The 110,888-nt window shown below is 70.3% G+C and carries 110 protein-coding genes and 1 other RNA gene (1 of these 111 running past the window's edge); 44 read left to right on the forward strand and 67 right to left on the reverse strand.

The features are described from left to right. On the forward strand, positions 1–1,981 hold a 1,981-nt coding region (locus FIF60_RS05200), incomplete at its 5' end, for a putative bifunctional diguanylate cyclase/phosphodiesterase (protein ID WP_204251116.1). 7 nt (positions 1,982–1,988) lie between these two features. Here FIF60_RS05200 and FIF60_RS05205 read toward each other — a convergent pair. Beyond that, positions 1,989–4,487 carry a ribonucleoside-diphosphate reductase gene (locus FIF60_RS05205; RefSeq protein ID WP_144184567.1) on the reverse strand — a complete coding sequence of 833 codons (2,499 nt, stop codon included), beginning with the start codon at positions 4,485–4,487 and terminating at the stop codon, positions 1,989–1,991. A gap of 206 nt (positions 4,488–4,693) precedes the next feature. Here FIF60_RS05205 and FIF60_RS05210 point away from each other — a divergent pair, with 206 nt between their 5' ends. Further along, positions 4,694–5,725 carry an enoyl-CoA hydratase/isomerase family protein gene (locus FIF60_RS05210; protein ID WP_144184569.1) on the forward strand — a complete coding sequence of 344 codons (1,032 nt, stop codon included), beginning with the start codon at positions 4,694–4,696 and terminating at the stop codon, positions 5,723–5,725. On the opposite strand, the gene FIF60_RS05215 is transcribed toward FIF60_RS05210, so the two are convergent. Further along, positions 5,722–6,396, reverse strand: a complete 675-nt coding sequence (locus FIF60_RS05215; protein ID WP_144184571.1) for a GntR family transcriptional regulator — start codon at positions 6,394–6,396, stop codon at positions 5,722–5,724. The two genes, FIF60_RS05210 and FIF60_RS05215, sit on opposite strands and share 4 nt — an antisense overlap. A 58-nt stretch (positions 6,397–6,454) precedes the next feature. On the opposite strand from FIF60_RS05215, the gene FIF60_RS05220 reads away from it, so the two are divergent. Next, on the forward strand, positions 6,455–7,486 hold the full coding sequence (locus FIF60_RS05220; RefSeq protein ID WP_144184573.1) for a mannonate dehydratase: 1,032 nt from the start codon (positions 6,455–6,457) through the stop codon (positions 7,484–7,486). Beyond that, on the forward strand, positions 7,483–8,457 hold the full coding sequence (locus FIF60_RS05225) for a Bug family tripartite tricarboxylate transporter substrate binding protein (RefSeq protein ID WP_144184575.1): 975 nt from the start codon (positions 7,483–7,485) through the stop codon (positions 8,455–8,457). Before FIF60_RS05220 ends, FIF60_RS05225 begins: the two co-directional genes overlap by 4 nt. 6 nt (positions 8,458–8,463) lie before the next feature. On the opposite strand, the gene FIF60_RS05230 is transcribed toward FIF60_RS05225, so the two are convergent. From FIF60_RS05230 to FIF60_RS05255, 6 genes are all read right to left on the reverse strand, one after another. Beyond that, entirely contained in the window at positions 8,464–9,378 is a 915-nt protein-coding gene (locus FIF60_RS05230) for an EamA family transporter (protein WP_144184577.1), read from the reverse strand. Between the two features lie 13 nt (positions 9,379–9,391). After that, entirely contained in the window at positions 9,392–10,822 is a 1,431-nt protein-coding gene (locus tag FIF60_RS05235; protein ID WP_144184579.1) for an amidohydrolase family protein, read from the reverse strand. An 11-nt stretch (positions 10,823–10,833) separates the two neighbouring features. Further along, positions 10,834–12,408 (reverse strand): ABC transporter substrate-binding protein, encoded by a 1,575-nt coding sequence (locus FIF60_RS05240; RefSeq protein WP_239451497.1) that lies wholly within the window; start codon positions 12,406–12,408, stop codon positions 10,834–10,836. Positions 12,409–12,478: 70 nt separating this feature from the next. Then, entirely contained in the window at positions 12,479–13,630 is a 1,152-nt protein-coding gene (locus FIF60_RS05245; RefSeq protein WP_158639070.1) for a mandelate racemase/muconate lactonizing enzyme family protein, read from the reverse strand. Positions 13,631–13,635: 5 nt separating this feature from the next. Further along, entirely contained in the window at positions 13,636–14,604 is a 969-nt protein-coding gene (locus FIF60_RS05250; protein ID WP_144184583.1) for a Bug family tripartite tricarboxylate transporter substrate binding protein, read from the reverse strand. A gap of 57 nt (positions 14,605–14,661) precedes the next feature. Then, positions 14,662–15,075, reverse strand: a complete 414-nt coding sequence (locus FIF60_RS05255) for a DUF4864 domain-containing protein (protein ID WP_144184585.1) — start codon at positions 15,073–15,075, stop codon at positions 14,662–14,664. A 48-nt stretch (positions 15,076–15,123) separates the two neighbouring features. Between FIF60_RS05255 and FIF60_RS05260 the strand changes: the two genes are divergently transcribed. Continuing rightward, positions 15,124–15,600, forward strand: a complete 477-nt coding sequence (locus tag FIF60_RS05260; protein ID WP_144184587.1) for an L-2-amino-thiazoline-4-carboxylic acid hydrolase — start codon at positions 15,124–15,126, stop codon at positions 15,598–15,600. Then, positions 15,597–16,388 carry a class I SAM-dependent methyltransferase gene (locus FIF60_RS05265; protein ID WP_144184590.1) on the forward strand — a complete coding sequence of 264 codons (792 nt, stop codon included), beginning with the start codon at positions 15,597–15,599 and terminating at the stop codon, positions 16,386–16,388. The genes FIF60_RS05260 and FIF60_RS05265 overlap by 4 nt, the downstream gene beginning before the upstream one ends. Positions 16,389–16,391: 3 nt before the next feature. On the opposite strand, the gene FIF60_RS05270 is transcribed toward FIF60_RS05265, so the two are convergent. Both FIF60_RS05270 and FIF60_RS05275 read right to left on the reverse strand, forming a co-directional pair. Further along, positions 16,392–17,072: an SIMPL domain-containing protein gene (locus FIF60_RS05270; protein ID WP_158639071.1), complete on the reverse strand. Its 681-nt coding sequence runs from the start codon at positions 17,070–17,072 to the stop codon at positions 16,392–16,394. A gap of 67 nt (positions 17,073–17,139) precedes the next feature. Beyond that, positions 17,140–18,885 carry an acyl-CoA dehydrogenase family protein gene (locus FIF60_RS05275; RefSeq protein WP_144184594.1) on the reverse strand — a complete coding sequence of 582 codons (1,746 nt, stop codon included), beginning with the start codon at positions 18,883–18,885 and terminating at the stop codon, positions 17,140–17,142. A 97-nt stretch (positions 18,886–18,982) separates the two neighbouring features. On the opposite strand from FIF60_RS05275, the gene FIF60_RS05280 reads away from it, so the two are divergent. From FIF60_RS05280 to msrA, 4 genes are all read left to right on the forward strand, one after another. Then, the gene (locus tag FIF60_RS05280) at positions 18,983–19,450 is read left to right on the forward strand and encodes an OmpA family protein (protein ID WP_158639072.1); all 468 of its coding nucleotides are present in this window, start codon (positions 18,983–18,985) and stop codon (positions 19,448–19,450) included. An 85-nt stretch (positions 19,451–19,535) separates the two neighbouring features. Continuing rightward, complete coding sequence (locus FIF60_RS05285; protein WP_158639073.1) at positions 19,536–20,498, forward strand: Bug family tripartite tricarboxylate transporter substrate binding protein; 963 nt, start codon at positions 19,536–19,538, stop codon at positions 20,496–20,498. A gap of 4 nt (positions 20,499–20,502) precedes the next feature. Next, a complete protein-coding gene (locus FIF60_RS05290) occupies positions 20,503–21,207 on the forward strand; it encodes an RraA family protein (RefSeq protein ID WP_144184600.1) in 705 nt (234 codons plus the stop codon). Between the two features lie 89 nt (positions 21,208–21,296). Beyond that, positions 21,297–21,845 carry a peptide-methionine (S)-S-oxide reductase MsrA gene (gene msrA / locus FIF60_RS05295; RefSeq protein ID WP_144184602.1) on the forward strand — a complete coding sequence of 183 codons (549 nt, stop codon included), beginning with the start codon at positions 21,297–21,299 and terminating at the stop codon, positions 21,843–21,845. Positions 21,846–22,024: 179 nt separating this feature from the next. Here msrA and FIF60_RS05300 read toward each other — a convergent pair whose 3' ends face one another. From FIF60_RS05300 to FIF60_RS05355, 12 genes are all read right to left on the reverse strand, one after another. After that, positions 22,025–22,459: a RidA family protein gene (locus FIF60_RS05300; protein WP_144184604.1), complete on the reverse strand. Its 435-nt coding sequence runs from the start codon at positions 22,457–22,459 to the stop codon at positions 22,025–22,027. 31 nt (positions 22,460–22,490) lie between these two features. Beyond that, entirely contained in the window at positions 22,491–23,888 is a 1,398-nt protein-coding gene (locus FIF60_RS05305; protein WP_144184606.1) for an amidase family protein, read from the reverse strand. An 8-nt stretch (positions 23,889–23,896) separates the two neighbouring features. Beyond that, complete coding sequence (locus tag FIF60_RS05310; protein WP_239451498.1) at positions 23,897–25,066, reverse strand: acyl-CoA dehydrogenase family protein; 1,170 nt, start codon at positions 25,064–25,066, stop codon at positions 23,897–23,899. A 1-nt stretch (position 25,067) separates the two neighbouring features. Next, positions 25,068–25,841 carry an enoyl-CoA hydratase/isomerase family protein gene (locus FIF60_RS05315; RefSeq protein WP_144184608.1) on the reverse strand — a complete coding sequence of 258 codons (774 nt, stop codon included), beginning with the start codon at positions 25,839–25,841 and terminating at the stop codon, positions 25,068–25,070. A 10-nt stretch (positions 25,842–25,851) separates the two neighbouring features. Continuing rightward, positions 25,852–26,946 (reverse strand): acyl-CoA dehydrogenase family protein, encoded by a 1,095-nt coding sequence (locus tag FIF60_RS05320; RefSeq protein ID WP_144184610.1) that lies wholly within the window; start codon positions 26,944–26,946, stop codon positions 25,852–25,854. Next, on the reverse strand, positions 26,943–27,602 hold the full coding sequence (locus FIF60_RS05325) for a 3-oxoacid CoA-transferase subunit B (protein WP_144184612.1): 660 nt from the start codon (positions 27,600–27,602) through the stop codon (positions 26,943–26,945). The genes FIF60_RS05320 and FIF60_RS05325 overlap by 4 nt, the downstream gene beginning before the upstream one ends. 13 nt (positions 27,603–27,615) lie before the next feature. Then, complete coding sequence (locus FIF60_RS05330) at positions 27,616–28,311, reverse strand: 3-oxoacid CoA-transferase subunit A (RefSeq protein WP_144184614.1); 696 nt, start codon at positions 28,309–28,311, stop codon at positions 27,616–27,618. Continuing rightward, the gene (locus FIF60_RS05335) at positions 28,308–29,168 is read right to left on the reverse strand and encodes a MaoC/PaaZ C-terminal domain-containing protein (RefSeq protein ID WP_144184616.1); all 861 of its coding nucleotides are present in this window, start codon (positions 29,166–29,168) and stop codon (positions 28,308–28,310) included. Before FIF60_RS05335 ends, FIF60_RS05330 begins: the two co-directional genes overlap by 4 nt. 1 nt (position 29,169) lies before the next feature. Then, positions 29,170–31,263: an acetate--CoA ligase family protein gene (locus FIF60_RS05340; RefSeq protein WP_144184618.1), complete on the reverse strand. Its 2,094-nt coding sequence runs from the start codon at positions 31,261–31,263 to the stop codon at positions 29,170–29,172. A gap of 5 nt (positions 31,264–31,268) precedes the next feature. Then, positions 31,269–32,420 carry a thiolase gene (locus FIF60_RS05345; RefSeq protein ID WP_144184620.1) on the reverse strand — a complete coding sequence of 384 codons (1,152 nt, stop codon included), beginning with the start codon at positions 32,418–32,420 and terminating at the stop codon, positions 31,269–31,271. A 12-nt stretch (positions 32,421–32,432) separates the two neighbouring features. Further along, a complete protein-coding gene (locus FIF60_RS05350) occupies positions 32,433–32,840 on the reverse strand; it encodes a Zn-ribbon domain-containing OB-fold protein (RefSeq protein WP_239451499.1) in 408 nt (135 codons plus the stop codon). A 104-nt stretch (positions 32,841–32,944) separates the two neighbouring features. After that, positions 32,945–34,057: a lytic transglycosylase domain-containing protein gene (locus tag FIF60_RS05355; RefSeq protein ID WP_144184622.1), complete on the reverse strand. Its 1,113-nt coding sequence runs from the start codon at positions 34,055–34,057 to the stop codon at positions 32,945–32,947. 250 nt (positions 34,058–34,307) lie between these two features. Here FIF60_RS05355 and FIF60_RS05360 point away from each other — a divergent pair, with 250 nt between their 5' ends. Then, positions 34,308–34,769: a glycine zipper 2TM domain-containing protein gene (locus FIF60_RS05360; RefSeq protein WP_239451500.1), complete on the forward strand. Its 462-nt coding sequence runs from the start codon at positions 34,308–34,310 to the stop codon at positions 34,767–34,769. On the opposite strand, the gene FIF60_RS05365 is transcribed toward FIF60_RS05360, so the two are convergent. Together FIF60_RS05365 and FIF60_RS05370 are read right to left on the reverse strand one after the other, a co-directional pair. Continuing rightward, positions 34,753–35,676: an EamA family transporter gene (locus FIF60_RS05365; RefSeq protein ID WP_144184624.1), complete on the reverse strand. Its 924-nt coding sequence runs from the start codon at positions 35,674–35,676 to the stop codon at positions 34,753–34,755. The two genes, FIF60_RS05360 and FIF60_RS05365, sit on opposite strands and share 17 nt — an antisense overlap. Continuing rightward, positions 35,673–36,602, reverse strand: a complete 930-nt coding sequence (locus FIF60_RS05370; protein ID WP_158639075.1) for a DMT family transporter — start codon at positions 36,600–36,602, stop codon at positions 35,673–35,675. Before FIF60_RS05370 ends, FIF60_RS05365 begins: the two co-directional genes overlap by 4 nt. A 203-nt stretch (positions 36,603–36,805) precedes the next feature. Between FIF60_RS05370 and FIF60_RS05375 the strand changes: the two genes are divergently transcribed. Continuing rightward, on the forward strand, positions 36,806–38,167 hold the full coding sequence (locus tag FIF60_RS05375) for a leucyl aminopeptidase family protein (protein ID WP_144184628.1): 1,362 nt from the start codon (positions 36,806–36,808) through the stop codon (positions 38,165–38,167). A gap of 190 nt (positions 38,168–38,357) precedes the next feature. Then, entirely contained in the window at positions 38,358–38,729 is a 372-nt protein-coding gene (locus tag FIF60_RS05380; protein ID WP_144184630.1) for a MarR family transcriptional regulator, read from the forward strand. Between the two features lie 87 nt (positions 38,730–38,816). Here the strand turns inward: FIF60_RS05380 and FIF60_RS05385 are convergent, their stop codons facing one another. From FIF60_RS05385 to FIF60_RS05420, 8 genes are all read right to left on the reverse strand, one after another. Continuing rightward, the gene (locus FIF60_RS05385) at positions 38,817–39,749 is read right to left on the reverse strand and encodes a 2-hydroxyacid dehydrogenase (RefSeq protein ID WP_144184632.1); all 933 of its coding nucleotides are present in this window, start codon (positions 39,747–39,749) and stop codon (positions 38,817–38,819) included. Beyond that, on the reverse strand, positions 39,746–40,195 hold the full coding sequence (locus tag FIF60_RS05390) for a hypothetical protein (protein ID WP_144184634.1): 450 nt from the start codon (positions 40,193–40,195) through the stop codon (positions 39,746–39,748). The genes FIF60_RS05385 and FIF60_RS05390 overlap by 4 nt, the downstream gene beginning before the upstream one ends. A gap of 19 nt (positions 40,196–40,214) precedes the next feature. Continuing rightward, positions 40,215–41,846, reverse strand: coding sequence for an ABC transporter ATP-binding protein (locus FIF60_RS05395; RefSeq protein ID WP_144184636.1), 1,632 nt, complete (start codon positions 41,844–41,846; stop codon positions 40,215–40,217). Continuing rightward, positions 41,843–42,877, reverse strand: coding sequence for an ABC transporter permease (locus tag FIF60_RS05400; protein ID WP_144184638.1), 1,035 nt, complete (start codon positions 42,875–42,877; stop codon positions 41,843–41,845). The genes FIF60_RS05395 and FIF60_RS05400 overlap by 4 nt, the downstream gene beginning before the upstream one ends. 6 nt (positions 42,878–42,883) lie before the next feature. Beyond that, positions 42,884–43,984 carry a microcin C ABC transporter permease YejB gene (locus tag FIF60_RS05405; RefSeq protein ID WP_144184639.1) on the reverse strand — a complete coding sequence of 367 codons (1,101 nt, stop codon included), beginning with the start codon at positions 43,982–43,984 and terminating at the stop codon, positions 42,884–42,886. Between the two features lie 15 nt (positions 43,985–43,999). Beyond that, positions 44,000–45,856, reverse strand: a complete 1,857-nt coding sequence (locus FIF60_RS05410; RefSeq protein WP_144184641.1) for an extracellular solute-binding protein — start codon at positions 45,854–45,856, stop codon at positions 44,000–44,002. Between the two features lie 125 nt (positions 45,857–45,981). After that, a complete protein-coding gene (hisN, locus tag FIF60_RS05415) occupies positions 45,982–46,776 on the reverse strand; it encodes a histidinol-phosphatase (protein WP_144184643.1) in 795 nt (264 codons plus the stop codon). 8 nt (positions 46,777–46,784) lie between these two features. After that, a complete protein-coding gene (locus FIF60_RS05420; protein WP_239451501.1) occupies positions 46,785–47,357 on the reverse strand; it encodes a c-type cytochrome in 573 nt (190 codons plus the stop codon). Positions 47,358–47,498: 141 nt separating this feature from the next. Between FIF60_RS05420 and FIF60_RS05425 the strand changes: the two genes are divergently transcribed. Together FIF60_RS05425 and FIF60_RS05430 are read left to right on the forward strand one after the other, a co-directional pair. Further along, on the forward strand, positions 47,499–48,239 hold the full coding sequence (locus tag FIF60_RS05425) for a 3-deoxy-manno-octulosonate cytidylyltransferase (protein ID WP_144184645.1): 741 nt from the start codon (positions 47,499–47,501) through the stop codon (positions 48,237–48,239). Next, positions 48,236–49,087, forward strand: a complete 852-nt coding sequence (locus FIF60_RS05430) for a prephenate dehydratase (protein ID WP_144184647.1) — start codon at positions 48,236–48,238, stop codon at positions 49,085–49,087. The genes FIF60_RS05425 and FIF60_RS05430 overlap by 4 nt, the downstream gene beginning before the upstream one ends. Positions 49,088–49,096: 9 nt before the next feature. Here the strand turns inward: FIF60_RS05430 and FIF60_RS05435 are convergent, their stop codons facing one another. From FIF60_RS05435 to nudC, 4 genes are all read right to left on the reverse strand, one after another. Continuing rightward, complete coding sequence (locus tag FIF60_RS05435; RefSeq protein WP_144184649.1) at positions 49,097–49,627, reverse strand: SRPBCC family protein; 531 nt, start codon at positions 49,625–49,627, stop codon at positions 49,097–49,099. Beyond that, the gene (locus FIF60_RS05440; protein WP_144184651.1) at positions 49,624–49,989 is read right to left on the reverse strand and encodes an ArsR/SmtB family transcription factor; all 366 of its coding nucleotides are present in this window, start codon (positions 49,987–49,989) and stop codon (positions 49,624–49,626) included. The genes FIF60_RS05435 and FIF60_RS05440 overlap by 4 nt, the downstream gene beginning before the upstream one ends. A gap of 83 nt (positions 49,990–50,072) precedes the next feature. After that, positions 50,073–50,462: a hypothetical protein gene (locus tag FIF60_RS05445; RefSeq protein WP_144184653.1), complete on the reverse strand. Its 390-nt coding sequence runs from the start codon at positions 50,460–50,462 to the stop codon at positions 50,073–50,075. Further along, on the reverse strand, positions 50,459–51,391 hold the full coding sequence (gene nudC / locus FIF60_RS05450; RefSeq protein WP_144184655.1) for an NAD(+) diphosphatase: 933 nt from the start codon (positions 51,389–51,391) through the stop codon (positions 50,459–50,461). The genes FIF60_RS05445 and nudC overlap by 4 nt, the downstream gene beginning before the upstream one ends. Positions 51,392–51,508: 117 nt before the next feature. On the opposite strand from nudC, the gene ffs reads away from it, so the two are divergent. The 4 genes from ffs (at position 51,509) to recR (ending at position 54,381) form a co-directional block, all read left to right on the forward strand. Then, positions 51,509–51,598, forward strand: an RNA gene (gene ffs / locus FIF60_RS05455) — signal recognition particle sRNA small type. A gap of 11 nt (positions 51,599–51,609) precedes the next feature. Next, complete coding sequence (locus tag FIF60_RS05460) at positions 51,610–53,463, forward strand: DNA polymerase III subunit gamma/tau (protein ID WP_239451502.1); 1,854 nt, start codon at positions 51,610–51,612, stop codon at positions 53,461–53,463. Next, positions 53,460–53,783, forward strand: coding sequence for a YbaB/EbfC family nucleoid-associated protein (locus FIF60_RS05465; protein ID WP_144184657.1), 324 nt, complete (start codon positions 53,460–53,462; stop codon positions 53,781–53,783). Before FIF60_RS05460 ends, FIF60_RS05465 begins: the two co-directional genes overlap by 4 nt. Before the next feature lie 4 nt (positions 53,784–53,787). Then, positions 53,788–54,381, forward strand: coding sequence for a recombination mediator RecR (recR, locus tag FIF60_RS05470; protein ID WP_144184659.1), 594 nt, complete (start codon positions 53,788–53,790; stop codon positions 54,379–54,381). A gap of 9 nt (positions 54,382–54,390) precedes the next feature. Here the strand turns inward: recR and FIF60_RS05475 are convergent, their stop codons facing one another. From FIF60_RS05475 to FIF60_RS05545, 15 genes are all read right to left on the reverse strand, one after another. Next, positions 54,391–54,879 (reverse strand): DUF421 domain-containing protein, encoded by a 489-nt coding sequence (locus tag FIF60_RS05475; protein WP_144184661.1) that lies wholly within the window; start codon positions 54,877–54,879, stop codon positions 54,391–54,393. A gap of 9 nt (positions 54,880–54,888) precedes the next feature. Next, a complete protein-coding gene (locus tag FIF60_RS05480) occupies positions 54,889–55,344 on the reverse strand; it encodes a hypothetical protein (RefSeq protein ID WP_144184663.1) in 456 nt (151 codons plus the stop codon). A gap of 62 nt (positions 55,345–55,406) precedes the next feature. Continuing rightward, positions 55,407–56,663, reverse strand: a complete 1,257-nt coding sequence (locus tag FIF60_RS05485) for a NupC/NupG family nucleoside CNT transporter (protein WP_239451503.1) — start codon at positions 56,661–56,663, stop codon at positions 55,407–55,409. Continuing rightward, the gene (locus FIF60_RS05490; protein WP_239451504.1) at positions 56,660–57,799 is read right to left on the reverse strand and encodes a DNA recombination protein RmuC; all 1,140 of its coding nucleotides are present in this window, start codon (positions 57,797–57,799) and stop codon (positions 56,660–56,662) included. Before FIF60_RS05490 ends, FIF60_RS05485 begins: the two co-directional genes overlap by 4 nt. Further along, positions 57,796–59,373 (reverse strand): bifunctional phosphoribosylaminoimidazolecarboxamide formyltransferase/IMP cyclohydrolase, encoded by a 1,578-nt coding sequence (purH, locus tag FIF60_RS05495; protein WP_144184665.1) that lies wholly within the window; start codon positions 59,371–59,373, stop codon positions 57,796–57,798. The genes FIF60_RS05490 and purH overlap by 4 nt, the downstream gene beginning before the upstream one ends. Positions 59,374–59,404: 31 nt before the next feature. After that, on the reverse strand, positions 59,405–60,529 hold the full coding sequence (locus FIF60_RS05500; protein WP_144184667.1) for a glycosyltransferase family 4 protein: 1,125 nt from the start codon (positions 60,527–60,529) through the stop codon (positions 59,405–59,407). Next, positions 60,526–62,412, reverse strand: coding sequence for an asparagine synthase (glutamine-hydrolyzing) (gene asnB, locus FIF60_RS05505; protein WP_144184669.1), 1,887 nt, complete (start codon positions 62,410–62,412; stop codon positions 60,526–60,528). Before asnB ends, FIF60_RS05500 begins: the two co-directional genes overlap by 4 nt. A gap of 18 nt (positions 62,413–62,430) precedes the next feature. Further along, a complete protein-coding gene (locus FIF60_RS05510; RefSeq protein WP_204251118.1) occupies positions 62,431–64,053 on the reverse strand; it encodes a heparinase II/III family protein in 1,623 nt (540 codons plus the stop codon). Then, positions 64,050–64,727 (reverse strand): ribulose-phosphate 3-epimerase, encoded by a 678-nt coding sequence (gene rpe / locus FIF60_RS05515; protein WP_144184671.1) that lies wholly within the window; start codon positions 64,725–64,727, stop codon positions 64,050–64,052. The genes FIF60_RS05510 and rpe overlap by 4 nt, the downstream gene beginning before the upstream one ends. 31 nt (positions 64,728–64,758) lie before the next feature. Beyond that, the gene (locus FIF60_RS05520) at positions 64,759–65,187 is read right to left on the reverse strand and encodes an OsmC family protein (protein WP_144184673.1); all 429 of its coding nucleotides are present in this window, start codon (positions 65,185–65,187) and stop codon (positions 64,759–64,761) included. Between the two features lie 12 nt (positions 65,188–65,199). Then, positions 65,200–65,592: a RidA family protein gene (locus FIF60_RS05525; protein ID WP_144184675.1), complete on the reverse strand. Its 393-nt coding sequence runs from the start codon at positions 65,590–65,592 to the stop codon at positions 65,200–65,202. Positions 65,593–65,615: 23 nt separating this feature from the next. Then, the gene (locus tag FIF60_RS05530; protein ID WP_144184677.1) at positions 65,616–66,467 is read right to left on the reverse strand and encodes a hypothetical protein; all 852 of its coding nucleotides are present in this window, start codon (positions 66,465–66,467) and stop codon (positions 65,616–65,618) included. A 51-nt stretch (positions 66,468–66,518) separates the two neighbouring features. Next, positions 66,519–67,469, reverse strand: a complete 951-nt coding sequence (gene hslO, locus FIF60_RS05535) for an Hsp33 family molecular chaperone HslO (RefSeq protein WP_144184679.1) — start codon at positions 67,467–67,469, stop codon at positions 66,519–66,521. After that, positions 67,466–68,524: an ornithine carbamoyltransferase gene (gene argF / locus FIF60_RS05540; protein ID WP_144184681.1), complete on the reverse strand. Its 1,059-nt coding sequence runs from the start codon at positions 68,522–68,524 to the stop codon at positions 67,466–67,468. Before argF ends, hslO begins: the two co-directional genes overlap by 4 nt. Continuing rightward, positions 68,521–69,729: an aspartate aminotransferase family protein gene (locus FIF60_RS05545; RefSeq protein ID WP_204251119.1), complete on the reverse strand. Its 1,209-nt coding sequence runs from the start codon at positions 69,727–69,729 to the stop codon at positions 68,521–68,523. The genes argF and FIF60_RS05545 overlap by 4 nt, the downstream gene beginning before the upstream one ends. Positions 69,730–69,920: 191 nt before the next feature. Between FIF60_RS05545 and FIF60_RS21495 the strand changes: the two genes are divergently transcribed. The 5 genes from FIF60_RS21495 (at position 69,921) to FIF60_RS05565 (ending at position 72,415) form a co-directional block, all read left to right on the forward strand. Continuing rightward, positions 69,921–70,064 (forward strand): hypothetical protein, encoded by a 144-nt coding sequence (locus FIF60_RS21495; RefSeq protein WP_158639076.1) that lies wholly within the window; start codon positions 69,921–69,923, stop codon positions 70,062–70,064. Positions 70,065–70,127: 63 nt separating this feature from the next. Further along, on the forward strand, positions 70,128–70,721 hold the full coding sequence (locus tag FIF60_RS05550; protein ID WP_144184683.1) for a RecX family transcriptional regulator: 594 nt from the start codon (positions 70,128–70,130) through the stop codon (positions 70,719–70,721). Further along, positions 70,718–71,422 carry an AzlC family ABC transporter permease gene (locus tag FIF60_RS05555; RefSeq protein WP_144184685.1) on the forward strand — a complete coding sequence of 235 codons (705 nt, stop codon included), beginning with the start codon at positions 70,718–70,720 and terminating at the stop codon, positions 71,420–71,422. The genes FIF60_RS05550 and FIF60_RS05555 overlap by 4 nt, the downstream gene beginning before the upstream one ends. After that, a complete protein-coding gene (locus FIF60_RS05560) occupies positions 71,419–71,727 on the forward strand; it encodes an AzlD family protein (RefSeq protein ID WP_144184687.1) in 309 nt (102 codons plus the stop codon). The genes FIF60_RS05555 and FIF60_RS05560 overlap by 4 nt, the downstream gene beginning before the upstream one ends. Positions 71,728–71,797: 70 nt before the next feature. Continuing rightward, positions 71,798–72,415, forward strand: a complete 618-nt coding sequence (locus tag FIF60_RS05565; RefSeq protein WP_144184689.1) for an LbetaH domain-containing protein — start codon at positions 71,798–71,800, stop codon at positions 72,413–72,415. Between the two features lie 127 nt (positions 72,416–72,542). Here the strand turns inward: FIF60_RS05565 and FIF60_RS05570 are convergent, their stop codons facing one another. Continuing rightward, positions 72,543–75,068 carry a mechanosensitive ion channel domain-containing protein gene (locus FIF60_RS05570; protein ID WP_158639077.1) on the reverse strand — a complete coding sequence of 842 codons (2,526 nt, stop codon included), beginning with the start codon at positions 75,066–75,068 and terminating at the stop codon, positions 72,543–72,545. 28 nt (positions 75,069–75,096) lie between these two features. Here FIF60_RS05570 and FIF60_RS05575 point away from each other — a divergent pair, with 28 nt between their 5' ends. From FIF60_RS05575 to hutI, 11 genes are all read left to right on the forward strand, one after another. Then, positions 75,097–76,329 (forward strand): MFS transporter, encoded by a 1,233-nt coding sequence (locus FIF60_RS05575; protein WP_275426712.1) that lies wholly within the window; start codon positions 75,097–75,099, stop codon positions 76,327–76,329. A 63-nt stretch (positions 76,330–76,392) separates the two neighbouring features. Beyond that, entirely contained in the window at positions 76,393–76,584 is a 192-nt protein-coding gene (locus FIF60_RS05580) for a twin transmembrane helix small protein (RefSeq protein WP_144184695.1), read from the forward strand. 182 nt (positions 76,585–76,766) lie between these two features. After that, positions 76,767–77,516, forward strand: a complete 750-nt coding sequence (locus tag FIF60_RS05585; RefSeq protein ID WP_144184697.1) for an electron transfer flavoprotein subunit beta/FixA family protein — start codon at positions 76,767–76,769, stop codon at positions 77,514–77,516. Between the two features lie 11 nt (positions 77,517–77,527). After that, positions 77,528–78,466, forward strand: a complete 939-nt coding sequence (locus tag FIF60_RS05590; RefSeq protein WP_144184699.1) for an electron transfer flavoprotein subunit alpha/FixB family protein — start codon at positions 77,528–77,530, stop codon at positions 78,464–78,466. Then, entirely contained in the window at positions 78,466–79,362 is an 897-nt protein-coding gene (locus FIF60_RS05595; protein ID WP_144184701.1) for a 3-hydroxybutyryl-CoA dehydrogenase, read from the forward strand. Before FIF60_RS05590 ends, FIF60_RS05595 begins: the two co-directional genes overlap by 1 nt. 113 nt (positions 79,363–79,475) lie before the next feature. Next, positions 79,476–79,847 (forward strand): hypothetical protein, encoded by a 372-nt coding sequence (locus FIF60_RS05600; RefSeq protein WP_144184703.1) that lies wholly within the window; start codon positions 79,476–79,478, stop codon positions 79,845–79,847. A 119-nt stretch (positions 79,848–79,966) separates the two neighbouring features. Next, positions 79,967–80,590 carry a class I SAM-dependent methyltransferase gene (locus FIF60_RS05605; protein WP_144184705.1) on the forward strand — a complete coding sequence of 208 codons (624 nt, stop codon included), beginning with the start codon at positions 79,967–79,969 and terminating at the stop codon, positions 80,588–80,590. A gap of 60 nt (positions 80,591–80,650) precedes the next feature. Next, positions 80,651–81,601: a Bug family tripartite tricarboxylate transporter substrate binding protein gene (locus tag FIF60_RS05610; protein ID WP_144184706.1), complete on the forward strand. Its 951-nt coding sequence runs from the start codon at positions 80,651–80,653 to the stop codon at positions 81,599–81,601. 17 nt (positions 81,602–81,618) lie between these two features. Continuing rightward, a complete protein-coding gene (locus tag FIF60_RS05615) occupies positions 81,619–82,530 on the forward strand; it encodes an NAD(P)-dependent oxidoreductase (RefSeq protein ID WP_144184708.1) in 912 nt (303 codons plus the stop codon). A 101-nt stretch (positions 82,531–82,631) separates the two neighbouring features. Continuing rightward, positions 82,632–83,906, forward strand: a complete 1,275-nt coding sequence (locus FIF60_RS05620; RefSeq protein WP_239451505.1) for an MATE family efflux transporter — start codon at positions 82,632–82,634, stop codon at positions 83,904–83,906. A gap of 11 nt (positions 83,907–83,917) precedes the next feature. Beyond that, positions 83,918–85,129, forward strand: coding sequence for an imidazolonepropionase (hutI, locus tag FIF60_RS05625; protein ID WP_144184712.1), 1,212 nt, complete (start codon positions 83,918–83,920; stop codon positions 85,127–85,129). 4 nt (positions 85,130–85,133) lie between these two features. On the opposite strand, the gene FIF60_RS05630 is transcribed toward hutI, so the two are convergent. From FIF60_RS05630 to FIF60_RS05650, 5 genes are read right to left on the reverse strand one after another with little or no spacing between them, the layout of a single operon-like run. Next, positions 85,134–87,182: a dipeptide ABC transporter ATP-binding protein gene (locus tag FIF60_RS05630; RefSeq protein ID WP_158639079.1), complete on the reverse strand. Its 2,049-nt coding sequence runs from the start codon at positions 87,180–87,182 to the stop codon at positions 85,134–85,136. After that, positions 87,175–88,017 (reverse strand): ABC transporter permease, encoded by an 843-nt coding sequence (locus FIF60_RS05635; RefSeq protein WP_144184716.1) that lies wholly within the window; start codon positions 88,015–88,017, stop codon positions 87,175–87,177. The genes FIF60_RS05630 and FIF60_RS05635 overlap by 8 nt, the downstream gene beginning before the upstream one ends. After that, the gene (locus FIF60_RS05640) at positions 88,014–88,973 is read right to left on the reverse strand and encodes an ABC transporter permease (protein WP_144184718.1); all 960 of its coding nucleotides are present in this window, start codon (positions 88,971–88,973) and stop codon (positions 88,014–88,016) included. The genes FIF60_RS05635 and FIF60_RS05640 overlap by 4 nt, the downstream gene beginning before the upstream one ends. A 39-nt stretch (positions 88,974–89,012) precedes the next feature. Then, positions 89,013–90,527: an ABC transporter substrate-binding protein gene (locus FIF60_RS05645; RefSeq protein ID WP_144184720.1), complete on the reverse strand. Its 1,515-nt coding sequence runs from the start codon at positions 90,525–90,527 to the stop codon at positions 89,013–89,015. A 43-nt stretch (positions 90,528–90,570) separates the two neighbouring features. Further along, the gene (locus tag FIF60_RS05650; RefSeq protein WP_144184722.1) at positions 90,571–91,230 is read right to left on the reverse strand and encodes a DUF1028 domain-containing protein; all 660 of its coding nucleotides are present in this window, start codon (positions 91,228–91,230) and stop codon (positions 90,571–90,573) included. 151 nt (positions 91,231–91,381) lie between these two features. On the opposite strand from FIF60_RS05650, the gene FIF60_RS05655 reads away from it, so the two are divergent. Further along, positions 91,382–91,786: a Rid family hydrolase gene (locus tag FIF60_RS05655; RefSeq protein WP_144184724.1), complete on the forward strand. Its 405-nt coding sequence runs from the start codon at positions 91,382–91,384 to the stop codon at positions 91,784–91,786. A gap of 18 nt (positions 91,787–91,804) precedes the next feature. On the opposite strand, the gene FIF60_RS05660 is transcribed toward FIF60_RS05655, so the two are convergent. After that, positions 91,805–93,091 (reverse strand): M28 family peptidase, encoded by a 1,287-nt coding sequence (locus tag FIF60_RS05660; protein ID WP_144184726.1) that lies wholly within the window; start codon positions 93,089–93,091, stop codon positions 91,805–91,807. 65 nt (positions 93,092–93,156) lie between these two features. On the opposite strand from FIF60_RS05660, the gene FIF60_RS05665 reads away from it, so the two are divergent. Continuing rightward, complete coding sequence (locus FIF60_RS05665) at positions 93,157–94,326, forward strand: M20/M25/M40 family metallo-hydrolase (protein ID WP_158639080.1); 1,170 nt, start codon at positions 93,157–93,159, stop codon at positions 94,324–94,326. Between the two features lie 16 nt (positions 94,327–94,342). Here FIF60_RS05665 and FIF60_RS05670 read toward each other — a convergent pair whose 3' ends face one another. Beyond that, positions 94,343–95,794, reverse strand: a complete 1,452-nt coding sequence (locus FIF60_RS05670; protein ID WP_144184730.1) for an amidohydrolase family protein — start codon at positions 95,792–95,794, stop codon at positions 94,343–94,345. 89 nt (positions 95,795–95,883) lie between these two features. On the opposite strand from FIF60_RS05670, the gene FIF60_RS05675 reads away from it, so the two are divergent. Genes FIF60_RS05675 through FIF60_RS05685 form a run of 3 tightly spaced genes read left to right on the forward strand, consistent with a single transcriptional unit; the run spans position 95,884 to position 99,237 of the window. Next, positions 95,884–97,278: an amidohydrolase family protein gene (locus tag FIF60_RS05675; protein WP_144184732.1), complete on the forward strand. Its 1,395-nt coding sequence runs from the start codon at positions 95,884–95,886 to the stop codon at positions 97,276–97,278. Further along, entirely contained in the window at positions 97,271–98,245 is a 975-nt protein-coding gene (locus tag FIF60_RS05680) for a pyridoxal-phosphate dependent enzyme (protein ID WP_144184734.1), read from the forward strand. The genes FIF60_RS05675 and FIF60_RS05680 overlap by 8 nt, the downstream gene beginning before the upstream one ends. Continuing rightward, positions 98,242–99,237: a succinylglutamate desuccinylase/aspartoacylase family protein gene (locus tag FIF60_RS05685; protein WP_144184736.1), complete on the forward strand. Its 996-nt coding sequence runs from the start codon at positions 98,242–98,244 to the stop codon at positions 99,235–99,237. Before FIF60_RS05680 ends, FIF60_RS05685 begins: the two co-directional genes overlap by 4 nt. Here the strand turns inward: FIF60_RS05685 and FIF60_RS05690 are convergent, their stop codons facing one another. From FIF60_RS05690 to FIF60_RS05715, 6 genes are all read right to left on the reverse strand, one after another. After that, positions 99,238–100,074: a carbohydrate ABC transporter permease gene (locus FIF60_RS05690; RefSeq protein ID WP_144184738.1), complete on the reverse strand. Its 837-nt coding sequence runs from the start codon at positions 100,072–100,074 to the stop codon at positions 99,238–99,240. It abuts the gene before it with no gap. Beyond that, the gene (locus FIF60_RS05695) at positions 100,074–100,979 is read right to left on the reverse strand and encodes a carbohydrate ABC transporter permease (protein ID WP_144184740.1); all 906 of its coding nucleotides are present in this window, start codon (positions 100,977–100,979) and stop codon (positions 100,074–100,076) included. The genes FIF60_RS05690 and FIF60_RS05695 overlap by 1 nt, the downstream gene beginning before the upstream one ends. After that, positions 100,973–102,217 (reverse strand): ABC transporter substrate-binding protein, encoded by a 1,245-nt coding sequence (locus tag FIF60_RS05700; protein ID WP_144184741.1) that lies wholly within the window; start codon positions 102,215–102,217, stop codon positions 100,973–100,975. Before FIF60_RS05700 ends, FIF60_RS05695 begins: the two co-directional genes overlap by 7 nt. 75 nt (positions 102,218–102,292) lie before the next feature. Then, a complete protein-coding gene (locus FIF60_RS05705; RefSeq protein ID WP_144184743.1) occupies positions 102,293–102,991 on the reverse strand; it encodes an RraA family protein in 699 nt (232 codons plus the stop codon). After that, positions 102,988–104,265: an ABC transporter substrate-binding protein gene (locus FIF60_RS05710; protein WP_144184745.1), complete on the reverse strand. Its 1,278-nt coding sequence runs from the start codon at positions 104,263–104,265 to the stop codon at positions 102,988–102,990. Before FIF60_RS05710 ends, FIF60_RS05705 begins: the two co-directional genes overlap by 4 nt. After that, the gene (locus FIF60_RS05715; protein ID WP_144184747.1) at positions 104,262–105,035 is read right to left on the reverse strand and encodes a FadR/GntR family transcriptional regulator; all 774 of its coding nucleotides are present in this window, start codon (positions 105,033–105,035) and stop codon (positions 104,262–104,264) included. The genes FIF60_RS05710 and FIF60_RS05715 overlap by 4 nt, the downstream gene beginning before the upstream one ends. A gap of 66 nt (positions 105,036–105,101) precedes the next feature. On the opposite strand from FIF60_RS05715, the gene FIF60_RS05720 reads away from it, so the two are divergent. Genes FIF60_RS05720 through FIF60_RS05730 form a run of 3 tightly spaced genes read left to right on the forward strand, consistent with a single transcriptional unit; the run spans position 105,102 to position 107,924 of the window. Then, the gene (locus FIF60_RS05720; protein WP_144184749.1) at positions 105,102–106,232 is read left to right on the forward strand and encodes a mandelate racemase/muconate lactonizing enzyme family protein; all 1,131 of its coding nucleotides are present in this window, start codon (positions 105,102–105,104) and stop codon (positions 106,230–106,232) included. Positions 106,233–106,234: 2 nt separating this feature from the next. Then, on the forward strand, positions 106,235–107,104 hold the full coding sequence (locus tag FIF60_RS05725; RefSeq protein ID WP_144184751.1) for a carbohydrate ABC transporter permease: 870 nt from the start codon (positions 106,235–106,237) through the stop codon (positions 107,102–107,104). Then, complete coding sequence (locus FIF60_RS05730) at positions 107,094–107,924, forward strand: carbohydrate ABC transporter permease (RefSeq protein ID WP_144184753.1); 831 nt, start codon at positions 107,094–107,096, stop codon at positions 107,922–107,924. The genes FIF60_RS05725 and FIF60_RS05730 overlap by 11 nt, the downstream gene beginning before the upstream one ends. Before the next feature lie 2 nt (positions 107,925–107,926). Here the strand turns inward: FIF60_RS05730 and FIF60_RS05735 are convergent, their stop codons facing one another. Then, the gene (locus tag FIF60_RS05735; RefSeq protein ID WP_144184755.1) at positions 107,927–108,580 is read right to left on the reverse strand and encodes a hypothetical protein; all 654 of its coding nucleotides are present in this window, start codon (positions 108,578–108,580) and stop codon (positions 107,927–107,929) included. After that, positions 108,561–109,043: a hypothetical protein gene (locus FIF60_RS05740; protein ID WP_144184756.1), complete on the reverse strand. Its 483-nt coding sequence runs from the start codon at positions 109,041–109,043 to the stop codon at positions 108,561–108,563. Before FIF60_RS05740 ends, FIF60_RS05735 begins: the two co-directional genes overlap by 20 nt. A gap of 146 nt (positions 109,044–109,189) precedes the next feature. Between FIF60_RS05740 and FIF60_RS05745 the strand changes: the two genes are divergently transcribed. After that, positions 109,190–110,888 carry the 5' portion of an ABC transporter ATP-binding protein/permease gene (locus FIF60_RS05745; protein WP_158639081.1) on the forward strand. 80 nt of this gene lie beyond the right edge of the window, so 1,699 of the gene's 1,779 nt are visible here — the first part of the coding sequence; the start codon lies at positions 109,190–109,192; the stop codon falls past the right edge of the window.

Genomic DNA, 110,888 nt, shown 5'->3' on the forward strand with positions numbered 1-110,888 from the left:
GCCTGCGGCGGCGGTCGTCGTCGCGGTCGGGCTGTGGGGCGCCTTGACCGCCCTCGCCGCGGCCTTGATCGTCGCCCCCGAGGCGCTCGCGGCGCAGGCCGGCGACGCCGGCGCGCTTCCCGTCGGGGCGATCTCGGTCGGCGCCGCGCTTGTGACCCTCGGCGCGTTCGCACTGGGGCTCCTGGTGCGGCCGCCCTCCGGCAGCACCGCGGCCGAGGCGGCCGACGAGACGCCCAGGCCCATGGCTGGGACTTCGGAAACACACCGCCGCTTCGCCGCAGCCCTCGACAACATGTCGCAGGGCCTCTGCATGTATGACCGGCATAACATGCTGCAGCTGGTCAACCGCCGCTTCTGCGAGATCTACCGCATCGACCCTGCCCGGATACGCCCGGGAATCTCGTTCCGCGACGTGATCGCCGCCTCGATCGCCTCCGGCAATCACACCGCCACCGATGTCGACGGGCTCGTCGGCCGGCGCCTCGCCTTCGTCTCCCGGCGCGTGCGCGCGACCTCCTTCCAGGAACTTGCCGACGGACGGGTGATCGCGATCTCGCACGAGCCGCTCGGCGATGGCGGCTGGGTCGTCACCTACGAGGACATCACCGAGCGCCGCCGCGCAGAGGCGCAGATCACCCACATGGCGCGCCATGACGGGCTGACGGGCCTGCCCAATCGTACGCATTTCCGCGAGCGGATCGAGGCGGCAGCCGATGCCGGCGTACCTTTCGCCGTCCTCACGGTCGATCTCGACGATTTCCGGGCGATCAACGAGGCGCACGGCTCACAGGCCGGAGACGCGGTGCTGCGCGAGACGGCGGCGCGGCTCATCGCCACCGCGCCGGAGGGAAGCATCGTCGGCCGCCTCGGGGGCGACGAGTTCGCCGTCATCCAGTGGCCGGTCGCCGGCCCCGATGCTGCCTCCTGCCTCGCCGAACAGCTCATCGGCGCGCTCTCCGCGCCGATCGACGCAGGCGGGGTGACGCTTGCCGTGGGCGCCTCGATCGGCATCGCGGTCGCACCGGGTGACGGGGACTGCGCCGACAGCCTGCTCGCCCATGCCGACCTCGCGCGCGACCTCGCGCGGCGCGACGCGCGCGGTTCATTCCGCTTCTTCGAGCCGGGCATGGATGCGCGGCAGCAGAAGCGGCGGCTGCTCGAGGCCGATCTCCGCCACGCGCTCGGGCGCGGCGAGTTCGCGTTGCACTACCAGCCCCTCGTCGCCGTGCCGGACGGCACCGTGACGGGTCTCGAGGCGCTGCTTCGATGGCGGCATCCGCGGCGCGGCCTCGTCTCGCCCGCTGAGTTCATTCCGCTCGCGGAGCAGCTCGACCTGATCGGCCCGATCGGCGCCTGGGTGCTCGGCGAAGCCTGCCGCGAGGCGATGCGCTTCCCCCCAACCATCCGCGTGGCCGTGAATGTCTCGCCGGTGCAGTTCCGCCGGCCCGGCCTCGTCGAGTCGGTGGCCGATGCGCTCGAGCGCTCCGGCCTTGCCCCGCAACGGCTCGAGCTCGAGATCACCGAATCGGTCGTGCTCGACGACAGCGACCTGACGCGCGAGACGCTGCATCGCCTGAAGGCGCTCGGCGTCCGGATCGCGCTCGACGATTTCGGCACGGGCTACTCGTCACTGACGACGCTGCGCAGCTTCCCCATCGACAAGATCAAGATCGACCAGAGCTTCACGCGCGACCTCGGCATCAGCCCCGACGCGCGCTCGATCGTCAACGCGATCGCGAGTCTCGGGCGCGCGCTCGAGATGAGCACCACGGCGGAGGGCGTCGAGACGGAGGAGCAGCTTGCGTGCCTCGCGGCGGAGGGCTGCGCCGAGGCGCAGGGCTACCTGTTCAGCCGCCCCCGCCCGGCCGAGGAGATCCCGGCCTTGCTGCGCACGCTCGAGGCGAAGAACGCCGCGCGTGCACAGCGCCTGGCCGGCTCCGCCTGCGACATCCTCATCCCCGTGGGCGCGACCGCGGCCTGACGCGGCGCTACGCCGCCTCCTTGGCCGCGCCGTCCTTTGCGGCGGAGGCGTCGTTCGTTCCGAAGTCGATCGGGCACACCCCGCCCGCGCAGTCGACATGCTCGCGGCCGACATCCTCCGCAGCCGCTTCGGCGATGGCCGCGGCGATCATCTCGTACTCGGCCTTCGTCACGGCCTGCTCGGGCTGGTACTCGTAGGCGGTGCTGTCGGTCTGCGGCATCACCGAGCAGGCACGCACCGTCGGCTGAAGCTGCATGATCGCGTCGCGGAACCCCGTGTAGTCGACGATCCTGGGGTCGTACTTCAGCGTGTAGCTGACCTGGTTGCCCGTATCGGTCGCGAGCGGCTCGCCCGCCTCGTCGACGCCGCGGATCCAGTATTTCTCGAGAAGCTGCAGGTAGCGGTACTGCTCCTCGGGTGTCGCCTCGCCGGCGGTGACGAGCTTGTCGGACAGACCGAGCTCGTCGGCGAGGCGGACGATCTCGGGCTTCGTCGGGAAGCCGACCACAGTGGTGCCGCGATAGGTGGTGAGGCTGCGCACCGGATAGCCCTTCGCGCGGTACTCCTTCACCATCGGATCGTCGTTGCGGAACTGAACCCAGCGCAGGTACTCGCGCATCGAGGGAAGATGCGCGCCCTCGGTCAGCCCGAACAGCTTGCTCGTGGTGCCGGCGGGCTTCATCGTCGTGTCGGTATGCGGCCGCGTAACGCCGAGCGCTGCGGCGTAGCGGGCCGCCTCGTCCGCAACCGCGCGCTTGAAACGCGCCATCGTCATCCAGAACGGCTTCGAGCGCGCCTCGTCGACAAGCTCCTTCCAGCCATAGCCGAAGCGCTTCAACGCGTATTCGTGCAGGCCGGTGATGCCGACACCGATGCGGTTCGTCCTCTGCGTCTCGGGCCTGTAGAGGCAGTCCATCAGGTTCACGCGGATCAGCGCGCGGGCGGCGGCGCGGAACGCGGCCTCGGCATCGTCGTCATCGGCCGCGTGGTAGGGCACCACGTCGGCGATCACGCAGTAGCCGCCGAGCATGAACAGGCTGATCTCGCCGCAGGGATTGGTGATCTGCGTGTAGCGGCTCGAGCGTGCGCGGGAGACGAGGTCGCCCAAGAGCGCGTGGCTCTCCTCGTCGGCGCGGTACTTGTCGCTGCCCATGAAGAGCGTGCCCGAGGCATAGGCGTCGAGCCCTTCGTCGTTGGCGACGAGCTTGTCCTGGTTGATGAAGCCCGGCTCCCCCGTGCCGTCGTCATAGGCGGCGCGCACGGCGGCCTCGAACACGGCATGGGCATGTGCCCATTCCTCGCGCGTTTCCGCGCTCCACGCGGCATCAGGCTCGGCGCGCCGAACATGCTCCCAGAACGCGGCATCGACGGTGATGGAATTGTTCGACGACCAGAGGAACCCGCCGCGCTTGACGGAGATGAAGCCAAGCACGGAACGATCGCGCCAGGTCTTGGTGCTCATCCGCGCCGAGCGGCGCGCGCCGCCGACGAGCACGCATTCGGCAAGATAGTGATCGACGAAGAGTGCCGCGCGCCACGGCTCCATGCCGGAGCCGCGCACCATCGCGACACGCGCGAGCGCCTGCATGTAGGGGCCGGGGCCGGAGGCAGGGCGGCCCTGCATGCCCATGATCGGCGCGCCCTTCGGCCGCACCTTGGTGAAGTCGAGCAACACCACGTCGTCGCGTCGCCTCTCGAAGGCCATGCGCTCGACGAGCTCGACTGCCTTGGCCCACCCCTCGCGCGAATCGCCAACCTCGTGAACCACGATCTGCCCGTGCGTGGCGTAGAGATGCTCGGCGTCGCGGCGCGTCAGGAACCCGGTGATGATGCCGGCCTGCACATCGGCGTGCGACCAGTCGATCACCGGAACGACCAGCGGCATGTCGCGCGCCCAGTCGACCGCCATCATCTCGTCGTCATAGGCGCGGCCGACGCCCGAGCCGTTCAGCAGGAGCAGGTAGCAGAGGAAGCTCGTCGCGGCTGTGGAACAGTTGGTGAACACCTCCATGTTCCGCTGCGGCTGCGTCGCGTCGCCGTGCTGGAGGTGCCGGCCACTCATCAGCAGCGAAGCCTGGCGAAGATGGTGCCGCAGCGTCGCCCGCTCCGCCTCGCGCCATTCCGCCCGCGGCTCGAGCAGCGCGTTGCCAAGAGAGACGCGCTCGGCCACGTCGGCCCAGGCCTCCGTCTCGACGCGCCCAACCGCGCCGATCCAGCCTGAGACCGAGACGTCGTCACCGTGCTCGACGAAGAACTGCCCCTCGTACGCCCAGCCCTCGCGGCGGGCCCAGGCCGTGAGCTGGCTCTCGAGCGAGGACGAATCGTCGCGCGACACCACGAAGGGCACGCGTTGCGGGGTCGGGAAGCGGCGAACGATCCGGCGGTTGATCGTCCTGTCCGCCACCGCCTGGCCCATGCCCGGGGCATAGGTGCGTGCCGGCGTCTCGCCCCAGGGAAGCAGCGGCTGGGACAGGAGCGCGGGCGGCACGGGCTGGATCAGCGTCATGGTGGGGACCTCGGCGGCGGCGGATTCGGGATGTGAAGGATAGGCGACGGGCTTCAAGGTTGAAAACTACATAAAGGGTCCGAGCGTTTGCTTCGCCCCTAGATGTTGCGTTGCTGCCACGCTGACCCGCAAGCCCCTGACATGGCGCGATGTTGCATGGCAGCAGGGGCGCTGCTACGCCGCGGCCACCCTGGAGGAGCATCGCCATGACAGACGCCCCCGCCGAACCGACCGTCCTGTCCGAGGTGACGCAGGGGGTGGGGCGACTCGTGCTTAACCGGCCGCGCGCGCTGAATGCGCTCGACCGCGGGATGATCGACGCCGTGTCCGCCGCGCTTACCGCATGGCGCGATGACCCGGCGGTCGCGCTGGTGACGATCGAGGGTGCCGGCGGCCGCGCCTTCTGCGCGGGCGGGGACGTTCGCGCCGTTCGCACGCTTGCGCTCGCGGGCGAGACGGAGGCGATCGAGGAGTTCTTCGTCGCCGAGTACGCCGTCAACCGGATGATCGCCGAGTATCCGAAGCCCTATGTCGCGCTGATCGACGGCATCTCGATGGGTGGGGGCCTGGGCCTCTCCATCCATGGCAGCCACAGGGTGGTGACCGAGCACGCCGTCATGGCCATGCCGGAGACCGCCATCGCGCTGTTCCCCGACATCGGCGCCACCTATTTCCTGCCGCGCCTGCCCGGGCAGACCGGCATGTATCTCGCGCTGACGGGCGCGCGCGTCTCGCCTGGCGATGCGATCCATACCGGTCTTGCGACGCATTACGTGCCGCGCGGCGCGCTCGAGTCGCTGAAGGCCGGACTCGGGCGCGAGGGGATCGACGCCGTCGCCCGCCACGCCGCGCCACCGCCCGAGAGCCTTTTCGCCGCGGAGCGCGAGGCGATCGACCGCTGCTTCGCCGGACCGAGCGTGGCCGCCATCCTCGCCGCGCTGGAAGCGGAGGGAAGCGATTGGGCGAAGGCCACGCACGCGACGCTGCTGCAGATGTCGCCGACCTCTCTCTGGGTGAGCTTCGAGGCGATCCGCCGCGGCGCGTCGATGACGCTCGCCGAGTGCCTGGCGATGGAACTCGCCTTGACCCGCGGGGTGACGCGGCACCCAGATTTCGCGGAAGGCGTGCGCGCTCAGGTTATCGACAAGACGCGGGATCCGCGCTGGACCCCGGCGAGCGTCGAGGCGGTTGACCCGGCCGACATCGCCGCGCTCTTCGCGGGGCGCTGGCCCCGCTAGAGGCGGGCGCGGGCCGGCGGCTGCGCCATCGCGAGCGCCAGAAGGTCGGCCATCGCGTTGTCGGAGGACGCGATGGCCAGCTCCGTCGCGCCCGTGGCATCGCGCCTGCGGAGGGCGGCAAGCAGCGCGCGATGGCTCTCGACAGACCGCGCGAGCCGCCCCGGCCCGAAGCCGAGGCGCAGGCGAAGCGCCTCGACGAGCGCCCAACTCCGCTCCATCACCGAAACGGCATCGCGGTTCCTCGCCGCGGCGAGAAGCGTGCGGTGAAAACCCTGGTTCTCCGCCATGGCCGCGGCGGCATCCCCCGCCGCGGCGGCCGCCTCGAACCGCGCCTCGATCGCCTCGAGCGCGTCGAGATCGGCCTCCGAGACATGTCGGACGACGTCGGGCATCAGCACGCCGAGCACTGCCGCGCGGAGGCGGTAGATGTTGCGGATGTCCTGCGGCGACAGCGCGCGCACCCAGGCGCCCCGGTTCGGGTGCGCCTCGACCAGCCCCTCGCCCTCGAGAAGCTTAAGCGCCGCGCGAACCGGCGTCGCGCCGACGGCGAGACGCTTCGCGAGCGCCGATACGGTCAGCTTCGACCCAGGGGCAAGTGCCCCCTCGACGATCATCCGCCTCAACCGGGAGAGGACCCTGTCCTCCGTCGTCACGTCATCTTCGCTCGTCATGGCCCCTTGATCCTGTCAAGTTGACGAGATTAGATAAAATTCATCGGGAAGGAAACGTATGCGCGTCGCCGCTGGCCAGTTCCGTGAGCTTACGCAGGAGGACCTCGCCTTCGCACGGCAGATCGGCTGCGCAGGCGTGACGATCAACAAGCCCGATTTCGACAGCCAGGCCTGGACAGGGTTCCTCGGCAAGCAGTTCACGGCCGCCTCCGGCCCGCGTGCGCCGACGCGCCGCTTCTCCGCGCTCGAGCTCGCCACGCTGCGCTCGGCCGTGGAGGCGCATGGGCTCGTTCTCGAATGCATCGAGGGCGTGCCGCGAAACCTCCTCGATCGCGTCATGCTCGGCCTGCCCGGCGCGGAGGAGCAGGTTGAGGACTTCAAGGCGACGATCCGCGCCATGGGCCAGGCAGGCATCCCGGTGCTCGGCTACAACTGGATCCCCGACGGGGTGTGGCGCACCACGAAGGCCGATCACGGCCGCGGCGGCGCGCTCGTCACCGGCTACGACGACAGGCTCGGGCAAAGCATCGCTACCGGAACATTGCCTCCGCGTGACGAGCAGGCGATGTGGGCGAACTGGGAACGCTTCATCGAGGCGGTGCTTCCCGTCGCCGAGGGCGCGGGGGTGAAGCTCTCCCTCCACCCCGATGACCCGCCCGTTCCCGAGCTCGACGGCGTGGCCCGCATCTTCCGCGACGAGGCCGCTCTCGGCCGCGCGCTCGCCTTCGCCGACAGCCCGAACCACGGCCTAGCCTTCTGCACCGGCACGCTTGCGCAACGGAGTGCGGATGGGATGATGCACGCGCTCGGGCGCTTCGCCCGCGCCGGGCGCATCCACTACGTGCATCTCCGCTCCGTCGCGGGTGCGCTGCCGCGCTTCACGGAGGCCTTCATCGACGAAGGGAAGGTCGATGCAGTGGCGGTGCTGGAGACGCTCGCCGAGGCGGGGTTCGACGGGTTCGTGATCGACGATCACGTGCCGCATGTCGTGGGCGACACGGTGTGGGGCCACCGCTCGCGCGCCTACGCCACCGGCTACATTGCGGGGATCATCCGCGCACTCGAAAGAACGAAGGGGAGGATGGGATGACGGTCACACCGAAGGGGCTCACGCGCCGTGCGGCACTGGCGCTGCCGGCAATCGTCGCGGCGGCCGGGGCCTCGGCGCAGGGGCGAACGCTCCGCGTCGTCGTTCCCTTTCCTCCCGGCGGCACGTCCGACCTGATCGCACGGCTGGTGCAGAACGACGTCCAGCGTCTCCTCGGCCAGCCGGTCGTGGTCGACAATCGCGGTGGTGCCGCTGGCAACCTCGGCGCCGACCATGTCGCGAAATCCGCGCCCGATGGCGCGACGGTGCTGCTGACCGACCCGGGGATCCTCACGACCGCGCCGGCGCTGTTCTCGCGGCTGACCTACAATCCCGCAACCGATCTCGCGCCGGTGACGATGCTGATCTACGCGCCGTACATCATGGCGGTGCATCCCTCGGTGCCGGCGAACAACGCCGCCGAGCTCGTCGCCTATGCCCGCGCCAATCCAACGAAGATCAACTTCGCTCATTCCGGCGTCGGCGCGGTGAACCACCTCACCGCGCTCGTCGTGGTTCAGCACTGGGGCACGGAAGTGACGGAGGTGTTCTATCGCGGCGGGATGCAGGGCATCCAGGCGGCGATCGCGAACGAGAGCCAGATGGTCGTCAATGGCGCGACCGCGACGCTGCCCTTCGTGAAGGATGGCAAGCTCCGCGCCATCGCCGTCACCGGCCCGCGCCGACTGCCCGACATCCCCGACGTGCCGACCTTCGCCGAGCTCGGCTGGCCAGCTGCCGAAAGCGGCATCTGGCAGGGGCTCCTTGCGCCAGCGGGAACGCCCGCGCCGACGGTGGACAGCATCTACCAGGCTTTCGCCGCGGCGCTGAAGGAACCGGCAACGCAGGCACGGCTCAACACGCTCGGCGCCGAGGTGCGCGCCGAAGGCCCCGAAAGCTTCCGCGCCTGGCTCGCGCGCGAGACCGAACTCTGGGGCGGCGTGATCCGCGCGCGCGGCATCAAGCTCGACTGATTCCGGCTACCGTCCCGCGAGGATCAGCACCACGCCAGCGACCACGAGGACGAGGCCGGTCACGTCCGCCCGCCGCACCGCCTCGCGCAGGTAGAGCCGCGAGAAGGCGAGCGTGAACACCATCTCGACCTGCCCGAGCGCGCGCACCAGCGCGACGGGCGCGAGCGCGAAGGCTGAGAACCAGCACGACGAGCCGCAGGCCGACAGCAACCCGACCCAGGCGGCGCTGCGCCAGGACGCGAACGACAGGCGGAACTGCTCCGGCTCGGCGCGCGCGAGCCAGGCGCCGAGCATCAGTGTCTGCAGCACGTTCGTCACCAGAAGCGTCGCGAGCGCGCGGAGGATCGGATCCTCCCCGGGAAGCGCGAAATTCGCCATCTTGAAGAACACGGCGGAGAGCGCGAACCCCGCTCCGGCGCCGAGGCCGCACAGGGCGGCGGGCTGGGCCACGCCGCGCGCGAGCTCGCCGAGCGCCATTCCTTGCTTCGGCAGCGACAGGACGAGCACGCCCGCGACACCGAGCGCGATGCCGCCCCAGGCGAGCGGCGAGAGCGCCTCGCCAAGGATGATCCAGGCCGCGACCGCACCCTGCACCGCCTCCGTCTTCGAGTAGGCGGTGCCGACGGCAAAGTTCCGGTAGCCGAAGGCGCGGATGAGAAGCGAGGTGCCGATGATCTGCGCGAGCCCTCCCGCGGCGCAGAGCAGCACAAACCAGGCATGCGCCGCGGGCGGCACCTGCCCTGTCGCGCCGCTCCACGCGGCCAGGAACAGCGCTGCGAAGGGCGCGCCGTAGAGGAAGCGCACGAAGGCCGCGGCGTTGACCGAGAGCGCGCCGCGCAGCTTCTGCTGCAACGCCGTGCGCCATGTCTGGAACAACGCGGCCGAAATCGTGATGGGGATCCAGAGATCGGCCCCAAACATCAGCGACGCACGGCTACAGCCGGACGCGGCCCCAACCGGGATCGCAGCGGATCATGTGGCCGAGACCGGAGCGGGAGAGCATCGTCTCCGTCTCCGCCGCGGCGGCGGCAAGGACATCGGCCTCGTCGACGCCCTCGACCACGCGCTCGCGCATCCGGATTCGGCCATCGACGATCACGTCGCGCACATCCGCCCCGCCGGCGAAGAACACCAGCCGGTGCACCGGCATGTTCGGCGGATAGGCATGCGGCGTGGCAAGGTCGACGGTGATCACGTCGGCCTTCTTCCCCGGCGCGAGCGAGCCGATGGCATCGGCCATGCCGAGGCCCCGGGCAGCATCGGTGGTGATCATCTCGAGGAGCTTGCCCGGCGGCATCATGCGCTCATCCCGCGCCGCGCGCTGATGCAGCCGCGCGCACATCACCATGTGGCGGAACATGTCGGTACCGCGATCGGGCGCGGTGCCGTCGGAGCCGATCATCACCGTCACGCCACGGTCGAGCAGAAGCGGCACGGGGCAATGGCCGCGCACCTGCGCGATGGCGGTCGGGTTGTGCACGATCGAGACGCCGGTACGCGCCGCGCTGTCGATGTCCTCGTCGGTCAGGTCGGTGCAGTGGCTGTAGAACGCGTCCGGCCCGTTGAGGCCGAACATGCGCTCAGCCATCGCGATGGAGCCCTTCTGGTGGCCGTCCTGGTGGAACAGCGTGCCGGCCTTGCGGCCCAGGTCGCGGACGATCCGTCCCTGCCTTTCGATCAGCGCCACCTGCGCGGGGTCATGCTTCGCCTCGCGATAGACGGGCATGAGCGTGGCAATGGAAAGCCGCCCGTCCTGGCTTCCATGCAGGCGCTCGATCAACGTGCCGATCACCTCAGCTTGTTGCTCGAAGCTGACAGGGTGGTCGTTGCGGCGCGGCCCGTCCCAGGTCGCGTAAGGGCGCGGGTGCGGCGGCCGCGTGGGCCCGACGGCGACGATCGCGCGGATGCCGATCTCGGCAACGCCCTCGGCATGCGCCTCGCCATGCGCGGGATCGTCGACGCGCATCACGCTGTCGCCGCCGCCGAGCAGCGAAACGCCGGTGGTGACGCCGTTCTTCAGCCGCTCGAGCGCGGCGAGCCGCGCCTCGGCCTTCCAGAAGGAGGGCGAGGAGGCAGTCGTGTAGATGATGCGGCAGGCTTCCGACCACGCAGCGCTGTCGCCGCCGCCCATCGTCTTCACGAGCGCATGGCCGGCATGGGCATGGCCGTCGATCAATCCGGGCAGCACCGCCCTGCCCTTCGCCTCGATGACGGTGCGCGCGCCGCCATGCGCGGCCTCGACCTCGGCACGCGGCCCGACGGCGACGATCCGGTCGCCGCTGATGGCCACCGCGCCATCCTCGATCACGCGGCGTGCCTCGTCCATCGCGACGACGGTGCCGCCGCTGATCAGGATGTCTGTCATCGGTGTTCCCGTCAGGGCATGCGAACGAGCCAGAGGCGCAGGCGGTTGTCCGGACCCTGCGCGAGCTCGACGCCGCGCTTGGAGGCCCAGACGATCGGCTGCTGGTGCAGCGGCACATGCGCGATGTCGCGGCGCTCGAGGTCGAACGCCTCGCGCATGATGGCGCGGCGCTTGGCCTCGTCGGTCTCGCGGCTCGCGGCCTGCGTCAGTTCGTCGATCTTCGGGTTGGAGTAGCGCCCGCCGTTCAGTCCGCCTGTGGTGGCAGACTTAGTCTGGATCACCTCCGACAGCACGTACCACGCATCGGCAAGCGGCAGCCCGGCATGGCCAAGCATGAACATCGAGACATCGTGCTGGTTCACGCGGCGCGACCAGACGTTCAGCGGCTCGATCTGCGGCTGGACGCGGATGCCGACGCGCCCGAGCATCGCGATCGTCGCGAGGCAGATGCGCTCGTCATAGACGTAGCGGTCGTTCGGGCAGGAGAGGCCGACGGAGAACCCCTCCGGGTAGCCCGCCTCGGCGAGAAGCTTCTTCGAGGCCTCGGGATCATAGGGGAAGAGGCGCTGGTTCAGGTCCTGCGGCGCGCCGGTGAGGAAGGGGCTCGCCATCATCCCTGCGGGCCAGGACTGGCCCCGCATCACCTGGCGCTTGATCGCCTCGACGTCGATCGCCTGGTAGATCGCCTGGCGGACGCGGATATCCTTGAACGGGTTCTTGCCCTTGACGTCGCTGTAGAGAAGCTCGTCGCGGTGATGGTCGAACCCGAAATAGATCGTGCGAAGCTCCGGCCCCTGCACGATCTGGAGGCGCTGGTCAGCCTCGACGCGCGCCATGTCCTGAAGCGGCAGCTCCACCGTCGCGTCGAGCGCGCCGGAGAGCAGCGCGGCCGTGCGCGTCGCAGCGCTGCGGATCGGCTGGTAGATGACCTCCGTCAGGTTGTGCGCGGGCTTGTCCCACCAAGTGGTGTTCGCCTCGAGCACGGTGCGCGTGTCCGCCTCGCGCAGCTTCAGCCGGAACGGTCCCGTTCCGTTCGCCATGCGGCTCGCGGGGCTCTCCTGCCGCTCGGAGAGGTTCGAGGAGGTGGTGGCGTTGTTCTTCTCCGCCCAGGTCTTGCTCATGACGAAGAAATGGGTGAGCGAGGAGAGCAGCACCGGGTAGGGCTGCGAGGTGGTGAACTCGACGGTATGATCGTCGATCTTCTTCACCTCCGTCACCGGCCCGATGGTGCGGCGCACGAGCGCGCCCTGCGTGTTCATCCGCTGCCAGGAGAACACCACGTCATCGGCCGTGAAGGGCGAGCCGTCATGGAAGGTGACGCCGCGGCGGAGATGAAAGCGCCAGGTCGTCGGCGTGACGATCTCCCAGCGTTCCGCGAGCGCGGGCTCGATCTCGATCCGCGCGTTGTGGCGTGTCAGGCCCTCGTAGATGTTGTTGGCGAAGGCGTTGGTGAAGGTATTGTTCGACGCGTGCGGGTCGAGCGTCATGATGTCGGAGCTGAACGCCCAGGTGAAGCTCTTCGCCTGAAGCGGCGCAGCGGCAAGCATGCCCGCCAGCACCGCCGCACCGAGACCGATCGCACGCATCGCCCGTCTCCCCGTTGTGTCGGGGATGAGCGTGGTCCGGCGCGCTCCTTCCGTCAATCAGCCTGACGCGTCAGCCGAGCCGCGGGTCGAGCCAGGAGCGTTCCATCCGCACCCAGGGCCGTTCCTCCGCCACCCCGCCGCGAAGCGTGCAGCCGAGGCCGGGCCCATCGGGAAGCGCGGCACGCCCGCCCGTCGCTGCCGGAACGTTCCCCGCCATGATGCCGGTGAAGAGTGGCGTCTCGCCGAACTGCACCTCGAGCATCGCCGCGTTCGGGATGGCAGCGCAGGCGTGCACCGAGTGCGCGTGGCAGACGGGGCCGGTGGGGTTGTGGGGCGCGATCTCGATGCCGTGGGCGAGCGCGAGCGCGGCGATCCGCCGCATCTCCTCGTGGCCGCCGCAATACTTGATGTCGGGCATCAGCACGTCATAGCCCTCCGCCGCGATCACCGGGGCGAAGCCTGCGAGGCCGGCAAGCGTCTCGGCACCGGCTAGCCGCATGCCGCGGTCATTGGCCATGCCCCGCAGGCGGCGGATCGCGGGGAGGTTCGCCTCCGCGACCGGGCATTCCACCCAGAAGAGCGAGAACCGCGCGAGATCGGCGATCGCCGCCGCTGCCCCGCCCGCGGAGAAGCGCCAGTGGCAATCGACCATCACCTCGATGCTCCGGCCAACCGCCTCGCGCACGGCCGCGACCCGGTCGAGCCCCTGCGCGTAGGCTGAGCGGAAGCCCGGATCGGACGCATCCTCCCACACCAGCGGGTCGAACGGCGCGAGCTTGACCGCGCCGAACCCGTCCGCCACCGCGCGCCGCGCTGCAGCGGCGAAGCCGTCGGGCGTCCGTTCGGCCACGCCTCGGTTGATGTTGGCGTAGAGGGCGACGCTGTCGCGAACCGCGCCGCCGAGGCGGAGATGGATGGGCTCTCCCGCGCGCTGGCCATCGAGGTCCCACAGCGCCTGGTCGAGCGCCGAGATGACCGCGTGACGCACGAGGCCGGCAGGCGCGTGCGGCAGCACCCGCGCAAGCGCGTTGCGGTGCCGTGCATCCGCGCCGGCGAGCGCGCGGGAGAGGCGTTCGACCTCGCCAGCGAGCGCGGCCTCGTGATTGGCGAGCGTTGCCTCGCCGATGCCCGTACGCCCATCCTCGGTGGTGACGACCAGGAACGACCAGTTCGTCTTCGGCGTCACGTTGACGCCGGCGAAGCCGACCTGCGCGATGCGCAACGCATCTACTCCTGGGCGAGGTTCTTCTCGGTCACGAGCCGCTGCCATTTCGCGATGTCAGAGCGGATGCGCTCGTGGAACTGCTCGGGCGTCGAGGCGCGGGTGAAGCCGCCGATCAGCCTCACCTTCTCCACCACGTCCGGGATCGCGGAGATCTCGACGCACGCCGCATGCAGCGCATCGATGACCGGCCGCGGCGTTCCCGCCGGCGCGAGAAGCCCGAACCAGGCGATCGTCTCGAAGCCGGGAAGCCCGCTTTCGGCAACCGTCGGGACGTCCGGGAGGTCCGGCGTGCGCTCGGCGGAGGTGACGGCGAGCGCGTGCAAGTCCCCACGCCGGATGAAGGCCATGGCGGGGGGAAGGTTCACGAACATCACCGGCGGCTCGCCGGAGACGAGCGCCTGGAGCCCCGGCCCCGCGCCCCGGAACGGCACATGCTGGAGATCGACGCTAGCGAGCGACTTGAAGAGCTCCATGGTCAGATGCGCCGAGGTGCCGGGCCCGCCGGAGGCGTAGTTCAGCTCCCCGGGCTTCGTCTTGGCGAGCGCGATGAGCTCGGCCACGTCCTTCACCGGAAGCTTCGCCTTGTTCACGACAAGCACGTTCGGCGCTTCGACGAGAAGGCTGATCGGCGCGAAGTCGCGCGCGATGTCGTAGGGCAGGTTCCGGTAGAGGGCGGCGTTGATGCCATGGCTGCCGGCATTGCCCATCACCAGCGTGTAGCCGTCATTCGGCGCGCGCACGGCCGCCTCCGTGCCGATGCGACCGCCCGCTCCGGTCCGGTTCTCGACGATGAAGCCCTGGCCGAACTTGCGCTCGAGGTAATGGGCGTAGAGACGCGCGATGCTGTCCCCGCCATCGCCGGGCGCGCTCGGCACGATCACGCGCACCGGGCGCGTGGGGTAGGCCTGGCCAAGCGCAGGCATCGCCAGGGCAACGCCCGCCGCCGCGAGAATGCTACGCCGTCCGATCATTGTCGTTTCCTCCCAAAGGGCCGGGCGAGTGTCGCGCCGCGCCCAGCAGCGGGCAAGTCAGGCGCCGGTCTCTGGCAGCGTCACGAGCACGACGGCGGCGATCTTCCAGGTGCCATCCCCCTGCCGCTCCATCGTGTAGAGGGCGAGGTGGGCGCGCCCGTCCGGCCCGCGCAGAAGGAGCCGCTGCACCACCGCGCCGTTCTCGACCGCGATCTCCCCGAACCGCATCGCCTGCGGCCGGTACACCGGCGCGTAGCCCGACCGCACCATGCGCATGAAGATCTCTGCGGTAGGGAACAGCGCCTTCACGTTCGGCGCGGCGAACGCGTAGGCCGCAGGCCCGTCGTCGCGGCGGAAGGCGCCGATCTGCGCCGCAATCACCCCCTCGATGGCGGCACGGTCGGCCGCCGCCACCTGCGCCCTGACGGGCACGGCGAGGACGATCAGGGCGAGGGCAGCGCGGCGCTTCATGCTGGGCTACTCTGCCGGAAGGAGCGGACAAACAGAAGGAACGCGGCGATGAGCGACGACATCGGCATCCTCCGGCAGAGGACGATCGAGGCCGCCTTCGCGAGGGAGCTGCATGCGGAGATGGCGGCCGAGCTCGGCGAGGAGAGGGCCACAGCCATCCTCGCCCGCGCCGTGATCCGCATGGCCAAGGCCGCGGGGGCGGAGTGGGCCAAGAAGGCGCCGGGCGGGCAGACGACCATCCAGAGTTTCGTCGATACGCTGCCGGCCTGGACCAAGGACGACGCGCTGCGCATCGAGGTACTGAAGCAGACCGAGACCGAGTTCCACTTCAACGTCACACGCTGCCGCTATTCCGAAACGTACAAGGCAATGGGCATCGGCCATCTCGGCGCCGCGCTGTCCTGCAACCGCGACGGCACGTTCTGCGAGGGATACGACCCACGCCTGAAGCTCACCCGCACGCAGACGCTGATGGGCGGCGCGACGCATTGCGACTTCCGCTACAGGCTCGAGCAGGACGCGTGACTGCCTACGCCGCCGACCCGGAGGCCTATGCGCGGGCGATGGGGCGGCTTTCGCGCCGGCTCGCCGCGCCCTTCCTCGACTTTGCCGGAGTGCCGGCGGGAGCGTCGGTGCTCGACCTCGGTTGCGGCACGGGCAACCTCGCCGCCGTGCTGGCCGAACGCGACCCGGCATCGCGCATCACCGGCATCGACATCGCGCCCGGCTTCATCGATGCCGCGCGGCGCGCCGTTCCCTCCGCCCGGTTCATGCTGGCGGACGCGATGGCCCTGCCCTTTCCGGGTGCCGCCTTCGATGCGGGCCTCGCGATGCTCGTGCTTCCTTTCCCGCCGGAGCCGGATGTCGCTGCGGCCGAGCTCCTCCGGGTCGTCCGCCCGGGAGCGGTGGTCGCCGCCGCGATGTGGGACGTCACGGGCGGCATGCCGATCTTCCGCCTGCTCGCCGACACGGTCGCGCTTGCCGTCCCCGGCGGGCAGGAGATGCGCGACCGGCTCTACCGCGTGCGCCTGACGCGGCCCGGCCGTCTCGCCGCGACGCTCGCCAAGGCCGGGCTGGCGGTCGAGCGCGAACAGGAGATCACGATCCGCGTTGACTACCCCGACGGTGCGAGCTTCTGGCGCGCCTGGTCGGGCCATTCCGGTGTGCTCGGGCCGTTCCTCGCCGCCCTGCCGGACGAGGAGCGCGCGGCGGCACGCGAGGCCGTGCTCGCCGCCTACCGTTCCGGCAGCCCGGACGGGCCACGCAGCTTCACCGCCACCGCCTTCGCCGTGCGGGGAAGGAAACCGGGCTGAACCCTATCTCGGCTTGAGGATTGCATCGCCCTCGACCGTCGCGGCGATGGGCACCTCGGACGGCTCCGCCGAGGGGGGCGTGCGCGCCGCCTCTGCCGAGGCGGCAGCCATCGCGCGCGGCATCGGGGGCGGCATGGCGAAACGGCCGGCATCGACGCGAACCTCGCGGAAGCCTGCGAAGCTCATCCCCATCACGCCAGCGAGGCGCTCGGCCCGCTCCTTCAGCCCGGCGAGGGCTTCCGCCGTCACCGCCTCCCGCTCGCGCCGGGCGAGCGGCCGCGACACATCGTAGGACAGGCGGCTGATGGCGAGCCCCTGGCCCTGCAGCGTGCCGACGAGCTCGAGCAGCGCCGGCGCCGCGTCGGTCGCGGAGAGGCGGATGTCCTGGCTCGACAGCCACTGGTCGCGGCGCTCTCCCATGCGCCCGGTCCAGTAGCCCCCGGTCGAGACGGTGACGCCCTGCGTGGCGCGGGCCCGCTCGAGCGCTGCGGCGACCTGGCGGTTCACCTGCTCCTGCACCGCGGAGACGGAGCCGCCCGTCGCCTGCGCGCGCAGCACGGCGACGAGCTGGTCGGCGCGCACGATGCGCTCGGCCGTCTCCGACAGGCGAAGCAGCGTCTCCTGCTCCGCAAGCGCAGGCGAGGCAGAAAGCAGGGCGGCGGCCAGGATGAGAGGTCTGATCACGGCGGTCCTCCGGGTACGGGCGGGATGATGCTCGCGCCACGCCGCGGCGCCATCATGGCAAGGCCCATCAGGCAAGCGCGAGCGCCTCGGCCAGCGAGAGCGGCGAGTCCTCGACCCACGCCTCGGCGATCGCCGTCTCGGCCGCGACATCGCCGCGCGCGAGGGGGTCGCGCGCGGTCAGGCGGTGCTCGAGCACGAGCCGCGCCAGGGTCAGGCGGCGCGCGTCGCCCCGCATCTCGGCGAGCCGCGCGCCTTCCCAGGCGAACAGCACCGCGGTCGCGGCATGGTAGAGGCCCGAGGAGGCCTGGCGGTTCAGCATGCCCTCGCCGACGGACGCGGCTTCCTCGGCGAAGGCGGCCGCGCGGTTCAGCGCCTCCGCCACGGGGCCGGCGACGGGAAGCGGCACCTCGGCCAGACGTTCCGTCAGGGCGGCGACGAAGGGAGCAAGGCAGCCACCACGGCCGACGGCGCGGGCGATCGCGTCCTCCGCGACGACGTTGCTCGTGCCTTCCCAGATCGAGCCGAGATGCGTGTCGCGCACCAACCGGGCCTCGACGAAGTCCTCGATGTAGCCGTTGCCGCCGCGCATCTCCATCGCATCGCCCGCCACCTTCCGGGCATCGCGGCAGGCGCGGAACTTCAGAAGCGGGGTTGCGAGGCGAAGCACCTTGGCGGCCTCCGCATCTCCGGCATCGGCGCGGCCCATCACGTCGGCGGCAAAGAGCGTGAAGGAGAGCGCCTGCTCGGCCGGCAGGCGGATCTTGAGGAGCTGGCGCCTGGCGCTCGGATAGTCGGCCACGCGGCGACCGAACGCTGCCCGGCCGGCGGCCGCGACCGAGGCCTCGATCAGCGCCCGCCGCATCATGCCCGCCGCCCGAACGCCGTTCGAAAGCCGCGAGACGTTCACCATCTCGAGCATCTGCGCGAAGCCGCGCGTCACGTCCCCGACGGGATAGGCGACGGCGCCGTCGAGCACCACCTCGCCCGAGGCCATCGATCGGGTGCCGAGCTTGTCCTTCAGCCGGACGATCCGCCAGCGGTTGCGGCGCCCGCCGGGCAGGGTGCGCGGCAGCAGGAACAACCCGAGCCCCGCGGTTCCGGGCACGCCGCGGGCGCGGGCAAGGACGAGCGCGGCATCGCAGCCGGCGTTCGAGCAGAACCACTTGTCTCCGGTGAGGCTCCAGGTGCCGTCCGGCAGCGGCGTGGCGATCGTTGCCGTCGCGCCGACATCCGAGCCGGCCTGCTTCTCGGTCATGAACATCGCCCCCGTTGCCCAGGCATCGGGGTCCTGGCTCGAGAGCGCGGGCACCCAGGTCTCGGCGAGGGCGGGGTCGAAGCGGGAGAGGACGCGTGCCATGGAATCGGTCATCGAGATCGGGCAGAGCAGCCCGAACTCGGCCTGCGCGAACAGGTACTGGAAGGCGTATTTCGCGATCGGCGGCAGCTTGCCTGGCCAGCCGAGCACCCCCTCGCGATGGCTCATCGCCGCGAGGCCGAACCGGCCGAGGCCGATCTCCTGCATCGCGCGATAGGCCGGGTGATGCTCGACCGCATCGATGTCGTTGCCGAACCGGTCACGATGCACGAGTACGGGGCCGTTCCGGTCGGCCTCCCGGGCGAGCGCATCGAGCCGGCCGCCGGCAAGCGTGCCGAGCGTCTCGAGATGCGGCTCGAGATGGGCACGGAGCCCCTCGTCCATCCAGAGATCCAGAAGCGGGCCGAGGGCACCATCCGCCCGGTACAGGTTCAGGCCGGCGGCGTCGGAGGCGATGCCGCCCTGGGGCGGCTTCCCGGGAAGCAGATCATCGGGCATCGTTTCCCCCTCGATATTTCTTGACCTGGATCAGCAACCGGGCTCACGGAGACTCGTTAGAATGCCACCTCCGGGCAGAGAGAACGAGGAGCCAGCCATGTCACGTTTCCGCAATGCGGCTTTCGCCGCCACTGCAGCCGTCTTCGTGGCCACCGCCGCGACATCCGCCTGGGCGCAGGCGGTGCCCGGAACGGGCGGCCGCGTCCAGTGCGCCTCCGTCTCGCCGGGCGATGCCGGGCGTGAGGAGTTCATCGTGTTCTTCCCCGTCGGCTCCTCGACGCTCGACCCTGCGGCCCGCGCCGTGGTGGAGCGTGCCGCCAGGCAGGCAACCGCGACGTTCAAGACGGAAATCTGCCTGATCGGCCGCACCTCGCCCACCGGCTCGGCTCAGGCGAACCAGCGCCTCGCCGAGCGCCGCGTCCAGACCGTGCGCAGCGGGCTGACCTCGCGCGGGGTAAAGGCCGAGACACTCGGGTCCTACGTCCCGGCCGCCGCGTTCGGCGCAAGGCGCGACCAGGCGGAGAACGAGGCCGACCGCAGCGTGACGATCATCTTCGTCCGGTAACGGGCAGCCATGCCGGCGCCGCTCCCTTGACGCGGCGCCCGCATGGCCAGACGCTCCTTTCGGCAACAATGCCGGGAGGACAATGATGCACCGCCGGATTTTCCTCGGCGCCGCGGGCGTGGCCTTCGCGCTGCCCGCCGGAGCCCAGGCCGATTTCCCGAGCCGCCCTCTCCGCCTGATCGTTCCGTTCGCGCCAGGGGGCTCGTCCGACGTGATGGCCCGCCTCGTCGCCGGCCACATGGGCAACACGCTCGGCCAGTCGATCGTCGTCGAGAACCGGGGCGGTGCGGGCGGCAATATCGGCGCAGAAGCCGTCGCCCGCGCCGCGCCGGACGGCTACACGATCGGCACCGGCTCGGTCTCCATCCTCTCGATCAACAAGCATCTCTACGCGCGGCTGCCCTTCGACCCCGACAAGGATTTCACCCCGATCGGCCTCGTCGGCGTGCTGCCGAACATCCTGATCGCACACCCCTCCGTGCCGGTGACCGACCTTGCCTCGCTGATCGCCTACGTGAGGGCGAACCCAGGCAAGCTCTCCTACGCCTCGACCGGTTCGGGCACGTCGCAGCATCTCGCTATGGAGATGCTCAAGACCGCCGCGGGCCTCGACATTCCCGCCGTCACCTACCGCGGCAGCGGCCAGGCGATCCCCGACCTCGTGGCCGGCCGTGTCGAGCTGATGGTCGACACGATGGTGACGGGTGCTCAGCTCGCCCGCGAGGGCCAGGTCCGCGCCATCGCGGTGACGACGGAAGCGCCGTCCCACCTCGCTCCTGACATGCCGCGCGTTTCGCAGACAATCCCAGGCTTCGACGCCGGCTCCTGGCTGGGCATCATCGCGCCGGCGGGGGTTCCCGCCCCTGTGGCACGCAAGCTGGAGGCAGCTGTCGAGGCTGCGGTGAAGGACCCGACGGTGGCACAGCGCCTGCGCGACCTCGGCGTGACGCCGACCCCCCTGGTCGGCGAGGCCTTCGCACGCTTCGTCGCGGCAGAGAGCGCGAAGTGGGGCCCTGTCGTTCGCGCCTCCGGTGCGCGGGTGGAGTGAGACGATGACCGACGCGACCACGGCGACCGTCACCACCCTTCTGCTGAAGAAGCATGGCATCCGCTCCGCCCATTGCGGCGGGCTGACGGCGCTCGACCCCGCGCGCTGTCGCTTCGTGGGCCGCGCCGTCACCGCCCGCTACGTGCCACTCAGGGAAGATCGGCTTGCCGAGCAGAGCCTCTCCAACGCCAACGCGCTGATGCACACGATCCTCGCCTCCCTGAAGCCCGGCGACGTGCTGGTGCTGGACGGAATGGGGGTCGCCGACACCGGCCTGATCGGCGACGTGATCGCCGCGCGGCTGAAGGCGATCGGCGTCGCCGGCGTGGTGGCCGATGGCGCCGTGCGCGACGCCGCGGAGATCAGGGGTCTCGGCCTGCCGGTGTTCTGCAAGGGCGCCGCCCCGCCGCCATCCTTCACCAGGCTCATGCTCGCAGACATGGGCTGCCCCGTCGGCATCGGCGGGGCGACGGTGTTCCCCGGCGACACGATCATGGGCGACGAGGACGGCGTGGTGGTGCTGCCGGCCGCGCTTGCCGGCCCGATCCTGACCGAGGCGGCCGAGCAGGACGCGGCCGAGAAGTGGATCCGCCTCCGCGTCGAGGCCGGCGAGGTCCTGGCCGGGCTCTACCCGCCGAGCGAGGCGACGATGGCGCAGTACCGCTCCTGGGTCGCTGCCGGAAGCGACACGGCGAAGCTCGTGCCGTGAGGCGTTTGGTCACGCGCTCGTAACCGTCGCGGACTACCGCCGGCTACCTTGCGTGCCCATCTCCTGGGCAACCCCAGGGAGGACTTGAGATGGCGGAGACGAGCCGTGCCTTGGCCACGTTCGGCGGTGGCTGCTTCTGGTGTCTCGAGCCGCTGTTCCGCGAGCTGCGCGGCGTGTCGGAGGTGACGAGCGGGTACGCCGGCGGGCATGTCGACAACCCGAGCTACGAGCAGGTGTGCGGCAAGAAGACCGGCCATGCCGAGGTCGTCCAGGTCGCCTACGACCCGACGATGATCGACTATGCCGACCTTCTGCGCGTGTTCTTCACCGTCCATGACCCGACGACGAAAGACCAGCAGGGCGCCGATGTTGGCCCGCAATACCGCTCGATCATCCTGACCCATGACGACGCCCAGGCCGAGACGGCGCGCCAGGTCATGGCGGAGATCAAGGCAGCAGGGATCTGGCCCGCGCCACTGACGACGGAGCTCGTTCCGCTGACGACGTTCTGGCCGGCCGAGGCGGAGCACCAGCGCTATTACGAGCGCAACCCCTGGGCCGGCTATTGCCGTGTGGTCATCGCGCCCAAGGTCGCCAAGTTCCGCAAGGCCTACGCGGCGCATCTCAAAGCGGCCTAGTCATTCCGGGCGGCCTCCGGGCGCTGCCTCCTCGCGCGGCGCCAAGCGCCGCTGCCGGAGGCCGGCGCGACCTACCGGCGACGCTCCAGGGCCACGCAGTACCTGAGTGAGCTGCCGCCGGCAGAGGCGCGACCAGCGCCCCGCGAGGCGGCCAGCCGGAGGCCGCAGGAACGGCCCGGCTACTTCACGGCAACCGCGGCGATCTCCACCTTGACGTCGCGGGGCAGGCGGGCGACCTGGACGGTCGCGCGCGCCGGCGGGTTGGAGGGGAAGTACGTCGCGTACACGGCGTTCATGCGCGGGAACTCGTTGAGGTCGGCCATGAACACGGTCGTCGAGACGACATTGGCCATCGTCATGCCGGCGGCCTCAAGGACCGCCTTGAGGTTGTCGAGGACGAGCTTCGTCTCCTCCTCGATCGTGCCGGACTTGACCTGGTTGGTCGCGGGGTCGATCGCGATCTGCCCGGCGAGGTAGAGCGTGTTGCCCGCCCTGATCGCCTGGCTGTACGGGCCGATCGCGGCCGGCGCGTTCGGCGTCGACACCACCTGGTTCTGCGCCAGCGCAGGCAGGGCAACGAGCGCGGCGGCGGCAAGCAGGGCAATCCTGGTCATGCGATGTTTCCCCCGATCATGACGTGGACTGTCATGATACCGGATCGATCGCTCCCGTCACGCCCGCACGTGCCTCGATGATCTCGCCGAGCGCGAGGCAGATGTCCTCGCGGAACCGGGCGGCGACAATCTGCACACCGAGCGGGATGCCGTCCGCCATCGTCGCCGTCGGCACCGAGAGCCCGGGAAGTCCGAGCAGGTTGAAGACGTAGAGCGGCGCCTGGGCACGGAGGATGCGCGCCCCCGCTTCCGCGCCCTTCTGGTCGAGGTCCTGCGGGAAGGGCGGCTCGAGCGACACGGGAAGCAGTGCGGCCGCGTAGGCGGAGAGGAACACGCTCCAGTCACGCCAGATCGCCGTTCGGCGGGCGAGGCCGGCTGCGAAGGCCGCCGGCTCGAGCGTGGGCACGTTGGCCGCCCAGCCGGCATAGGCCGCCTTGATCTGGGCATCGCCGTACTTCTCGATGACGGGCGACATCACCCGCTCCCCCTCCGTCATCAGCAGGCCGCGCCAGAGCTCTGCCGCCTCCTCGAACCGGGGCATGCCGACCTCCTCGACGGCGCAGCCAGCTTCCGCAAGCCACCCGGCCGCCTGGCGAAGCGCGGCCGCGACCGGCTCGTCGGCGCCGAGCGTCGAGAAGGCGATGCGCCAGGGCCTCGGCGGCAACGGCAGCTCGAGCGGCGCCGGTGCGTACCAGGGATCGCGCGGGTCAGGCTGCGCCATGGCGGCGAGGCCGAGGCGAAGGTCGCCGACCGTGCGCGCGAGCGGGCCCTGCACGCTCATCATCTGCAGGGTGATTGGTCGCTCATCGGGCGCGGTGCCGTTGAAGGCGGGCACGCGGCCGAAGCTCGGGCGGATGCCGGCAACGCCCACGGCATAGGCCGGGTAGCGGATCGAGCCGCCGAGGTCATTGCCGTGCGCGATCGAAGCCACGCCGACCGCGACAGATGCCGAGGCCCCGCCCGAGGAGCCGCCGGGCGTGAGGCGCGGGTTGCGGGGGTTCAGCGTGCGTCCGTGCAGCGCGTTGTCGGTGAAGAAGCGGTAGCTGAAGGCGGGCGTGTTCGTACGCCCCATCGGGATCGCGCCGGCGCGGCGCAGATTGGCGACGACCGGGCTGTCCACCGCCGCGACCTGGTCCTTGAAGGCGACCACGCCATTGGTCGTCGCGTAGCCCTGCTGGTCGATGTTGACCTTGAGCGTCACTGGCACGCCGTGCAGCGGCCCGAGGGCCTCGCCGCGCGCGACCGCCCTGTCGGCCGCATCGGCCGCTTGCAGCGCCTCGTCCGCCCGCATCTCGACCAGGGCGTTGATCGCCGGGTGCGTCGCCTCATGGCGCGCAAGCACGGCGGAGACGACCTCGCGCGCGCTGGCGGCACGCGTGCGGATGGCGCGCGCCTGCTCGGCGGCGGAGAGAGCCCAGAGTTCGGTCATCGATGGTCCTATCCCGGAAGGCCGAGCACGTTCTTGGCGATGATGCCGCGCTGGATCTCGTTCGACCCGCCGTAGATCGACACGACGCGGCTCTGGATGAAGGAGGCCGCGGGGTTGAGCGAGCGGTTCCCGCCGATCGGGTTCACCATCACGCCTTCCTCGCCGGCGATCTCGAAGGCCGTTTCGGTGATGCGCTGGTAGAGCTCGCTCTGCCACACCTTCAGCATCGACACGTCCGCGCCGAGCTCCTCGCCGCGGCGAAGCTTGGCGACCTGCGTCTCGTAGAGCGCCTTCAGGTCCTCGAGGTCCATCCTCAGGCGCGTGAAGCGCTCGGCGAACACGGGATCGTCCGCCACGCCCATGTGCTCGGCCACCTGGGCGAGCTTGGCGAGCGCGTAGGTCGATTGCTTGGGCGAGCCCAGGAAGATGCGCTCGAAACCGAGCAGCGCCTTGGCCATCGTCCAGCCCTTGTTCGGCTGGCCGACCAGGTTCTCCGCCGGCACGCGCACGTTGTCGAAGAACACCTCGCAGAACTCGTCATGCATATCGAGCGTGACGATGGGGCGAACGGTGATCCCCGGCAGGTCCATCGGGCAGAGAAGGAAGGAGATGCCGTCCTGCTTCTTGGCCTGCCTGTCGGTCCGTACGAGAAGGAAGATCCAGTTCGCGTCGTTGGCGAGCGTGGTCCAGATCTTCGACCCGTTGACGACGTAGTGGCCGCCCTCCAGCACGGCCTCGGTGCGCAGCGAGGCGAGGTCCGACCCCGCGTTGGGCTCGGAGTAGCCTTGGCACCAGATGTCCTCGCCCGCGAGGATGCGGGGCAGGAACCGCGCGCGCTGCGCATCGGTTCCATAGCGGATCAGCAGCGGCCCGATCATGGTGATGCCCATGTCGTTCGTGCGCGGCGCGCCGTGACGCTCCAGCTCCTCAATGAAGATGATCTGCTTGGACGGCGAGAGTCCCATGCCGCCGACCTCGCGCGGCCAGCCAGGCGCGAGCCAGCCCTGCTTCGCGAGCGCCATGTACCAGGGCTTCGACTGCGACCAGTGAAGCCGCTTCGGCGGGTGGCGGAGCTCGGGCGGGCAGTTGGCCTGGATCCAGCCGCGGACATGGGTGCGGAACGCGTCGTCCGGCATGGCGTTGAGGTCGTCCGGGGCGGGGCGCGTCATCTCGTTCATGTCACGATCCTTCTCCGAATCGGGCTTGCCGCTTCTCGAGGAAGGCGGCCTTGCCCTCGGCATGGTCGGGCGTGAGGTAGAGGGCCGATTGCAGATCCTGCTCGCGGGCAAGGGCCTGGTCGAGCCCCTCGGCGAGAACGGCCTTGGTGAGGGCCAGCGTCAGCGGCGCAAGAGAGGCGAGCACCTCCGCCCTCTCGCGCGCCACCTTCAGCGCCGACCCGGCAGGGACGACCCTGTCGGCGAGCCCGATCGCCTCTGCGCGGGGAGCATCGAGCGCCTCGGCGAAGAGCAGCATCTCCCGCGCCCGGGCTTGGCCGACGCGCGCAGGAAGCGTGTGCAGCAGGCCGAGATCCGGCAGCAGGCCGACCTTCCCGAAGCTCGCGAGGAACTTCGCTTCCGCTCCCGCAACCACATGGTCCGACGCGCAGGCGAGCGAGATGCCGGCACCGGCGCACCAGCCCTCGATGGCGGCGACGATGGGACAGCGCGCATGCACCATCAGGCGGATGAGCCTGTGCGCATGGCGCATCCTCTCGCGGCCTTCCGCGACGCTCTCCACATGCATGCCGGTGAGGTCGCCGCCGGCGCAGAAATGCTCGCCGGTTCCGGTGAGGATCACCGCGCGGACGGTCCTGTCGGCCTCGAGGTCCTCGATCGCATCCGCCAGGCGGTGGCGCATCGCGACGGAGAGCGCGTTGCGGCGCTCCGGCCAGTTCAGCGTGAGCGTGACGATGCCCCCGTCGCGCGAGACGAGAACCGGCTCCGTCGCGATCATGTGCCCCCCATCAGGCGTCGACATCCAGCGGTGGCGCCGCCTCGGCGTAGCGGCGGCGATGCGCGGTCGCGGTGCCGAAGCACGCGGCGAGCACCATCGCCCGGCGCAGGAACAGCCCGATATCCGCCTCGTCGGTGTAGCCGATGCCACCGTGAAGCTGGATCGCCTGGCGGGTGACGGTCAACGCCGCGTCGGAGGCGCGGGCCTTCGCAAGCGACGCGGCGGCGGCACGTTGCGCGGCGGGTGCGCCATCGTCGCACACCGAGGCGGCGTGGCTCACAGCCGCGCGCGCCAGCTCCAGCTGGATCTTGAGGTCGGCGGCACGGTGCTGCAGCACCTGGAACGCGCCGATCGGCTTGCCGAACTGCTGGCGCGTGTTGAGGTAGTCGAGCGTGATGGCAAAGGCCCGGTCCATCAGCCCGACGAGCTCCGCCGCCGTCGCGATCGCAGCCTCGTCGAGCAGCCGGGCGATGCGGGAGGAGGCGTCCTCCGCGACGCGCACACAGCGCGCGGCCTCGAGCGTCAGCGTGCCGAGATGCCCGCCATCGACCGTCGACTCGGCGTGCAGCGTGACGCCCGGCACGCCGGTCTCGACGAGCACGACCGACAGCGCGTCGCCCTCGCGCGCCGTGACGAGGAACCCGTCGGCACCGGCGGCCATTGGCACGGCGATCTTGCGGCCGGTGACGCGAAGCGTCGCGCCGTCGATCGCAGCACTCGTCGTGCCACTGGCGTCGACCGCATGCGGCTTCTCCGCCCACGCGGGAAGCAGGACGCGCGCGCCGGCGATCACATCCTCTTCCGGAACGAGCGGCGCGGCGATGGCGGCGACGGCGACGAAGGGCTCGGGCGCGAGGCCATGGCCGAGTTCCTCGGCAAGCGCGCAGAGCTCCGCGACGCCGAGACCGGCCCCGCCCGCCTCCTCCGCCACGCGAAGCCCGAGCCAGCCGAGCGCGCCCATCTCGGCGAGCACCGCGCGGTCGAACCCCGCCTCGGTGCTGCGCAGCGCCCGGACGCGCCCGAGCGGGCCGTTGCGGGGGCTGATGGCGGCCGCACTATCGCGGAGGAGCCGGATGCCCTCCGCACGATCCTCCACCGCGCTCATGCCGGGAGATGGAGCCTGGCTTCGCTCCGCGCCTGCAGCGCCTCGAGCGTCAGGCCGGGGATCATCTCGCGCACGACGAAGCCGCGCGGCTCGACATCGATGACTGCCAGGTTCGTGTAGATTCGCTTGACGGCGCCGAGCGCTGTGAGGGGGTAGGAGCAGCGCCGCACCAGCCGCGGGCGGCCATCCTTCGTCGTGTGTTCCATCACGACCCAGAGGCGCCTCGCACCGGCGGCGAGGTCCATCGCGCCGCCGACGGCCGGTGCCTTCTCGTTCGCGCCGGTCGACCAGTTGGCGATGTCGCCGTTCTCGGCCACCTCGAAGGCGCCGAGCACGCAGAGGTCGAGATGCCCGCCGCGGATCAGCGCGAAGCTGTCGGCGTGGTGCACATAGGCCCCGCCGGTACGCAGCGTGACGTGCTGCTTGCCGGCGTTGATCAGCCACGGGTCGCGGGCATCCTCCGCCGGAGCGGGGCCGACGCCGATCACGCCGTTCTCGCTGTGGAAGATCACCTCGCGGTCCTCGGGCACGTGATCGGCCACCAGGGTGGGAATGCCGATGCCGAGATTGACGATCCAGCCCTCTGGGATGTCGGCCGCCACGCGGGCTGCCATCTGCGTGCGGTTCAGCGGCTTGGGCTCGACCACAGCGTCCATCTCTGTCCTCCCGTCAATAGAGCGGCTTGCCGAGATCGGGCTCACCGTAGGGGATATGCACGACGCGGTCCACGAACACGCCGGGCGTGACGATCGCCTCGGGGTCGAGGGCGCCGAGCTCCGCCACGTGCTGCGTCTGCGCGATGGTCAGCTCGGCGGCCATCGCCATGACCGGGTTGAAGTTCCGCCCTGCCTTCCGATAGGTCAGGTTCCCCCAGCGATCGGCCTGCCAGGCCTCGACCAGCGCCACGTCGCCTCTCAGCGCGCGCTCGAGCACATAGGTGCGGCCGTCGAACTCGCGCGTCTCCTTCCCCTCGGCGAGCGCCGTGCCGAGGCCGGTTGGCGTGTAGAAGGCGGGAAGCCCGGCGGAGGCGGCGCGCATCCGTTCCGCCATCGTTCCCTGGGGCACGATCTCGAGCTCGATCTTCCCCTCCTTGTACAGCTCCTCGAGCACCACCGAACCCGCGCTGCGCGGGAAGGAGCAGATGATCTTGCGGACCCGTCCCTCTGCCATCACACGCGCGAGCCCGTGCGTGCCGGTGCCGGCGTTGTTGCACACCACCGTCAGGTCGCGCAGGTCCGCCTCCGACAGCGCCTCGATCAGCGCGTTCGGCGTGCCGACCTGGCCGAACCCGCCGATCAGGATCGTCGCGCCGCTCCTCACCCCGGCGAGCGCCTCGGCCGTGCCGCGCACGAACTTGTCGATCATGGCGCCACCTCGCAAAGCCCATTGTTGATCACCATCGTCTCGCGCTCGGCGGCAAGGGCGGTGAAGCCGAACCGGCCGCCGCCCTCATCCCACACCTCGGTGACGATCGTTTCGCCCGGGAAGACGGGGGCCGAGAAGCGGAGGTCGATGCGCTTCATCCGGCCCGGTTCGCCGCCGCAGCAGAGGCGGAGAAGCGCGTGGCCGACGACGCCCATGGTGCAGAGCCCGTGCAGGATCGGGCGCGGGAAGCCTGCCTTCGCCGCCACCGCCGGGTCCGCGTGCAGCGGGTTGTGGTCGCCGTTGAGGCGATAGAGCAGCGCCTGCTCGGGGCGGGTGGTGAGCGACAGCGTCGCGTCCGGCGCGCGGTCGGGGATCGCGTGCGGCGCCTTCACGGGCCCGGTCGCGCCGCCGAACCCGCCATCGCCGCGGAGGAAGGTCGTGCTCTCGAGCGTCGCCAGCAGCGAGCCCGCGGAATCGAGCACCTCGCGCGCGGAGTAGAGCAGGGCACCTTTGCCAGCACCGCGGTCAACCAGGCCGGTGACGCGTGAGCGGCCGATAATCTCGCCCTCCACAGGCAGCGGGCGATGCAGGGTGACCGACTGTTCGCCATGCACGAGCCGCGTCGCGTCCACGCCCGTATCGGGCCGGCCGAGCCAGAAGCCCGGATAGCCGAGCACGACCGCCATGGTCGGGAGTGCGATGAGCTCGGGCTCGTACACGAAGCGGCGCTGCCAGTCGTCCACGGGGTCCTGCCCGAGGCCGACTGAGAGCGCGTAGAGCATCGTGTCCTTGCGCGTGAGCGCCTGGCGGATCTCGGGGATGGGGTAGGCGAGCAGCTTCGCGGGGTCGAGCGGCATGTCAGTCCTCCAGCGTCAGCACCGCATCGAGCGCGAGCGCGCCGCGGCCTTCCGGCAACACCATCAGCGGGTTCACCTCCACGCCAGCGAGGCGCGGCCCTGCGGAGGCGGCGAAGCAGGAGAGGCGCGAGAGCGCGGCGGCCAGCGCGGCGACGTCCATGCGCGGGCGGCCGCGCGCGCCGTGGAGCAGCGGGAAGCCGCGGAGCGAGCGGATCATTGCGAGCGCCTCAGCCTCACCGAAGGGGCATAGGCGAAGGCACACGTCGCGCAGCACCTCGACGAACACCCCGCCCAGGCCGACCATCGCGACGGGCCCGAACACGGGGTCGCGCGTGACGCCGATGACGCATTCGACGCCGCCCGAGACCATCGGCGTGACGAGCACGCCCGCCACGCGCGCCTCGGGCGCATGCCGCGCGGCATTGGCCACGATCTCGTCATGGGCGGATCGCACCGACTCCGCATCTTCCAGCCCGAGCTTCACGCCGCCGATCTCGCTCTTGTGCAGCACGTCAGGTGAGACGAGCTTCATCGCGACGGGAAAGCCGAGGCGATCGGCCGCCGCGGCGGCGGCTTCGGCCGAAGCGCACAGCACCTCCTCCGGCGAGGCGATGCCAATGGCCGCGAGAATCCGTTTCGCTTCCGCCTCGTCGGGCGACGCAGCGGGCAGGTCGGGAGGGTTCGCAAGCATAGGCGCGCTCGCAGCCGGTCGCGCGAAGGCCTCGCCGAAGCGGCCCATTGCGGCCAGCGCGCCCACCGCACGTGTCGGGTCCTCGAACACGAGATAGCCGCCGTCCTGCCAGGCTCGGATCGTCTCGTCCGGCCCCGTCACCGATAGGATGAACAGCCTGTCGGGAAACTTCGCCACCGTCGCATCGAGTTGCTTGCGCAACGAGGGCGCGATGCTGCGCGAGGCGCCCACCTGGGTGAAGAAGGCGATGGCGCTCGTATAGCCGCCGTCGCCCAGCATGCTCTCTGCAAATCGGCCGATCACCGACATGTCGTTGAAGGCCTGCGCGGTGCAGTCCACCGGGTTGACGGAGGACGAGAACGGCACGAGCGCCTTCAGCCGGGCCTGCGCCTCCTCCGGCATCGGCGGCATGGCGAGCCCCACCGCCTCTGCCGCGTCGGAGATCAGCACCCCCGCACCGCCGGAGATGGTGACGACGCCAAGCGTGTTTCCCACGGGGTAGATGCGCCGCGTCGAGACCTCGGCAACGTCGAGCAGCTCCTCGGTGTTACGCGCGCGGAACACGCCGGCATCGCGCAGCACCGCATCCGTTACCGCATCGTCGCCGGCGATCGAGGCGGTGTGGCTGCGCGCCGCCCTCGCGCCGAGCGCGGAGCGGCCGACCTTGATCATCGCCACGGGCTTCTGCGCACGCCGCGCCGTCTCGATCGCCGCAAGGAAGGAGGGAGCATCGCGCACGCCTTCCGAGTACGCGACGATCACGTCCGTCTCGGGGTCCTCCGCGAGCCAGCCGATGGCTTCCCCGAGCGTCACGTCCGCCTCGTTTCCGGTGGTGACCAGGATTGGCGTGCCAAGGCGGCGGTCACGCGCCAGCGCGAAGAGATGCGTGCCGTAGGCGCCGGACTGGCTCGCGATGCCGATGCGCCCAGGGTGCGGCCAGCCATTCTCGAAGCTCGAGGAGAAGATCGGGTAGTAGCCGAGCCGCGCGTTGAAGAGGCCGAGCGCGTTCGGCCCGAGAAGCCGCATGCCGGCTGCCTTCGCCGCCGCGGTGAAGCGTGCCTGCACGGCAGCGCCGGCCTCGTCCACCTCCGCGAAGCCGGCGGTGAACATGATCGCCGCCTTCACGCCCTTGGCGATGCAATCGGCCACCGCCTGCTCGGCCGCAGCGCCAGGTACGGCGATGATCGCGGCATCCACCTCGCCCGGAACGTCTGCCAGCGTCGGGTAGGCGCGCAGGCCCTGCACCCTGTCGCGGTTCGGGTTCACCGGCAGGATCGGGCCGGCGAAGCCGCGCTCCTTCATGTAGGCGATCGGCCGGCCGCCGATCCGAATGGGGTCCTGGCTCGCGCCGAGGATGGCGATGCTGCGCGGCGCGAGAAGCGGCGTCAGCGATGCGAAGCGCATCGCCGCTACAGTGCCGCCTCGTTGCCGAGCAGCGCCGTCACCTGGCTCGAAAGCGTCCCGCCATTGCCATGCACGAGCGCCACATCGCATCGCTCGAGCTGCCTCTCGCCGGCACGGCCACGAAGCTGCTGAACCGCCTCGACGATCAGGAACATCCCGTACATGCCGGGATGGACGCAGGAGAGCCCACCGCCATTGGTGTTCACCGCAAGCCGCCCGCCTGGCGCGATCGCGCCGTCCATCACGAAGCGCCCACCCTCGCCCTTCGGGCAGAAGCCGAGATCCTCGAGGAAGAGTATAGTGTTGATGGTGAAGGCGTCGTAGAGCATCGCCAGATGCACATCCGACGGCGAGAGCCCGGCATGGGCGAAGGCACGCGGGCCGCTCTCGGAAGCCGCGGTGATGGCGAGATCCGGCATCGAGGAGATGGTGCGATGCCACTGCGCGCCGGCACCGCCAAGGAAGTAGGCGGGCTTATGCTTCAGGTGCCTGGCGCGATCCGCCCGCGTCATGATGCAGGCCGCACCGCCATCGGTGACGAGGCAGCAATCGAGCACCGAGAGCGGATCCGACACCATCCGGCTCTTCAGCACATCTTCGCGCGAGAGCGGGCCGCGGGCGAAGGCGTTGGGGTTCAGGTTCGCCCAGGCCCGCGCCGCGACGGCCACCTCGGCGAGCATCTCGCGCGTCGTACCGAACTCGTGCATGTGGCGCGAGGCCGCGAGCGCGTAGGCCGTAATCGGGTGGCGCGGCTTGAACGGCGCCTCCCACACCTGCGGCTCCGACATCGAGACCAGCTTGCCGCCCGCCGTGCGCTGGTTCGAGCCGTAGCAGATGAGTGCCACGTCGCAGAGCCCGGCATCGAGGGCGAGCGATGCGTGCAGCAGATGCGCCTCGAAGCTCGATCCGCCGACATTCGTGCCGTCGAAGTATTTCGGCTTGATGCCGAGATACTCGCCGACCGAAAGGGTCGGGAAGGCATGCACCGAGGTCGCGGTGAAGATGCCGTCGACCTCGGCAACCGTCAGCCCGGCATCGGCGACGGCAGCGATCGACGCCTCGGCGAGTAGCTCGATCGCCGACCGCCCCGGCGCCTCGCCCGTGCCCGCCGTGCCGATGCCGACGATCGCCGCCTTGCCGCGAAGGGAGTGTGCCATCTCTCGTTCCCCTCAGGCCGGGTCGAACACGACGTTGGGCGCGCCATCGACGGTCGCGACCCGCGCCTTCACGCGCATCCCGATCGTCACCTTGTCGGGGGCGATGCCTTCGACGCGGCTCATCATGCGTGGGCCTTCGTCGAGCGCGATGATGGCGATGTTGTAGTCGGCCGAGGAGCCGTCGGGGTTCGGGCGCTGCCGCGTCACCGTGGTGGCGTAGACCGTGCCGAGGCCGGATGCCTCGACCCATTCGAGGTCGGTCTCGCCGGTGCTGGGAACGGCGACGCGGGGGTAGAAGACATGCACACCCGCGGAAGCGCTCCGCTGCAGCATGAACTTCCCTTCGGCGAGATGGGCGCGGAACACGGCCTCGGGCCCCGGCGCCGTGCCTGCGGCTGGCCCGGATTTCTGTTCGGACACGGTTCGTTTCCTCGTCGTGGCAATACCCGCGGGCGCGGGCCGGATGTCACGACAGCATGCCGCGCCGAAAGGCCGGCGGCAACCTCGCGGGGCTCAGGCCAGGCTCAGCCCTGCGCGTCGGGAGAGAGCGCCACGCAAGTGCGGTTCGCGCGCTCCAGCCTCTGGCAGGCTGCGACGGCGGCGTCGGCCGACAGGCCCGCGAGCCTGGCGCGCGTGAGCGTCCCCGACGAGGTCCGCACCTGGCGGAGATCGGGCCGCGCCGAGGCGAGGATGTCGGGCGCGGCGCGGCGGGCCGCCTCCGTGGCCGATCGCGCCTGGGCCTCGGCCTGGAACGCGCCGACCTGGATCGCCCAGTCGCCCACCAGGGCGGTCGGCCGCGGTGCACCGAAGGATGGCGCGGCGTGGGCCGAGGAGATCAGGCGGAACCCGCCCTGCGAAGGCGGAGCGGGGCTGCGCGTGGTCGCGGCGACCACCACGGGCTCGCGCACCGGCGCCCTGACCGGCGCGGCGGCGACCTGCGTTGGCGGGGCAGGCGGCGGGCGGGGCGGCGAGTAGGAGGCAAGTTGCGTCGGCATCGCGCCGGGGCGACGGCGACCGGCCGGGATGTTCGTGGGGATCGCGGCCATCTGGTACACGACCGGGTCGGCGCGGTAGCGCGGATGCGTGCCGGCGATCTGCGGCGCGATCTTGGCGACGTAGTTGCGCGTCTCGTTCGGCAGGCCGCGGCGCCCGGCGAGGTAGTTGTCGAAGGTGCCTGGTCCCCCGTTGTACGCGGCGAGAAAGCCCGGGTTGCCGAAGCGCTCATACATCTCGCGGATATAGGCCGTGCCGGCGAGGATATTGTCCTTCGGGTAGTAGGGATCCGGCCCGAGACCGTGACGCTCGGCGAGTTCCGCATAGGTGGCAGGCATCACCTGCATCAGCCCCATCGCGCCGGCGCCGGACAGCGCCATCGGACGGCCGGCGCTTTCGACGCGCATCACCTCGCGGATCCATGCCTCCGGCACGTCATAGCGCTGGGAGGCCTCGACGATGTAGGGGCCCCAGGGGTCATGCGGCGGGCCGGGAGGCGAATAGTCGCGCGGGCCGCTTGCGTAGTGGGCCCGGTTGCCGCCGCTTCCGCCGCAGGCCGCAAGGCCGCCGAGGGCAACGCAGCAGAGGAGCATCCGGAGGATGGTGGCCGCGCTCGACCCACGCACGCCCTGCCTGCTCGCCATGCCACCCCTCTCCGAACACCAGCCGGCAGATATGCCGCACTGCAACAGGAAGCGAAACGCCTTCCGGCGCGACGTTGACGGTCGCGCTCAAAAACGGCCTTTAAATGGCTACAACCGAACGCTAGGCCGTGCCAAGCATATGAAGTGGGCTCGGGTCGCAATTCGATCATCGCGACACGATCCTGTTGCGGAGGCGCCACAGGGTCTGGCATCCCTGACCCGATCCGCGCAACGCCTGGAGGGGTGGAGGATGGTCATCTCCGTCAAGCCGTTCGCGGCGCTGCTCATGGCAGCCGCCCTGTTCGCCGGCTGCGCGCCGACCAACACCGCCACGACCTATTCGCCCGAGCAGATGAACCGCGAGGCGCAGGTCGAAACCGGCACGATCGTCTCGATCAGGCCCGTCTCCGTCGAGGGTTCGGGGCGCACGGGCACCCTGCTCGGCGGCGCCGCGGGAGGCGTGGCGGGCAGCTTCATCGGCGGGGACTGGCGGTCGAACCTTCTGGCGGGCCTCGCCGGCGCGGTCGTCGGCGGCGTCGCAGGGAGCGCGGCCGAACGGTCGCTCACCACCACGACCGCGAACGAGTTCATCGTCGAGCTCGAAGGCGGCGGCACGATCGCGGTGGTGCAGACGAACGAGCAGGGCCTGAGGGTGGGCGACCGCGTGACGGTGCTGCGCGGCGACCGGACGCGCATCACCCCGAGGGCCTGACCTCCGCCCGCCTGAGCCGCGCAAGCTGCGCCTCGCGGCGGGCGATGTAGGCGACCGAGAGCATCATCAGCGAAGCGCCCGCGAAGAGCGGCCAGCCGGGGCGTTCGGCGAAGGCGAAGAAGCCGATCAGCGCGCCGATCGGCACCTGCACGAACTCGACCGGCGCAAGCAGGCTCGCCTCCGCACGCCGCGCGGCGAAGGAGGCGCAGAAATCCCCGGCGATCGCGCAGAACGCGGCGATGACGAGCAGCAGCGCCTGTTCCGCCGTGGGCGTCTGCCAGACGATGACGCTCGGCGGCGTCCAGACGACGAGGCTGACTGCGGCGTAGAGGAACACGACCCGGAACGGCGGCTCGCCCACCGCGGCGAGGCGGCGGACGAAGGCGCCGACGCCCGCCCCGGCGATCGAGCCGGTCAGCGCAGCGATGGTTCCGGCGTTCAGTCCCATTCCCGCCCCCGCCCCGCGCTCGCCGAACGCGACGACGAGCACGCCGGCGAACCCGATCAACCCCGCGAGAGGTCGCCGCCAGCCGACCTTCTCGCCAAGGAACAGCACAGCGATCGCCAGAAGCCAGAGCGGCCGCGCCTGGTTCAGCGCGATCGCATCGGCGAGCGGTATGAGCGTCAGCGCGAGCGTGCCGAGCCCCATCGAGGCGACGCCGCAGAGGCCGCGCCCGAGATGCATCCAGGGCCGGCGCGTGGCGAGAAGCCCTGCGCCGCCGCGGCGCAGCAGCCATGGCGAGAGCGCCAGCATCGTCACCACCGCGCGCGAGAGCATGAAGAGCGGCAACGGCAGCCCCGTGCCGAGCACGGCCTTGCCGCAGGCGCTCATCACCGAGAAGAACGCCATCGCGACGAGCATCCACCCGACGCCTGCCAGTGGCGAATGCGCGCCGAGCAGCCTCACCGCCGCCCCGCGAGCGCGACGCCGCCGACGATCAGCAGAAATCCCACGAAATGATAGGCGCGCACCTCCTCGCCCAGCAGCGGCACGGCGAGCAGCGCGGCGAACAGCGGCAGGAGGTGCAGGAACGGACCCGACGCGGCCGGCCCGACCAGCGCGACCCCGCCGTTCCAGCAGAGATAGGCCGCGATCGAGGCGAACAGGGCGGTGTAGCCGACGAGGGCAAGCGAGGCGGCATCGTAGGGCATGGCGATGCCGCCGAGAGCATGCTCGAGCAGGTGGCAGAGGCCGATCACCGGAAGGCCGAAGACGATGGCCGCGAGCAGAACGCCCATCGGCCCGAGCCGCGCGCGAAGAGCGGCCGGAACGCGGCGCAGCAGCACCGTGTAGAGGCCCCAGGCCACCACGGCGATCAGCATGATGAGGTCGCCGCTGTTCACGGCGAGGCCCGCGAGCGAACCGACGTCGCCACGCGCGACGATCACCGCCACGCCGGCAAGCGAGAGGGCGAGGCCCGCAAGCTGCCAGAGCCTCGGGCGCTCGCGGTCGATCACGAACGCGGCGAACAGGATGGAGATGGGGATCAGCGAATTGGTCAGCGCCGCGTTGATCGCCTCGGTGCGCGAGAGCGCGATGTAGGTCAGCGTGTTGAAGCTGCCGACGCCGAACAGGCCAAGCGCGAAGAACAGCCAGCCGTGGCGGAGGATCTCCGACCTGTCGCGCCAGACCGCCGGGGCGGCGAAGGGTGCGAGCACCGCGCCGGCAAGCGCCCAGCGCCAGAAGGCGAGGCCGATCGGCGGCACGTCTCCCGAGGCTGCGCGGCCGAGAACGAAGTTCCCCGCCCAGAACAGGCTCGCCGCGGCAAGCAGGACGGCTGCGCGGAGCCGCGGACGCGCCAGCGCTTCGCGAGGCCCCTCCCCGCCCGACACCCCGGGCGCTGCCCGCGACGCACTGCCCACACGCCCCTCCGCCTCCGCCACCACGGCAGGCTTAGCCTCTTCAAGCCCGATCGGCCATGCGGCGTGAGCAGGGCGGCGGGCCAGGCGGGCGGCCTTGCGCTCCTCGAAGCCATTGGGTATCGGCGCCCCGTTCCCGCGAGGGAACGGTCACGCCCGCGTGTCGAGGAGAGACGATGCTGCCCTGTTTCGCGCCGATGGATGCTGCAGCGCTGCCGCTGCACGCGGTTTCGGCATCGTCCCTGCGCGGCCTGCTCGCGACACTGCCCAACGCTGTGGGGCGCTTCGTGGAGGCTTCCGGATTCGCTGCCAAGCAGGGCGAGACGGTTCTGCTTCCCGGCGATTCGGGGCTTGCGGGCGCGATGATCGGCCTTGGCGACGGCACGAGCCCGCGTGCTGCCTTCGGTTCGGCGGCGACCGCGTTGCCCGAGGGAACCGTATGGCGCCTTGCCGGCGAGGTCGACGAGGAGGCAGCGACCCTCGGCTGGGCGCTCGGCGCCTACCGGTACGGGCGGTTCCGGCAGGGCCGGGCGGCGGCCCGACTTGCCATCTCCGCCAAGGCCGGCTTCGCGGAGGCCGAGGCGGAGGCGGTGTGGGCTGCGCGCGACCTTGTGAACCACCCCGCCAACGTGCTCGGGCCGTCCGAGCTTGCCGAGGCGGTCGCGGATGTTGGCCGCGAGGCGGGCGCTTCGGTGACGCTGACGCGGGGCGAGACGCTCGAGCACGCCTACCCGACGGTCGCGATGGTCGGCCGCGGCAGCGCGCGCCCACCGGTGGTGGCGGATCTGTCGTGGAATGGCGCAGGACCGGATGCGCCTCTCGTGGTGCTGTGCGGCAAGGGCGTCGTGTTCGACACGGGCGGGTATGACCTCAAGCCCCCCGCGATGATGTTGCGCATGAAGAAGGACATGGGCGGGGCGGCGGTCGCGCTCGGCGTGGCGCGACTCGTGATGCGAGCTGGCCTGAAGGTGCGGCTCAGGCTGCTCGTCGGCGCGGTTGAGAACGCCATTGGCGCGCATGCGATGCGGCCTCTCGACATCGTGCGCACGCGCAAGGGCATCACAGTCGAGGTCGGCAACACGGATGCCGAGGGTCGTCTCGTCCTTTGCGACCTGCTTGCGGATGCGGATGCGGCCAACCCCGCGGCGATTCTCGATTTCGCGACGCTCACCGGCGCGGCCCGCGTGGCGCTGGGGCCCGACGTCGCGGCGCTGTTCTCGAACGACGATGCGCTGGCAGCGGAGCTCGTGACGGCCGGCATGGAGGCAGAGGACGCGCTGTGGCGGCTGCCGCTGTGGCAGCCCTATGCCTCGTGGCTCGAGAAGGGGCCGGCCGATCTCGCGAACGTGTCCGGGAACACGCATGCGGGAGCAATCGTCGCAGCCTTGTTCCTTCAGCGTTTCGTATCGCCTGCCATCCCGTGGGCGCATATCGATCTCTACGCCTGGAACGACGCCACGCGGCCCTGCCGGCCGGAGGGAGGCGAGGCGACCGCGCTGAGAGCCACGTTCCGCGCGCTTTCCGCGCGATTCGCGTGAGCCGCGGCCCGTCACGTTCCTGATCACTTGTCTCGTAATCGCAACGCTGCCCCGCATTGCGCGAGCAGCCCTTTGGTCACGACCATGAAACTTTTTCGTTCCGGGGGGTGGTTTTTCCTGCGGGATGCAATACATCACTCTCCACGAGGCGGCCGTTTCGGTGCCGCCATCACAAGCCGAGGACAATGATATGGCAGCAAACCCCGCAAGCGAGCACCTTCTCTCCGTGCTCCGTGAGACCATCGTTTCGCTCGTGCGCCGCGACGGGCCAGACCTTTCCGCCCGCCAGCTCGGCGTGTTCCTGACGGTGTATCTCACCGAGGGTCCGCACACGGTTCGTGGCCTTGCCCACGAGCTGAACGTCTCGAAGCCCGCGATCACCCGCGCGCTCGATCGCCTCGGCGAGCTCGACCTCGCCCGCCGCAAGGTCGACCCGCAGGACCGCCGCAGCGTGATCGTTCAGCAGACGCTGAAGGGTGCGGCCTTCCTCCGCGAGATGCGCAAGATCATGGGCGAGGCCGCAGGCACGGGCCGTGGCTACGGGCTCAAGCGCGCAGGCTGAGCGCAGGCGCCCGAAAGGGCGCAACGCCTTGATCGCACAAGCGAAAGGCCCGGCATCGAAAGATGCCGGGCCTTTTCCTTTTCCCCTTCAGTAGCCGACCGACACGTCCACCACGTTGGCGAGCGGGCGGCCTTCCCGCAGCCGGGCGAGGTTGTCGATGACCTGAGGCGCAACGCTTCGGGGAATCGTGATGCTCGCCGCATGCGGGGTCAGGATCACGTTCGGGTGCGTCCAGAACCGGTGCTCGCGCGGCAGGGGCTCTGTGCGGAACACGTCGAGCGTGGCACCGGACACTTGGCCGGAATCGAGCGCGGCGAGCAGGTCCTCCTCCACCACATGCGCGCCCCGCGCTGCGTTGATCACATATGCGCCATGCGGCAACCCGGCGAGGGTTCGCGCGTTGATGATGCCCTCCGTCTCAGGCGTGAGCGGGAGCAGGCAGACGAGGATGTCGGTTCGCGCAAGAAACGGCATCAGTCCGTCCGCCCCCGCGAACGTTTCGATCCCGTCAAGCTGCTTCGGCGTACGCGACCATCCCGCCACCTGGAAGTTGAGTGCGGCGAGCTTGCGGGCCGCATCGGCGCCGAGATTGCCCAGACCCATGACGCCGATCCGCGTTGCCTCGGTATCCGGTGCAGGAAGTTCCTCCCACTCGCGCCGTGCCTGCAGCGCGCGATAACCAGCGTCCTGCCGGTGGTGACGCAGAACTGCGAGCAGCACGTACTCGCTCATCGCCGTCGTCAGCAGCCGGTCAACGAGGCGGACGACCGCGACGCCAGGCGGCGGCCCGGGCGGGCGGAACAGATGGTCGACGCCCGCGCCCATCGAGATCAGCAGCTTCAGGTTCGGGTAGCGGTAGAGGTCCTCCGGCGGGTGGTTCCACGTCACCGCCGCGGTGATGTCCTCGACCGGCCCGCTTTCGGGGTGCAGGCGTATGTCGAGCGCGGGGTCGAGCGCGAGCAGCTCCTCCCGCCACACCTGCATCGTCGCCGGCTTCGTCGAAACCAGAAGCGCGTTCATCTCACCCCGTCTTCCCTGTCCAGTTCCTCTTGCGTCTTCGTCGCCCTGACGAAGGCCATCCAGTCTCCCGGCGGGCGGCAGTCCTCGCCGTCGCGCTGCAGCGTGACGGCCTTGGCGTCCCACACGCTCACGAAGGCGTCGGGGTCCGACGTCACGTAGCCGAGGGTGCGCTCGTACACCTGGTCCTTCATCCGCGGTAGGATCACCAGGAACCAGATGCCGAGACCGGCCATGAGCGCGACGAGGCCGAGCGGGAACCCGCCGATGGCGACGGCGCCGACAACGCCCATGATCCCGAGGAAGATCGGCAGCGCCGTCTCGATGCGTCGGAAGACCGGAGAGCCTGGCCGGTTCATCAGCCCGACATTCACCCCGAGCCGGATACGGTTCTCGCGCACGAGGCGAACGAGGAGGGCATGCGCGTCGCGGACCCTTCGGTCAGCCATGAACGGAGGCGCCCATGGTTCAGCCTCGCACCACGCCGCTTTCCGTGGCCTTCAGCGAGAAGGCCGCGTCCATCAGCGCGCGTGTGTATGGCTCGCGGGGCTCGTCCATCACGGCATGCGTCTCCCCCTCCTCCACGACCCGGCCATCCTTCAGCACCACGACGTGATGCGCCATGGCGCGGACGACCTTCAGGTCATGGCTGATGAAGAGATACGCGAGGCGGTGCTTCTCCTGAAGCCCCCGGAGCAGTGCCACGATCTGAGCCTGCACCGACATGTCGAGCGCGGAGGTGGGCTCGTCGAGCACGATGAAGCGTGGCTTGAGCACGAGCGCCCGGGCGATGGCGATTCGCTGGCGCTGCCCGCCGGAGAACTCGTGCGGGTAGCGGTTGATCGAACCGGGATCGAGCCCGACCTCGACGATGGCATCGGCCACCGCCTGGTCGCGCTGCTCGCGCGACAGGCCAGGCTCGTGGATCGCGAGCCCCTCGCCCACGATCTCCGCGACCGACATGCGCGGGCTCAGCGAGCCGTAGGGGTCCTGGAACACGATCTGCATCCGCCGGCGCAGGGGTCGCATCTCCGATCGGTCGAGCCCCTGGATCGAGCGGCCCTCGAAACGGATCGCGCCTTCGGCCTTCTCGAGCCCGAGCAGCGCGAGGCCCATCGTCGTCTTGCCCGAGCCGCTCTCGCCGACCAGTCCGACCGTCTCGCCCTCGCGTACCCGCACCGAGACGCCGTCGCACGCCTTCACGACGGCAACGGTGCGGCGCAGGAGCCCGCGTCGGATGGGGAAGTGGACGCGCACGTCCTCGCCCGCCATGATCTCCGGCGCATCCTCGGGCACCGGATCGGGCGAGCCCTTCGGCTCGGCGGCGAGCAGCATCTGCGTATAGGGATGCTGGGGACGCTCGAACACGTCGGCCACCGCGCCCTGTTCGACGATGCGCCCCTTCTGCATCACGCACACACGGTCCGCGTAGCGGCGGACGATCGCGAGGTCGTGGCTGATAAGCAGCATGGCCATGCCCAGGCGCTGCTTGAGCTCGGCGAGCAGCTTCAGGATCTGCGCCTGGATCGTCACATCGAGCGCCGTCGTGGGCTCGTCCGCGATCAGGAGGGCCGGGTCGTTGGCGAGCGCCATGGCGATCATCACGCGCTGGCGCTGCCCGCCGGAGAGCTGGTGCGGATAGGCGCCGAGGCGGTTCGTCGCATCCGCAAAGCCCGCCATCGCAAGGCACTCGATCGCGCGCTCCTGCGCCGCGCCGTTCGGCAGCGGGCGATGCAGCTGCACCGCCTCGACGATCTGCCTCTCGATCGTGTGCAGCGGGTTGAGGCTCGTCATCGGCTCCTGGAACACCATCCCGGCGATGCCGCCGCGCGCCTCGCGCAAGGTCTCGAGATCGGCGCCGATCATCTCCTTTCCGGCGAGACGAATGGAGGAGCCCTCCGGGTGCCGCGCGGCCGGGTAGGGCAGGAGCTGCAGGACCGACAGCGCGGTGACGGACTTGCCCGAGCCGCTTTCGCCCACGAGCGCGAGCGTCTCGCCACGGTCGAGCGTGAAGGACGCGCCCTCGACGCCGACGATGTCGCGATCGCCCGCGCGGAACGTGACGCCGAGGTCCTTCACCGTGAGAAGGGGCTCGCTCACCGCCCTCCTCCCGGAAGCTTGCGCGGGTCGAACGCGTCGCGCACCGCCTCGCCGATGAAGGTGAGAAGCGTGAGCTGCACCGCAAGCACGATGAAGCCGGTGATGCCGAGCCACGGCGCCTGGAGGTTGTTCTTGCCCTGCGAGAGAAGCTCGCCGAGCGAAGGCGAGCCAGGCGGCAGGCCGAAACCGAGGAAGTCGAGGCTGGTCAGCACCGTCACGGAGCCGGCGAGGATGAAGGGCATGAAGGTCAGCGTCGCGACCATCGCGTTGGGAAGGATATGGCGCACCATCACCCGCACGTCCGACAGTCCCATGGCCTTGGCAGCGCGCACGTAGTCGAAGTTCCTCCCGCGCAGGAACTCCGCGCGCACGACGCCGACGAGCCCCATCCACGAGAACAGAAGCAGGAAGACGAGCAGGATCCAGAAGGTCGGCGTGATGATCGAGGCGAGGATGATGAGGAGGTAGAGCGTCGGCAGGCCCGACCAGATCTCGATGAAGCGCTGGAAGGCGAGGTCGACCCAGCCGCCGTAGTAGCCCTGCACCGCACCGGCCGCGACGCCGACGATCGAGGAGACGATGGTCAGCGTGAAGCCGAACAGGACCGAGATGCGGAAGCCGTAGACGACGCGCGCGAGCACGTCGCGCGCCTGGTCGTCGGTTCCGAGGAGGTTCGTCCACGAAGGCGGGGCGGGGGCGGGAACGGGAAGGTCCTTCACCACCGTGTCGTAGCGGAACGGAACGGCGGGCCAGATCATCCAGCCCTTCTCGCGGATCAGCTCCTGCACTGCGGGGTCGTGATAGTCGGTCGTGGTCGGGAAGAAGCCGCCGAACGTCGTCTCCGGATAGTCGACCATCACGGGAACGTAGAACGCTCCGTCGTAGCGCACGAGCAAAGGGCGGTCATTGGCGATGAGCTCGGCGAAGAGCGTGACCACGAAAAGCAGGGCGAAGAGCCAGAGGCTTGCATGGCCGCGCCGGTTGGCACGGAAATTGGCGAGCCTGCGCTGGTTCAGGGGAGAGAGGCGCATCCCGCCTCAGCGCCGCGCGGAGAAGTCGATCCGCGGATCGACGACCGTGTACATGATGTCGCCCACGATCTGCATGACGAGGCCGAGCAGCGTGAACATGTAGAGCGTTCCGAACATCACCGGATAGTCGCGCCGTATCGCCGCCTCGAAGCCGAGCAGGCCGAGACCGTCGAGGCTGAAGATGATCTCGATGAGCAGTGCGCCGGTGAAGAGGATGCCGATGAAGGCGGAAGGAAAGCCCGCGATGATCAGGAGCATCGCGTTGCGGAACACGTGGCCGTAGAGGACGCGGCTCTCCGTCGCGCCCTTCGCGCGCGCCGTCATGACGTACTGCTTGCCGATCTCGTCGAGGAAGGAGTTCTTGGTCAGGAGCGTCAGAGAGGCGAAGCCGCCGATCACCATCGCCGTGATGGGCAGCGCCATGTGCCAGAAATAATCGATGATCTTCGCCCCGAAGCTCATCTCCGCCCAGCCGGGACTCGTCAGGCCCCGCAAGGGGAACCATTGCAGGAACGACCCGCCGGCGAAGAGCACGACGAGCAGGATGGCGAACAGGAAGCCCGGGATCGCGTAGCCGATCAGAACGACGGCAGAGGTCGCGACATCGAAGCGGGAGCCGTCGCGCACTGCCTTCTGAACGCCGAGCGGAATGGAGATCAGGTAGACGAGAAGCGTGGTCCAGAGCCCGAGCGAGATGGAGACGGGCATCTTCTCGAGGATCAGCTCGACCACTGTCCGGTCACGGAAGAAGCTGCGGCCGAAATCGAAGGTGAGGTAGTTGCCCATCATGTCGACGAAGCGTTCGAGAGGCGGCTTGTCGAAGCCGAACATCCTCTCGATCTCCTTCACGATGGCCGGGTCGAGCCCGCGCGCACCGCGATAGGCGCTCTCGCCTGAGGAGGCCGAACCGCTGTCGGGCGCGCGCAGCGTCTCGCCCTGGCCTCCGCTGATCCGTTCCGTGGCCGAGACGGCCGTGCCGCGAAGCTCGGCGATCATCTGCTCGACGGGGCCGCCCGGCGCGAACTGGATCACGGCGAAGTTGATCACCATGATGCCGAACAGCGTCGGGATCACCAGCAGCAATCGCCGGAGGATATAGGCTCCCATCGCGGGCGCGGGACCTCAGCCGCCGCTGCGCCGGGCTTCGGCGAGCCGTGCCTCGCGCGCGGTGTCGACCCACCAGGTGTCGAAGCCGAGCCCATAGCGCGGCGGCGTGGCCGGCCTGTCGAACTTGTCCCAGAAGGCGACGCGGAACACGCGGCTGTGCCAGTGCGGCACGACGTAGTGGCCCCAGAGAAGCACGCGGTCGAGCGCGCGGGTGCGCGTGATCAGCTGCTCGCGGTCCGGCGCGTTGATGACGAGCTCGACGAGCTCGTCGATCACGGGATCGCACACGCCAATCGTGTTGCGCGAGCCTTCGAGCTTCGCCTTCTCGCAGGTCCAGTAGTCGCGCTGCTCGTTGCCTGGCGAGAGCGACTGGCCGAACACGTCCACCGTCATGTCGAAATCGAAGCTGTCCGTTCGCGCCTGGTACTGCGCGGTGTCCACCGTTCGCGTCCGCATCTCGATGCCGAGGCGCTGGAGCTGCTGGGCATAGGGCAGGGCCACGCGCTCGAAGCTTGGCGAGGACAGCAGCATCTCGAAGCTGAACGGCTCGCCGCGGGCGTTGACGAGGCGCTGGTTGCGCACCGTCCACCCCGCCTGCTGCAGGAGCGTCAGCGCGCGGCGGAGATTGTCGCGGTTGTTGCCCGAGCCGTCCGTCACCGGAAGCTTGAACTCGGTGGTGAACACCTCCTCCGGGACCTTGCCGCGGAAGCGCTCGAGCAGGGCAAGCTCCTCGCCCTGAGGCAGGCCGGAGGAGGCGAGCTCGCTATTCGAGAAGTATGAGCTCGTCCGCGCGTAGGCATCGAAGAAGAGGTTGCGGTTCGACCACTCGAAGTCGAAGGCGAGCATCAGCGCCTCGCGCACCCGCCTGTCCTTGAACAGCGGGCGGCGGATGTTCATCGCGAAGGCCTGCATGCCGGTGGGCAGCTCGTGGCGGATCTCCTCGAGCTTCACGAGGCCGCGGCGGCGGGCGGGGAAGTCGTAGCCCGTCGCCCATTCCTTGGCGACGTTCTCCGCACGGAAGTCGATCTGGCCTGCCTTGAACGCCTCGAAGGCGACCGTTGCGTCACGGAAATACTCGTAGCGCATCACGTCGAAATTGTCGGTGCCGCGTTCGGAGGGAAGGTCCTTGGCCCACCAGTCCGCGACGCGGCGATACGTTACCGTCCTCCCCGCCTCGAACCGGTCGACGCGGTAGGCGCCCGAGCCGAGCGGCGGCTCGAGAAGGGGGCGGGTGAAGTCGCGCCCCTCCCACCAGTGCTTGGGCAGGATCATGAGCTGGCCGAGGATGAGCGGCAGCTCGCGGTTCGCGCCGTCGCGGAAGCGGAACACAGCGCGCCGCTGCCCCTCGGCAACCGCCTCCGTCACGTCGCCCCAGTAGGCGCGATAGAACGGCCGCCCGTTCTGGCGAAGCGTGTCGAAGGTCCACACCACGTCGTCTGCCGTGATGGGCCGGCCGTCGTGCCACACGGCCTTGGGGTTGATCTCGAACGCGACCCACGTGCCGTCGCGCGCGATCTCGACCCATTCGGCCAGGTTGGCGTACTCGGTACTCGCCTCGTCCTGCGAGGATTTCAGCAGCGTCATCCAGACGCCGCCGATGCCTGCGGCGGCGACGCCGCGGACGATGAACGGGTTGAAGCTGTCGTAGCTGCCGATGGCAGCGAGCGTCACCTCGCCGCCCTTCGGCGCATTCGGGTTCACGTACGAGAAGTGCGTGAAGTCGGGCGGATAGCGCGGCTCGCCGAGAAGGCTCAGCGCGTGCGTCCGGACGGAGCCGGCGGGAGCCTGGGCGGCGGCCGGGCGCAGCCCGGCCGGAAGCGAGGCCGCGACGGGCACGGCCAGGGACGCCGAAACGATCTCGCGACGACGCATCCTGCTCTCCTCCCGCGTTGACCTCACGGCGATTAGATCATCGACAGCGATGCGCCCCGCAAGGGAGAACGGCCGGGCCGCTGCGTCACGCTCGCGCCAGAAGCCTCACGCGGGGGCAAACTTGCTCACGAACCCGAAAGGATCGCCAGTGCCTCGGCATGCAGCGCTGCGGAGCCGGCGGCAAGCACCGAGCCATCCGCCCCCGGGCGAAGCGGCCTGCCGGACCAGTCGGTGATCACCCCGCCCGCGCCTTCGACAACGGGCACGATCGCCGCCCAGTCCCAGATCTTGTAGGTCGTCTCGGCCACCAGATCGACCGTGCCGAGGGCAAGAAGCCCGTGCGCGTAGCAGTCCCCGCCCCAGGTCACCTGCGCGACGCGGGCAGCGAGCCGCTCCCAGCGCGGGCGCGTCTCTGCGGTGAAGAGGTCGAGCGTCGTGCAGGAGAGCTGCGCATCGGCGAGCGCAACATCCTGCCGCGTGCCGCAGGGGGCGGCGAGGCCAGGCGGCGCGCTGAACCGCGTCGGCCGCCCAGCGAGGCCGACCCAGCGCTCGCCGGTGATCGGCTGGTTGATCACGCCGAGCACGGGCACGCCCTCGTGCAGGAGCGCGATCAGTGTGCCGAAGCTCGGGCGGCCGGTGATGAAGCTCTTCGTGCCGTCGATCGGGTCGAGCACCCACTGGAAGGGGCTCTCCTCCCGCTCCGGGCCGAACTCCTCGCCGAGGATGCCATGCTCGGGAAACCGCTCCGACAGAAGCGCGCGGATGGCCTTCTCCGCGGCACGGTCGGCCGCGGTGACGGGGCTTGCATCGCCCTTGCGGACGATGCCGATGCGTTCGCGGAAGAAGGGGCGGATGACGGCAGCCGCAACGTCGGCCGCCGCTTCGGCGACGCGCGCCGCGGCCTCGAGGTCGTGCCCCACCGCCGCGCTCAGGGCAGCGGCTTCGGCTCGGCCGCGAGCGAGCGGAGATAGGCGATCACGTCGGCGCGCTGGGCGGCCGAGGAGATGCCGTTGAACGCCATGCGGGTGCCCGGCGCATAGGCGCGCGGACCGGCGAGGAACTTGTTCAGTTCCTCATAGTCCCACGGCTTGTCGCGCATGCCGGCAATCGCGGGCGAGTAGTTGAACCCCTCGGCATGGGCGTGCGGCGCGCCGACGATGCCCCAGAGGTTGGGGCCGACGCCGTTGCGGCCGCCCTCGTTGAAGCTGTGGCAGGAGGCGCACTGGCGCTGCGCCAGGGTCTGGCCGTTCTGCGGATTGGCGGCGGCAAGCAGCGGGGCGATCGGCTCGATGGCAGGCGCCGCCGGGGCGGCCGGCGCGCCCGCGGGAGGTTCGGGCGCGGCGATCTGCAGGACGGACTGCTCGAGCCGGTGCGGGTGGACGATCGTGTTGCCGATGATCCCGGTCACCATGAAAAGGATGCCGGCCACCAGGATCGCGGCGACCGCCTTGTTCATCTCCATGCTCATCGCGCCAGCACCACCCTTTTCGTCACGCGCCATGCGCGCCCCCGGCGCCCCGCCCGTGCCGGCGGGGGCTTCCCAGGAGCGCAGCCGTCCATTAGGCCATCGCCCGCGACCTCTCAACCCTTCTCGCCGCCGAAACCGCGCGGCAGGACGTCACGAAGCCCAGGCACCGGATACGTGAACCCCATCGTCCTTATCCCAGCCCGCATGGCGTCCTCCCGCCTGCCGGGCAAGCCGCTCGCGACCATCGCCGGCCGCCCGATGATCGCCCATGTGCTCGACCGCGCCCGCGAGGCCGGCGTCGGCCCGGTTGCCGTCGCCTGCGCCGAGGAGGAGATCGCCGAGGCCGTCCGCGCTGCCGGCGGCGTCGCGGTGATCACCGACGCCGCGTTGCCCTCCGGGTCGGACCGGTGCTTCGCCGCCCTCGCCGCCCTCGACCCGGAGGGACGCCACGACGTGGTGGTGAACCTCCAGGGCGACCTGCCGACGCTCGACCCCTCCGCCATCCGTGCCGTGCTCGGCCCGCTCGAGGACCCGCAGGTGGACATCGCCACGCTGGTGACCGCGATCCACGATGCCTCGGAGGCGATGGCGCCCAACTTCGTCAAGGCAGCCGTGGTGTTCGGCGAGGGGCAGGCTGCCGCGCGGGCGCTCTATTTCTCCCGCCTTCCCGTGCCCTACGGGCCCGGCCCGCTCTGGCACCACATCGGCATCTACGCCTGGCGGCGCTCGGCGCTTGCCCGGTTCGTAACCCTTCCCCCCTCCGGTCTCGAGCAGCGCGAGAAGCTCGAGCAGCTCCGCGCCATGGAGGCGGGGATGACCATCGCCTGCGCGCAGATCGACAGCGCGCCGTTCGGCGTCGACACGCCGGAGGACCTCGCGCGCGCGCGCCAGCTCATCGAAGGAACCGCACGGTGACGGAGAAGATCGCCTTCCAGGGCCTGCCGGGGGCCTATTCCGACCTCGCCTGCCGCAACGCCTACCCCGACCTCGAGACGCTCCCCTGCCCGAGCTTCGAGGACGCGATCGCCGCGGTGCGCGAGGGCCGGGCACGGCTCGCCATGCTGCCCTGCGAGAACAGCCTGGCCGGCCGGGTGCCCGACATCCACCGCCTTCTGCCAGACAGCGGGCTGCACGTGGTGGCAGAGCAGTTCCAGCGCGTCGAGCACTGCCTGCTCGCGCCGAAGGGGGCGACGATCGCGGGGCTGAAGCGCGCGCGGAGCCATGCCGTCGCGCTCGGCCAGGTGCGCAACGTGCTCAGGGAGCTGAACCTCACCCCCATCATCGAGGCAGACACCGCCGGCGCGGCGGCGCATGTGGCCGAGATGGGCGGCACGGAGGACGCCGCCATCGCCTCCTCGCTCGCGGGCGAGATCTACGGGCTCGAGATCCTCCGCCACAACGTCGAGGACGCGGCCCACAACACCACTCGCTTCTATGTCATGGCGCGCGAGGCCGCGCCGCCGCCGCCCGAGACGCCGGGGCTGATGACGACCTTCGTTTTCCGGGTCCGCAACGTCCCCGCCGCCCTCTACAAGGCGCTCGGCGGGTTCGCCACCAACGGCGTGAACATGACCAAGCTCGAGAGCTACATGGTCGGCGGCGCCTTCACCGCAACGCAGTTCCTCTGCGACGTCGAGGGCCACCCCGAGCAGGGGCCGCTGCGCCGCGCGCTCGAGGAACTGCAGTTCTTCTCGCGCGAGGCGCGGATCCTCGGCGTCTACCCGGCGCACCCCTATCGCGACGAGATGGGCGCGGGAGACTGAGCCGGCGCCTCAGCCCAGCCGGGCGTCGTACTCGTCCTTGAGCCTGAGCCAGCCCTCCCAGAACGGCTCTGCCTCGCGGCCCTCGGCGACGGCTCGCAGCACGTCGAGATGCATGTGCCAGCCCGCCGCGACCTTCAGCATCGTCGGGCGATCAGGCAGGCGTCGGTGAACGAGGGTCAGCAGCACCCGAGCCCCGCGCGGCTCTAGGCTGAAGGACACCTCGCCGCTTTCGCCCCAGGCGATGACGAGGTGCCGGGGGGGGTCGACCGCGATGATTCGGCTCGCCATGCTGTGCTCCTCGGGGAACCCCTCCGGCCGCCGGCTTGGCCGGGCACTCAGGTCGTCGTTCCGCCAGGTCAGGGTGAAGGCCGCGCCCTCCCGCAGCTCCATCGTCCCCGCGGCGAGCCACTTGCTGCGCAGCTCCCCATCGGTCAGGTAGCGCCAGACGCGGTCCACCGGCCCAGGCAGAATCCTCTGGATGGTGAGCGTCGCGGGCTCGATCAGCCTGCCATAGGCGTCGATCTCGGCGGTCTCGGTCATCGGTCATCTCCTTTGGATGGGGAGGGGCGGGCGGCGTCCTCGGCGCGGAGCAGCCGGTCGAGCGTGTCGAGGCGGGATGTCCAGAACGCCTCGTAGAGCGAGAGCCATTCATGGGCGGAGGCGAGCGGCCCAGGCTCGAGGCGGCAGAGATGGGTCCGCCCGCGCACCTCGCGGCGGATCAGCCCTGCCTTCTCGAGCGCCTTGATGTGCTTCGACGCGGCGGCGAGCGAGATGGCGAAGGGCCGGGCAAGCTCGCCGACGGTGCGCTCCCCGGCCATGAGCTCACCGAGCATCTGCCGGCGCGTGGCGTCGCCGAGGGCATGGAACACGGCATTGAGCTCGGGCTGGCGTCGTTCAACCATACGGTTGAATATTCCATCGTGCCTTCTGAATGTCAACCAGTTGGTTGAACGATCAGCCGATCAACGTCTGGTAGAGGGCTCGCTCAGTAGCCCGACGGCCTGGGCGGGTCGGGCGTGCCGATCGGCGTGGTCGGCGGCGGCACCGTATCGTCGGGCGAGAAGCTCGTCGGGTTCACCCGCGCGACCCCGCCTGGTGCCTGGGCCAGCGCGCCTTCACGCACGAGGCACCCGATGAAGGCGTTGCGCTCGGCATCGGCGAGCTCGTTCTGCCAGCGGGCATGGGCGTCGCCATAAGTGGGCGGCACCTGCCTTCGACCCAGCGCACGGACTCGCGGGCTATCGAGCGCCTCCGCCCGGCAACGCGACACGCGCGGGTCGTTGGCCGCAACGCCCTCGGGCGGTGCGAGGGTGGACCGCGACGCGCAGGCGCCGAGCGCAAGCAGCCCGACGAGGATGAGCGCACGCCCGGTCATTCCACCCAGTCCTCGATGAGGCGCCGTGCGATGCTGTCGATGCGCGGCAGCCTGAGGCCGAGCGCGTCGATGTTCCGGATCTCATCGCGCGTGAACCAGCGCGCGTCCATCAGCTCCTCGCTGTCGACCGTCAGCGCCGCATCGTCGGCCACGGCGTAGAAGCCGAGCATGATCGAGGAGGGGAACGGCCAGGGCTGGCTCGAATGGTAGGTGACGTCGCGCACGCGCACGCCGGCCTCCTCGAACACCTCGCGCGCGACGGCCTCCTCGAGGCTCTCGCCAGGCTCAACGAAGCCGGCGAGCGTCGAGTACATCTTCACCATCGGGAAGCGGTGGCTGTGCGCGAGCAGGCAGCGCTCCACACCCTCGGCATCGGTGTGCGACACGAGCATGATCACGGCAGGGTCGGTGCGGGGGAAATGCACCGCGCTGCATTTCGGGCAGACCATCGAGTGGCCGCCGCTTCTCGGCGCGCACTGGCTGCCGCAGACGCCGCAGAACAGGTTCCGCGTACGCCAGTGCATCAGCCCGCGCGCATGCGCGAGCACCGACGCTTCAGAGGCATCGAGCTGCCCAGCCACCTGCCGCAGATCGGTGAACTCGACGCGTCCGAGCTCGGCAAAAAGGGGGGCGGGGTCATCCTCGTCCGACAGGTCGAGCGCGAACACAGCCCGACCGTTCCAGACGCCGAGGAAGGCATGCGGCCGCTGCTCGATGCCGACCGCGGCGGCGGCAAGCGTGGTGAGCAGCACGGCTTCCGGCGTGCCGGTCTCGACGCTGCGCAGAAGCGACTTCGCCCGCCAGACGGGGACGTAGAGCGTCTCCCCATCCGCAAGGGCAGCAGCAAGGAACGCGGCATCGTCGCGCCGGTTCGAGGCACGGTCGAGCGGGCTGCCGGTGTAGCTGTTCGGACGACTGGCGCGGCGCATGGGTTTCGCGCGGCAAGGTGCCACGCCGATCCGGCCCCGTCCATGCACCGCCATACAGGTCCTGCGCCGGCCGGGGGTGGCCGCGCGGGGCGGCATCGTGCTAGAGGAAATGTGGGAGGTTGGTGGCGGACGGGCTCCTCGCCAACCGGTCAGGTCCGGAAGGAAGCAGCCGTAACGGGTTCTTGCCCGGGTCGTTCGCCAGCCTCCCACCTCCCCGCATGAAGGACGACCACGGGACGGGCGACAGGGGGCTGACCGGCGCGATGGCTGGGCTGTTCGGAGACACGCCGGAGGACGACGCGCCGCCCCCCGCCGAGGGCCCGGGCCTGTTCGGCGCCGCCGCGGAGGCCGCGCCCGCCACTACGACGAGCGCCTCGCCCGCCGCCTATCGCGTTCTTGCCCGCAAGTACCGGCCGCAGGATTTCGAGGCGCTGATCGGCCAGGAAGCGATGGTGAGAACGCTCACCAACGCCTTCGCGCAGGGCCGCATCGCGCACGCCTTCATGCTGACCGGCGTGCGTGGCGTCGGCAAGACGACGACCGCTCGCATCATCGCCCGCGCGCTGAACTGCCTCGGCGTCGACGGCACGAACGACCGCCCGACCATCACGCCCTGCGGCGTGTGCGCCAATTGCCGCGCCATCGCCGAGGACCGCCACACCGACGTGATGGAAATGGATGCCGCCTCGCGCACCGGCGTCGACGACATCCGCGAGATCATCGAGGGGGTGCGCTTCCGGCCGCTGTCTGCGCGGCAGAAGGTCTACATCATCGACGAAGTGCACATGCTCTCGCGCAACGCCTTCAACGCGCTGTTGAAGACGCTCGAGGAGCCTCCCGCGCACGTCACCTTCATCTTCGCGACGACAGAGATCCGCAAGGTTCCCGTCACCGTCCTCTCGCGCTGCCAGCGCTTCGACCTGCGGCGGATCGCTGCCGACCGGCTCGCCTCGCATTTCGGCGCGATCGCGGAGAAGGAGGGCGCGCGCATCGAGGAGGGCGCGCTGCGTCTGATCGCCCGCGCGGCGGACGGTTCGGTGCGCGACGGGCTCTCGCTGCTCGACCAGGCGATCGTGCTTGCGGGCGAGGACACCGTCACCGAGGCCGCCGTGCGCGACATGCTCGGGCTCGCCGACCGTGAGGCCGTGTTCGACCTGTTCGAGGCCGCCATGGCGGGGCGCGTGGCGGATGCGCTCGCGCTTCTCGCAGAAGGCAACGCCGTCGGCGCCGATCCGGGCGTGGTGATCGCAGACCTGCTCGGCATCACCCACACGGTCACGCGGCTGAAGCTCGCACCCGCGCTCGCAGAACGCGCAGCCCTGTCGGAGGCAGAGCGCACGCGCGGCACGGCGCTCGCCGCCGCCCTCTCGCTGCCGCAGCTCGGGCGCGCGTGGCAGATGCTCCTGAAGGGCGGGGCGGAGGTGAACGAGGCGCCTGACCGGCTTGCCGCGGCAGAGATGGTCCTGATCCGCCTCGCCCATGTCGCCGACCTGCCGACGCCGGGCGACATCATCCGCAAGCTGACCAATGGCGAGGGCATCGCCGCGGCAACGCCTGCCCCGCGGGGGAACCCGGGCGGCGGCGGCTTGCGCGCGATCGCCGGCGGAGGGCGCGCCGTGGCGGCGGCGAGCGTACCCATCAGCGCGGAGCCCGCGCCCGGTATCGCCATCACAGGGCTGGCCGACATCGCAGCGCTCGCAGTCGCGCGGCGCGAGGCGACGCTTGCCGCCAACATCGCGAGCCGGGTCCACCTCGTGCGCATCGAGGACGGGCTTCTCGAGATCCGCCCCGATGCCGACGCGCCGCGCGACCTCAGCTCGAAGATCGCAGCGCTGCTCAGCGAGGCGACCGGCCGCCGCTGGACCGTCGCGATCTCGACCGAGGCCGGCGCGCCGACGCTCGCCGAGCTCGAGCATGCGGAGGCCCTGCAGCTCCGCGCCTCGGTCGAGCAGGATCCGCTGGTGCGCGCGATCCTGGAGGCCTTTCCCGGCGCGGTGATCGAGGCGATCCGCGAGGCCGCACCGCCGCCCGACACGATCGACCCTGCGATGGATGAGGACGAGGACGAATGAAGAACCTGGCCAACATGATGAAGCAGGCGCAGGAAATGCAGTCGCGCATGCAGGAGATGCAGGAGCGCCTCGGCCAGGCGGAGGTCTCCGGCCAGTCGGGTGCCGGCATGGTGCAGGTGACGATGACCGGCAAGGGCGAGGTGCGCCGGCTGAAGATCGACAAGGCTCTGGTCGACCCAGCAGAGGTCGAGGTGCTCGAGGATCTCGTCGTCGCCGCGATCGCCGATGCGAAGGCGAAGGCCGAGGCGATGATGTCTGAGGAGATGGGCAAGCTCACGGGCGGGCTGAACCTCCCCGCAGGACTGAAGCTCCCCTTCTGACCCCATGATGGGCCCCGAGCTCGAGCGGCTGGTGATGCTGCTCGCGAAGCTGCCGGGCTTCGGGCCACGCAGCGCGCGGCGGGCCGCGCTTTCGCTCCTGCAGAAGCGCGAGGTGCTGATGCGCCCGCTCGCCGATGCCCTGCTCGCGGCGGCCGAGGCGATACGCCCGTGCTCGGTCTGCGGCAATCTCGACACGACAGACCCGTGCGGCCTCTGTGCCGATGCGCGGCGCGACCGAGCGACGATCTGCGTCGTCGAGACGGTGGGCGATCTGTGGGCGCTCGAGCGCGCGCATGCACACAAGGGGCTGTACCACGTGCTCGGCGGCACGCTGTCCGCCCTCGCGGGGCAGAGGCCCGAGGACCTCTCGGTCGAGCCGCTTCTCCGCCGCGCCGCCTCGGGCGAGGTGCGCGAGGTGATCCTCGCCACCTCTGCCACCGTCGATGGCCAGACCACGGCGCACTACCTCGCCGGCCGGCTTCGCGACACGGGCGTGGCCGTCACGCGGCTCGCGCATGGCGTGCCGGTGGGCGGCGAGCTCGGCTATCTCGACGACGGAACCCTCACCGCAGCACTCGCCTCGCGCCGGCCTGCGTGAGCGCGCTGCTCAGCCGATCGGAGCGTCGCGCCGCGGCGCCGGTAGGGCCTCGCCCTGCTCCTTCGGGACGATCGTGATCGTGCCGTCTGTCTCCAGGATTGCGTAGCGCACGCCCTCCAGCGACAGGATGGCCCGGCTTGCGCGGGCTGCCTGAAGTACATCGTCCTCGCTCAGCCGCGCCTTGTGAATCCTGTCGGCAAGCACACGCCCGTTCTCGACCAGGATCGTCGGAACACCGTCCAGCACCTTCTCGGCCAGCTTCCAGCGCCGCTTCACGAGCGACAGCACGACATCGACCAGAAGTAGGGTGACGATCACTATCAGCGCGTTGGTGAGGGAGGGATCGCCTCCGAGAAGCGCGTCCTGCGCCGCCTCGCCGATCAGCAGCAGCAGGACGAGGTCGAATGGCGTCGCCTGGGCGAGGCTGCGCCGCCCCGTCACCCGGAACAGGCCGAAGATCACGAGGTACATCACGATGGCGGAGGCGACGGCGTGCATCGTCGTTTCTCAGGGAAGCACGAGGATGCGGAGGCCGCGAGGCGGCAGCCCCGCGACGTCGAGCGTTGCGCGGTGCAGCCCAGCACTTCGCATGCTCGCGCGGATCGCGATCGTCCCGCCCGCCGGCAGTGCGATGCGGAGCGTGTCCTCCGCCAGCGATTCGACCACTGTCCCGGGCTGGTCGGCCAGGTTCAGCCTGGCGACGGCCGGCCCGGCGAAGGTTGCGAGGACCGGCACGGCGCCTCCGTTGCGCACCAACACGCGGCTCTCGCGCCCGGTACGCTGGATACGCTCATACGCCATCGAAACGTCGCCGACGCGTATGGCTGCCTCGGCGAGCCTTCCGTCGCCGAACATCCCGACCACCGATGCGGCGACGATCGCGGCCATGCAGGCCCAGCCCAGGCGCTGGATGCGCCAGAAGGTCCGCTGCAGGCCAATGTCGTCTTCTACCGGTTCTGCCACAGCCTGGGTGATCCTTGTCCGGATCAGGAACAACGGCCGGGAGAAGGCAGAGTTGCGGGGCGTCAGCCGGGCAGGAGGATGCCCACCGCAGCGCCCGTCATGCAGCAGGCGAGCATGCCGCCGACAAGCGCCGCCGGGCCGAGCGCGGCGATCTCGCCCCGTCGTTCCGGCACCAGCGTGCTCATGCCGCCGACGATGATGCCCATCGAGCCCGGATTGGCGAAGCCGCACAGTGCCCAGGCGAGGATGATGCGCGAGCGCTCCGACATCGCCGCCCCCGATGTGCCGAAGTCGAGATAGGCGACGAACTCGTTGATCACGACCTTCAGCCCGAGAAGACGCGACGCCTCGGCGACATCCGGTGTGGCGATGCCCATCAGCACCGCGATCGGCCACATCGCCCAGGCGGCGAGCTGCTGCAGAGTCACGCCGGCAAGCGGCAGGAGCGCCATGTTGGCGAGCGCGACGAGGGCAATGAACACGATGAGCGCTGCGATGACCCCGAGCATGATGGCGAGCCCATCGGCCGTGCCGCGCACGATCGCCTCCATCGCGCCGACATAGAGCTTCGGCGGCGCCTGCTCCTCGACCGCCGCCTGGCCAGGGTCGGGCGGAAGCATGAGCCGCGCGACGAGTACCGCGGCCGGAGCGCTGACCAGGCTTGCCGCGAGAAGCTGCCCCGCCGCATCGGGCAGGACGTCGCGCAGGAACAGCGCGTAGACGGCGAGCGTGTTGCCCGAGATCGTCGCAAGCCCCGCGACCATGACGACGAAGAGATCGGCCCGCGGCAGCGACGCGAGATAGGGGCGCACCAGCAGCGGCGCCTCGACCATGCCGACGAACACGTTCGCCGCCGTGGCGAATCCCGCCGCGCCGCCGAGGCCGAGGCCCCGCGACAGCAGGGCCGCCATGCCGCGCACGGCGAGCGGCAGGATGCCTAGATGGTAGAGCAGCGCCGAGAGCGCGCCGACGACGAGGATGAGCGGTAGGGCACGGAAGGCGAGGATGAACGAGGCGCCTGGCGCGGTCTCCGCGAAGGGAAGCGGCCCGCCGCCCAGATAGCCGAAGACGAGCGCGGTGCCTTCCGTCGTCGCCCGCGCGAGCGCATCAACCGCGTGCCCGACCGCGCCGAGCGCGGCGCGGAGGGGCGGCAGGTGAAGCATCAGGGCAGCCAGAACGATCTGGGCGGCGAGGCCGATCAGGATCAGCCGCCACGGAATCGCGGCCGGCCCACGGGCGCGTCCCCAGGCCCAGGCCAACGCGGCGAGCGCCGCGAGCCCGACGCCCGAGACGAGTTGCCCCGTCACATAGCCCGTCACGGGGCCTTCGGAAGCGCGGGAGGGGGGTCGTCGAACTCGACCGCGACGATCTGCTGCGCGCGCCGCGATACGGCGCCGGCCGAGATCTCGATCTGGTCGATGTCCTTCTGCGCCTGCTCGAAATGCCTGCGCAGGTTGCTCACCCGCTCGGCCAAGCGTCCGACATCAGCGGCGAGCTTCGTGACCTCGACCTGGATCGTGCGCGCCTCCTTGCGCATCCGCACGTCGCGCATCACCGCCTGCATCGTGTTCAGGATCGCCATCATCGTCGTCGGCGAGACGATCCACACGCGGGCCTTGAAGGCGGCGTCGATCACGTCCTCGAACTCGGCATGCAGCGTCGCGTAGATCGCCTCGGAGGGGACGAACAGAAGCGCGCTGTCGGCGGTCTCGTTCGCAATGATGTATTTCGAGCCGACATCCTTGACGTGCTTGCCGACATCGCTTCGGAACTGCCGCGCCGCGACCGCACGCTCGGCCTCGTTCGCCGCATCGCGAAGCCGGCGGAACGCCTCGAGCGGGAACTTGCTGTCCACGGCGATCGGCCCAGGCGGATCGGCGAGCCGCAGAAGGCAGTCGACGCGCGTGGTGTTCGAGAGAACGCACTGGAACTCGTAGTCGGACGGCGCGAGCACGTCGCGCACCAGGGCCTCGAGCTGGGCCTCGCCGAACGCGCCGCGCGCCTGCTTGTTGCCCAGGAGGTTGGACAGCCCCGTCACCTGCTCCGACAGAGCGGTGATGGTGGCCTGCGCAGCATCGATCACGGCGAGCCTCTCGCCAACCTTGGCGAGGCTTTCGAGCGTGGCCTCCGAGGCGGAGGAAAGACGCGCGTTGATCCGCTCGTTCAGCGTATCGACGGCGGAGGAAAGGGCGAGTTGTTGCGCCGCGAGCCGGTCTGCCAGCGCGGTCTCCTGCGCGGTGATCGCCATCGCCTGGGCCTGCTGGTCACGCCCGAGCTGGTCGAGCCGGCCGCCGAGCATCGCCTGCTGGTCACGCAGCGCCGAGAAGGCGGCAAGCATCTCCGGCGGCACGGCCGGGCGGCGGACAAGCGCGATCAGCAGCACCGCCACGAGGAGGCCGAGCGCAAGCGGCGCCCAGTCCTGCCAGCGGGACAGGATCTCCTCGATCGGGCTCAATGGCGGAAATGCCGCATGCTGGTGAAGACCATGGCAAGCCCCCGCTCGTCCGCCGCGGTGATCACTTCGGCGTCGCGCATCGACCCGCCTGGCTGGATCACTGCCGTGGCACCCGCCTCGGCGGCGCTGATCAGCCCGTCTGCAAAGGGGAAGAAAGCATCGGAGGCGACGACCGATCCCTTCGCCAGAGGCTCCGCGAGCCCGGCCGCCTTCGCTGCCTCGGCGCTCTTCCAGGCAGCGATGCGGGCACTGTCCACGCGGCTCATCTGCCCCGCGCCGATGCCGACGGTCGCGCGGTTCTTCGCGTACACGATGGCGTTGGACTTGACGTGCTTGGCGACGCGGAAGGCGAAGACGAGATCGGCGAGCTCGGCCTCTGTCGGCGCACGCTTCGTGACCACGCGGAGCGACGCGGCATCGACGCGGCCGGCGTCGCGCGTCTGCGCGAGGAAGCCGCCGGAGACCGAACGATAGGCAAGGCCTGGCTGAGCGGGATCGGGAAGCGCGCCGGCGAGCAGCAGGCGGAGGTTCTTCTTCCGCGCGAACACCGCCCGCGCCGCCGCCGTCGCATCCGGAGCGATCACCACCTCGGTGAAGATCGCAGCGATCTTCTCGGCCGCCGCCTCGTCGAGCGCACGATTGGCCGCGACGATTCCGCCGAAGGCAGAGACGGGGTCGCAGCGCAGCGCGGCATCCCAGGCTTCGGCCAGCGTGCCGGCAACCGCGACGCCGCACGGGTTGGCGTGCTTGACGATGACGATCGCGGGCGCGTCGAACTCGGAGACGCATTCGTAGGCCGCATCCGTGTCGGCGATGTTGTTGTAGGAAAGCTCCTTGCCTTGCACCTGCTCGGCGGTGGCCACCCCGGCTCGGCCATCGGTTCGGTAGAACGCAGCGGCCTGATGGGGATTCTCGCCGTAGCGGAGCGTCTGCACGAGCGAGCCTGCGAAGGCGACGCGCGGCGGGAACGCCACCTCGTTCGCGGAGGAAAACCAGCGCGCGATCGCGGCATCGTAGGCGGCCGTGCGCGCATAGGCTTCCGCGGCGAGGCGGCGGCGCAGGGCGAGCGTGGTGCCGCCATGCTGCATCAGCGCCTGCCGCACCTCTGCGAGATGCGCGGGTGCGGTGAGCACGGCGACGAAATCGTGGTTTTTCGCCGCGGCGCGGATCAACGCCGGGCCGCCGATGTCGATGTTCTCGACGCAGTCGTCGAAGCCGCGGCCCTCTGCCACCGTCGCCTCGAACGGGTAGAGGTTCACCGCGAGAAGATCGATCGGGCCGATGCCGTGGGCAGAGAGCGCAGCCATGTGATGCGGGTCGTCGCGCCGCGCGAGCAGGCCACCATGCACCTGCGGCACGAGCGTCTTGACCCGCCCGTCGAGGATCTCTGGAAAGCCCGACAGCTCCGCCACGTCGCGCACGGCAAGCCCCGCCTCGCGCAGCGCCCGCGCCGTGCCGCCCGTCGAGACGAGCTCGACGCCGAGCCCTGCGAGGAAGGTCGCGAAAGGCACGATACCCGTCTTGTCGGAGACGGAGATCAGCGCGCGGCGGACGGGGAGGGGAGCATCTGTCATGGGGAACCGTTCCGGAATCGTTCGTCGTGGATCATAGACCGAGAAGCGCGATCTGGCGCGCGATGACCTTGGCCTCGTCGTATTCCGCGCGGGCGCGGGCAAGCGAGGCCGCGCCCATCCGCGCGCGCAAGGCCGGATCGCCGGCGAGCCGGCCCAGGGCCTCGGCGAGCGCGGCCTCGTCCTTCACCGGCACGAGGAAGCCCGTCTCGCCGTCGATCACCTGTTCCCGCGCGCCGCGGATACGCGTGGCGACGACGGGAAGCCCGGTCATCATCGCCTCGATGATCGCGCGCGGCATGCCTTCGCGGTGGGAGGGAAGCACGAAGAGATCGGCGCCGCGAAGCAGCGCCGCAACGTCGGTGCGGTAGCCGAGCAGCTTCAGGCGCGATGCGGTCGCCGGGTCGCCTTGCGCAGCAGCGAGCGCGGCGTCCACCGCGCCCTCGTGGTCGCTCTCGAGCCGGGTGCCGATGCAGGCGAGCGTGAGGCGCGGCACGCGCGCGAGCGCGGCGAAGAGCTCGGGGTAGCCCTTCTCGGCAACCATTCGCCCGATCATCACCGCGACGACGTCATCGGGCCCGACGCCCATCGCCGCCCGCGCGGCAGCACGTTCCTCCGCCGTGCCGGGACGGAACAGCGAGGGATCGACGCCGTTGCCGATCACCGTGACCGCCCCGTCGGGTGCGAGGCGTTCTGCCTTCGCCGTCTCTGCATCCTCCGCGCTCTGCGTCATCAGCACATCGGTGAAGCGGCGGCCGAAGCGTTCCAGCAGCACATGCGCGCGGTAGGTGGAGGGGCGCATCCGTTCGTGGAAATAGAAGCCGTGCGCCGTGTAGGCGATGCGCGGAATGCCGGCGACGCGGCCCGCGATGCGGCCGACGAGGCCGGCAAGCGGCGTGTGCACGTGGAGGAGGTCGAACCGCTCCTCGCGGAAAAGGCGCACGAGCGCGAGGAAGGCAGGTAGGTTGGCGAGCGGGTTGGCGCTGCGCGCGAAGGGGATGGGCGCGATGCGGAACCCCTCCTCCCGCGCCGGCGCGAGCTTCGGCCCATCGGCGCAGATACCGACGACCTCGTGGCCGCGCGCGCGCAGCTCGCGCATCAGCGGCAGCAGGAAATGCGTCAGCGAGAAATCGACGTTGGTGAGCTGCGCGATCTTCACGCCCGCGCCTCCAGCCAGCCCGCGAGCATCAGCACGGTCCAGAGCGCGGGCGCGCGATCGCGCCGCCCGGCCTGGTGCTCCTCCCACGCGGCTCGGATCGGCGCCTCCCGCACGAGGGCCGAGTGCCGCAGCGCCGGCGAGGCAAGCAGGTCTCCGGCCCACTCCCGCAACGGCCCGCGCAGCCAGGCGCCGACGGGGAAGGAGAAGCCGGTCTTCTCCCGCTCGAAGAACGGGCGCGGGAGGTGGCGCGCGAGCGCGTCGCGCAGCACCGCCTTGCCGCCATCGCCGCGCACCAGCAGCCCGTGCGGCAGGGAGAAGGCGAGCGCGATCATCGCGGGCGAGAGCATCGGCACGCGCACCTCGAGCGCGACGGACATCGAGGCGCGATCGACCTTCGTCAGCACGTCGTCATGCATGTAGGTGGCGGCATCCTGCGCGCGCATGCGCGCAAGCGGCTCGTCAGGGAGATCGAGCACGGCGCGTGACGGCTCGGGCCCGGCGGCGACCTCCTCCTCCCAGGCCGAGATCAGCCGCGCATAGGCCGCATCGAGATCAGGCGAGGCGAGGACGAGCGCGGTCTTGTGCAGCGTCTCGCCAGGGCGCCGCGGCGCGCCGGGAAGCCAGGCGAGCGCCCGGTCCCAGCCGCGCGGCGGCACCGCCGAGACGAGGCGTGCGAGCGTGGTGCGGAACGGAATGCGGTCGGCCTTCGCCCACAGCCCGGCGGCAAGCCGGTGGCGGCGGTAGCCACCGAACAGCTCGTCCCCCCCATCGCCCGAAAGCGCGACGGTGACGTGTCCGCGCGTCAGCCGCGACAGAAGAAGCGTCGGCAGTTGCGAGGAATCCGCGAAAGGTTCGTCGGACAGCCGCGGCAGTTCCGGCGCGAGCGCGACGGCCTCGGCCCCCGTCGCGCGCAGGATGGTGTGGCGCACGCCGAGCCGCTCCGCGATGGCCGCAGCCGCCGCGCTCTCGTCATAGGCCGGGTCATCGAAGCCGATGGTGAAGGCGTGCGCAGCGCCGGGTGCCACGCGCGCCATCGCCGCCACGACGGAGGAGCTGTCCACCCCGCCCGACAGGAAGGCGCCGACGCCAACATCGGCGACGAGCTGGGTGCGGACGCTCTCCTCGAGAAGCGCATCGACACGCGCGGCGGCCTCCTCGGCACCGATGGCGAGCGGCCGCGCATCACGCGCCACGGCGGCGATGTCGTACCAACGCCGTTCCGCGACCGTTCCGTCCATGCCGAAGCGCACGATGCCGCCGGGCGGCAGCTTGCGAACGCCCTTGAACACGGTGAGCGGTGCTGGAATGCAGCCAAGCCGGAGATAGGCGGCCACGGCCCCGGCGTCGATCTCCAACGGCGGTGTGGCGGCCTCGACGGCGCCGAGCTCGGAGCCGAAGAACACGCCCTCTGCCGTCGCCGCCCAGGCGAGCGGCTTGATCCCGGCATGGTCGCGCACGAGGGTCAGCGTGCGCTCGGCGCGGTCCCACAAGGCGAAGGCGAACATCGCGTCGAGCTTCGCGAGGGCCCGCTCGAGGCCCCAGGCGGCGATGGCCTCGAGAAGCACAGCCGTGTCGGACGCGCTGTCGATGACCACGCCTTCGGCGGCAAGCTCGTTCCGCAGGGCGACGTAGTTGTAGAGCTCGCCGTTGTAGCTGATCGCGTATCGGCCCGAGGCCGACAGCATCGGCTGCGCGCCGCCGGGCGAGAGGTCGATGATCGCGAGGCGGCGGTGAGCGAGCGCGAGCCCGGCCTCCTCGTCAGCCCACTGCCCCTCCCCATCGGGGCCACGATGGGCGATCGCCTCGCCCATCGCACGGGCACGCGCGAGCAGCGCCGCGCGATCGTCCGGCCGGCGCAGGAACAGCCCGGCGATGCCGCACATGCCCCTCTTCCCTCTTGCTCAGCCGAGCTTGGAGATCGCCCATTTCACGAGGCACGGCCCGTCCTGCGGCGTGCCGGAGAGAACCACCTGCTCGCTGCGGCGCGGCTCGGACGTGCCTGCATAGATGCTCTCCTCGAGCGCGAGCTTCGCGCCCTCGGCGCGCAGCACCCAGCCCGTGCCGGATGGCGTGCGCAGCAGGACGCCCGATCCGTCCTGCTGCATCGAGGCATCGACCGTGGGGTGGAGATGGAAGCGGATGGCGAAGGGCTGCGGGTTCGGGGCCTCGATGCTGTCCTCGCCGCGCACATCCTCACCGCTCTCGCCGAGATAGAGGCGGCGGCGATGGATCGCGCCGAACGGCTTCTTCCACCCGTCATGGCTCGCATCGAGCCAGTGCGCCCCATTGGCCTCGTGCCGCTGCACCGACACCTGCTCGGGCCGGCGGCCGAGCCCCTCCTCCTTCAGCTCGGAGGAGTTCACGTCGGCGATCACCAGCGTCGAATGCGCGGCGGTGGCGCGCAGCGCGTCGCGCCATTCGGCCCCCGCCGCGGGGGCGGCGCCGCAATTGACGATCAGCCGGTCGCGGCCGACGGACATCTCGAAGGCAAGCGTTCCGGCGTGGGCGAGGCGGTCCTGCCCCCTCGGCGGCGGCGCGCCGGTATCGAGAACGAGCACGGTCCGGCCGGCGGCAAGGCGCTGGAACCCCATGTCCGGCAGGCGCTGCGCTGCGCGGGCCCGCGGCTGGGCCTGGGCGAAGGCGGCTGAGAGCGCGCCCGCGATCTCCTCGCGCGTGCCGTTGAACAGCGCCGGGCCACCGTCGCCATGGCGAAGTGCGGCGAGCGCCGGGGCGATGCGGTCGATCGCCGAACCGAGCGCCTCCGGCACCGGCTGCTTCACCGCGCCGAGCAGGCCGCGGATCTCGAGAAGGTCCTGCAGCACAGAGAGCAGCGCGGCGGGGCTGCGCTCCACATGCCCGCCATCGGGGAGAACCTGGCGGCCGAGCTCCTGGTCGAGGAACCGCATCGCGCGCGTGTAGTAGGCCTCGGCCCCCGGAAGCGCGACGCCGGCAACGGCAAGGCCACGCAGCGCTGCGAAGGCGCGCGCATCCATCTCCTCCGCCGGAAGGGCCGCGGCGAGCGCGCGCGCGTCCTCGACGATCTGCGCCATCACCGCGGCACGGAACTGGTCCTCCCCGCTTTCGGCGACGAAGTCCCAATGGCAGAGCAGGGCGGAGACCCGATTGCCCAGGACGTCAGCCCGCGCGGCGACGGGGGCGCCTCGGCCGGCGCCGGCGATCCAGGCCGAGACCAGCGCGCGCGCCTTCATCCGCGCGGCATCGGACCCGACGGCACGAAGATCGCGCAGCCAAAGGAACCCATGCGCCGCGGCAGCCCAAAACGCCGTGGGTTCCGCCCCGCCCCACACGGCCGTGTCGAGCGGCCGCGTGGTGCCTTCGACGGCGAACTCGCCCTTCAGCACCCGCGCGCCCGATTGCGGGTCGCCCGCCCAAGGGTCGCGCACGGGAATGGAAGGCGCGTCGGGAAGCCGGCTCATCCGCACGCCAGGCTGCGGCAGGCGCCCGAAGAGGCGGCCCGCGGCGCGGAGCCAGGCGCGGGGGTCGAGCCCCTCCGGTGCCGTCATTCGGCAGCGACCGTCAAAGGCGCCTTCAGCGCCGCGATCGCACCCGCATAGTCGGGCGCGCCGAACACGGCGGTTCCGGCCACCAGCACGTTCGCGCCTGCCTCGCGAACCAGAGGGCCGGTCCTCGCGGTGATGCCGCCATCGACCTCGAGGTCGATCTCCCGGCCGGAGCCGTCGATCAGCCGGCGGAGCGCGGCGATCTTGCCGAGCTGATTCTCGATGAAGCCCTGGCCGCCGAAGCCGGGGTTGACCGTCATCGCCAGGATCAGGTCGGTGCTGTCGAGGACCCACTTCACCGTCGAGATCGGCGTGCCGGGGTTGAGCGCTACGCCGGCCTTGCAGCCGAGGCCGCGAATCGCCTGAAGCGTGCGGTGCAGATGCGGCGAGGCTTCGGGGTGAACGGTGATCACGTCCGCCCCCGCTTCGGCGAAGGCGGCGAGGAAGGCGTCGGCCGGCGCGATCATCAGGTGCACGTCGAGCGGCTTCGTGGCCACGCGCTTGATCGCCTTCACGAGCGCGGGACCGAAAGTGATGTTGGGCACGAAATGCCCGTCCATCACGTCGAGATGCAGCCAGTCGGCGCCCGCCGCCTCGACGGCGCGCACCTCTTCGGCCAGCCGCGCGAAGTCGGACGCGAGCAGGCTCGGGGCGATTCTGAGAGGGGCCGGTGCCATCGCGAGGTTCTAGCCGCGAGGGGCCCGCGCTTCAAGGAACCGGGGGTGGCGGTGGCTCATCCATCCGGATGGAGACGGCAATGCCTTGGCGCAGCGAGTTGGCGACGGTGCAGTTGGCCGTCGCGTGGTCGAAGACCCGACCTGGCGAACTCCCGTCCAGGGTCTCGCACGTGACGGACATCCGTGCGCTGGTGACGATGAGGGGGCTGCCGGACAGCTCGAGCGTTACGCTCACGCCGATGCGGCCGAGGGCAACGCCGAGGGCCTCGGCGGCGTATCGGAGGTCGTTGCAGAAGCACCCGCCGAGCGCGAGCGCCAGCAACTCGCCCCCATTGAACCCGAGCCCGGTGCCCCCGGCGCGGTCCTGCGGTCGGTCGACGACGAGCGTGTGGCTCCCGGCCCAGCCCATGGCCGCCCCGGTCCCTTCGACATTCGCGAGGGAGACGGTGATCGCAGGCATGGCCCGGCCCGCTCAGTCGCAGGCGGTGACCTCGATCTCGACCTTGTATTCCGGCGCGGCGAGGCCGGCGATCACGAGCAGCGTCGTCGCCGGCGCATGCTCTGCCGGGAGCACCTTCCGCCGCGCCGCCCTGTAGGCCTCGATGTCGGCAGCGCTCGTCAGATAGGTCGTCATCCGGACGATGTTGGCCGGGCCCATGCCGACCTCCTTCAGCAGTGCGAGGATGTTCTCGAACGCGACCTCGGTCTGGCCGGCGGCATCGGCCGGCACGGTGCCATCGACGTTCTTGCCGACCTGGCCTGCCAGATGCACCCAGCGCGTCGCCCCCTTCACCTCGGCGATATGGCTGTAGCGGCCGCCATTGTCGTGCACCGAGGGCGGGTTCCTGAAGACGGGAAGGACCATGGGGACGTTTCCTCTGTTCTCTGTCAGCGCTGGACGGGCAGCGTGCCGAGCGTGCCCATGCCGGGCGTGCCGCCCGGGCCGGGCTGCAGGCCCGGGGGCGGCGTTGCGGGGTTCGTCACCCCCGGGGACGGTGCAGGCGCGGGGGCAGGCGCGGGGGCAGAAGGCGTGAGCTCGCGCGGGCCGGCGGACGGCGCGGGTGCGCCCCCGGGCGGGGAAAGCTGCTGCACCTCGACGGCCGCCGGGTTCGGGCGCGGCACGTCGTCGGGCACCAGGAGGCTGCGCAGCGCCTGGCGCACCTGGAACTCGAACTCCACGTTCATGCCGCGCGGATCGTCCATCGCCTCGCGCAGCATTTCGTCCCAGATGCGCTCGCGCTGCGCGAGCGTCACGTCGTCATTCACAGACCGGGCCCGCTGGATACGCGCCTCGGCCCGGCCATTGATGCCGCCGCCGCGCCTTGCCCCGCCGCCGCGCACGTCGAGCGAGACCGCAAGCGTGAGCGTGTAGCGTTCGGAGGGCTGCGCGGCGAACAGGCTGCCGATCGTCGAGCGCTCGAGCTTCTGCTCTGTCATGGACGCGTCGGTGATGGTGATGGTGGCCGCGCCCTCGGTGCCCCAGGGCTGGATGCGGTCACGCGCCATCTGCGCGAGCGCCGCCCGCGGCTCGACCGGCATGCGGTGATCGACGTTCGGCGCCGAGCGGGGCGGCATGTAGGCCTCGACCACCTCGACGCGGGCCACGTCGAGCCTGATCGTGCTCAGATAGGTGTAGTCGTAGGGCCGCACGGTGACGGGCCCGGAAGGCGGCTGCTCGCTCGCGCAGGCGGCGACGAGGCCGAGCGGCGCCAGGGCGATGATCGTTCGGCGAGACGTCATGCAGCGTGGAACCCCCCGGTCCTCGGCGCCAAACCTGGCTGGCCCGGTGCGTCAGCCGGCGGCGCCACCCCGCCCCACATCGCCGCGGCGGAAGCGGAAGTCAACGTTGCAGAACTCGCAGGTGACTGTGATGGCCCCGTTCTCGGTCATGTGGTCGAGGTCATCGGTGCCGAATCCCTCCAGAATGCGCCCGATGCGCTCGCGCGTGCAGCGGCAGCCGAAGGAGACGGGCTTCGCCGCCTGCGCCTTCGGCCCGAGCTCGTGGAACAGGCGCCACAGGAGCCTTTCCGGAGACAGCGTGTCGTCAAGCATCTCGGCCGACGTGGCCGACCCCGCGAGCATCACAGCGGTCCGCCAGGCCTCATCCTCCTGCTCAGGGGTGCCCTTCACCCGCTCCTCGCCACCTTCGAAGGCAAGGCGCTCGAGCAGCAGCGCGGTCGCGCGCCAGCCGTCCGGCGTCGGCGCTGCGGCGAGCTTCACCGCTGCCTCGACCTGCTGCGAGGTGCGGAACCAAGTGTGCGTGAGGTCGGACAGGGTCGCGCCCTCGAGCGGCACGATGCCCTGGTAGCGCTCCATGTCCGGCCCCTGGTCCACCGTGAAGGCGAGGTGGCCGGCACCGAGCAACCGCGCGGCGGAGGGGTTGGCATCGAGCGTCGCAACCGCCTCGGCGTCGACCTTGGCGTAGCCACGAAGCGCGCCTTCGGCGGTGCAGTCGGCCAGAAGCATCGTCACCGGCCCGTCTCCGCGGGCCTGGAGGGAGAAGCTGCCCTGGAACTTCAGCGCCGCGGCAAGACCTGCCGTCAGCGCCAGCGCCTCGCCGAGAAGCGCGGTGACGGGGGCGGGCATGGCGTGGCGGGACAGGACCGCATCGGCAAGCGGGCCGAGGCGGACGAGCTGGCCGCGTGCCGGCGCCCCCTCGAGATAGAAGGGACGAACCGCGTTCGGAACGGTCAGGTCAGGGACGGGGCTTGCGGCGTGATCGGGGATGTCGTGCGGGCTCATCGTGCCTGAGAACTGGGTGCTGCGGCACGGGCGTCATCCCCCGCGCCGAGGCACCAGGCGAGCACGCCGGCCTGGGCGTGCATGCGGTTCTCGGCCTCGTCGAACACCACGCTCTGCGGTCCGTCGAGCACCCCATCGGTCACCTCCTCGCCGCGATGGGCGGGGAGGCAATGCAGGAACACGGCACCGGGCGCGGCCTTGGCCATCAGCGCCTCGTTCACCTGGAACGGGCGAAGCAGGTTGTGGCGGTTGGTGCCCGGCGCGTCATTCATGGACACCCAGGTGTCGGTGACCACCGCATCGGCGCCAGAGACGGCTTCGTCGGGGCTCTCGGTGAGCTCGATCGCCGCTCCCTCGCGTTTGGCCCAGTCGAGGATCTCCTGCGGCGGCCGGAGGGTTGCGGGCGTGGCGAGGCGAAGGGTGAAGCCGAACCGCGCTGCGGCGTGGATCCAGCTTCGCGCAACGTTGTTGCCGTCGCCGCACCAGGCCATCGTTCGGCCACGGATCGACCCGCGATGCTCCTCGAAGGTCATGATGTCGGCCATGAGCTGGCATGGGTGCGACATGTCCGTCAGCCCGTTGATGACGGGCACGGTCGCGGCCGAGGCAAGCTCCTTCAGCTTCGATTCGCTGTCGGTGCGCAGCATGATCGCATCGACGTAGCGGGAGAGGACGCGGGCTGTGTCGGCCACCGTCTCGCCGCGGCCGAGCTGCATCTCGCGGGCGGAGAGCACCACAACGTCGCCGCCGAGGCGCCGCATCGCCACCTCGAAGGAGACGCGCGTGCGGGTGGACGGCTTCTCGAAGATGAGCGCGAGCGCACGGCCGGCCAGGGGACGCTCAGCCAACACCCCCTCGCGCGCCTTGAAGGCCGTGCCGAGGCTCAGCATGCGGCGGAGCTCCGCCTCAGGCAGATCCGCGATGTCGAGGAAGTGGCGCGGCGAGGCGGGGATGGGGGCAGCCGAAGCCGGCTGCCCCTTTCCCTGAGCCGCTGGGCCCGGTGCCGCTGAACCCTGTGCGGCCGGCTTGAGCCGGACCGCGCGCTGGACGTTCATTGCGCCGCCGCCTGCGGGGTCGCGGCCGCGGCACGGAGGCGGCCAAGCGCCCGCCCGAGCAGGTCGACCGCCTCGTCCGCCTCCGCCTCGGTGATGATGAGCGGCGGGGCGAGGCGAAGCACGTTCTGTCCCGCCGCCACGGTGAGCAGCCCCTCGGCCACGGCGGCCGCCTGAAAGTCGGTGTTCAGGACGCCGTCGCGCAGCTTGATGCCGAGCAGCAGCCCCGCGCCGCGGATGTCCTCGACGAGGTCGCTGTTCCTCTCCTTGAGCGCGAGAAGTGCGCGCCAGAGATGCCGCGCCACGCGGTCCACCTGGTCGAGGAAGCCTGGGGCGAGGATGATGTCGAGCACCGCGTTGCCCGCGGCGCAGGCAAGCGGGTTGCCGCCATAGGTCGTGCCGTGCGTGCCGGGCTTGAGGTGCTTGGCGACATGCTCCTTGGCGAGGATGGCGCCGAGCGGGAAGCCGCCGCCGATACCCTTCGCGGCCGACATCACGTCAGGCTCGATCCCGGCCCATTGATGCGCCCAGAGCTTGCCTGACCGGCCCATGCCGATCTGCACCTCGTCGAGCCCGAGCAGCAGCCCGTACTCGTCGCACATCGCGCGGAGCTCGCGCAGGAAGCGGAGCTCGGCCGGGCGCACGCCGCCCTCGCCCTGCACCGGCTCGATGATCACGCCGGCCGTTGCGGGGCCGACGGCATCACGCACCGCGTTCATGTTGCCGAACGGCACCTGGTCGAAGCCATCGACCTTCGGGCCGAAGCCCTCTAGGTACTTGGCGTTGCCCGTGGCCGCGAGGGTCGCGAGGGTGCGGCCGTGGAAGGCGCCTTCGAAGGTGATGAAGCGGAAGCGCTCGCCCCGGCCGGTCTCGGCCATGGTCTTGCGCATTGCCTTGATCATGCCCTCGTTCGCTTCCGCGCCCGAGTTGCAGAAGAACACGCTGTCGGCGAAGGACGCGGCGACGTGCCGCGCCGCGAGACGCTCTGCCTGCGGAACCCTGTAGAGGTTCGAGACGTGCATCACCTTCGCGGCCTGCTCGGCGATCGTCTTGACCAGATGCGGGTGCGCGTGGCCCACGCTCGAGGTCGCGATGCCGGAACCGAAATCGAGGAATCGTCGGCCATCCTCCGTCCACAGACGCGCGCCCTCGCCCCGCTCGAAAGCGAGGTCGGCGCGGTTGTAGGTCGGCATCAGGGCGGCGATCACGGCTCTTTCCTCTGTCCTTGTTCTGTTCCCAGGACCGTTCCGGGGAAAGAGGCAAGAGTGGGGACCGACCCGGCCAAAGTCAAATGAAGGGCCGCCGATCACAATCTGCGGTGGCGATGCATCCGGAAGCGGTCCTCGCGCATAGACCCTGTGACAGGCTTGAGGAGCAGCAGACCAGAGGGAGCGATGCCATGCCTCGCCTTGCCGCCGCGCTGTTCGCCGCCGCAATCGCGATCGCTGCGATCCTCGTCGCGCGCGGAAGGCACGAGGTTCCGACCCTCCTGCCTGCAAGCATGACCTTCATCGAGCATCAGGCGCCCTTCCTGATCTGGTGAGCGCATGGCGGCCCCCGCGCGCTGCGGGGTGCGGCCGGCTTCGGGCTTTGCCATGCTCCCAGGATGCCGCGCCGGACAGATGCGAAACGGGCCAGCCCAAGCCGCCCGACCGAAGCCTCCCTGCACGAGGCGGCGCTTGCGCATCTCGCCCGCTATGCGACGACCGAGGCAGGCCTCGCCCGCGTGCTCGGCAACCGCGTCGCCCGCTGGGTTCGCTCTTCGGATCTCGATGCGGAGGAGGCCGAAGCCGCTCTCGCCGAAGGCCGCGCGACGGTTTCGCGCATCGTCGCGCGGCTGGCCAAGGCAGGCGCGGTCTCCGATGCGGCCTTCGCCACGGCCCGCGCCCGAAGCCTGGCGCGGGGCGGCCGCTCCCGCGCGCAGATCGCCGCACGGCTCGCTGCCAAGGGTGCCGGAGCGGCTTCGGAGACGGCCATCGCGGAGGCCCTGCCTGACCGCGAGGCGGAGATCGCCGCGGCCTGCATCGCCGCGCGCCGCCGGCGCATCGGGCCCTATGCCAGATCCGCCGAGGACGCCGCCGGCCGGCTGAAGGCGCTCGCGGCACTCGCCCGCGCGGGCTTCCCCCGCGCCGTGGCCGAGGCGGTGCTGCGCATGGGTGAGGACGAGGCAGAGGCGCGCATCGCGGCCTTCCGGGCATGACGGTCATCGCCACGCGGGAGGGCTTCTGGCGCGGCATGCGCGCCTGCGTTCCGCTCATCATCGGGCTCCTGCCCTTCGGCCTCGTCGTCGGCGTCGTTGCGCAGTCGAAGGGCTTGAGCATGTTCGAGACGGCGCTGATGAGCGCCATCGTCTTTGCCGGTACCGCGCAAATCCTCGCGCTCGAGACCTGGCAGGAGGCCGCACCCGTCCTGCCCGCGACCGTCGCGGCTCTCGCGGTCAATCTCCGCTTCGCGCTCATGGGCCCCTCGCTCGCGCCGTGGTTCGACGCGATGAGGGGCTGGCGAAGGTGGCTCTCCGTCGCCGCGGTGGTCGACCATGCCTGGGCCCTGTCGCTCGCAGAGATGCGGAACGGCCGGCACGACGCGATGTTCTATCTCGGCGCGGCCTTCGGGCTGTGGGCGCCGTGGATGGTGTCCACCGTGATCGGCCACGCCATGGGCTCGGTGGTCGCGCTGCCGCCCGGGCACCCGCTGTTCTTCGCCGCCCCGGCCTGCCTGATCGCCCTGCTCGTGCCGGTTTGGCGGGGCGCAGGCATCGACATCCTCCCTTGGGCGGTCGCCGCGGCGACGTCGCTTCTGGTCACGCCGATGCTGCCCATTCCCGCTCTCGCGGTGGTCATCGGCGCGGTCTCGGGAAGCCTCGTAGGCGCCTGGCGGGACACCGCGGGAGGCCGGGCATGATCGGGGCCGATCTTGCGACGCTGCTCGCCATCCTCGGGATGGCGGCGGCCACTTTCGCCGTGCGCGCCTCGGGCTACCTGGTGCTGCGGAGGATCCAGCCGGGGCCCTTCCTGCGCGCCTTCCTCAGCCACCTCCCCGGCACGCTCTTCGTCGCCTTCGCCGCCCCTGCCGTGGCCAAGGCGGGACTTGCGGGGCTCGGCGGCGCCGTCGTCACCCTGGTCGTGATGGCAACGACGCGCTCCACCACCTGGTCCCTCCTCGCCGGCGTCGGCGCGTTCTGGGCGGTGCGCTCACTGGCGTTTTGAGCGCGCTTGCGGCCGCCGCCTCCGCATGGGTTGATCGGTTGACCGGTGCCGGTGACCGAAGGGAGGACGCATGACGCTCGTCGAGCGCCTGACGCGTCAGCTGAGATATGTCGTCGCCTCGGAAGCGGAGATCCCGTCCGAGGTGCTCGCTGACGCGGAGCGGCGGATGGCGCACTGCATCGCCAATGTCGCGATCAAGCGCTACGAGACGTTCCGGCCCGAGCACACGGCGCAGTACGCGATCTTCCTGTACTTCCTGTCAAACTCCGCCTTCCGCATGGGAGTACTGCCGCTCGCCGAGGGAGCCTACGCGCTCAACAAGGCCCTGCATGCGGTCGAGCTCTTCTACGAGGTCGAGCTTCCAGCGGTCTTCGTCTGCGACCATCCGCTTGGCAGCGTGATGGGCCGAGCACGCTATGGGGAACGGTTCTCGTTCGCACAAGGCTGCACGGTCGGCAACAGCGGCGGTATCTATCCGGTGATCGGGTCGAATGTCGCGATGTGCGCGAACGCGACGGTGCTCGGCCGCGCGACGGTGGGAGACGGTGCGATCATCGCGGCTGGAACCCTCGTGGTGGATCAGGACGTGCCGGCGGGGATGATTGCTTTCGGCCGCTCGCCTGCGCTCGTCTTCAAGCCGGTCAAACCCGTTACTCGTGCGTTGTTCAGTTTCTTCAGGACGAGCTGATGACGCATCGTGGAGGCTTCCCCTGCGGCGCCGTGGGCTACAGGCTCGGGCGCGAACCGGTTCTCGCCCACGGCTACGCCGGTCTGGCTCCTGACCGCGGCTACGCCGCCAAGACTCTTGACCGCGGCTACGCCGCTCCGGCGATCGCCGCGGCGTCCTTCGCTTCCTGGCTCATCGGCGGCTCGCCCGGCGCCTGCTGCACGACGACCTTGCGGTAGGGGAACGGGATCTCGATTCCCACTTCGTCGAAGCGGCGCTTGTAGCGGCGGTTGAACTCGCGCGACACGGCCCATTGGCTGCCCGCGTTGGTGCGGAAGCGGCAGCGGATGATCACAGCGCTGTCCATGAACCGCTCCACGCCGAGGATCTCGAGCGGTTCGCGGATCACGTTCGCCCAGCGCGCCTCCTCGCGCATCTCCGCCCCGAGCTGGCGCAGCACCTCGACGACCTTGTCGGTATCCTCGCCGTAGGCCACGCCGATGTCGAACACCGAGAAGGCGAAGTCCTTCGTCATGTTCGAGACGGTCGTCACCGCCGAGAAGGGCACGATGTGCACTGTGCCGTCGAGGCTGCGTAGCCGGATCGAGCGGATCGAGAGCGCCTCGACCACGCCGCCCTGGCCCGCGACGTTCACCACGTCGCCCACCGCGATCGCATCCTCGGCGAGAAGGAAGATGCCGGTGATGATGTCCTGCACGAGCTTCTGCGAGCCGAAGCCGATGGCGAGACCGATGACGCCCGCGCCGGCAAGAAGCGGGGCGATGTTGACGCCCACTTCGTAGAGGATGATCAGCAGGGTCACCGCGAGGAGCACGCCGGCGAGCGCAGTGCGCAGCATCGGCAGCAGCGTGCGCACGCGCGCGGTGCGTGCCACCTCCGCATCGCGTGAGAGCTTCTGCAGGTGCCGCGCGATCGCCGAGTTGGCAGTCTCCCAGATCAGCAGGGCGATGATCACGGTGAGAACCACCGAGGCGACCGCACCGAGCACGCGCGCGCCGAGCCGGCCGGACTCGAACCAGTCGAACGCCCCGAAGCCCCAGGCCTGCAGCAGCACGATGCACGCCCCGACCCAGATCAACGAGTGGAGCGCCGTGCGCAGGACCGGCGCGTAGCGGTTCACGCGCTCCTCGAGGCCCGGATAACGGCCGACCAGATCGGGCTCGACGCGCAGCACGCGGTTGAGCACGGCGTCGACGGCGAGTTCGGCGAGCTTGGCGAAGGCGAGGACCGCCGCCGTGGTCGCGGTGAAGCGCAGCAGATGCGCGTAGCCGCCGGAGATCTGGAGCGCGGAGACGGCCCAGCCCGCGACGAGATAGAGCGCGGCGAGGATGTGCCAGACATCGGCGGCGCGGTTGCGCGCGACCGCCCACGGGCCGCGCGCATCCTCTGCCGCCCTGATCCTCTCCGCGACCGCCGTGCGGTTCTGCATGACGATCATCAGCAGGAAGATCATCAGGACCAGCTCGACGAACTTCACCACGCCGTTATGTGCGGCCTCGCCGAGGCCGAAGATCAGCATCGCCTCGGCGATCGCGTAGCCGGTGACGACCCAGACCGAGAGGCGCTTCAGCCACACCAGGCAATAGGCTGCCGTCTCGTCGCTGATCGGCAGGAGGCGAAGCCCGGGGGCTTCAGGCGCGAACAGGGCGCGACCGACGGCACGCGCAAGCCGCGCGGCAAGATAGGCATTGTTGGCGACGATCAGCAGGACGCGCTGCGAGGGCCAGCGCTCGATCGCGGTGATGATCGCGTAGCTCACGGCGGCGAAGACGACGACCGGGATCAGGTCGATCACCAGCCGAACGATGGTCAGCAGCACCCGCCAGGTGAGCGGGTGCGGCTGGTCTCCTGCGCGGAGGATGCGTCGATGCACGGGCCCGGTCGCCAGCAGGACGAGCCGTTCGGCGAGGATGCCGGCGCCGAGCACGACCGCCGCCTTCCACAACACGCTGAATGCCCGGTCACGCAGGACGGGGTCGAGCACGAAACGCTCGACCGCACCCAGGACGGCGGGAATGTCGTTGGCACTGCGGAACGCGGCGAGGGCCCAGTCGGCCGCACGGCCCAGCGCACCGGAAAGGGCGAGCAGAAGCTGCGCCAGGAGGCTCTGCGGCGCGAGTTGGATCGGCAGGGAAGAGGGTTCCTCCCCGCTCGGCGCGTCGGCGGCCTTTGCGAGACCGTCGAGCGTGGCGAGCAGCTCGTTCCGGCGCGTCTCGTCGCGCAGCATCGTGGCAAGCCGCGCGGCCTCCGCGGCTGGCAGAAGGGGCGCGGCCTGGGCGGGCGCGGCCTGAGTGGGCGGGACGGCCTCGGCGCCCTGCTGGGCAGGCCGTGCCGGCGCCGGTGCGCCAACTTGCCCTTGTGCGCTGCGCCCCTCCTCGGCCTCCGCCGCCTCGCGTGGCGACGGCGGCATGGCGGGCAGGGCCGCGGGCGGAGAGGTGGCCGGAGGGGCGGCCGGCGGAGCGGCAGCCGGAGCGGCAGCCGGAGCCTGCGCGTCAGGAACGGTCGTCTGGGCGTAGGAGGCGCCAAGCGGCCACGCCAGCGCCCAAAGCAGTGTCAGGACGGCAAGGCCTGGCCTCAGCCCGCGCATCCACATCCCCATGTCGGTTCGTGCACGGCGCGCACGGAACAGACGCAGGCGAGGGGTGTCAAGCACGCACCAGTCGCCTAGACTGCTCAACGAAATGTCATCTCACCCGCCCCACGCGTCTAAGCCATCCATTACGCTCGTCCTGCTCGCATTGCTGGGCACGCATCTCGCGGCCATGGGAGCATTCCTCGGCGTGCCCGTGCTCGCCCCGCTGATCGCGGCAGAAACCGGCATTCCGCCTGAGCTCGCCGGCATCAACGTCGCGCTCGTCTATGGCGGGTCGCTGCTCTCGACGCCGTCGACGGGCATGCTGATCTCCCGGCTCGGCCCGGTTCGGCTGTGCCAGGCCGCGCTGTTCACGATCGCGTTCGGATTGATGATCGCGACGCTCGGTCATCCCGTCGCGCTGTTCCTGTCCGCGCTCATCTGTGGCGTGGGCCACGGGCCGCTGACGCCCGCGGGAAGCCACTTGCTGCATGAGCGGGCGCCGCAGAAGAGCCGCGCGCTCGTGTTCTCCGTGAAGCAGACGGGCGTGCCCGTCGGCGCGATGGTGATCGGGCTGATCGCTCCGCCGCTCGGCCTCGCCTTCGGCTGGCGTGGCGGCATCGCCGGCCTCGCCCTGCTGGCCGTGTTCACCGCCGTGGCGCTGCAACCCCTCCGGGCATCCCTGGACGCCGACCGTGACCCCAGCCAGAAATTCGGGTTGCAAGGCGCGCGCTCGAGCCTTGGGCTGTTCCGGTCAAACCCCAAGCTCCGCGCCATCGCGCTCGTCGGCTCGGCCTACGGGGTGTCGCAGTTCTGCTTCTCCTCCTTTTTCGTGGTGTTCCAGACCGAAGCGCTGAAATACGACCTCCTGCTCGCCGGCCTGAACCTGGCCCTTGCCCAGGCCGCCGGCGCGGCCGGGCGCGTGCTCTGGGGCCTGGTCGCGGACATGACGGGGCCGATCGTGGTGCTTTCGGGCCTGGGGCTCGCCACGGCCGCCGCCGCCGTCGCGCTTGCGCTCGCCACGCCCGACTGGCCGCCTGTGCTGGTGGCGGCGGCCGGCGTCGCGATGGGCGCGACGGCCATCGGCTGGAACGGGGTGCTGCTGTCGGAGACGGCCCGTCTCGCCCCGGTCGGCCAGGTTGCGGCCGCGACGGGCATGCTCTCCTTCGTGTTCGCCCTGGCCATGCTCGTGGCGCCCCCCACCTTCTCGGGGCTTGTCCAGGTGACGGGCGCCTACGTGGCCGGGTTCGTCGCGTGCGGCATATGCGCGTTGTTCGGCGTCGCGCTGCTGGCCCCGCTGCGGCGCGCCCCGGCGGCGGGTGTGCGCGCCCCGCACCATTGAACGACCCGTCCGGGAACCTGCCGGGCGGGTGACGGCGCACCGGCGCCATGGCAGGGTCAGGGCATGGAAACGCTTCTGATCATCCTCGTCGCGGCAGCCATGCTCGCGACCCTCGGCGTGCTTCTCGCCGGCGTGTTCGGCCTCGCCCGCGGCTCCGACCCGGCGCGGAGCAACGCGCTGATGCGCTGGCGCGTCGTGCTGCAGGCCACCGCGCTCGTCCTGTTCCTCATCCTCGTCTGGGTCATCCGACGCTGAACGCAAGGCTGGGCTTGCTTGCGCAACCGGGCCTTCGCCGCTAGGGTCCGCGCCGTTTTGTTGCACGTGCGAAGAAGAGGCGCAGGCTCCACGGACCGCGCCGGACGCAGGACGGGGTGGGACCGCGGCGCGCGCCGGCCCTATTCTGCTGCCTCGCGCCCAGGAAACATGGCAGGTCAGCGATGAAGATCCTCGTCCCCGTGAAGCGGGTGGTCGACTACAACGTGAAGATCCGCGTGAAGGCGGACGGTTCGGGCGTCGACACCACGAACGTGAAGATGTCGATGAACCCGTTCGACGAGATCGCCGTGGAGGAAGCGGTGCGCCTCAAGGAGAAGGGCGCCGCGACGGAGATCGTTGCCGTCTCCGCCGGCACCGCGGCCTCGGCCGAGACGCTTCGCACCGCGCTCGCCATGGGCGCGGACAGGGGCATCCTGATCGAGACGGACGCTGAGCTTCAGCCCCTCGCCGTGGCCAAGCTCCTGAAGGCCGTCGTGGGCAAGGAGCAGCCCGGGCTCATCATCATGGGCAAGCAGGCGATCGACGACGACATGAACGCCACGGGCCAGATGCTCGCCGCGCTGCTCGGCTGGCCGCAGGGCACCTTCGCCTCGAAGATCGCGCTGGCGGATGGGCGCATCGCCGTGACGCGGGAGATCGACGGCGGGCTTGAGACGGTCGACCTCGCGCTTCCCGCGGTGGTCACGGCCGATCTCCGCCTGAACGAGCCGCGTTACGCGTCGCTTCCGAACATCATGAAAGCACGCAAGAAGCCGATCGAGACGCTGAAGCCGGACGCGCTCGGCGTCGATGTCACGCCGCGGCTGACTGTCCTGAAGGTGGAGGAGCCCGGCAAGCGCAAGGCCGGTGCGAAGGTGGCGTCGGTGTCGGAGCTTGTCTCGAAGCTCCGCACCGAGGCCAAGGTGATCTGAGGGAGGGCGCGATGGCGATCCTGGTTCTGGCCGATCACGACGGCGCCCACATCAAGCAGCCGACGCGCTCCGCGCTCGCGGCCGCGGCCGCCATCGGCGGCGAGGTGCATCTCCTTGTCGCCGGGGAGAACTGCGGTGCGGCGGCGGAGGCCGCTTCGAAGCTGCCGGGGGTGGCGAAGGTGCTGCATGCGGAGGCGCCGGCGCTCGCGCATGCGCTCGCCGAGCCGATGTCGGCCCTGCTTGCCAGGCTTGCGCCCGGCTACTCGCACCTCCTCGCCGCGGCGACGACGACGGGCAAGAACGTGATGCCGCGCCTTGGCGCGCTGCTCGACGCCCAGCCGATCTCCGACATCGCTGGCGTCGTCGATGCCGATACCTTCGTCCGCCCGATCTATGCGGGCAACGCGCTGGCGACGGTGAAGTCCTCGGACGCGACGAAGGTGATCACGGTGCGCGCGGCGAGCTTCGATCCCGTCCCGGCCGAGGGCGGGTCGGCTCCGGTCGAGAAGATCGAGGCGGCCGATGATCCCGGCCTGTCACGCTTCGTCGGGCAGGAGGTCTCCGCCTCCGAGCGTCCGGAGCTGACGGCCGCGCGCGTCGTCGTCTCGGGCGGCCGCGGCATGGGGTCGGGCGAGAACTTCAAGCTTCTCGAGGCGGTGGCCGACAAGCTCGGCGCCGCTGTCGGCGCCTCGCGGGCCGCGGTCGATGCCGGCTTCGTGCCGAACGACTACCAGGTCGGGCAGACAGGCAAGATCGTCGCTCCCGAGCTCTACATCGCCGTCGGCATCTCGGGGGCGATCCAGCACCTCGCCGGCATGAAGGACAGCAAGGTGATCGTCGCGATCAACAAGGACGAGGAGGCGCCGATCTTCCAGGTCGCCGATTACGGCCTGGTGGGCGACCTGTTCGCCGTGCTGCCCGAGCTTGCCGCAGAGCTGGAGAAGAAATGATGGCCTCCGCGATCGGCCCCCGGGCGATCAACAAGGTCGGCGTCATCGGCGCCGGCCAGATGGGCTCGGGCATCGCGCATGTCTGCGCCCTCGCCGGCCTCGACGTCGCGCTGGTCGATGTGAACGCCGCCGCCCTCGAGAAGGCGGTCGCCTCCATCGGCAAGAACATGGACCGCCAGGTGGCGAAGGGCACCGTCGCGGCCGAGGCGAAGGACGGCGCGCTCGCGCGGATCGCGACAGCGACCGACTATGCGCCCTTCGGCGACGCCGATCTCGTGATCGAGGCGGCGACCGAGAAGGCCGAGGTCAAGAAGTCGATCTTCAAGGCGCTCTGCCCGGCGCTGAAGGCCGACGCGATCATCGCGACCAACACCTCCTCCATCTCCATCACCGGCCTTGCCGCGGTGACGGACAGGCCGGCGAAGTTCATCGGCATGCACTTCATGAACCCCGTGCCGGTGATGAAGCTCGTCGAGGTGATCCGCGGCATCGCGACCGACGATGCGACGTTCGAGGCGATCGACGCGCTTGCCGCGAAGCTCGGCAAGACCACCGCGGTCTCGGCCGATTTCCCCGGCTTCATCGTCAACCGCATACTTGTGCCGATGATCAACGAGGGCGTCTACGCGCTGCAGGAAGGCGTGGGCGACGTCGCCTCGATTGATACGGCGATGAAGCTCGGCGCCAACCACCCCATGGGGCCGCTCGAGCTCGCCGACCTGATCGGCCTCGACACCTGCCTCTCGATCATGCAGGTGCTGCACGAAGGACTCGGCGACAGCAAGTACCGACCCTCGCCCCTGTTGGTGAAATACGTCGAGGCAGGTTGGTTGGGGCGCAAGACGGGGCGCGGCTTCTACGACTATTCCTCGACGCCGCCGAAGCCGACACGATGAAACACCGCCGGAACGGGGCGGTTGCCGCATCGTTCCGGTGCAGTGATCTGGATCACAGAAATTCGGCGCGGCGCCGGCGCACACTCCCCTCACACCGGATGAGGGCGAGAGACATGCGACAGAACACGACGATACCAGTGGATGTTCGGCTCGCGATGCTACGCGATGCCGTCGCCATGCTTGACCCGCGGCGCAACCCGGGAACGCGAGCCGAGGCCGCCGCCGTGCTCTGCGAGTCGCTCGTGGCCGAAGGGGCACGCGCCAACAACCGCCGCCTCATCGCCGAGGCCCTGATGCTCGCAGCGGAGACGGTCGCCGAGCAGCCGTTGCCCGCAGTGGCGCGCGGCGCGCTCCTCGATGCGATGCGCGATGCCGCCGGGCTGCTTACGGACCGGTACGAGGAGGAGATGACCGCGGCGTTCGGCCTCGCCGCAGCATCTCCGCAGAAGCAGCGGCGCCGCCCGGCCGTGCGCACGGCGCGGTAGCGGGGTCTCAAGCGTTCATCCCATCACCGAAACCACGCGCAGGACGTCCCGCGCGTCCGCACCCCAACCTCTCCGCTCCTGGTAGGATCGCCGCTCGGTGACGATGCGGAGGCGGACTCGTGTCTGCAGGGCATGAAGCAGTATCGTGGCGCGACCGCTGGCAGGCACGCTACAGAACCGGCGCCTGGCTGTTCGGCGAGGAGCCGAACGAGTGGCTTCGCTCGAATGCCTGGCGCCTCAGGCCCGGCATGCGCGCCCTTTGTCCCGGCGAGGGCGAGGGCCGCAATGCCGTGTTCCTCACCTCGCTCGGCCTCGACGTCACCGCCGTCGACTTCGCTCCCGCCGCGCTCGCCCATGCGCGTGACCTCGCCGCGCGGCAGGGCGTCGCCATCGCCACCGTCGAGGCCGACCTCGCGCGCTGGGCCTGGCCGGAGGCGGCGTTCGATCTCGTCGCGCTGATCTTCGTCCAGCTTTCCGCCGATGAGCGTGGTCCGGTCCATCGCGGCGCCATGCGGTCGCTCGCGCCAGGCGGACTGCTCGTTCTCGAGGCGTTCGGGCGCGGCCCGGTGCGAGCCTGCGGCCCGCGCGGGGAGGAGAGCCGCTACGACGCGACCATGCTCGAGGCAGATTTCGCCGGCCTCGAGACGCTCGCGCTCACGGAGGGCACGGTGCGGCTTGCGGAGGGCGAGGGCCATCGCGGTCCTGCATCCGTGGTTCGCCTCCTGGCGCAGAAGCCGAATTGATGGAATCGTGCCGGCCAACGGCGCACGCGCGATGCGCCGAGACAGGAAGGGGAATCCGTCATGCCGGCCCGCCGTCGTTCGCTTCTAGCCGCCCCGCTTGTGCTTGCCCTGCCCGCACGCGCCCAAGCCCAATGGCAGCCGACGCGGCCGGTGCAGCTCATCGTCGGCTTCGCGCCGGGCGGCGGATCCGACGTGATCGCGCGGGTGATCGCGCAGGCCGCTGCGCCGCTCTATCCGCAGCCACTTGTGGTGATGAACCGGCCCGGCGCGGGAGGCGGCATCGCGGCCGAGGCAGTGGCGCGCGCCGAGGCCGATGGCCACACGCTTCTGCTCGCCGGCGGCTCGGAAAGCACGTCGATCCCGGCGCACAGGCAGGTTCCGTATGATCCAAAGCGGAGCTTCCGCACCATCATCCGGCTGACGCGCAACGGGCAGTTCATCGTCGCAAAGGGCAACGGCCGCTTCCGCACGATGCAGGACGTGATCGCCGCGGCGAAGGAGAAGCCGGAGGCGGTGACGCACGCCTCGGCCGGGGCGGGCACGCTCTCGCACAGCCTCTTCCTCGTGCTCGGCCGGGAGGCCGGCGTGCAGTTCCTGCACGTGCCCTTCCAGGGCGGCGGCCCCAGCCTGCAGGCCGTCGTCGCCGGCCAGGTGGACGTGTCCGTCGCAGCGCCCGAGGAGATGCGCGGCCTCGTCGATTCGGGCGATCTCCGCGTGCTGGCCGTCGCCTCGCGCGAGCGCGCGCCGCTCTACCCCGATGCGCCGACGCTCGCCGAGCTCGGCTACCCCGTTTTCGTCGAGAACATGAAGGGCTGGGTCGGCCCGGCAGGGATGACCGACGCGATGGTCGCCTTTCATCACGACAGGATGCGCCAGGCCATGGGTTCGGATGCCTGGAAGCAGTTCATGCAGCGAACCGGCGAGCCGGACGGATACGCGGACGGGCCCGGCTTCCAGCGCGACATGGACGAGCTGCTTGACCGCATCGCCGCGTCGGTTCGCGCGACCTGACGGAGAGGGAACACCTGATGCAGCCTCTTGCCGCCGGCGACACCGTCGCCTTCGTCGGGCTCGGCACCATGGGCGTGTCGATGGCCGGGAACATCGCGCGCGCGGGGTTCCGGCTCGTCGTGCACAGCCGCACGAAGGCGAAGGCCGACGCCCTCCTCGCCGCAGGCGCGCGCTGGGCCGCAACGCCCGCCGAAGCGGCCAAGGGAGCGCAGGCCGTCTGCCTCTGCGTTCCCGACGCGCCGGATGTCGAGGCGGTGCTGTTCGGCGCCGGCGGCGCGGCGGAGGGGCTGGGCCAGGGCGCGATCGTGATCGACTTCTCGACGATCGCGCCCTCCCCCGCCGCTTCCTTCGCGCAACGGCTCGGCGGGCAGGGCGTGGCGATGCTCGACAGCCCTGTCTCCGGCGGGCCGAAGGGCGCGGCGGACGGCACGCTCACCTGCATGGTCGGCGGCGAGCGCGCGGCCTTCGACGCCGCGGCGACGCTGTTCTCCGCCGTGGGCAAGACGATCACCTATCTCGGGCCAGCGGGCTCTGGGCAGGTATGCAAGGCGGCAAACCAGCTCATCATCTGCGCCGCGATGCAGGCCGCCGCCGAAGGGCTCGCGCTCGGCGCCAAGGCGGGGCTCGATGTCGAGGCGATGCGCCAGGCCCTGCTCGGCGGCAGCGCGCGCTCTGCCGTGCTCGAGAACCATGCCGTGCGCATGCTGAAGGAGAGCTTCTCGCCGCCGAACTTCCGCGCCGCCCTGATGCGCAAGGACATCCGCATCGCGCTCGAGGCCGTGCAGGCGCACGGGGTGTTCGCCCCGGCAACGGCGCATGTGGCGCAGATGTTCGAGGCGATCGCCAACCAGGGCAGGGCGGACCAGGACTGCACCGTGCTGGGCCAGCTCGTCGCCGAACTGTCGGGGCTGCCCCGCCTGAAGGGCTGACGGCTCCGGCTTGGCGGGAGCGGCCCGGCGGGTGATGCTGCCGCTTCGGCATGCACGCGCCACCGCCCCCCGCCCCAGCCCCTTACGGCCGCATCACGCGCATGTCGCTGCCGACGATCGGCGTCGCCTTCGCACAGGCCGCGTGCCAGACCGTCGAGGTCGCCTTCATCGGCCGCCTCGGTACCGAGGTCCTGGCGGCCTACGCGCTCGTGCTGCCGCTGCTTCTGCTGATGCAGATGATGTCCACGGGTGCGATGGGCGGCGGCGTCTCCTCCGCCATCGCCCGCGCGCTCGGAGCCGGGCGGCGCGAGGAGGCGTCAGACCTTGTTCTGCATGCGGGCCTGATCGGCCTCTTCATGGGGCTTCTCTTCACGCTGGTGATCGAAACGTCCGGGCCGGCCATCTTCCGCGCCATGGGCGGGTCGGAGGCGGCGGTGATGCACGCCACCACCTATGCCCGCATCCTGTTCGCCGGAAGCGTGCTCGTGTGGCTCGCCAACACGCTCGGCGCGGTGCTGCGCGGGGCGGGCAACATGCGCCTTCCCGCCCTGATCATGGTGGTCGGCTGGGCGTTCGATGCGGCGCTGTCGATCTTCCTCCTCACGCAGACGCGCCTCGGTATCGCCGGCGCGGCCATCGCCTATGTCGCGACCTTCCTCGCCTCCTGCGCGGCAATGGTCGTCGCCATCCTGCGCGGCGGGGCGGGGTTCGTGCCGTCGCTTCGCGCGCGGCTCGACGGCGCGCTGTTCAAGCGCATCCTCTCGGTCGGGCTGATCGCCTCGATGATGGCGGCGATCGCGAACCTGACGACCATCTTCGTCACCGCGCTCGTCTCGCGGCACGGCTCGGCCGCCATCGCTGCCTACGGCGTCGGCGTACGCCTCGAGTTCCTGATGATCCCGCTCGCCTACGGCATCGGTGCCGCGCTGACCGCGCTCGTCGGCATGCGCGTCGGCGCCGGTGACTGGGCGGGCGCGCGCATCACCGCCTGGCGTGGTGCGGCGCTTGCCGGCGTGATCTCGGGGATGATCGGCGCGATGGTGACGGCCTTCCCCACCCCCTTCGCGCGCGCCTTCGCGGCTGACCCCGCGGTGCAGGAGGCCATCCGGCTCTACCTCGTCATTGTCGGCCCTGCCTTCGCCGCGCTCGGCGTCGGCATGGCGCTCTACTTCGCCTCGCAGGGCGCGGGGCGGATGCGCCTTCCCTTCGTCGCGAGCCTCGCGCGCATCACCGTTGCGGTGGCGGGAGGAAGCTGGGCGGGAGACCGGTTCGGCCTGCCTGGGCTGTTTGCGGCGGTGGCCGCCGCGCTCGCGAGCTATGGTCTGATCGTCGCCTCATCGGTCACGCCGCGCGTGTGGTCAGGCCGGGGAGCATAGGGGAGGGCGCGATGTGGGACGATCTCTGGCTCGGCGCAACGGTGGCGACGATGCAGGGCGACGGCCTCGGCCTCATCGAGGAGGGCGCGGTCGCGGCGAAGGATGGGCGCATCGCCTTCGCGGGCCCTGCGGGGTCGCTTCCCGGCCCCGCCTTGTCGCTTGCCCGCCGCGTCCATGACGTTAGCGGAACGCTCATGACGCCGGGGCTCGTCGACTGCCATACGCATCTCGTCTTCGGCGGCGATCGCATCGCAGAGTTCCGGCTTTCGCTCGCCGGCGCGACACGGGCGGAAATTGCCGCCTCCGGAGGCGGCATCGTCGCGACGATGCGCGCAACCCGCGCTGCCTCCGAGGCGCAGCTGCTCGAGGGCGCGCGCGGGAGGCTTCGCTGCCTGATGGCAGAGGGCGTGACGACGGTCGAGATCAAGTCTGGCTACGGGCTCGACCGGGAGACGGAACTCCGCATGCTCCGCGTCGCGCGGCGCCTCGGCCGCGAGGAAGGCATCCGCGTCGTCACCTCCTTCCTCGGCGCGCACGCGCTGCCGCCCGAGTATACGGGACGCCCGGACGACTATCTCGATTTCCTGGCCGAGGACGTGCTCCCCGCGGCACACGCGGAAGCCCTCGTGGACATGTGCGACGGTGGCATCGAGGGGCTCTCGATCCCGAGGGAGGCGATGCTCCGCCTCTACGCGAAGGCCACGGCGCTGGGCCTGCCGCTGCGCGGGCACACCGACCAGTATCGCGATGTCGGCGGCGCGGCCGCCTACGCCGCGCTCGGCGCGCGCTCGGCCGACCATCTCGAGTACGCCAACGAGGCAGGCATCGAGGCGATGGGGCGTGCCGGCACGACCGCGGTGCTCCTGCCTGGCTCCACTCTCTTCCTGCGCGAGACCGAGCGCCCGCCCGTCGCGCTGTTCCGCAAGCACGGCGTGCGCATGGCGATCGCGACCAACTGCAACCCCGGCTCCTCGCCCACGCGCTCGCCGCTTCTCGTGCTCGCCCTGGCAGCGACGATGTTCCGCCTCACGCCAGAGGAAGCGCTGCGCGGCTACACGGCCGAGGCCGCGCGCGTGCTTGCCCGCGAGAACGAGGTCGGCACCATAGCGGAAGGCTTCGCGGCCGACCTTGCCATCTGGAACGTGAAGGACCTCGCAGAGCTCTGCTACTGGCTCGGCGGCAATCCGCTTCGCGCTGTGGTGCGCGGGGGCATCACCGCCTGAGCGGTCACGCCCAGCCGAGCGCAGGCGGCACGGCGGCAAGCGTCTCGAGCGGGAGGTGGCAGGCAATGCGGTGCCCCTTCTTCGGCTCGAGCACGGGAGGGACAACGGTGTCGCACACCGGCCCGATGCGCCGCGGGCAGCGATGCGCGAACGGGCATCCCCCCGCTCCTGCAGCGGAGGATACATCGCCCGCAAGGCGAATCCGCGCCGCCGCACGGCCGGAGGAGCCGACGAGCGGCACGGCAGAGAGAAGCGCCTCCGTGTACGGGTGATAGGGCGGTGCGAGCACGGCGCGGGCCGGTCCCTCCTCGACCACCTTGCCGCGATACATCACGGCGATCCGGTCAGCCACATGGGCGATCACGCCGATGTCGTGACTGATGAAGAGATAGGCGACGCCGAGCCTGTCGCGCAGGTCATCGAGCAGGTTGAGCACGGCGGCCTGGACCGACACATCGAGCGCCGAGACGGCCTCGTCGCACACCAGGAAATCGGGCCGCGAGGCGAGCGCGCGGGCAATGCCGATGCGCTGCTTCTCGCCGCCAGACAACTGGTGCGGATAGCGGCCGCGATAGGCGGGCGAGAGCCGGACGAGCTCGAGCAGGCGATCGACCTCCGCGTCCGCCTCCGCGCCGCGGGCGATGCCGAACAGCGTGACGGGACGGCGGATGATCTCCGCGACCGTCTTGCGCGGGTTCAACGAGCTGTCGGGGTTCTGGAACACGATCTGCGCGCGACGACGAAAGGCCGCGCCGGGCTTGTCGGGCACGAGCTCGCCGGCGAAGCGAAGAGTTCCGCTATCGGAAGCGATCAGGCGAAGCACGAGGCGCCCGAGCGTCGTCTTGCCACAGCCCGATTCCCCGACGAGGCCAAGCACCTCGCCTGCGCGCACCGAGAGTGTCACGCCATCGACGGCGCGCACCTCCGCCTGCGGCGCGAGGCGGGGAATGCCGTTGCGGAAACTCAATCGCCCAAGCAGGCCACCGAGCGCGAAGCTGCGCGACAGGCCCTCGGCGGCGAGGAGGATGTCGCCCTCCCCCCGGTGCCGGCGGACCGCTTCATCGGGAACCGGCCAGATGAGGTTCTCGCCCGCCTTGTGGCAACGCGCGAGCCGGCTCGCATCGGCGCCACTGCGGACGGGGGCGAGCACCTGTGGCGCTGCGCAGGCGGGTTCGGCAAAGGCGCAGCGGGCGCGGAAATTGCAGCCGGGGTCGGGCTGGGTGAGGTCAGGCAATCCGCCCGGAATCGGAACGAGCCGCCCGATCCGCCCGCGATCCGCACGCGGCAGGGCGCCGAGCAGGCCGCGCGTGTAGGGATGCGACGGGACGCCGAGAAGTGCCTCTGCTGGTCCCTGTTCGACCACGCGGCCGGCATACAGCACGGTGAGGTCGTCGCAGAGCCGGTCGACGATGCCGAGATTGTGGCTGACGAGAAGAAGCGACAAGCCGCGTGATTTGCGCAGCCCCTCGAGCAGGTCGAGGATCTGCGCCTCGACCGTCACGTCGAGCGCCGTCGTCGGCTCATCGAGAAGCAGGAGGTCGGGTTCGCACGCGAGCGCTCCGGCGATCACCGCACGCTGCTTCATCCCCCCCGAGAGCTGGTGCGGATAGGCGCGCGCGACGGCCTCGGCACGCGGCAGCCCGACCTCGGACAGGAGAGAAACCGCACGCGCCGCCGCATCCTCCTGCGACATGCCGCGGTGCAGGACGAGCGGCTCGGCGACCTGCGAGCCGACCGTGAGCGCGGGGTTCAGCGCGGCGGACGGGTCCTGGAACACCACGCCGATCCGCCTGCCGCGCAACGCCGGCGCTTCGGCGAAGAGATCATGCCCATCGAACCGGGCAGCCGCAGCGGTGACGCGCGCACCCTCGCCGAGCAGGCCGAGGATGGCGAGCACGACCGAGGACTTGCCCGAGCCGCTTTCGCCGACGAGGCCCATCGCGCCGCCCTTGGGGATCGCGAGCGAAACGTCCTGGAGCGCGGCGAGCGGCCCGCGCCCCGTGGCGTAGGTGACGGACAGCGCATCGAGGGAGAGTAGCGGCGCGTCAGCCACGGCCGCGCAGCCTCGGGTCAAGCAGTTCGCGCAAGCCCTCGCCGAGGAGGTTCACGGCGATGAGCAGAATGCAGAGGCAGAGGCCAGGGGCGAGGCCGATCCACGGCGCCTGCTCGATGAAGGGGCGGCTCTCTGCGATCATCAGGCCCCACTCGCTCGCCGGCGGCTGCGCGCCGAGGCCGAGGAAGGACAGGGCAGAGCCGAGCAGGATGGCGAAGGTGATGCGCAGCGCCGTCTCGACGATGATAGGCGGCCAGGCATTCGGCAGGATGTCGACGGCGAGGATCCAGGCCGCGCTCTCGCCCCGCGCCCGCGCCGCCTGCACGAAATCCTCCGCGAGCAGGCCAAGACCGACGGCACGGACGATGCGCGTCATGATCGGGACGTAGACGAGGCCGACGGCGACGACCGTCTTCCACAAGGCGGGCTCGGTAACGGCGAGCACGAGAAGCCCGAGCAGGATGGGCGGGACGGAAATCAGCACGTCCACCGCGCGCATGATCGCCTCGCTCAGCCACCCGCGGTCGAACGCAGCGATCAGCCCGAGCGGAATGCCGAAGGCGAGCGACAGCGCCGTTGCGCCGAAGCCCATCGCGAGCGAGTAGTGCGCGCCCGCAAGCACGCGCGAGAACACGTCGCGGCCGAACTCGTCGGTGCCGAACCAGAACGTTCCCGACGGCGGCTGGAGCCTGTTGCGTACCGAGAAGGCATCGGGATCGTAGGGGACGATCCAGGGGCCGAGCACGGCGAGCAGCGCAATCGCGCCGACGATGATCCCACCCCAGACGAGCGCGCCCGGAATCGCCCGGCGCCTGACGGCCACCGCGCCGCTCATGCCGCAGCGCGCCCGTAGCGGATGCGCGGGTTGAGGAACGCATAGAGGATGTCCGCCACCAGGTTGGCGACGGCATAGACGGTGGTGACCACCATCATCCCGGCCATCAGGAGCGGCACGTCATGGTTCTCGATCGCGAAGATCAGGAGCCGCCCAAGGCCGGGATAGGCGAACACCGTCTCGACGACGACGATGCCGCCGATGAGGATGCCGACATCGACGGCGAGGACCGTCACCGTCGGCAGGAGCGCGTTTGGAAGCGCATGGCGGCGAAGCACGAGCCGCTCCGGCACGCCGCGGGCGCGCGCGGCGAGAACGTAGCCGCTATCCAGGGTCTCGAGCATGGAGGAGCGCGTCAGGCGCGACACATGCGCGATCAGGCCGCTGACGAGCGTGAACACCGGCAGGATCAGGTGCACGCCCCAGCCGACGAGCCCGCCCTCGGCAAGCGGCGTGTAGCCGGTTGCCGGCAGCCAGCCGAGCCAGGCGGCGAAGAAGAGGATGAGCAGGATACACCAGAAGAACTCGGGCACGGCAATGAAGAAGTACTGGAGCAGCGTCAGCAGCCGGTCCGACAGCGTGCCCTTGTGCACGGCGGAGTGGATGCCGAGCGCGATGCCGATGATGGCGACGAGCACGATCGAGATGCCGGCGAGGATGGCAGAGCGGCCGAGCGCCTCGGCGATCAGCGGGCCGGCCGGCCTGTCCATCACCAGCGACTGGCCAAAATCACCGCCGAGCAGGCCGGTGAACCACCGCCAGTACTGGACGTAGATCGGATCATTGAGCCCGAGCCGCGCCTCGAGCGTGGCGATGGCATCGGCCGTCGCATACTCGCCGAGGATCATGTAGGCGACGTTGCCGGGCAGGAGATGCACGATGCCGAAGATCAGCAGCGTCATCGCCCACAGAACACCCAGCACGGCGACGAGGCGGCGCGCGATATAGCTTGCCATGACGCGCGCCGCCTTCCCGTACCTTCGTCTCGCTTCGCCTCAGGCGCCGATCGAACCGCGGCGGAGATCGAACCACCGCATCGGGTGCGTGGCCACATCGCGCACCGATGCGCGGTAGGCGCAGGCGAAGTTCACCGAATAGGCAAAGAAGCCAGGCGGGTCGGCTGCAAGCGCCCGCTGCATGGCCAGATACTCGACCTTCTGCTTCTCCGGGTCGCCCGTCAGCCTTGCGGCGGCAAGGGCACGATCGACCTCGGCGTTCTTGTAGTGCCACAGGCGCGCGTTCCAGCTGCCCTCCGAGTGGAGGAACGGGTGCGTTCCCGTATCGAGCGTCGGCCGCGCGAAGTAGCCGTCGATGTAGAACGGTGCCTTGCCCGAGACCTCCGCGTTGTAGCGCGCGAAGGGAACGCGCTGGATCTCGATGTCGAACCCGGCGGGGCGGGCGAGCTGCTGCAGCGTCACGCCAAGCCGCTCGCGGATCGGCCGCCCGACCGGCACGACCAGCGGCACCTTCACCCCGTTGCGATGCCCGGCCTCGGCGAGAAGCCGCCGCGCTGCAGCGGGATCGGCCTTCTGCTGCTCGATATCGGTTGCGAAGAACGGGTGGTTCGGCGGGATCGGGCTGAAGGTCGGCGCCCCCTCGCCGAACAGGGTGAGCTCGACCACGTCCCGCTTGTCGACGGCAATGTGGAAGGCACGGCGCACGCGGGCATCGTTGAACGGCGCGATGCCGTTGTGCATGATCGCCGCATCCCAGGATCCCGTCGGCACGCTCTCGATGCGCAGCGCCGAGTTGCCCGAAAGCGGCTTCACCTGCTCTGGCGGAATGTCCCACACCACCTCGACGTCGCCGGCCTGGAGCGCGGCAAGCCGTACGCTCATCTCCGGAACGATGCGCAGTTCCACCTGGTCGAACCGCGGCTGGCCCTGCTCGAAATAGTCCGGGTTCCGGGCAAGGATCATGCGGTCGCCCGGCGTGTAGCTCCGCATCACGAACGGGCCGGTGCCGACGGGCGCGGTCGCGAGCTGCTCGATCCCGTCATGCGGAACGATCTTCACCTGCCGGTCAGACAGGATGTCGGCGAAGCCGCCATAGGGATAGGAGAGCCGGAAGATCACCGTGTACGGGTCGGGCGCCTCCATCTTGTCGATCATCGTGTAGTTGGTCCGCGGCGCGGCGGCGGTGGCGGGATCGAGGATGCGCTCATACGTCGCGATCACGTCGCGGGCCGTCATCTCGCGGCCGTTGTGGAACTTCACGCCGCGGCGAAGCGTGAACGTCCAGGTCTTCAGATCCTCGCTGTAGGCCCACTTCTCCGCGAGCTCGGGCTCGACCGCGAGGTCCTCGCGCATGCGCGTGAGCCCGTTGAAGACGAGGTTGTCGTAGATGTACTCCTCGCCGATCGTCGTCTTCGCCGGGTCGAGCGTGCGCAGCGACGCGCCGACGGCGATGCGAAGCGTGCCGCCGCCTGCCTGGGCGCGGGCGGCCGTGGAGAGAACGAAAGGCGCGGCAAGCGCCGCCGCACCGAGATCGCGTCGCGTCAGTCTCACCATGGAAGCCTCCTGTTTCTCGTGGGCGGCGGTGCCGCCGTTCGGATCAAGACGATCCCTTGGCGCGGTTCGGTTCGACCGCGCGGATCACGAACTCCTCCATCCAGGGCCGGTATTCTTCCCACAGCGCGCGCAGCCGCTCGATCGGGTCTTCGCCGGAATCGATGCGCAGGTCGACGAGCGGGAACACCTCGCGGTCGACCACGAGCAGGCTCGCCGACAGCACGGGCCCGTGCTCGCCTCCCGCAGCAAGCCCGGCCTCGAGGCCGCGAAGCAGGCGCTCGGCCAGGTGCGCCGAGGGGTCCGCGCCGAAGGCATCGGCCATCGCCTGCGGCACGCGGTCATTGGCGAGGATGTTGCCGATCGCGATGCAATCGGCTGCGTGGCCCGCTCCCGAGGCCGGCTTCACATGCTTGCCGTGGAACACCGCCGTGCGGCCCTCGCCATCGATGACCGCGAGCTGCCGCCACCCATGGTCGGGTGTGGAGGCGACGAGGGCATCGATCGTTTCCTGCGCCGTGCAACCAGAGCGAAGCAGGGCGAGCCCACGCGGCCCGAGGCGGGGATCGGTACGGTGCTGCGTGAGTACGGCGCCGACGCCGGCCGCCGCGAACGGCACGCGGGAGCCGACGGCGATGTTCGACGTCGACACCGCGGCACCGAGCTGTCCCGTGCGGGAACAGCGCCCGATCAGAGAGAACGTCATCGCCTGCTACCTCGCTCGTGCCGTTCGTTGCGCGGCACATTCAGTCCCCCGGGTATTCAAGTCAGCCATGCTGCGCTTGTCCACCCCTTGTGTGACCGGCGCATCGGTGCTGCGATCGTCCACGGAACGAACGGCACGAGGGGAGGCGACGATGGCGCACACGCGGCTTCGCAAGTTCAACACGCGCGATGTGTACGGCCCGCAGGCGCTGGACAACGACGTGTGCATGGTTGTGCGCGCCGGCAACCACGTCTATCTGCGCGGCCAGACGGGGTTCGATCTCGAGAACAATTTCGTCGGCGTGGGTGACCCGGCCGCGCAGACCGAGCAGGCGATGAAGAACGTGAAGGTGCTGCTCGAGGAGGCGGGCGCGAGGCTCGAGCATATCTGCCAGCTCCACATCTACCTGCTTGACCGGAACCACCGCAGCCTCGTCTATCCCGTGATCGGGCGGCACCTGAAGGGCGTGCATCCGGTGATGACCGGGCTGATCATCGCGGGGCTGGCCATCCCCGAGATGCTCGTCGAGATCGACGTGACGGCGGTGATCGCCTGAACGGTGCGGGCGCGGCGTTCAGCCGGCCGTGATGCGCGCTGCCTCCTCGGCCGCGAGCGCCGGCGGCAACGCGCGGTCGGCGCAGGCTGCGAGCAGGATCGCCGCGGTGACGGATGCGGCCGTCTTGAGCTGATGCGGATGAACCTTGTCGCGCGTGTCGGCGCGCGTCAGCAGGAGCGACAGCGGGGTGGCCGGCCGCTCGAAACCGGCGCAGAGGCGGAACGCCGGAATGCCCGCGCGGAGGTAGTTCGCGTGGTCGGAGTTGCCCATGTAGCGCGGCGCGATGCCGAGGCCGAGGCCTGCAGGCGCAAGCGCCGCATGCAGGAACCCGGCGAGGCCAGGCACGCCGGAGGTGAGCGCGGTCAGCGCATCGTCGCCGGCCACGCTGTCGAGGTTGACGTTGAGCCTACGCCGGCGACGCTCGGCCTCCGGCATGGCGGCGAGATGCTCGGCAGAGCCCCACAGCGCCCATTCCTCGACCGTGAACAGCGCGACCTCGAGCCCATGCGCGAGCGTCGGCACGATTTCGGCGACAGCGCGGGCGGCAGCGAGCACGCAGGCAACCCCGGAGGCGTTGTCGATGGCGCTCTCCGCGAGATCATGCCCGTCATAGTGCGCCGACAGAACGATCAGCCCATCGCCGCGCCCGGCAATCGTGGCGAAGAGGTTCGTCGCCGTCTCGTCACGGAACGTGCCGCGGACGTGGAGTGTTACCCTCGCGCCATCGAGCGCGGAGATCCTCGCCGCCGCCTCGTGGCTGATGCCTGCGCACGGGATATGGCCGGACGACCCGTCGCCGGAGGACCCGGTGACAGGCCCAGTGCCCGGGACGTGGTTGGCGATCAGGAAGCCCGCCGCACCTGCGGCGCGCGCGGCATCGTACTTCTTCCGCCGATGCACGTGGTCCCGCCCGATCATGAACTCATGGCGGACGAGCACGATGGCGCCGCAGACCGCCTCGCCGGCGCGGGCGATGTCCTCAGGCGTTCCGCGCCCGCAATCGACGAGCCGCGCGCTGAGCCCTCCCTCCTCGGTTGCGGGCGAGCGCACGAGGGCCTGGGCTTCGAGCGTTGCACCTTCGGGCAGCACGACCTCCGCCGGCCCCCGCGACCAACCGCGATAGCTCACCGTCTCGCGCCGTACCGGCGCGATGGCGGCAAGGCGATCGGCCAGCAGGTCGCGCGCCTTCGCCTCGCTTGCGGTTCCGGAGAAGCGGCCGCCGCAGTCGCAGATCGCGTGGAAGTCCTCCACGATCGTCGGATCCGCCCAGATGCGGCCGAGAACCGTCGCGAGCGCCTCGTTCATGTCATGCCCCTGCCGTTCCTGACGGACGCAGCATGGCACCGGAAGCACGACAGAGGGAGAGACCAATGACCGACCCGAAGACGCACGAAGCGGCGCTTGCGCCGCTCCTGCCCGAGATCCTCGCGATGACCGAGCGCGTCGTCTCGATCGACAGCGGCACCTACGACGCTGCCGGCGTCAATGCCGTGATCGACGTGTGGGCTGGCATGCTGAGCGGCATGGGCTTCACGGTGGAGCGCACGCCGCTTCCCGGCCGCGGCGACCAGATGACGGCGACGCTTTCGCTCGGCAACGGACCGCGGCTTCTCGTGCTGGGCCACGCCGACACGGTCTGGCCTGCCGGCACGGTGGCGCAATGGCCGTTCAAGCGGGACGGCGACCGGATCACAGGCCCCGGCGTCGGCGACATGAAGACGAACGTCGTGATGGCGCTGCACACGATCCGCCATCTGCTCGGTGCCGGGCTGAAGGGCCTCGGCTCGATCACCGTGCTGATCGTGCCGGACGAGGAGATCGGCTCGCCGCAGAGCCGCGGCTGGATCGAAAGTCACGCGCGCGAAGCCGATCTCTGCCTCACCCTCGAGCCCTGCCGGCCGAATGGCGGCGTCGTCGTCGGCCGCGGCGCGGTGGGCGCGCTCTACGTCACGGCCACTGGGGTGACAGCGCATTGCGGCTCGTACCGCGAGATGGGCGCCTCGGCCGTCTCGGCGCTTGCGGCGCTGGTCGCCGAGTTCGAGGCCTTGACCGATGCGTCACGCGGGCTTGCCGCGACCGTCGGCATCTTCCGCGGCGGGGCGGCCCGCCAGGTGGTTCCGGGAGAGGCGGAAATCCATCTCGACCTGCGCGCGCCCGACAAGGCCGGTGCGGACGAGCTTCTCGCGAAGGCCCGCGCAATCGCCGAGCGCAAGCCGCAGGACGGGCGCGTCTCCGTCACCGTCACCGGCGGCTTCGGGCGCCCTCCCTTCCCGACGACGCCTGGCACGCGCTTGCTCTATTCCTGGGCCGAGGAGGCGTGCAAGGCGCTCGGTCAGCCGATCCACGAGGTGGTGGCGCGCGGCGGCTCGGATGGCAGCTTCGCGGCAGGGCTGGGCGTGCCGACGCTCGATGGGCTTGGCGCGGTCGCGCATGACACGTGCAGCCGGCGCGAGACGGTGGAGGTATCCTCCATCATCCCGCGCTCGGCCGTCATCGCGCACCTGATCGCGAGCGCAGCGGCCGGGCGCAAGCTGGCCTGAGGCCGCCGGCGCGCCGTTACGCGAAAGGCAGGGAGAGCGGCGCGATCTGGTCGCCGCTCCGCCCGGCGTAGTCGTGCTGACCACTGTCGCGCAGCATCTTTGCCTGGCTCTCGGCAAGGATGCCTGCCGCTTCGCTGACATCGAGCATCGTCGGGCTGCCGTCGGCCAGCACATGCCGGCCGGCGACGAAGACATGCTTCACCGCACGGTCAGCCGCGTGGAACACGAGGCTGCGCAGAGGGTCGCGCGGCGGAACCATCTGCGGATGCGCGAGGTCGACGAGCACGACATCCGCCGCGGACCCGACTGCGAGGCGCCCCATGTCCGACCGCCCGAGCGCATCGGCGCCGCCCACCGTCGCTGCGTGGAACACCGCAGCCGTGTCGGCTGCGGTGATGTCGCGCGAGGCGTTGCGCGCGAGGATGATGGCAAGCCGCATCTCCTCGATGATGTTATGGGGCGCGACATCCGTCCCCATCGCCATGCGGACGCCGCGCGAGCGGTACTTGCCGAAATGCCTGAGGTGCTCGCCGTAGCGCGCGAATGGAGACGGGCAGTGCGCGACAGCGACGCCATGCTCGGCCATCAGCGCAAGGTCCTGCGTCGTGTGCCAGCCGATCGAGGGATGCTCGTCGATGAAGATGGCGTGGCCGAGGATGGCGGTGGGGCCGAGAATGCCGATCGAGGCGGCCCACTGGATCGGGGTCATGCCGTGGCGGCGCACCATCTCCCGCACCTCCACCACCGCCTGGGAGATGTGCGTGGTGAAGGGTCGGCCCTTCTCCTTGGCGAGTGCGGCCGAGTCGCGCAGCAGCCCTTCCTCGACCGTGTCGATCTGCGCCGGAAACACGATTCCGCGCAGCAGGCCCGAAGGGTCTGCCTCGGCCTCGTCCATCACCGACTGGGCGCGCTGGAACCCGCTGCGGCCGCGCGCCTCGTCCCAGTTCCAGGTGACGCTCTGCGGCGCCGTCATGCCCCACCGCGCGCTCGCATAGCCAGGCCCCACCCACACGCGGAGTCCGCTCTCGCGCATCACGTCCATCCAGCCATCGAACGGCGCGGTGAGATCGACCACCGCCGTGACGCCCGCGCCCATGAGCTCCGCGTAGGCGAGTCGCATCGCCGCCTCGTTGCCTGCACGGTCGAGCCGGAACGCCTGGAGCCGTTCGAACAGGCCCGACATCTGCTGTTCAGGCACGCCGTGGTCCTCGCGCACGCCGCGATAGGCGGGCTCGGATGTCGGGTGCGTGTGCACGTTGACGAGACCGGGCATCACGAGCATGCGCCGCGCGTCGATCACCGTCGCGCCATCGGGCGGCGGCGCATCGGTCGCCGGAGAGATCGAGGCAACCTTCCCGCCAGAGAGAAGCACATCGACGTCACGCGCATAGACATGCCGCTTCGCGGCGGCATTCCACAGCACGGCCCAGGACGCGCCGCGAAGCAGTGTGGGGCTCGTGGCGATCATCTCTCTCGTCTCCCGTGTTTGCGAAGCGACGCGATGATGCGACACTGACGACACGGGATCAATCCGGCAACAGGACGGACGCCGCGGCGATGGACCTTCTGATCACCGACACGCTGGTGGTGACCTGCGACGACGAGAGGCGGATCCTCGAGCGTGCTGCGGTGGCGATATCCGGAGACAGGATCGTAGCGATAGGCGATACGGAAACGCTCCGGCGCAATTGGCCGCGCCACGAGGCCCTCAACGGACGCGGCCTTGCGGTTCTCCCGGGCTTCATCAATGCCCACACCCACACCATCCTCACCTCCCTTCGCGGAACCGTGGAGGACTGGGACGGCAACGCCGTCTACAGCTACATGTCGCCCATCTCCTATACGATGGACGATGGCGAGCGCGCGGTGATGGCCGAGCTCGGCTGCCTCGAGGCCATCCGCTCCGGCTGCACGACGCTCGTCGATCCGTTCCGGCATGTTCCAGCCTACGCGCGCCGCATGGCAGCGCCGGGGCTGCGCCTCTGGCTCTCGGAGAACTGCGCCGACATCGACACGCGCAGGATCCGCTTCGGCGAGTATGCCGTGGACGAGGCGTTCGGCCGCACGTTCCTCGATCGCACCGTCGCCGGCATCGAGGCCTTCCATGGCACGGAGAACGGCCGCCTCCGCTGCCAGATCGCTGCACACGCGACCGACAATTGCAGCCCGGCGATGCTTCGGTCGCTGCTCGACCTCGCCTCGAAGCACAACCTCACCCGCACCATCCACCTGGCGCAGGGAGCCGACGAGGTCGCCGCCGTACGCGCGATGCATGGCTGCACGCCGGCGGAGTACCTTCATCGCGAGGGGTTCCTCGGCCCCGATCTCGTCGGTGCGCACTGGACGTTCTGCACTCGCTCCGACATCGAGCTTCTCGCGCGCACCCGCACGCAGATGGTGCATTGCCCGGCGAACTCCTCGCGTCGCGGCCCTCATCCCGTCCTGATCGGCCTGATCCGCGATGCCGGCATCACGATCTCCCTCGGCACGGACAACATGACCGAGGACATGTTCCAGGCGATGAAGATCGGGCAGATCGTCCATCGCGGCGGGCGGGGTCGCGAAAAGGAGCTCGGCGTCACGCCGCAGCCGCAGGACACGCTCGACATGATCACGCGCAATGCCGCTGGCTCCGTCGGCGCCGCAGAGGAGATCGGCCAGGTCCGCCCGGGCATGAAGGCCGACCTGACGCTGATCGACCTCAACCAGCCCGTGATGCGCCCGTTGATCCGGCCCGTTGCGAACCTGGTCCATTACGGCCACCCGGGGATCGTCCACTCCGTCCTGGTCGACGGCCAGTTCGTCATGCGCGACCGCCGGGTGCTGACGATCGACGAGCCAGCGCTCCTTGCCGAGGCGCAGGTGGTGACGCGGCGCGTGTGGGAGCGGATGATCGCGGCCAACCCCGACATCCCGCCGCCGCCCGGAGGCTTGCGCTGGTTCGATGCCTGAGCCCGACCGCCCGACACCGCTCGACGCCGCGCCGCGACTCGCCGCCGCTCTCGGCCTCGCGCGGCTCTGGATCAAGCGGGAGGACCTCGCCGGCCTCGGCTTTGGCGGCAACAAGATCCGCCAGATACGCCTCATTCTCGCCGAGGCGAAGGCCGCCGGCGCCGACACGGTGATCACCACGGCGGCGAGCCAGTCGAATTTCTGCCGTGCGCTCGCCGGCTGCGCGGCGCGCGAAGGGCTTGCCTGCCATCTGCTTCTCCGCCGCGCCGGCGGAATGGAGATGCAGGGCAACCTGCTGCTCGACCACATCTTCGGTACGCATATATCGTGGACCGACGTGACAGACCCGTGGGACCCGGCGATCGAGGGCGAGCTTGAGGCCATCGCCGCAGCGGTTCGCGCCCGAGGAGGCACGCCGCATCTCGTTCGCCTACCTGGGAGAACCGCTGCGCTCGCTGCCTCCGCCTGGGCGCATGGCGCGGCGGAGCTTGCGGCAGACCTCGCGGCGGTGGATGCACGACCCGATGCGGTCGTCGTCGCCTGCGGGTCCGCGCTGACCGCCTGCGGCCTCGCGCTCGGCCTCACGCGGGCAGGGCTCTCGAGCCGCGTGGTCGGCGTCTCGGTGCAGCAGCCGCTCGCGCGCCTGCGCCCCTGGTGCGATGACGTGATCGCCCGCACCGCGGCGCTGCTCGGCTGGCTGCCCCGCGATGCGGCGGAGCGCCTCGTTCTGACGGAGGACCAGATCGCGCCTGGCTATGGCCGCGCGAGCGAGGCCTCGCGCGAGGCGGTGCTGCTCGCGGGTCGCACCGAGGGGCTCGTGCTTGACCCCGTGTACACGGGCAAGGCGCTCGCCGGCCTCGCGGCAACGGTCGGCAAGCTGGTCCCCAGCGGCGGCTCGGCCGTGCTGCTCCATTCCGGCGGTGCGCCGGGTCTGTTCCTCCATGCCTCGGAGATGGTGCCACGATGAGCGCGACGCTCGACCTCGATCTCGGCAGGCCCGGGCTGTGCCACGGCGCACTGCGTGTGGCGCATTCCGATGACCGCTCGGCCTATGGCGAGATCGTCATTCCCGTCGCCGCGGTCGTCGGCGGTGCGGGCCCGGCTGTCCTGCTCTCGGCCGGCATCCATGGCGACGAGGCAGAGGGCCCGCTCGCGCTGATCCGGCTGATCCACGCGCTCGACCCGGCCGTGGTGGCGGGAACCGTCATCATCTCTCCGGTGATGCACCATCCTGCGGTGAAGGCGAGCCGGCGCACGAGTCCGCTCGATGGCGGCAACCTCGCCCGCTGCTTCCCCGGCGACCCGCGCGGCTCGCTCACACAGCGCATTGCCGCGGCCATCTCGTCGCTGCTGCTTCCGCACGTCGAAGCCGTGCTCGACCTCCACGGCGGAGGCAGGACGCTCGAATACATCCCCTGCGCGTGGGGCAGGCTGAACCCCGAGCCGGCACTTGCTCGCCGGAGCCTCGAGGCGCTGAAGGCGCTGGGGCAGGAGCGAACCGTCGTCGTCGGGGCGACGGCCCATGGCGGAACGTTGACCTCGGAGTCGATCGCGCAGGGCAAGGTGATCGCCGGAACCGAGATCGGCGGTGCAGGTGGCGTCACGCCGGACACCGTTGCCCACGCAGAACGCGCTGCGCGCCGTTTCCTCGCGCATCTCGGTGTCCTGCCGCCCGAACCGCCGCTGCCGACGCGGCTGATGACGCTGAAGCCACCCCATTTCGTGCGCGCCCCAGGCCGCGGCCTGTTCGACCCAGCCGTCACCCTCGGCGACACGGTGCGGGCAGGCGACCCCGCCGGCACGCTCTACGACGCCGATCGGCCCTGGCGCACGCCGGAGGTGCTTCGCTTCGCGGCCGACGGACTCGTGGTCGCGCGCGGCGTGCCGGCGATGGTCGAACCCGGAGATGTCGTCGTGCACCTCGCCGAGGATACGGACGAAGCGGCGCTGCTTCCCTGATCAGCCCTTGAGCGCGCCGGCCATCAACCCCGCGACGATGCGCCTCTGCAGGACGAGCACGAGTGCAACCAGCGGCAGGGTGACGATGACGGAAGCGGCCATGATGCGCCCCCACGGAAGCTCGAACCGGCTCGCGCCGCTGATCAGCGCGATGGCAACGGGTACGGTGCGCTGCTCGTCTGTCAGCGTGAAGGTCAAGGCGAAGAGGAACTCGTTCCAGGCGATCATGAAGGCAAGCACGCCCGTGGTCGCGAGCGCGGGCATCAGGAGCGGGAGGTAGACGCGGGTGAGCACGACGAAGGGTGTCGCCCCGTCGAGCATCGCGGCCTCCTCGAGCTCGCGCGGCATGGCGCGGAGGAACCCGGTCATCACCCAGACGGTGAACGGAAGCGTCAGGATCATCGTCGCCAGGACCAGTCCGGCGAGCGTGTTGTAGAGGCCGAGCGTACGGATGAGCTCGAACAGGCCGGAGAGCACGGCAACCTGCGGGAACATCGAGACCGAAAGGATGCCTGCGAGCAGGAACCCGCGGCCGCGGAACCGCACACGGCCGAGCGCGTAGGCGGCAGGCAGGGCCAGGATGAGCGAGAGGGCGACGACCGCACCCGAAACGATCACCGAGTTGAGGATGTTGCGCGCGAAGGGTGCTTCGCGAAACACGGCGGCGTAGTTGTCGAAGGTCACCGAGCTCGGCAGGAGTGGCCCGCCGAGCTGATCGCCAGGCTTGATGGACGAGAGAATGGCCCAAGCGAAGGGGAACACCGTGTAGAGAACGAGCGCTGCGACGAGGAGGCCGAAGAGGGCGCGGCCGAGCGCGGCACGTGACCGTCGGCGCATCACCCCGCCTCCTCGTCACCGGCGAGGCTCACGCGTCCGAGCGTCAGAAGCGCGGCGGCGAGGACGGCGATCGTCAGGAAGAGCAGGGTCGAGGCAGCAGAGCCCATGCCGACATCCTGGAAGTCGACGAGCTGCTCGCGCGCGTAGACCGACATCGACGCGGTGGCGCGGCCGCTTCCGGCCAGAACGTAGATGAGGTCGAACACACGCAGGGCGTCGAGGCTTCGGAACAGGATCGCGACGAGAAGCGCAGGCCAGATCAGCGGCAGGGTTATGCGCCAGAACGCGCCGACCGGGCCGAGGCCATCGACCTCGGCCGCCTCGTAGAGCTCGCCGGGGAGCATCTGAAGCGCGGCGAGAACGAGAAGCGCCATGAAGGGCGTGGCCTTCCAGACATCGACTGCGATGATGGCGCCCAGGACGAGGCCCGGTTCGGCCGTCCAGGCGATCGGCGCACCGATGATGCCGAGCGAAAGAAGCCCCGCATTGATGACGCCAAGCTGGTCATGCAGCATCCAAGCCCAGAGCTGAGCGGAGACGACGGTGGGGATCGCCCAGGGGATGAGCATCGCTGCGCGCATCAGCCCGCGCCCACGCATCCGCACGTTCAGCACCAGCGCGATGACGATGCCGAGCACCGTCTCGATCGCGACGGAGGCGACCGTGAACACCACGGTGTTCGACACGGCGCGCCACCAGTCGGGGTCGGTCACGAGGAAGGCGTAGTTCTCGAAGCCGACGAATGAGGCAGGCTCGAGATCGTCGAGCCGTGCGTCGGTGAAGGAGAACCAGATCGTCCGCGCGAGCGGCCAGAGCGCGACCAGCGCGAGCGCTCCCAGCAATGGTGCGAGGAAGACTGCCGCGGCCCGCCTGCGTTCGCGCGCGACGGCGCTGCCGGCTACCACCTGCCGCCGCGCGAAAGCCGCTGCAGCCTTCGGTCCAATCGCGCAAGTGCGGCTTCGGCGTCCGCCCGGCCCGAGAGAACCTCGTGCACCGCATTCCAGAACTCCGCCGAGACCTGGTTGTAGCGCCCGCCCGTTTGCGCAGAAGGCCGCGCGACGGCTTCAGCCAGCGTGGCGGAGAAGTCGGCCAGGAAAGGGTTCGCGGCCAGCACCTCAGCATCCGCATAGAGGCTCATGATGGTCGGGGCGAGCCCAGCGGCGATGGCACGGCGTTTCTGTTCTGACACCGAAGCGAGATACCGAACGAGGCTTACCGCCGCCTCGCCATTCTGCGAATAGGCGGAAACGGCGAGCTGCTCGCCGCCCAGAACGGCGCCGCGCGGCAATGGGGCAACGCCGACGCGCCCGCGCACGGGACTGTCCTCGCCATTCACGAGCGGCCACGCATAGGGCCAGTTTCGCATGAACACGGCGTCGCCCGACTGGAACACCCCCCGCGCCTCCTCCTCGGCGTAGGTGAGCACGCCTGGTGGCGCGATCGTGCCGACCCAGGATGCCGCGGCGGCGAGCGCATCCGCCGCGCGCGGATTGTTCACGGTAACCGCCCCGTCATGGTCGATGATCGTGCCGCCGCCACGGGCCGAGACCCACTCCAGAGCGTTGACGGTCAGCCCCTCATAGGCGCGGCCCTGGAAAACGAGGCCCCAGAGTCGCTCCGCTCCATCGCGACGCTCGGCCTCCATCACCACGCGTGCGGTCTCGGCGAGCTCGTCCCAATCCTGCGGCACGGTGCGGCCATGCTTCGCAAGCAGGTCACGCCGATAGTAGAGCACGCCGGCATTGGTGAACCACGGCAGCGCGACGAGCCTGCCGTCCACCGTGTTGTTGGCGATCGCGGCATCGAGATGCGCGGCCCGCTCCTCTTCCGGGATGTCGCCGGCGAGGTCGCGCAAGTGCCGCGCAAGCAGGCCAGGCCAGACCACGTCGATCTGGAACACGTCGATGTCGGCGGAGCGGGCGGCGAGAAGCTGCTGGAACAGGGCAAGCCGCTCCGTCGCGCCGCTCGGCGTCGAGACGAAGGTGACGCGATTGCCCGTCTCCTTCGCCCAGGCTTCGGCACCCTCGCGGCAAAGCTGCGCCTCTATGCCGACGGAGCCGCAGGCAAGTGTGACGGCCGTCTGCGCCACGGCAGGCGCGGCGACGAACATGGCGACGAGCAGAGCGGCGGCTCTCGGCAGCATGCGGATCCTCCCTCCGCATGCATTACCCTGGGGCGGCGCAGCACGTTGCCCGTTCTCACAGGATCGTGAACCGCCTCACGTCAGTCGGTTCGGGTCCGATCCATTCGCGCGCCAGCGTGCGAAGGCGTCTCGCACCGCCTCGGTGGGCGGATAAAGGCCACGCACCGGCTCGCCCGCCTCGACGCGCAGGCGAACATAGGCCTCGATCGCCTCGCGCGATGCGACCTCCTCCAGCGCCTTCTCCCAGGAGGATGCGGGGCACACCACCACTCCGTCCTCATCGCCCACGAGCATGTCACCCGGGAACACCGTCACTCCGCCGATCGCGACGGGCACTCCGTGGTCGACGAGCATCAGCCCGGCGGTGGACGAGGCAGGGGCAGGGCCACGGCAGAACACGGGCATGCCGAGCGCGCGCAGCGCCACCACATCGCGCATGCCGCCATCGCACACCACCGCCGCAGCGCCCCGACGATGCAGCCGGGTGGCCAGCATCTCACCGAGGATGCCGGCATCCTCGCGCCCGGCGGCATCGATCACCACCACGTCGCCGGGGCCCGCCTGCTCCCACGCGTCGAAGAAGGGCGCGGCCTCGTTGTAGGGGGAGAGCGCGGCCGCGCGATCCTCGCGCAGGGGCAGGTAGCGTACCGTCACCGCACGACCGGCGAAGCAGCACGCGGCGGGGTGAAGCGGCGCGAGGCCACGCGGCGAGATCGCTCGCAGGCCCTCGGCGCGTAGCAGCACGGAGGAGAGCGCGGCGGTCGGCGGCGTCATTTCGGCAGAAGCGGCGTGACGCGGGAAACGACGTTCGCCATCGCCGCCTCCGGCGTCTTCATGCCAAGCACGGCGGCTTCCGCCTCCTCCTTGAAGATGTCGCCCGCGCGGGCGGCCTCGTCGAAAGCCGGGAGCGGCACGCGCGCGACCGTCAGAACCCGGCGCTCCTCATCGGCATAGGGAACGTTGTCGCGGAACTTCGCATCCTGGTAGGTGGAGGCGCGCACCGGACCGTTGCCGTTCAGAGCGGCCGCAAGTGTCGCCTGCTTGGAGACCATTGCCTTGATGAAGCTCCAGGACAGCTCCTTTCGCCTGGCGTTGCGTGGAATGGCCATGCCCCAGAACTCGACTTTGGCGGGCGCGACGTCGAACTTCGACTTCAGGGTCTCGCTGATCGGCACAGCGATGGTCTTCACCTGGCCGGGGAACTTGCTCCGCTGCGGGTCATTATAGATGCGGTTGCGGCCCATCGAGTTGAGCGCCATCGCCGCACGGCCCTGCTGCACCCAGGTGTTCACGTCCTCCGACTGGATGGTCGCGAAGTTGCGCGGGAACGCGCCGGCCTGGAACAGCTCGCGGATGGTACGGATCGCGTTCAGCATCGGCGGCTGGTCGGCAACACAGCGAAAATCGGGCGTGATGAAGTCGCCGTCCCAGGCGCGCGCGAGATCGATCACGTTCGGGTAGGTCACGCCCGGCATCACGAGGCCGACGACCGGGGTGCCGTCGCTCCGCCGGTAGCTGCATCGCTTCGCGACCTCGACGACCTCCTCGATCGTCTCGGGCGGCTTGGCGATGCCGCGCTCCTCGAGGAGGGCGGCGTTGTAGTGCAGGCCCGAGCTCGCATGGCGGAACGGCATGGCAGCGAGCGAGCCACCGACGCGGAAGCCATCGAGGAGACCCTTGAACACGTCCTCTGGCGCCTCGATCGGGTCACGCGCCATCCAGGGGTCGAGCGGTTCGAAGAGCGCCGCGACGCGCGGCACGACCTGCGGGTTCAGCACGAAGCCCACATCCACGGTCGTTTCCGACAGGGAGGCCTCGCGGAAAAGCCGTTCCGAGAGCGGCCCGGTATCGAAGGTCGTCCACTGCACCGCGGGGTTCCCGTCCCGCGTCCAGCCATCTGCGATGTTGCCGCCCTGCGCGCCGGTCGCCACGGTCTGGTGAACCCGATGGGCGAACACGTTCAGCGGCGCACCGCCCTGCGCGAAGGCCGAGGCCGCTGGCATCGCGGCTGCGGCGCCGAGAAGCGTGCGGCGTGTGATCCCGGTCATGGCGTCTTCCTCCGTCGTGTCGTTCTGGCTTTCGGTCCCTGCCCGGCGAAGATCGCGGCGATGGCTGCCTCCGCCGTCTCGAAATGCGCCGCCATCGCCCGCTCGGCCGCGTCAGGGTTATGGGCGGCGATGGCGGAGACGACGCGGGTGTGGCGCTTCAGCGTCGCCTGCCAGTCGGTCGCGTCGCGCGGCGTGCGGCCGTTCAGCAGCACCATCACCTCATGCGTCAGCGGCCTGAGGCTTGCGACCTGAAGCCGCACCAGCCTGTTGCCGGAGAGTGCGGCGAGATGGTCATGGAAGTCGAGATCGGCATCGATCCAGGCCGGCACGTCGCCGCAGGCCGCGGCGAGGCGATCGGCGATCCTGCGCAGCGCCGCGATACCCGCCTCATCGGCCCGCATGGCGGCCAGCCGCGCGACCTGCGGTTCGATGATGCGGCGAAGCTCCACAGCCTCCGCCAGGCCCTCGCGGGAGCGGCCAACGGCGAAGCGCAGGATGCGGGCAAGCGGCGCGGCATCAGGCGCGCGAACCCGCGTCGCTCGACCCTGCCCGATCTCGACGACGCCGACGGCGGCGAGCTGGTGAAGCGCCTCGCGCACCACCTGCTTCGATACGCCGAACCGCTCCGCGAGGCGCGCCTCCGAAGGCAGCGCCTCGCCGGGGCCCAGCCTTCCCTCGAGCACGGCCTCGGAAAGCTGCGCGACGATGCCGTCGGCAAGCTTCACAGGTGCCAACGCGACGGCGCCGATCGGATCGTGGACCGCGTCCATTCCGGCAGGCTAGCCCCGTAACGACCTGCCTAGCAACTCCCCAACTGTTCGGATAGGTTTGGTCGCATGACCGAGCTCACCATCGCCGCGATCCGCGCCCATCCACTCCGCGCCACGCTCGCGACCGTGCAGCGGACGAGCCAGGGAGACTGGCCAGCGCTGGAGGTCGTGGCTGTCGAGGTCGAGACCGAATGCGGTCTCACCGGCATTGGCGAGTGCCTCGCGCGCCGCGGTGCAGCCGGCTATGCGCGCTTCATCGAGGCCGCGCTCGCACCGAAACTCATCGGCCGCTCGGCGCATGACAGGCGGGCGTTGTGGTCGGCGATGCGCGGCACGCTCACGGGCCGCACGGGCGGGATGCTGATCGAGGCGATCGCCGGCATAGACATCGCGCTGTGGGATCTCGCGGGCCAGGCGGCGAAGCAGCCGATCTGGCGCCTGCTCGGCGGCGCAGGGCGGCGAAGCGTCGTCGCCTATGCCTCCTCGTTGAACTGGGGAGACAATGCGCGAGCGGAACAGGAGCTCGCCTCGGCGCTCGCGCGCGGATTCCGACAGGTGAAGGTGAAGATCGGCAAGCCTGCCGATGCGGCAATCCGCCGCGTGCGGATGCTGCGCAGGCTCGCGGGCGACAAGGTGATGCTCGCCGTCGATGCGAACTGGATCTATGACGCAGACGAGGCGCTCGCCGTCGGCAAGGCGCTCGCTGATGAGGGCTATGGCTGGTTCGAGGAGCCGATCCATCCGGACGATCACGCGGGCTACAGGCACCTTCGCCGCCACCTGCCCGTGCGGCTCGCGGCAGGGGAGAGCGACTTCACGGCAGCCGATAGCGCCGATCTCGTGGAGGATCGCACGCTTGGTCTGATCCAGCCCGATGTCGCGCGCTCGGGCGGCATCACCGAGACCTGGCGCATCGCCGAGCACGCGGCGCTGCACCACGTCGCCTATGCCCCGCATGTCGGCTGGTCTGGCGGGATCTGCTCGGCTGCCTCGGTGCATCTTGCCGCCGCGGCGGACAGCTTCCTCACCTTCGAGTGCATGGTATTCGACAACCCGCTTCGCCAGGCGCTGACGGTTCCCGTGCTCGGCGATGTCGGACGCCTCGAGGCGGACGGAACGCTTGCGGTGCCCGATACGCCCGGCCTCGGCGTAACGCTCGACCGCGAGGCCCTGGCGCGGCACCTGATCCGCGACTGACGATGCGCGAGGGTATCCTCACGCGGCTTGGCATGATCGCGCCCGCGCAGGGGCTGATCGCGGCCGTCATCGCCGGGCCTGCGCTCTATCTCGTCTGGCTTTCCTTCCAGGCCTCTTCCTACGGCTCGGCGCCGAGCTTCGTCGGCTTCTCGAACTATGCGCGCGTCCTGGGCGATGCGTATTTCTGGCGCGCGCTCGGCAACACGGCGATCGTCGTGCTCGTCGTCGTCCATCTCGAGCTTCTGCTCGGGCTCCTGATGGCGCTTCTCTTCGCCTCCGGAATCCCCTTCCGCCGCGTCATGCTCGCGATCGTCATCGCGCCCTATGCGGTGAGCGAGGTGGCGGCGGTGGTGATGTGGCGCTTCATGACCGACCCCGATGTCGGCCATGTCTCGGCGCTGCTGCGCGCGGTCGGGCTGCCGATGCTCGAGTGGTCGGTGGTGCCGGCGCACGGGCTCGTGCTCGTCTCGCTTCTATCGGTGTGGCTGCACCTGCCCTTCACCTTCCTGATCCTCTACGCCGCACGGCTCGCGCTGCCCGGGGAGATCTACGAGGCGGCGCGGATCGACGGGGCGAGCCCGTTCCAGGCGTTCCAGCGCATCACCCTGCCGCTTCTCATCCCGGCTATCCTGATCGCGGCGCTGTTCCGGCTGATCTTCGCCTTCCGCCTGTTCAGCGAGGTTTGGCTGCTGACGCAGGGAGGCCCAGCGCGGTCGACCGAGGTGGTCGCCGTCTATCTCTATCTCGAGGCGTTCCGCTACAACGCGTTCGGCGGCGCGGCTGCGACGGGCTGGCTGATGGTGATCGGCTCGCTCCTTCTCGCAGCCCCCTATCTCATCCGTCTCCGCAAGGCGGCGCGCGATGCGGCGTAGCCCCCTCGTCACCCTCGGCAAGCTCGCCGCGCTCGCGCTCATCGCCGTGTGGTCGCTCGCGCCGATCGTGCTGATCGTCACCTCCTCGCTGAAGCCGGAGAACCAGATCTTCGCCGTTCCGCCGACGCTCGCCTTCTCGCCCACGCTGAAGCACTACGCGGCACTGCTCGAGCGCTGGCCGGACTTCTTCACTGCACTCGGCAACAGTCTGATCGTGACGGCGGGGGCTACGGTGATCGCGCTCGCCGCCTCCATTCCCGCAGGCTACGCCTATTCGCGCTTCCAGCAGGGCTGGGTGCAGGGCTCGGCCTTCTGGCTGATCGTCGTGCGCCTGATCCCGCCCATCGTCGTCACCCTGCCGCTGTTCCCGCTCGTCAACGCGCTCGGGCTCGCCGACACGCATCTTCTGCTCGCGATCCTCTACGCGACGTTCTTCGTCTCGCTCGGCGCCGTCGTGATGCGTGCCTTCTTCGACCAGGTTCCGCGCGAGCTCGACGAGGCGGCGGCCGTCGATGGCGCGGGACGGTGGATGACCCTGATCCGCATCGTCGCCCCGCTCGGCGCGCAGGGGGCGCTTGCGGTCGCGGTGTTCGTGATCGTCTTCGCCTGGAACGACTTCCTGTTCGCCTTCATCTTCGCCGCGACGCGGGCGAAGACGGCGCCGCTCGTTCTCTCCGAGATGATCGGCAATTTTGACGGCGTCGATTGGGGCGTTCTGTTCGCTGCCGCCACCGTGCAGCTCGCCCCCGTGCTCGCCTTCGTCATCCTCGCGCAGAAGCACCTCGTCGCCGGGCTCAGTGCGGGCGCAACGAAGGGCTAGCGTCAGGGCGGCGGCGTGCCGAGAAGCACTGGCCCCTCATGCCGCACGGCAAGCCGCGTCAGCGGCGCGGGAAGGCCGCCAAGGTCGCGCGCGGCGGCACGCTGCGCCCATCCGGTCTCGTCCACCACCGCCGTCGCCTCCTGGTCGACTGCGGTGATCACGACGTCGCCGAACAGCAGGCGCTCGGAACGGGCCTTCAGCAGGAACGTGCCGGCATAGAGGAGGGGCACGCCCGCAGGCACCGCGAGCCGCCAGCGCGGCACGGTCCTGTACCGCGCGCCGTAGGTGAACGCGTCTGTGCGGCGCGCACCCTGGATGGCGAGGTAGTAGTAGCCGGGTGCAAGGAGGAACACGATCAGCCCCTCGCCCTGCGCCGCCTCGCCCGGACTGCGCGCCGGCCACCGTCCCGGTTCGGGCAGCCCGCCGCTGTCGAAGTCGCCGAGCGCGAGGCCGAGGCTGTCGTCGCTCAATCCCGCCGAGAAGGGCGCGACCTGCTCGCCCGCCTCGTTCGTCACCACGAAGCGGAGCATGACCGCGGCCGTCTCGCCGCGCCGGATGGAGGCAAGCATGCTCTCGTCCAGCGGCCCGACGACCATGCAGCCTGCGAGCATCGGCAGGGCGGCGAGAACGAGACGCCTAGGAACAGGGCTTGCCATCCGCCCAGCCTCTCAGGAAGTCGCCGAACACGCTCGTCATCGGCCGGGTGCACCGTTCCGCACGCGTCACCGTTCCGGTGTCATCGAGCTGGATCAGCAGGAGATAGTGCGTCGGCACGTCGGCGATGCCGCCAGCGGCCCGGTATCCACCCGCGACGAGCCAGAGAAGCTTCAGGTGCACGCGGTCCCACGCATAGACGAGGATGCGCCGCTCCTCCCAGAGCGCACCTGGCTCGCCCAGGCGCTCGACAACCGCGGCGCGCGACCGGCCGAGAAGCGCCGGCACCTCGTTTGCCGGCAGCAGCACCTCGCGCCCCTCCGTCACCTCGCCCTCACCCATCGGCAGGGGAATGACGACGCAGCCGGCGAGCAGCAGCGCAGCGGCTGCAGGCCAAAGCGAGCCGGACCAGAGCGAGCCAGGCCAATGGCAGGCGTCCTTGCGGCGAGGGGTGGCGAACACCATCCAGGCCGAGCCTAGGCGAGCGCCCTTTTGACGTCATGATCCAGATCAAGACGGCCGCGCGCGTCGCCGTCGCATGCCCCCTCACGATAGATGATACTGCCGGCACGCTGGCCGCGCGGCGCGGCCCACGACAGCGAACCGACGCCATGCACACCGACACGCCTTCGGCGATCATCGACCGTATCGGCCAGCACGGCGCCCTTCGTGCGCGCTTCGCTGCCCGGGTCCATCCCGGGCCTGCGGACCTGCGGATGCTGCGGCTGCTCGCAGGCATCTTCCGCACCGAAGCACGCTGGCGCGCGGTCGCGCTCACCGCCGCGATCATCGTCGCCACCGTTGCACTCATCGTCCTGATGGTGCGGTTCGCCATCTGGAATGGCGACTTCTTCGATGCGATCGAGCAGAAATCCTGGCCAGGCCTCGTGCGCCAGGCGTGGATGTTCGCAGCCATCCTCGCCGGCGGGATGATCACCCATGCCGCTGCGCTGCAGGCACGGCGCATGCTGCAGATTACGCTGCGCCGCCACCTCACCCTGGCGCTGATCGACACCTGGATGGCCGATGGCCACCACGCAAGGCTGCGTGACGTCGCGCCCGGGCTTGCCAACGAGGATGGTCGCATCGCCGAGGATGCCCGCGTGGTGTGCGAGCTGATGGTCGATTTCCTTGCCTCGCTCCTCTACGCGCTTCTGCAGTTCGTCGTGTTCGTCGGCATGCTGTGGCTGAGCTCCGGCCCGCTGAGGCTCAGCGCGGGTGGCATCGCGGTGACCGTGCCGGGCCACATGGTCTGGGTGGCACTGTTCTATGCCTCGCTCGGCGCGGCCATCACCATCCGGGTCGGCCACCCCCTCGTACGCGCGACCGACAGGCGCCAGACAGCCGAGGCCGCCTTCCGCGAAGGACTCGTCCACGCTGTCTCGCGCTCGGCCACCATCGCGCTCGGCCGGGCCGAGCCAGGAGAGAGGCGGCGCCTCGCAGGGCGTTTCGCTGCCGTGTCATCCACCTGGGCGGAGCAGACGATCTCCTTCCGGCGGATGACCTTCTTCACAGCAGGCTTCGGCTTCCTCACGGCCGCGCTGCCGATGCTCCTGCTCGCGCCACGGCATTTTGCCGGCGACATGAGCCTCGGCACGCTGATGCAGGTCACCGTCGCCTTCGGGCAGGTGACGGCGGCGCTGTTCTGGATGTCCGACAACTACCCGTTCATCGCGCAATGGGAAGCCTCCGCGGCGCGCGTGCTCGCTCTCCACGAGGCGGCATCGGACATCGGCGAGGAGCAGGAGACGGATCGGCCAGGCGAGATCGAGCGCGTCGCCAAGAACGGGCCGGGGCTTTCCTTCCTCGACCTCAGCCTCGTCTCCGCTTCGGGCGAAGTGCTTGTGCGGCGGTTCAACGCCTCCGTCGCACCGGGGGAACGACTGCTCGTCGAGGCGACGCCGCCGGCAGCGGCCGCGCTGTTCCGTGCCGTCGCCGGGCTCTCGGCCTGGGGAAGCGGCACGATCGAGCTGCCGGAGGGCGCCGTGCCGTTCTTCCTCGGCGAGCGGCCCTATCTTCCCGAGGCGACGCTCGCAGAGATCCTCGCCGACCCGCGCGCGCCAGGAGAGGTCTCCCGCGCGCAGATGACGGCTGCGATGGTCGAGGCGGGCCTCGCGGCGCTGATCCCCTCTCTCTCCGTCGCCGCCGCCTGGGAACAGGAGCTGAGCGTCGAGGACCAGCAGCGCCTCGGCATCGCGCGCGCCATCCTGCACCGGCCGGCATGGCTTTTCATGCATGACGCGATGAGCGCGCTCGATGCGGAGCAGGAGGACCGCCTGATGGGCGTTCTCGTCGCCTCGCTGCAGGGCT

Origin of the sequence: Elioraea rosea, from assembly GCF_007644105.1 — a bacterium.
In the GTDB taxonomy this organism is placed as follows: domain Bacteria; phylum Pseudomonadota; class Alphaproteobacteria; order Acetobacterales; family Acetobacteraceae; genus Elioraea_A; species Elioraea_A rosea.

Excerpts from the sequence above, each read along its gene's own strand:
- FIF60_RS05205 (WP_144184567.1), bottom strand. The coding sequence starts at position 4,487 with ATGACGCTGATCCAGCCCGTGCCGCCCGCGCTCCTGTCCCAGCCGCTG.
- FIF60_RS05210 (WP_144184569.1), top strand. The coding sequence starts at position 4,694 with ATGACAGACGCCCCCGCCGAACCGACCGTCCTGTCCGAGGTGACGCAG.
- FIF60_RS05215 (WP_144184571.1), bottom strand. The coding sequence starts at position 6,396 with ATGACGAGCGAAGATGACGTGACGACGGAGGACAGGGTCCTCTCCCGG.
- FIF60_RS05220 (WP_144184573.1), top strand. The coding sequence starts at position 6,455 with ATGCGCGTCGCCGCTGGCCAGTTCCGTGAGCTTACGCAGGAGGACCTC.
- FIF60_RS05225 (WP_144184575.1), top strand. The coding sequence starts at position 7,483 with ATGACGGTCACACCGAAGGGGCTCACGCGCCGTGCGGCACTGGCGCTG.
- FIF60_RS05230 (WP_144184577.1), bottom strand. The coding sequence starts at position 9,378 with ATGTTTGGGGCCGATCTCTGGATCCCCATCACGATTTCGGCCGCGTTG.
- FIF60_RS05235 (WP_144184579.1), bottom strand. The coding sequence starts at position 10,822 with ATGACAGACATCCTGATCAGCGGCGGCACCGTCGTCGCGATGGACGAG.
- FIF60_RS05240 (WP_239451497.1), bottom strand. The coding sequence starts at position 12,408 with ATGCGTGCGATCGGTCTCGGTGCGGCGGTGCTGGCGGGCATGCTTGCC.
- FIF60_RS05250 (WP_144184583.1), bottom strand. The coding sequence starts at position 14,604 with ATGATCGGACGGCGTAGCATTCTCGCGGCGGCGGGCGTTGCCCTGGCG.
- FIF60_RS05255 (WP_144184585.1), bottom strand. The coding sequence starts at position 15,075 with ATGAAGCGCCGCGCTGCCCTCGCCCTGATCGTCCTCGCCGTGCCCGTC.
- FIF60_RS05260 (WP_144184587.1), top strand. The coding sequence starts at position 15,124 with ATGAGCGACGACATCGGCATCCTCCGGCAGAGGACGATCGAGGCCGCC.
- FIF60_RS05275 (WP_144184594.1), bottom strand. The coding sequence starts at position 18,885 with ATGCCCGATGATCTGCTTCCCGGGAAGCCGCCCCAGGGCGGCATCGCC.
- FIF60_RS05280 (WP_158639072.1), top strand. The coding sequence starts at position 18,983 with ATGTCACGTTTCCGCAATGCGGCTTTCGCCGCCACTGCAGCCGTCTTC.
- FIF60_RS05285 (WP_158639073.1), top strand. The coding sequence starts at position 19,536 with ATGCACCGCCGGATTTTCCTCGGCGCCGCGGGCGTGGCCTTCGCGCTG.
- FIF60_RS05290 (WP_144184600.1), top strand. The coding sequence starts at position 20,503 with ATGACCGACGCGACCACGGCGACCGTCACCACCCTTCTGCTGAAGAAG.
- msrA (WP_144184602.1), top strand. The coding sequence starts at position 21,297 with ATGGCGGAGACGAGCCGTGCCTTGGCCACGTTCGGCGGTGGCTGCTTC.
- FIF60_RS05300 (WP_144184604.1), bottom strand. The coding sequence starts at position 22,459 with ATGACCAGGATTGCCCTGCTTGCCGCCGCCGCGCTCGTTGCCCTGCCT.
- FIF60_RS05305 (WP_144184606.1), bottom strand. The coding sequence starts at position 23,888 with ATGACCGAACTCTGGGCTCTCTCCGCCGCCGAGCAGGCGCGCGCCATC.
- FIF60_RS05310 (WP_239451498.1), bottom strand. The coding sequence starts at position 25,066 with ATGAACGAGATGACGCGCCCCGCCCCGGACGACCTCAACGCCATGCCG.
- FIF60_RS05315 (WP_144184608.1), bottom strand. The coding sequence starts at position 25,841 with ATGATCGCGACGGAGCCGGTTCTCGTCTCGCGCGACGGGGGCATCGTC.
- FIF60_RS05320 (WP_144184610.1), bottom strand. The coding sequence starts at position 26,946 with ATGAGCGCGGTGGAGGATCGTGCGGAGGGCATCCGGCTCCTCCGCGAT.
- FIF60_RS05325 (WP_144184612.1), bottom strand. The coding sequence starts at position 27,602 with ATGGACGCTGTGGTCGAGCCCAAGCCGCTGAACCGCACGCAGATGGCA.
- FIF60_RS05330 (WP_144184614.1), bottom strand. The coding sequence starts at position 28,311 with ATGATCGACAAGTTCGTGCGCGGCACGGCCGAGGCGCTCGCCGGGGTG.
- FIF60_RS05335 (WP_144184616.1), bottom strand. The coding sequence starts at position 29,168 with ATGCCGCTCGACCCCGCGAAGCTGCTCGCCTACCCCATCCCCGAGATC.
- FIF60_RS05340 (WP_144184618.1), bottom strand. The coding sequence starts at position 31,263 with ATGCGCTTCGCATCGCTGACGCCGCTTCTCGCGCCGCGCAGCATCGCC.
- FIF60_RS05345 (WP_144184620.1), bottom strand. The coding sequence starts at position 32,420 with ATGGCACACTCCCTTCGCGGCAAGGCGGCGATCGTCGGCATCGGCACG.
- FIF60_RS05355 (WP_144184622.1), bottom strand. The coding sequence starts at position 34,057 with ATGGCGAGCAGGCAGGGCGTGCGTGGGTCGAGCGCGGCCACCATCCTC.
- FIF60_RS05360 (WP_239451500.1), top strand. The coding sequence starts at position 34,308 with ATGGTCATCTCCGTCAAGCCGTTCGCGGCGCTGCTCATGGCAGCCGCC.
- FIF60_RS05375 (WP_144184628.1), top strand. The coding sequence starts at position 36,806 with ATGCTGCCCTGTTTCGCGCCGATGGATGCTGCAGCGCTGCCGCTGCAC.
- FIF60_RS05380 (WP_144184630.1), top strand. The coding sequence starts at position 38,358 with ATGGCAGCAAACCCCGCAAGCGAGCACCTTCTCTCCGTGCTCCGTGAG.
- FIF60_RS05385 (WP_144184632.1), bottom strand. The coding sequence starts at position 39,749 with ATGAACGCGCTTCTGGTTTCGACGAAGCCGGCGACGATGCAGGTGTGG.
- FIF60_RS05390 (WP_144184634.1), bottom strand. The coding sequence starts at position 40,195 with ATGGCTGACCGAAGGGTCCGCGACGCGCATGCCCTCCTCGTTCGCCTC.
- FIF60_RS05400 (WP_144184638.1), bottom strand. The coding sequence starts at position 42,877 with ATGCGCCTCTCTCCCCTGAACCAGCGCAGGCTCGCCAATTTCCGTGCC.
- FIF60_RS05405 (WP_144184639.1), bottom strand. The coding sequence starts at position 43,984 with ATGGGAGCCTATATCCTCCGGCGATTGCTGCTGGTGATCCCGACGCTG.
- FIF60_RS05410 (WP_144184641.1), bottom strand. The coding sequence starts at position 45,856 with ATGCGTCGTCGCGAGATCGTTTCGGCGTCCCTGGCCGTGCCCGTCGCG.
- FIF60_RS05420 (WP_239451501.1), bottom strand. The coding sequence starts at position 47,357 with ATGGCGCGTGACGAAAAGGGTGGTGCTGGCGCGATGAGCATGGAGATG.
- FIF60_RS05435 (WP_144184649.1), bottom strand. The coding sequence starts at position 49,627 with ATGACCGAGACCGCCGAGATCGACGCCTATGGCAGGCTGATCGAGCCC.
- FIF60_RS05440 (WP_144184651.1), bottom strand. The coding sequence starts at position 49,989 with ATGGTTGAACGACGCCAGCCCGAGCTCAATGCCGTGTTCCATGCCCTC.
- FIF60_RS05445 (WP_144184653.1), bottom strand. The coding sequence starts at position 50,462 with ATGACCGGGCGTGCGCTCATCCTCGTCGGGCTGCTTGCGCTCGGCGCC.
- nudC (WP_144184655.1), bottom strand. The coding sequence starts at position 51,391 with ATGCGCCGCGCCAGTCGTCCGAACAGCTACACCGGCAGCCCGCTCGAC.
- FIF60_RS05460 (WP_239451502.1), top strand. The coding sequence starts at position 51,610 with ATGAAGGACGACCACGGGACGGGCGACAGGGGGCTGACCGGCGCGATG.
- FIF60_RS05465 (WP_144184657.1), top strand. The coding sequence starts at position 53,460 with ATGAAGAACCTGGCCAACATGATGAAGCAGGCGCAGGAAATGCAGTCG.
- recR (WP_144184659.1), top strand. The coding sequence starts at position 53,788 with ATGATGGGCCCCGAGCTCGAGCGGCTGGTGATGCTGCTCGCGAAGCTG.
- FIF60_RS05475 (WP_144184661.1), bottom strand. The coding sequence starts at position 54,879 with ATGCACGCCGTCGCCTCCGCCATCGTGATGTACCTCGTGATCTTCGGC.
- purH (WP_144184665.1), bottom strand. The coding sequence starts at position 59,373 with ATGACAGATGCTCCCCTCCCCGTCCGCCGCGCGCTGATCTCCGTCTCC.
- asnB (WP_144184669.1), bottom strand. The coding sequence starts at position 62,412 with ATGTGCGGCATCGCCGGGCTGTTCCTGCGCCGGCCGGACGATCGCGCG.
- FIF60_RS05510 (WP_204251118.1), bottom strand. The coding sequence starts at position 64,053 with ATGACGGCACCGGAGGGGCTCGACCCCCGCGCCTGGCTCCGCGCCGCG.
- rpe (WP_144184671.1), bottom strand. The coding sequence starts at position 64,727 with ATGGCACCGGCCCCTCTCAGAATCGCCCCGAGCCTGCTCGCGTCCGAC.
- FIF60_RS05520 (WP_144184673.1), bottom strand. The coding sequence starts at position 65,187 with ATGCCTGCGATCACCGTCTCCCTCGCGAATGTCGAAGGGACCGGGGCG.
- FIF60_RS05525 (WP_144184675.1), bottom strand. The coding sequence starts at position 65,592 with ATGGTCCTTCCCGTCTTCAGGAACCCGCCCTCGGTGCACGACAATGGC.
- FIF60_RS05530 (WP_144184677.1), bottom strand. The coding sequence starts at position 66,467 with ATGACGTCTCGCCGAACGATCATCGCCCTGGCGCCGCTCGGCCTCGTC.
- hslO (WP_144184679.1), bottom strand. The coding sequence starts at position 67,469 with ATGAGCCCGCACGACATCCCCGATCACGCCGCAAGCCCCGTCCCTGAC.
- argF (WP_144184681.1), bottom strand. The coding sequence starts at position 68,524 with ATGAACGTCCAGCGCGCGGTCCGGCTCAAGCCGGCCGCACAGGGTTCA.
- FIF60_RS21495 (WP_158639076.1), top strand. The coding sequence starts at position 69,921 with ATGCCTCGCCTTGCCGCCGCGCTGTTCGCCGCCGCAATCGCGATCGCT.
- FIF60_RS05550 (WP_144184683.1), top strand. The coding sequence starts at position 70,128 with ATGCCGCGCCGGACAGATGCGAAACGGGCCAGCCCAAGCCGCCCGACC.
- FIF60_RS05555 (WP_144184685.1), top strand. The coding sequence starts at position 70,718 with ATGACGGTCATCGCCACGCGGGAGGGCTTCTGGCGCGGCATGCGCGCC.
- FIF60_RS05560 (WP_144184687.1), top strand. The coding sequence starts at position 71,419 with ATGATCGGGGCCGATCTTGCGACGCTGCTCGCCATCCTCGGGATGGCG.
- FIF60_RS05565 (WP_144184689.1), top strand. The coding sequence starts at position 71,798 with ATGACGCTCGTCGAGCGCCTGACGCGTCAGCTGAGATATGTCGTCGCC.
- FIF60_RS05575 (WP_275426712.1), top strand. The coding sequence starts at position 75,097 with ATGTCATCTCACCCGCCCCACGCGTCTAAGCCATCCATTACGCTCGTC.
- FIF60_RS05580 (WP_144184695.1), top strand. The coding sequence starts at position 76,393 with ATGGAAACGCTTCTGATCATCCTCGTCGCGGCAGCCATGCTCGCGACC.
- FIF60_RS05585 (WP_144184697.1), top strand. The coding sequence starts at position 76,767 with ATGAAGATCCTCGTCCCCGTGAAGCGGGTGGTCGACTACAACGTGAAG.
- FIF60_RS05590 (WP_144184699.1), top strand. The coding sequence starts at position 77,528 with ATGGCGATCCTGGTTCTGGCCGATCACGACGGCGCCCACATCAAGCAG.
- FIF60_RS05595 (WP_144184701.1), top strand. The coding sequence starts at position 78,466 with ATGGCCTCCGCGATCGGCCCCCGGGCGATCAACAAGGTCGGCGTCATC.
- FIF60_RS05600 (WP_144184703.1), top strand. The coding sequence starts at position 79,476 with ATGCGACAGAACACGACGATACCAGTGGATGTTCGGCTCGCGATGCTA.
- FIF60_RS05610 (WP_144184706.1), top strand. The coding sequence starts at position 80,651 with ATGCCGGCCCGCCGTCGTTCGCTTCTAGCCGCCCCGCTTGTGCTTGCC.
- FIF60_RS05615 (WP_144184708.1), top strand. The coding sequence starts at position 81,619 with ATGCAGCCTCTTGCCGCCGGCGACACCGTCGCCTTCGTCGGGCTCGGC.
- FIF60_RS05620 (WP_239451505.1), top strand. The coding sequence starts at position 82,632 with ATGTCGCTGCCGACGATCGGCGTCGCCTTCGCACAGGCCGCGTGCCAG.
- hutI (WP_144184712.1), top strand. The coding sequence starts at position 83,918 with ATGTGGGACGATCTCTGGCTCGGCGCAACGGTGGCGACGATGCAGGGC.
- FIF60_RS05635 (WP_144184716.1), bottom strand. The coding sequence starts at position 88,017 with ATGAGCGGCGCGGTGGCCGTCAGGCGCCGGGCGATTCCGGGCGCGCTC.
- FIF60_RS05640 (WP_144184718.1), bottom strand. The coding sequence starts at position 88,973 with ATGGCAAGCTATATCGCGCGCCGCCTCGTCGCCGTGCTGGGTGTTCTG.
- FIF60_RS05645 (WP_144184720.1), bottom strand. The coding sequence starts at position 90,527 with ATGGTGAGACTGACGCGACGCGATCTCGGTGCGGCGGCGCTTGCCGCG.
- FIF60_RS05650 (WP_144184722.1), bottom strand. The coding sequence starts at position 91,230 with ATGACGTTCTCTCTGATCGGGCGCTGTTCCCGCACGGGACAGCTCGGT.
- FIF60_RS05655 (WP_144184724.1), top strand. The coding sequence starts at position 91,382 with ATGGCGCACACGCGGCTTCGCAAGTTCAACACGCGCGATGTGTACGGC.
- FIF60_RS05660 (WP_144184726.1), bottom strand. The coding sequence starts at position 93,091 with ATGAACGAGGCGCTCGCGACGGTTCTCGGCCGCATCTGGGCGGATCCG.
- FIF60_RS05665 (WP_158639080.1), top strand. The coding sequence starts at position 93,157 with ATGACCGACCCGAAGACGCACGAAGCGGCGCTTGCGCCGCTCCTGCCC.
- FIF60_RS05670 (WP_144184730.1), bottom strand. The coding sequence starts at position 95,794 with ATGATCGCCACGAGCCCCACACTGCTTCGCGGCGCGTCCTGGGCCGTG.
- FIF60_RS05675 (WP_144184732.1), top strand. The coding sequence starts at position 95,884 with ATGGACCTTCTGATCACCGACACGCTGGTGGTGACCTGCGACGACGAG.
- FIF60_RS05680 (WP_144184734.1), top strand. The coding sequence starts at position 97,271 with ATGCCTGAGCCCGACCGCCCGACACCGCTCGACGCCGCGCCGCGACTC.
- FIF60_RS05685 (WP_144184736.1), top strand. The coding sequence starts at position 98,242 with ATGAGCGCGACGCTCGACCTCGATCTCGGCAGGCCCGGGCTGTGCCAC.
- FIF60_RS05690 (WP_144184738.1), bottom strand. The coding sequence starts at position 100,074 with ATGCGCCGACGGTCACGTGCCGCGCTCGGCCGCGCCCTCTTCGGCCTC.
- FIF60_RS05700 (WP_144184741.1), bottom strand. The coding sequence starts at position 102,217 with ATGCTGCCGAGAGCCGCCGCTCTGCTCGTCGCCATGTTCGTCGCCGCG.
- FIF60_RS05705 (WP_144184743.1), bottom strand. The coding sequence starts at position 102,991 with ATGACGCCGCCGACCGCCGCGCTCTCCTCCGTGCTGCTACGCGCCGAG.
- FIF60_RS05710 (WP_144184745.1), bottom strand. The coding sequence starts at position 104,265 with ATGACCGGGATCACACGCCGCACGCTTCTCGGCGCCGCAGCCGCGATG.
- FIF60_RS05715 (WP_144184747.1), bottom strand. The coding sequence starts at position 105,035 with ATGGACGCGGTCCACGATCCGATCGGCGCCGTCGCGTTGGCACCTGTG.
- FIF60_RS05720 (WP_144184749.1), top strand. The coding sequence starts at position 105,102 with ATGACCGAGCTCACCATCGCCGCGATCCGCGCCCATCCACTCCGCGCC.
- FIF60_RS05725 (WP_144184751.1), top strand. The coding sequence starts at position 106,235 with ATGCGCGAGGGTATCCTCACGCGGCTTGGCATGATCGCGCCCGCGCAG.
- FIF60_RS05730 (WP_144184753.1), top strand. The coding sequence starts at position 107,094 with ATGCGGCGTAGCCCCCTCGTCACCCTCGGCAAGCTCGCCGCGCTCGCG.
- FIF60_RS05735 (WP_144184755.1), bottom strand. The coding sequence starts at position 108,580 with ATGGCAAGCCCTGTTCCTAGGCGTCTCGTTCTCGCCGCCCTGCCGATG.
- FIF60_RS05740 (WP_144184756.1), bottom strand. The coding sequence starts at position 109,043 with ATGGTGTTCGCCACCCCTCGCCGCAAGGACGCCTGCCATTGGCCTGGC.